Annotated in this window: 99 protein-coding genes and 2 pseudogenes; 40 read left to right on the forward strand and 61 right to left on the reverse strand. The window is 67.2% G+C overall.

Going from position 1 to position 95374, the window contains the following annotated elements:
* The first annotated feature begins 165 nt into the window (after window positions 1–165).
* Complete coding sequence (locus EKG36_RS20525; protein WP_185827586.1) at window positions 166–333, forward strand: hypothetical protein; 168 nt, start codon at window positions 166–168, stop codon at window positions 331–333.
* A 329-nt stretch (window positions 334–662) separates the two neighbouring features.
* Here EKG36_RS20525 and EKG36_RS16550 read toward each other — a convergent pair whose 3' ends face one another.
* The 5 genes from EKG36_RS16550 to EKG36_RS16570 form a co-directional block, all read right to left on the reverse strand.
* Window positions 663–1136, reverse strand: a complete 474-nt coding sequence (locus EKG36_RS16550; protein WP_126486112.1) for a DUF6998 domain-containing protein — start codon at window positions 1134–1136, stop codon at window positions 663–665.
* A gap of 94 nt (window positions 1137–1230) precedes the next feature.
* Window positions 1231–1545, reverse strand: a complete 315-nt coding sequence (locus EKG36_RS16555; RefSeq protein WP_126486114.1) for a cupin domain-containing protein — start codon at window positions 1543–1545, stop codon at window positions 1231–1233.
* A 116-nt stretch (window positions 1546–1661) separates the two neighbouring features.
* A complete protein-coding gene (locus tag EKG36_RS16560; RefSeq protein ID WP_126486116.1) occupies window positions 1662–2144 on the reverse strand; it encodes a hypothetical protein in 483 nt (160 codons plus the stop codon).
* A gap of 439 nt (window positions 2145–2583) precedes the next feature.
* Window positions 2584–4020: an IS1182 family transposase gene (locus EKG36_RS16565; protein WP_126486118.1), complete on the reverse strand. Its 1437-nt coding sequence runs from the start codon at window positions 4018–4020 to the stop codon at window positions 2584–2586.
* 75 nt (window positions 4021–4095) lie between these two features.
* On the reverse strand, window positions 4096–4440 hold the full coding sequence (locus tag EKG36_RS16570) for a DUF427 domain-containing protein (protein WP_126486119.1): 345 nt from the start codon (window positions 4438–4440) through the stop codon (window positions 4096–4098).
* A gap of 212 nt (window positions 4441–4652) precedes the next feature.
* Between EKG36_RS16570 and EKG36_RS16575 the strand changes: the two genes are divergently transcribed.
* Both EKG36_RS16575 and EKG36_RS16580 read left to right on the forward strand, forming a co-directional pair.
* The gene (locus EKG36_RS16575) at window positions 4653–5309 is read left to right on the forward strand and encodes a 5'-methylthioadenosine/S-adenosylhomocysteine nucleosidase (protein ID WP_126486121.1); all 657 of its coding nucleotides are present in this window, start codon (window positions 4653–4655) and stop codon (window positions 5307–5309) included.
* 115 nt (window positions 5310–5424) lie between these two features.
* Window positions 5425–6420, forward strand: a complete 996-nt coding sequence (locus EKG36_RS16580; RefSeq protein ID WP_126486123.1) for an ion transporter — start codon at window positions 5425–5427, stop codon at window positions 6418–6420.
* A gap of 76 nt (window positions 6421–6496) precedes the next feature.
* Here the strand turns inward: EKG36_RS16580 and EKG36_RS16585 are convergent, their stop codons facing one another.
* The 6 genes from EKG36_RS16585 to EKG36_RS16605 form a co-directional block, all read right to left on the reverse strand.
* Window positions 6497–7111 carry a LysE family translocator gene (locus tag EKG36_RS16585; RefSeq protein WP_126486125.1) on the reverse strand — a complete coding sequence of 205 codons (615 nt, stop codon included), beginning with the start codon at window positions 7109–7111 and terminating at the stop codon, window positions 6497–6499.
* 15 nt (window positions 7112–7126) lie between these two features.
* Window positions 7127–7960 (reverse strand): AraC family transcriptional regulator, encoded by an 834-nt coding sequence (locus EKG36_RS16590; protein ID WP_126486127.1) that lies wholly within the window; start codon window positions 7958–7960, stop codon window positions 7127–7129.
* 363 nt (window positions 7961–8323) lie between these two features.
* The gene (locus EKG36_RS20620; RefSeq protein WP_246007548.1) at window positions 8324–8713 is read right to left on the reverse strand and encodes a dienelactone hydrolase family protein; all 390 of its coding nucleotides are present in this window, start codon (window positions 8711–8713) and stop codon (window positions 8324–8326) included.
* Complete coding sequence (locus tag EKG36_RS20625) at window positions 8640–8903, reverse strand: dienelactone hydrolase family protein (protein WP_221766108.1); 264 nt, start codon at window positions 8901–8903, stop codon at window positions 8640–8642. Before EKG36_RS20625 ends, EKG36_RS20620 begins: the two co-directional genes overlap by 74 nt.
* Before the next feature lie 222 nt (window positions 8904–9125).
* A complete protein-coding gene (locus EKG36_RS16600) occupies window positions 9126–9476 on the reverse strand; it encodes a VOC family protein (RefSeq protein WP_126486129.1) in 351 nt (116 codons plus the stop codon).
* Between the two features lie 183 nt (window positions 9477–9659).
* Entirely contained in the window at window positions 9660–10364 is a 705-nt protein-coding gene (locus EKG36_RS16605; protein WP_126486131.1) for an FMN-dependent NADH-azoreductase, read from the reverse strand.
* 122 nt (window positions 10365–10486) lie between these two features.
* Here EKG36_RS16605 and EKG36_RS16610 point away from each other — a divergent pair, with 122 nt between their 5' ends.
* The gene (locus EKG36_RS16610; protein ID WP_126486133.1) at window positions 10487–11398 is read left to right on the forward strand and encodes a LysR substrate-binding domain-containing protein; all 912 of its coding nucleotides are present in this window, start codon (window positions 10487–10489) and stop codon (window positions 11396–11398) included.
* Between the two features lie 91 nt (window positions 11399–11489).
* Here EKG36_RS16610 and EKG36_RS16615 read toward each other — a convergent pair whose 3' ends face one another.
* Window positions 11490–12773, reverse strand: coding sequence for an MFS transporter (locus EKG36_RS16615; protein WP_126486135.1), 1284 nt, complete (start codon window positions 12771–12773; stop codon window positions 11490–11492).
* 488 nt (window positions 12774–13261) lie between these two features.
* Here EKG36_RS16615 and EKG36_RS16620 point away from each other — a divergent pair, with 488 nt between their 5' ends.
* Window positions 13262–13555 (forward strand): sll1863 family stress response protein, encoded by a 294-nt coding sequence (locus tag EKG36_RS16620; protein WP_126486137.1) that lies wholly within the window; start codon window positions 13262–13264, stop codon window positions 13553–13555.
* Between the two features lie 162 nt (window positions 13556–13717).
* Window positions 13718–14245, forward strand: coding sequence for a YgjV family protein (locus EKG36_RS16625; RefSeq protein ID WP_126486139.1), 528 nt, complete (start codon window positions 13718–13720; stop codon window positions 14243–14245).
* A 6-nt stretch (window positions 14246–14251) separates the two neighbouring features.
* On the opposite strand, the gene EKG36_RS16630 is transcribed toward EKG36_RS16625, so the two are convergent.
* From EKG36_RS16630 to EKG36_RS16650, 5 genes and pseudogenes are all read right to left on the reverse strand, one after another.
* The gene (locus EKG36_RS16630; protein ID WP_246007543.1) at window positions 14252–14857 is read right to left on the reverse strand and encodes a DUF2238 domain-containing protein; all 606 of its coding nucleotides are present in this window, start codon (window positions 14855–14857) and stop codon (window positions 14252–14254) included.
* 136 nt (window positions 14858–14993) lie between these two features.
* On the reverse strand, window positions 14994–15248 hold the full coding sequence (locus EKG36_RS21030) for a hypothetical protein (protein ID WP_126486141.1): 255 nt from the start codon (window positions 15246–15248) through the stop codon (window positions 14994–14996).
* A 249-nt stretch (window positions 15249–15497) separates the two neighbouring features.
* A pseudogene (gene nfsA, locus EKG36_RS16640) lies at window positions 15498–16229 on the reverse strand (oxygen-insensitive NADPH nitroreductase).
* Between the two features lie 402 nt (window positions 16230–16631).
* Window positions 16632–17093 carry a COG4315 family predicted lipoprotein gene (locus EKG36_RS16645; RefSeq protein WP_126486143.1) on the reverse strand — a complete coding sequence of 154 codons (462 nt, stop codon included), beginning with the start codon at window positions 17091–17093 and terminating at the stop codon, window positions 16632–16634.
* Window positions 17094–17204: 111 nt separating this feature from the next.
* Entirely contained in the window at window positions 17205–17792 is a 588-nt protein-coding gene (locus tag EKG36_RS16650; RefSeq protein WP_126486145.1) for a YqaA family protein, read from the reverse strand.
* Window positions 17793–17900: 108 nt separating this feature from the next.
* On the opposite strand from EKG36_RS16650, the gene EKG36_RS20985 reads away from it, so the two are divergent.
* Together EKG36_RS20985 and EKG36_RS20990 are read left to right on the forward strand one after the other, a co-directional pair.
* Entirely contained in the window at window positions 17901–18512 is a 612-nt protein-coding gene (locus EKG36_RS20985; protein WP_281274435.1) for a TerC family protein, read from the forward strand.
* Window positions 18513–18514: 2 nt separating this feature from the next.
* Window positions 18515–18844, forward strand: a complete 330-nt coding sequence (locus EKG36_RS20990) for a TerC family protein (protein ID WP_281274436.1) — start codon at window positions 18515–18517, stop codon at window positions 18842–18844.
* Between the two features lie 141 nt (window positions 18845–18985).
* On the opposite strand, the gene EKG36_RS16660 is transcribed toward EKG36_RS20990, so the two are convergent.
* Together EKG36_RS16660 and EKG36_RS16665 are read right to left on the reverse strand one after the other, a co-directional pair.
* Window positions 18986–19354 carry a nuclear transport factor 2 family protein gene (locus EKG36_RS16660; protein WP_126486147.1) on the reverse strand — a complete coding sequence of 123 codons (369 nt, stop codon included), beginning with the start codon at window positions 19352–19354 and terminating at the stop codon, window positions 18986–18988.
* Window positions 19355–19561: 207 nt separating this feature from the next.
* On the reverse strand, window positions 19562–20092 hold the full coding sequence (locus tag EKG36_RS16665; RefSeq protein ID WP_126486149.1) for a GNAT family N-acetyltransferase: 531 nt from the start codon (window positions 20090–20092) through the stop codon (window positions 19562–19564).
* A gap of 165 nt (window positions 20093–20257) precedes the next feature.
* Between EKG36_RS16665 and EKG36_RS16670 the strand changes: the two genes are divergently transcribed.
* Entirely contained in the window at window positions 20258–21028 is a 771-nt protein-coding gene (locus EKG36_RS16670) for a DUF1499 domain-containing protein (RefSeq protein WP_126486151.1), read from the forward strand.
* Window positions 21029–21080: 52 nt separating this feature from the next.
* On the opposite strand, the gene blaOXA is transcribed toward EKG36_RS16670, so the two are convergent.
* Window positions 21081–21887, reverse strand: coding sequence for a class D beta-lactamase (gene blaOXA / locus EKG36_RS16675; RefSeq protein ID WP_126486154.1), 807 nt, complete (start codon window positions 21885–21887; stop codon window positions 21081–21083).
* 134 nt (window positions 21888–22021) lie between these two features.
* Between blaOXA and EKG36_RS16680 the strand changes: the two genes are divergently transcribed.
* Together EKG36_RS16680 and bfr are read left to right on the forward strand one after the other, a co-directional pair.
* Complete coding sequence (locus EKG36_RS16680) at window positions 22022–22900, forward strand: LysR family transcriptional regulator (RefSeq protein WP_126486156.1); 879 nt, start codon at window positions 22022–22024, stop codon at window positions 22898–22900.
* A 144-nt stretch (window positions 22901–23044) separates the two neighbouring features.
* Window positions 23045–23512, forward strand: a complete 468-nt coding sequence (bfr, locus tag EKG36_RS16685) for a bacterioferritin (protein WP_126486158.1) — start codon at window positions 23045–23047, stop codon at window positions 23510–23512.
* A gap of 123 nt (window positions 23513–23635) precedes the next feature.
* Here bfr and EKG36_RS16690 read toward each other — a convergent pair whose 3' ends face one another.
* Window positions 23636–24091 carry a hypothetical protein gene (locus EKG36_RS16690; protein WP_126486159.1) on the reverse strand — a complete coding sequence of 152 codons (456 nt, stop codon included), beginning with the start codon at window positions 24089–24091 and terminating at the stop codon, window positions 23636–23638.
* Between the two features lie 297 nt (window positions 24092–24388).
* The gene (locus EKG36_RS16695; RefSeq protein ID WP_126486162.1) at window positions 24389–24763 is read right to left on the reverse strand and encodes a hypothetical protein; all 375 of its coding nucleotides are present in this window, start codon (window positions 24761–24763) and stop codon (window positions 24389–24391) included.
* Between the two features lie 270 nt (window positions 24764–25033).
* Here EKG36_RS16695 and EKG36_RS16700 point away from each other — a divergent pair, with 270 nt between their 5' ends.
* Window positions 25034–25837, forward strand: coding sequence for an EAL domain-containing protein (locus EKG36_RS16700; RefSeq protein ID WP_126486164.1), 804 nt, complete (start codon window positions 25034–25036; stop codon window positions 25835–25837).
* Window positions 25828–26709, forward strand: a complete 882-nt coding sequence (locus EKG36_RS16705; protein WP_126486166.1) for a GGDEF domain-containing protein — start codon at window positions 25828–25830, stop codon at window positions 26707–26709. Before EKG36_RS16700 ends, EKG36_RS16705 begins: the two co-directional genes overlap by 10 nt.
* 34 nt (window positions 26710–26743) lie before the next feature.
* Here EKG36_RS16705 and EKG36_RS16710 read toward each other — a convergent pair whose 3' ends face one another.
* A complete protein-coding gene (locus EKG36_RS16710; RefSeq protein ID WP_126486168.1) occupies window positions 26744–27376 on the reverse strand; it encodes an SDR family oxidoreductase in 633 nt (210 codons plus the stop codon).
* Window positions 27377–27552: 176 nt separating this feature from the next.
* Here EKG36_RS16710 and EKG36_RS16715 point away from each other — a divergent pair, with 176 nt between their 5' ends.
* The 4 genes from EKG36_RS16715 (at window position 27553) to EKG36_RS16730 (ending at window position 30432) form a co-directional block, all read left to right on the forward strand.
* A complete protein-coding gene (locus EKG36_RS16715; RefSeq protein ID WP_126486170.1) occupies window positions 27553–27768 on the forward strand; it encodes a DUF3820 family protein in 216 nt (71 codons plus the stop codon).
* 20 nt (window positions 27769–27788) lie between these two features.
* A complete protein-coding gene (arfB, locus tag EKG36_RS16720; protein ID WP_126486172.1) occupies window positions 27789–28202 on the forward strand; it encodes an alternative ribosome rescue aminoacyl-tRNA hydrolase ArfB in 414 nt (137 codons plus the stop codon).
* Between the two features lie 84 nt (window positions 28203–28286).
* Window positions 28287–28841: an NADPH-dependent FMN reductase gene (locus EKG36_RS16725; protein ID WP_126486174.1), complete on the forward strand. Its 555-nt coding sequence runs from the start codon at window positions 28287–28289 to the stop codon at window positions 28839–28841.
* 61 nt (window positions 28842–28902) lie between these two features.
* Window positions 28903–30432, forward strand: a complete 1530-nt coding sequence (locus EKG36_RS16730; protein ID WP_126486176.1) for an FAD-dependent oxidoreductase — start codon at window positions 28903–28905, stop codon at window positions 30430–30432.
* Window positions 30433–30497: 65 nt separating this feature from the next.
* Here EKG36_RS16730 and EKG36_RS16735 read toward each other — a convergent pair whose 3' ends face one another.
* Both EKG36_RS16735 and EKG36_RS16740 read right to left on the reverse strand, forming a co-directional pair.
* Window positions 30498–31133 carry an NAD(P)H-dependent oxidoreductase gene (locus tag EKG36_RS16735; protein ID WP_126486178.1) on the reverse strand — a complete coding sequence of 212 codons (636 nt, stop codon included), beginning with the start codon at window positions 31131–31133 and terminating at the stop codon, window positions 30498–30500.
* A 38-nt stretch (window positions 31134–31171) separates the two neighbouring features.
* Window positions 31172–32128: a DMT family transporter gene (locus tag EKG36_RS16740; protein WP_126486180.1), complete on the reverse strand. Its 957-nt coding sequence runs from the start codon at window positions 32126–32128 to the stop codon at window positions 31172–31174.
* A 78-nt stretch (window positions 32129–32206) separates the two neighbouring features.
* Between EKG36_RS16740 and EKG36_RS16745 the strand changes: the two genes are divergently transcribed.
* On the forward strand, window positions 32207–32707 hold the full coding sequence (locus EKG36_RS16745; RefSeq protein WP_126486182.1) for a MarR family winged helix-turn-helix transcriptional regulator: 501 nt from the start codon (window positions 32207–32209) through the stop codon (window positions 32705–32707).
* Here the strand turns inward: EKG36_RS16745 and EKG36_RS16750 are convergent.
* Window positions 32704–33288: a GNAT family N-acetyltransferase gene (locus tag EKG36_RS16750; RefSeq protein WP_126486184.1), complete on the reverse strand. Its 585-nt coding sequence runs from the start codon at window positions 33286–33288 to the stop codon at window positions 32704–32706. The genes EKG36_RS16745 and EKG36_RS16750 overlap by 4 nt on opposite strands.
* 204 nt (window positions 33289–33492) lie before the next feature.
* On the opposite strand from EKG36_RS16750, the gene EKG36_RS16755 reads away from it, so the two are divergent.
* Window positions 33493–34599 (forward strand): Glu/Leu/Phe/Val family dehydrogenase, encoded by a 1107-nt coding sequence (locus EKG36_RS16755; protein ID WP_126486186.1) that lies wholly within the window; start codon window positions 33493–33495, stop codon window positions 34597–34599.
* A gap of 199 nt (window positions 34600–34798) precedes the next feature.
* On the opposite strand, the gene EKG36_RS16760 is transcribed toward EKG36_RS16755, so the two are convergent.
* Both EKG36_RS16760 and EKG36_RS16765 read right to left on the reverse strand, forming a co-directional pair.
* Window positions 34799–35251 (reverse strand): hypothetical protein, encoded by a 453-nt coding sequence (locus EKG36_RS16760; RefSeq protein WP_246007544.1) that lies wholly within the window; start codon window positions 35249–35251, stop codon window positions 34799–34801.
* A gap of 99 nt (window positions 35252–35350) precedes the next feature.
* Window positions 35351–35968 (reverse strand): DUF6647 family protein, encoded by a 618-nt coding sequence (locus EKG36_RS16765; RefSeq protein WP_126486187.1) that lies wholly within the window; start codon window positions 35966–35968, stop codon window positions 35351–35353.
* 430 nt (window positions 35969–36398) lie between these two features.
* On the opposite strand from EKG36_RS16765, the gene EKG36_RS16770 reads away from it, so the two are divergent.
* From EKG36_RS16770 to EKG36_RS20530, 5 genes are all read left to right on the forward strand, one after another.
* A complete protein-coding gene (locus tag EKG36_RS16770; protein WP_126486189.1) occupies window positions 36399–36968 on the forward strand; it encodes a diguanylate cyclase in 570 nt (189 codons plus the stop codon).
* A complete protein-coding gene (locus tag EKG36_RS16775) occupies window positions 36965–38077 on the forward strand; it encodes a beta-ketoacyl-ACP synthase III (protein WP_126486191.1) in 1113 nt (370 codons plus the stop codon). The genes EKG36_RS16770 and EKG36_RS16775 overlap by 4 nt, the downstream gene beginning before the upstream one ends.
* Window positions 38074–38754, forward strand: coding sequence for an iron-containing redox enzyme family protein (locus tag EKG36_RS16780; RefSeq protein ID WP_126486193.1), 681 nt, complete (start codon window positions 38074–38076; stop codon window positions 38752–38754). Before EKG36_RS16775 ends, EKG36_RS16780 begins: the two co-directional genes overlap by 4 nt.
* Window positions 38747–39637 (forward strand): DUF6999 family protein, encoded by an 891-nt coding sequence (locus EKG36_RS16785; RefSeq protein WP_126486196.1) that lies wholly within the window; start codon window positions 38747–38749, stop codon window positions 39635–39637. Before EKG36_RS16780 ends, EKG36_RS16785 begins: the two co-directional genes overlap by 8 nt.
* Before the next feature lie 74 nt (window positions 39638–39711).
* A complete protein-coding gene (locus EKG36_RS20530; protein WP_185827587.1) occupies window positions 39712–40392 on the forward strand; it encodes a hypothetical protein in 681 nt (226 codons plus the stop codon).
* 118 nt (window positions 40393–40510) lie between these two features.
* Here EKG36_RS20530 and EKG36_RS16795 read toward each other — a convergent pair whose 3' ends face one another.
* Window positions 40511–41746: a DUF3422 domain-containing protein gene (locus tag EKG36_RS16795; RefSeq protein ID WP_126486198.1), complete on the reverse strand. Its 1236-nt coding sequence runs from the start codon at window positions 41744–41746 to the stop codon at window positions 40511–40513.
* Window positions 41747–41959: 213 nt separating this feature from the next.
* Entirely contained in the window at window positions 41960–42928 is a 969-nt protein-coding gene (locus EKG36_RS16800) for a magnesium transporter CorA family protein (RefSeq protein ID WP_126486200.1), read from the reverse strand.
* A gap of 97 nt (window positions 42929–43025) precedes the next feature.
* On the opposite strand from EKG36_RS16800, the pseudogene chrA reads away from it, so the two are divergent.
* Window positions 43026–44226 (forward strand): annotated as a pseudogene (chrA, locus tag EKG36_RS16805) (chromate efflux transporter).
* Window positions 44227–44282: 56 nt separating this feature from the next.
* On the opposite strand, the gene EKG36_RS16810 reads toward chrA, so the two are convergent.
* On the reverse strand, window positions 44283–44996 hold the full coding sequence (locus tag EKG36_RS16810; RefSeq protein WP_126486202.1) for a DUF3581 domain-containing protein: 714 nt from the start codon (window positions 44994–44996) through the stop codon (window positions 44283–44285).
* A gap of 259 nt (window positions 44997–45255) precedes the next feature.
* Between EKG36_RS16810 and nhaD the strand changes: the two genes are divergently transcribed.
* The 5 genes from nhaD (at window position 45256) to EKG36_RS16835 (ending at window position 52506) form a co-directional block, all read left to right on the forward strand.
* The gene (nhaD, locus tag EKG36_RS16815) at window positions 45256–46740 is read left to right on the forward strand and encodes a sodium:proton antiporter NhaD (protein ID WP_126486204.1); all 1485 of its coding nucleotides are present in this window, start codon (window positions 45256–45258) and stop codon (window positions 46738–46740) included.
* Window positions 46741–47104: 364 nt separating this feature from the next.
* The gene (locus tag EKG36_RS16820; RefSeq protein WP_185827588.1) at window positions 47105–47536 is read left to right on the forward strand and encodes a hypothetical protein; all 432 of its coding nucleotides are present in this window, start codon (window positions 47105–47107) and stop codon (window positions 47534–47536) included.
* Window positions 47505–48722: a hypothetical protein gene (locus tag EKG36_RS16825; RefSeq protein WP_246007545.1), complete on the forward strand. Its 1218-nt coding sequence runs from the start codon at window positions 47505–47507 to the stop codon at window positions 48720–48722. Before EKG36_RS16820 ends, EKG36_RS16825 begins: the two co-directional genes overlap by 32 nt.
* 44 nt (window positions 48723–48766) lie before the next feature.
* On the forward strand, window positions 48767–51610 hold the full coding sequence (locus tag EKG36_RS16830; protein ID WP_126486206.1) for a bifunctional diguanylate cyclase/phosphodiesterase: 2844 nt from the start codon (window positions 48767–48769) through the stop codon (window positions 51608–51610).
* Between the two features lie 83 nt (window positions 51611–51693).
* Window positions 51694–52506: a PEP-CTERM/exosortase system-associated acyltransferase gene (locus EKG36_RS16835; RefSeq protein WP_185827589.1), complete on the forward strand. Its 813-nt coding sequence runs from the start codon at window positions 51694–51696 to the stop codon at window positions 52504–52506.
* Here the strand turns inward: EKG36_RS16835 and EKG36_RS16840 are convergent.
* The 3 genes from EKG36_RS16840 to EKG36_RS16850 form a co-directional block, all read right to left on the reverse strand.
* On the reverse strand, window positions 52428–53561 hold the full coding sequence (locus EKG36_RS16840; protein ID WP_126486210.1) for a DUF3541 domain-containing protein: 1134 nt from the start codon (window positions 53559–53561) through the stop codon (window positions 52428–52430). The genes EKG36_RS16835 and EKG36_RS16840 overlap by 79 nt on opposite strands.
* Window positions 53558–54307 (reverse strand): trimeric intracellular cation channel family protein, encoded by a 750-nt coding sequence (locus EKG36_RS16845; protein ID WP_126486212.1) that lies wholly within the window; start codon window positions 54305–54307, stop codon window positions 53558–53560. Before EKG36_RS16845 ends, EKG36_RS16840 begins: the two co-directional genes overlap by 4 nt.
* A 187-nt stretch (window positions 54308–54494) precedes the next feature.
* A complete protein-coding gene (locus tag EKG36_RS16850) occupies window positions 54495–56465 on the reverse strand; it encodes a PhoX family protein (RefSeq protein WP_126486214.1) in 1971 nt (656 codons plus the stop codon).
* A 205-nt stretch (window positions 56466–56670) separates the two neighbouring features.
* Here EKG36_RS16850 and EKG36_RS16855 point away from each other — a divergent pair, with 205 nt between their 5' ends.
* The 5 genes from EKG36_RS16855 to ugpC all read left to right on the forward strand — a co-directional run bounded on the left by EKG36_RS16855 (window position 56671) and on the right by ugpC (window position 64087).
* On the forward strand, window positions 56671–57129 hold the full coding sequence (locus tag EKG36_RS16855) for a nodulation efficiency, NfeD-like protein (protein ID WP_126486216.1): 459 nt from the start codon (window positions 56671–56673) through the stop codon (window positions 57127–57129).
* 2 nt (window positions 57130–57131) lie between these two features.
* Window positions 57132–58193 carry an SPFH domain-containing protein gene (locus tag EKG36_RS16860; RefSeq protein WP_126486218.1) on the forward strand — a complete coding sequence of 354 codons (1062 nt, stop codon included), beginning with the start codon at window positions 57132–57134 and terminating at the stop codon, window positions 58191–58193.
* Between the two features lie 236 nt (window positions 58194–58429).
* Window positions 58430–61141 (forward strand): HTH-type transcriptional regulator MalT, encoded by a 2712-nt coding sequence (gene malT, locus EKG36_RS16865; protein ID WP_126486220.1) that lies wholly within the window; start codon window positions 58430–58432, stop codon window positions 61139–61141.
* A gap of 169 nt (window positions 61142–61310) precedes the next feature.
* Window positions 61311–62984, forward strand: a complete 1674-nt coding sequence (locus EKG36_RS16870; RefSeq protein WP_126486222.1) for an alpha-amylase family glycosyl hydrolase — start codon at window positions 61311–61313, stop codon at window positions 62982–62984.
* The gene (gene ugpC, locus EKG36_RS16875) at window positions 62972–64087 is read left to right on the forward strand and encodes a sn-glycerol-3-phosphate ABC transporter ATP-binding protein UgpC (protein ID WP_126486224.1); all 1116 of its coding nucleotides are present in this window, start codon (window positions 62972–62974) and stop codon (window positions 64085–64087) included. The genes EKG36_RS16870 and ugpC overlap by 13 nt, the downstream gene beginning before the upstream one ends.
* A gap of 419 nt (window positions 64088–64506) precedes the next feature.
* Here ugpC and malG read toward each other — a convergent pair whose 3' ends face one another.
* The 11 genes from malG to EKG36_RS16930 all read right to left on the reverse strand — a co-directional run bounded on the left by malG (window position 64507) and on the right by EKG36_RS16930 (window position 77077).
* The gene (gene malG, locus EKG36_RS16885) at window positions 64507–65397 is read right to left on the reverse strand and encodes a maltose ABC transporter permease MalG (RefSeq protein WP_126486226.1); all 891 of its coding nucleotides are present in this window, start codon (window positions 65395–65397) and stop codon (window positions 64507–64509) included.
* Window positions 65398–65407: 10 nt separating this feature from the next.
* The gene (malF, locus tag EKG36_RS16890; RefSeq protein WP_126486228.1) at window positions 65408–66970 is read right to left on the reverse strand and encodes a maltose ABC transporter permease MalF; all 1563 of its coding nucleotides are present in this window, start codon (window positions 66968–66970) and stop codon (window positions 65408–65410) included.
* Window positions 66971–67059: 89 nt separating this feature from the next.
* Entirely contained in the window at window positions 67060–68256 is a 1197-nt protein-coding gene (gene malE, locus EKG36_RS16895; protein ID WP_126486230.1) for a maltose/maltodextrin ABC transporter substrate-binding protein MalE, read from the reverse strand.
* A 204-nt stretch (window positions 68257–68460) separates the two neighbouring features.
* Window positions 68461–69654 carry a cell division protein ZapE gene (gene zapE, locus EKG36_RS16900; protein WP_126486232.1) on the reverse strand — a complete coding sequence of 398 codons (1194 nt, stop codon included), beginning with the start codon at window positions 69652–69654 and terminating at the stop codon, window positions 68461–68463.
* A 1-nt stretch (window position 69655) separates the two neighbouring features.
* Window positions 69656–70576, reverse strand: a complete 921-nt coding sequence (locus tag EKG36_RS16905) for a DUF808 domain-containing protein (RefSeq protein ID WP_221766110.1) — start codon at window positions 70574–70576, stop codon at window positions 69656–69658.
* 149 nt (window positions 70577–70725) lie between these two features.
* A complete protein-coding gene (astB, locus tag EKG36_RS16910) occupies window positions 70726–72084 on the reverse strand; it encodes an N-succinylarginine dihydrolase (protein WP_126486236.1) in 1359 nt (452 codons plus the stop codon).
* Entirely contained in the window at window positions 72081–72218 is a 138-nt protein-coding gene (locus tag EKG36_RS20535) for a hypothetical protein (RefSeq protein WP_185827590.1), read from the reverse strand. Before EKG36_RS20535 ends, astB begins: the two co-directional genes overlap by 4 nt.
* Window positions 72219–72226: 8 nt before the next feature.
* The gene (gene astD, locus EKG36_RS16915; RefSeq protein WP_126486238.1) at window positions 72227–73696 is read right to left on the reverse strand and encodes a succinylglutamate-semialdehyde dehydrogenase; all 1470 of its coding nucleotides are present in this window, start codon (window positions 73694–73696) and stop codon (window positions 72227–72229) included.
* Window positions 73696–74742 carry an arginine N-succinyltransferase gene (gene astA, locus EKG36_RS16920; protein WP_126486240.1) on the reverse strand — a complete coding sequence of 349 codons (1047 nt, stop codon included), beginning with the start codon at window positions 74740–74742 and terminating at the stop codon, window positions 73696–73698. Before astA ends, astD begins: the two co-directional genes overlap by 1 nt.
* Window positions 74742–75812: an arginine N-succinyltransferase gene (locus tag EKG36_RS16925; RefSeq protein ID WP_126486242.1), complete on the reverse strand. Its 1071-nt coding sequence runs from the start codon at window positions 75810–75812 to the stop codon at window positions 74742–74744. Before EKG36_RS16925 ends, astA begins: the two co-directional genes overlap by 1 nt.
* Window positions 75813–75862: 50 nt before the next feature.
* Window positions 75863–77077: an aspartate aminotransferase family protein gene (locus EKG36_RS16930; RefSeq protein ID WP_126486244.1), complete on the reverse strand. Its 1215-nt coding sequence runs from the start codon at window positions 77075–77077 to the stop codon at window positions 75863–75865.
* 188 nt (window positions 77078–77265) lie between these two features.
* Between EKG36_RS16930 and EKG36_RS16935 the strand changes: the two genes are divergently transcribed.
* The gene (locus EKG36_RS16935) at window positions 77266–77895 is read left to right on the forward strand and encodes a class I SAM-dependent methyltransferase (RefSeq protein WP_126486246.1); all 630 of its coding nucleotides are present in this window, start codon (window positions 77266–77268) and stop codon (window positions 77893–77895) included.
* Between the two features lie 7 nt (window positions 77896–77902).
* Here EKG36_RS16935 and EKG36_RS16940 read toward each other — a convergent pair whose 3' ends face one another.
* The 4 genes from EKG36_RS16940 to fabV all read right to left on the reverse strand — a co-directional run bounded on the left by EKG36_RS16940 (window position 77903) and on the right by fabV (window position 81394).
* Entirely contained in the window at window positions 77903–78790 is an 888-nt protein-coding gene (locus EKG36_RS16940) for a DMT family transporter (protein WP_126486248.1), read from the reverse strand.
* A 48-nt stretch (window positions 78791–78838) separates the two neighbouring features.
* The gene (locus EKG36_RS16945) at window positions 78839–79816 is read right to left on the reverse strand and encodes a GlxA family transcriptional regulator (RefSeq protein ID WP_185827592.1); all 978 of its coding nucleotides are present in this window, start codon (window positions 79814–79816) and stop codon (window positions 78839–78841) included.
* Between the two features lie 118 nt (window positions 79817–79934).
* Window positions 79935–80144 (reverse strand): hypothetical protein, encoded by a 210-nt coding sequence (locus EKG36_RS16950; RefSeq protein WP_126486250.1) that lies wholly within the window; start codon window positions 80142–80144, stop codon window positions 79935–79937.
* 53 nt (window positions 80145–80197) lie between these two features.
* Window positions 80198–81394 (reverse strand): enoyl-ACP reductase FabV, encoded by a 1197-nt coding sequence (gene fabV, locus EKG36_RS16955; protein WP_126486252.1) that lies wholly within the window; start codon window positions 81392–81394, stop codon window positions 80198–80200.
* 161 nt (window positions 81395–81555) lie between these two features.
* Here fabV and EKG36_RS16960 point away from each other — a divergent pair, with 161 nt between their 5' ends.
* On the forward strand, window positions 81556–81945 hold the full coding sequence (locus tag EKG36_RS16960) for a DUF7079 family protein (protein ID WP_126486254.1): 390 nt from the start codon (window positions 81556–81558) through the stop codon (window positions 81943–81945).
* 15 nt (window positions 81946–81960) lie between these two features.
* Here EKG36_RS16960 and EKG36_RS16965 read toward each other — a convergent pair whose 3' ends face one another.
* From EKG36_RS16965 to EKG36_RS16990, 6 genes are all read right to left on the reverse strand, one after another.
* A complete protein-coding gene (locus EKG36_RS16965; protein WP_126486256.1) occupies window positions 81961–82446 on the reverse strand; it encodes a glutathione peroxidase in 486 nt (161 codons plus the stop codon).
* A gap of 24 nt (window positions 82447–82470) precedes the next feature.
* Entirely contained in the window at window positions 82471–84609 is a 2139-nt protein-coding gene (locus tag EKG36_RS16970; RefSeq protein ID WP_126486258.1) for a transglutaminase TgpA family protein, read from the reverse strand.
* Complete coding sequence (locus tag EKG36_RS16975) at window positions 84606–85559, reverse strand: DUF58 domain-containing protein (RefSeq protein ID WP_185827593.1); 954 nt, start codon at window positions 85557–85559, stop codon at window positions 84606–84608. Before EKG36_RS16975 ends, EKG36_RS16970 begins: the two co-directional genes overlap by 4 nt.
* The gene (locus EKG36_RS16980; RefSeq protein ID WP_126486262.1) at window positions 85556–86482 is read right to left on the reverse strand and encodes an AAA family ATPase; all 927 of its coding nucleotides are present in this window, start codon (window positions 86480–86482) and stop codon (window positions 85556–85558) included. Before EKG36_RS16980 ends, EKG36_RS16975 begins: the two co-directional genes overlap by 4 nt.
* A complete protein-coding gene (locus EKG36_RS16985) occupies window positions 86479–87027 on the reverse strand; it encodes an NUDIX hydrolase (protein WP_126486264.1) in 549 nt (182 codons plus the stop codon). Before EKG36_RS16985 ends, EKG36_RS16980 begins: the two co-directional genes overlap by 4 nt.
* A 68-nt stretch (window positions 87028–87095) precedes the next feature.
* Window positions 87096–88001, reverse strand: a complete 906-nt coding sequence (locus EKG36_RS16990) for a LysR family transcriptional regulator (RefSeq protein WP_246007546.1) — start codon at window positions 87999–88001, stop codon at window positions 87096–87098.
* Between the two features lie 121 nt (window positions 88002–88122).
* Between EKG36_RS16990 and kynA the strand changes: the two genes are divergently transcribed.
* From kynA to EKG36_RS17005, 3 genes are all read left to right on the forward strand, one after another.
* On the forward strand, window positions 88123–88983 hold the full coding sequence (gene kynA, locus EKG36_RS16995) for a tryptophan 2,3-dioxygenase (RefSeq protein ID WP_126486266.1): 861 nt from the start codon (window positions 88123–88125) through the stop codon (window positions 88981–88983).
* A 117-nt stretch (window positions 88984–89100) separates the two neighbouring features.
* Window positions 89101–90753 carry an acyl-CoA dehydrogenase family protein gene (locus tag EKG36_RS17000; protein WP_126486268.1) on the forward strand — a complete coding sequence of 551 codons (1653 nt, stop codon included), beginning with the start codon at window positions 89101–89103 and terminating at the stop codon, window positions 90751–90753.
* A gap of 91 nt (window positions 90754–90844) precedes the next feature.
* The gene (locus EKG36_RS17005) at window positions 90845–91339 is read left to right on the forward strand and encodes a copper chaperone PCu(A)C (protein WP_126486270.1); all 495 of its coding nucleotides are present in this window, start codon (window positions 90845–90847) and stop codon (window positions 91337–91339) included.
* A 17-nt stretch (window positions 91340–91356) separates the two neighbouring features.
* On the opposite strand, the gene EKG36_RS17010 is transcribed toward EKG36_RS17005, so the two are convergent.
* The 6 genes from EKG36_RS17010 to EKG36_RS17035 all read right to left on the reverse strand — a co-directional run bounded on the left by EKG36_RS17010 (window position 91357) and on the right by EKG36_RS17035 (window position 94590).
* The gene (locus tag EKG36_RS17010) at window positions 91357–91671 is read right to left on the reverse strand and encodes a cupin domain-containing protein (protein WP_126486272.1); all 315 of its coding nucleotides are present in this window, start codon (window positions 91669–91671) and stop codon (window positions 91357–91359) included.
* The gene (locus EKG36_RS17015; protein ID WP_126486274.1) at window positions 91668–92039 is read right to left on the reverse strand and encodes a SpoIIAA family protein; all 372 of its coding nucleotides are present in this window, start codon (window positions 92037–92039) and stop codon (window positions 91668–91670) included. The genes EKG36_RS17010 and EKG36_RS17015 overlap by 4 nt, the downstream gene beginning before the upstream one ends.
* 86 nt (window positions 92040–92125) lie before the next feature.
* Window positions 92126–93025: a hypothetical protein gene (locus tag EKG36_RS17020; RefSeq protein ID WP_126486276.1), complete on the reverse strand. Its 900-nt coding sequence runs from the start codon at window positions 93023–93025 to the stop codon at window positions 92126–92128.
* 123 nt (window positions 93026–93148) lie between these two features.
* Window positions 93149–93904 (reverse strand): hypothetical protein, encoded by a 756-nt coding sequence (locus EKG36_RS20855; RefSeq protein WP_246007547.1) that lies wholly within the window; start codon window positions 93902–93904, stop codon window positions 93149–93151.
* Entirely contained in the window at window positions 93892–94281 is a 390-nt protein-coding gene (locus tag EKG36_RS17030) for a hypothetical protein (protein ID WP_126486278.1), read from the reverse strand. Before EKG36_RS17030 ends, EKG36_RS20855 begins: the two co-directional genes overlap by 13 nt.
* 15 nt (window positions 94282–94296) lie before the next feature.
* On the reverse strand, window positions 94297–94590 hold the full coding sequence (locus EKG36_RS17035; protein ID WP_126486280.1) for a hypothetical protein: 294 nt from the start codon (window positions 94588–94590) through the stop codon (window positions 94297–94299).
* Window positions 94591–95374: the final 784 nt, after the last annotated feature.

The raw sequence follows: 95374 nt of genomic DNA on the forward strand, positions 1-95374 counted from the left end.
GGATGGTCAGGCTCATCGGAGGTGCCATCTTCTGAAGGATGGCTTCCTTCCGCTCTGCGGGGTAACGCATGTTGATCACCTCTCAATCCGTTTAGGTGACAACTACGCTGACAGATAGGGCATCGGGCCGCCCCCGAGGCCCATCTACCCGCCGAGGAGCAGGGCTTGCGCATCATGCACCGCAGCACCGTTCGCGGCGTTCAGGACCTTGCGCCAGACTTCGGGCTGCCGCTCCATGTCGATATTTATGGACCCAACCCCCTCGGCAAAGGGGTCTGGCAAGGCGGGGGCATCGGCTTTCGATGGGATGATGGTGTTCCCATGCAGAACTGATCAAGGCTCGAATGGCCCGAAATCAGCTGACAGCGGGGGGCATTACAGCTACTGACACGGGAAGTGGTCTACACCAGCATCACTCGTGCCCGCCGCTGGCTGATAATGGCGGAAACCGGCCGCAGCCAGGTGATGGATGCGGCGCCGATGTGTGATGGAGGTTAGTGGGTTGGGAAGATAAGCCTCAGCTCCTATCCTCAACCCATATTGGTGGCCCGCTTTCGGCCAGAAGCGGACATTCAGCAAGGCCTGATTAACGCTGCCAACACGCGCGGCTTTGTAGTGGAGGCGTAGCCTCAACGAAAAATCCTTCGGCGTGCTAAGCCTTGTTAGCTGCATACCACCTCTTTAATGGACTGAACTCTTGGATCACTTAAAATGGATCCTTTCAATACCAAGACATGGGCATTCACATGCTTCCGATAAGAAGCATACTCTCCAATCACCTCATGCGGTATTAACAGTGCATCAATGACATTGAAATCCTCGTCGTAGATCACTGCAGCCAGCACATCAAAATCTTTCTCAACATACTTACGTATTGCGCTTAGCTGGCGAGAACTATTCTTGGATGTAACACGCCGCCCCTTGATCTGGAAACGCACTCCATCCTTGCTGATTGCGTCATAGCCCGCTTTTGAGTTGCTTTGAAGATCAAGACCAAGAGCCCTCGCTACAAGCCACTCCGTATAGTCTCCAAGAGGGTTGTTCTGAGTTCTTACGATACCCCTGGCTTTAAGCTCACTAGTCGCGGACGCCTGCAACTGTAGCAGATCTTTGACTGTTAATTTATTGAACTTCACTCGCCCCCCATGAAACTAACGCCAGCCATAAGCGGCGCCCTGACAAGGGCGTCCGGTGGAGGGCCGTAGGCCCGGAACAAACTTGATGGATTTGTTAATTGGCGGGGTTAAACCAGAACTCGATTTCATCTGTGTCTACCTCAAAATCAGCCGCATGCTCCACACCAACTGGAACATGATACCAGTCGCCCACACCGTAGCGTTCTATTCGCCCTCCAATCGTGAGGATCAGTTCTCCACGGATAATAACCCCATGATTCTCCGTCTCATGGGCATGCGGAGGAATACTGGTTCCCGACGGATAGGAAGCAAACAAGACATCAGCGCCCTCAGCAGCGAGCCTGTAAGCATCAAACCGCCCATCGAAAAGCGGAAGCGTACGGATTTTGTCTGGATACTTCCCTGGCATTGAAACCTCCTTTGTTTCGACCCATGGGGGACAAATAACGCTGAGGCAACCGGCGCCGGAGCGCCAGCGGAGGGAACCAAAAGCGCCACGCTTTTGGCGTCCGGTTGACCGCCTTGTTAAGCATTTACAGCACCTCGGTTTGGTATAAGCTCGATTCCCATTTCTCGGTACCGAGCTAGCGGATCGTTGCCATCCCAATCCTTTGGCATACTCTTATTCAAACCCGCCGATTTGAGTATCTCATCCTCATCCTTCGTGATCAGCGCAATCAGGTTTAGCCGCTCTAGCAAAGCGCGATTTGAAGGCTCATCGACAGTATCTAAGACCAGTAAACGCCGCTGAAGACAAATGAATGGCACCGCATGATCATAAACCAGCTTTCCTTTCCCAAATGATAGGCCCACTGCAGATATTGAACGATATTGTGCAGCCGCAGTTTTTGATCCGGCTCTGCGTTCCCACAAAAAGTGGATGGGCTCTCGAAGTGCTTTAGAAAATACTGAAGCAGGCATACCCATTGCACTGACGCGCTGACAATAACGAACGGCCTCAGCTATCAATTCCAGTCGCTTAGACTCGCTCATGTCCTTAGCTTTCAACTGATACGCTCCCAACGAACAGATTTAAAGGACTCTCAGTGCTTAACAGGTATTAGACCGCGTGCTCAATATTTCACTTGAACGCGCATGCGCGTTCAACAATATTATACTGCGCACTCGAACACATCGCATCCCATTGAAACCCTTGGATATTAAGTATAACTCGGCAGTATAACACCGATCATCGTGCATGCTGCATATCCCCAATGAACGTGCTCGCTGCCTTTTCCGGCATGTCGGCTTTGGGTCCTGGCCGTGTGAAAACAGAAAAATCTAGTCTGACTCAAGAACTTCCCCCCTCAGCTTCCTGATGAGCCCACACAAGCCATTGTTTGGATGATTGCCGACTGATGCTGGAGTGAGATCTGGAAATCAGGAAACCATCAGAAAGCAAATATCTCACCCTTATGGCCCTTGAAAACATGAGGAAAAAGGGCTGTTACGCCCTCGCAGCCCTCATCAATCCATTGACTCCCAAGATCTTTATGACACGCTTCAGGTTGTACGCCAACACATGAAGACTCATTTCCGTGCTCACATTTCTGAGCCGCTTTGTCGCGAAGTGTGTCGCCCCCATCCAAGCCTTCAGCGTGCCAAAGGGATGCTCCACCGTTTGTCGCCTTAGGCGCATCATCTCTGGATTCCAATCGAGGCGTGACTGTGCGGCTTCAAGCACATCTTCATGCTCCCAACGCTTGATCCGTCGTTGCTTGCCAGTCGTACATTTTTCTTTCATAGCGCAGGTTGCACATCCCGAACTCCAATAAGCATGCAGCTTCATCCCTTTATCTATCGTTTCATACCGCCATGTCAGCCGCTGTCCAGCGGGACAGGAATATTCATTGCTTTCAGGGAGATACCGAAATGCGTCTCTTGGGAAAAAGCCCTTTGCCTGGCTTGGCGATGTCATCGGCTTGGGGAGATAGGTAGTGATCCCTTCCTTGTGACAGGCCAGTATCTTCTCGCCCTTGAAGTAGCCTCTGTCAGCCACGACCTTCAGCTCCTTGATGCCAGTGGCCTCCCGCGCTTGCTTGGCCATATTAGAGGGCTGCCCCCGGTCATGCCCGACGTTGGTTACCTCATGGGCCACAATCAAATGGTGCTGGCTATCCACCGCAGTCTGTACGTTGTAACCCACATTTCCTGTACCTCTGCCACTGGTGGCCATCGCTCTGGCATCCGGATCCGTCAAGGATACTTGCTGATCGGGAGACTTCAGCCTCTCCTCCTCAACTGCTTGTAGCCGTGCAGTTTCTTCCCGGAGCTTCGTGATTTTTTCCTTCAGGTGCGCTGTTTTGGCCTCGGCCAGAGCAGGCTCATCTCGGTCGGCTGCATCAAGCTGACCAAGGTACCGGTTGAAAGTTTCTTCGATCTGCTCAAGGCGCCGTTTCATCTTGGTCGCCGTGAAATTTCGGTTGCGGTTGTTGACGGCTTTGAACTTGCTACCATCGATGGCCACGATGGCTTGTGAGAACAGATCCAGCCGCCGGCAAAGCACGATGAACTCTCGACAGACACGGCGGATGGCCTCGCCGTTATCCTTTCGGAAGTCTGCGATCGTCTTGAAATCCGGTGTCAGGCGCTCCGTCAGCCACATCAGCTCGACATTACGCTGCGTCTCGCGCTCCAGGCGGCGACTCGACTGGATACGATTGAGGTAGCCGTAGATATAGAGCTTCAGGAGTACAGCGGGATGATAGGCGGGCCTTCCTGTCGCATGCGGATCGACGCCCTTGAAACCAAGCCCTCTGAGATCGAGGCCCTCTACGAACGCCTCAATAGCACGGACCGGGTTATCGTCTGCGATGAAGTCGTCCAAAAGCGCGGGGAACAACGTGCTTTGATCTCGGGCTTCACCTACCACGAATCGCTTCATCGCCATTTCCTCAGCGGACCTGGGCAAAGTATAGCGGCCGGTGCGTTTTCACACAGTCTCGGTCGATAGCGGACGTCACTCAACAAGCTCCGTCACCTTACTGACATCAAACGCCAGCCGCCCAGCAATCGCCTGCATCTCGTCGATCGGCTGTTCATAGCTCCAGGCTACATCGGCAATATCGGGCAGCGAATAATAGGTGGTATCGCCCTTGAACGGGCAGTGGGTGACGGTGGACGAAACCGATAGCTTCGACATATCCACACCCGCTCGCGGAACATACTGACGGTGTGGATAGCCGCGCTCGCGCAGTTCGATGGCATTGCGGGTATCGGCGATCAGGGTGTCGCCAGCAAAGATTCGCACTCGCCGAGTATACGGATGCAGGGTAATGCGGGGGTCAGCGGTATGATCGGCCATCGGCAGTCCCTTGCTGGCTGGCTGAGCCATCAGCCTAGAGCGGGGGAAACAGAATGTCAGCGCTTGAAGACAATTTTTCTTAGGTCAATTCGTCTAGGCCCGACCTTAGCTGATAAAGGCCCGCTCGGTGCCCACCGAACCATCGCACGCTTGGCGCCAACGCCCCTCCCCGCCATGATGGTGGCGATCATGGACTGCGGGAGACTCTCAGGATGAACCAGACACAACGCGAACCGGTGCCGCTGACGGCGCTGGGCGGCCGGAAGGTCCTCTTCGTGATGGCGGCCGATGCCGAATACGGTCCGCATCTCAGGGAACGCTTCACCCCCTTTATGACCGGCGTGGGGCCCGTCGAGGCGGCAGTGGAGCTCACCGCCGCCCTGGCCGAGCTCGAGGCGCGCGGGCGGCTGCCGGACCTGGTGGTCTCGCTGGGCTCGGCGGGTAGCCGGGCGCTGGAGCAGACCGAGGTCTATCAGGCCACCTCGGTCGCCTACCGCGACATGGACGCCTCGCCGCTGGGCTTCGATAAAGGCATCACGCCCTTTCTCGACCTGCCGGCGATCCTCCCGCTGCCGCTGCGCATTCCCGGTATTCGCGAGGCCTCGCTTTCGACCGGCGCAAATATCGTCTCTGGCGCGGCCTATGCCGCCATCGCCGCCGACATGGTGGACATGGAAAGCTATGCCTGCCTGCGCGCCTGCACGCGCTTCGACGTGCCGCTCGTGGTGCTCCGCGGCATCTCGGACGGCAAGGCGGAGCTGCACCACGTCGACGACTGGACGGAGTATCTCCACGTCATCGACGAGAAGCTGGCCGCCGCCGTGGACCGCCTGGGCGAGGCCATCGGCCAGGGGCTGTTGACGCGCTGAGGCACCGGGCCGGGGGCAGGTACGGGGCATACGGCGCTCTTGAGGTGTCGCCGACGCGCCGACCTTCTAGGCTTGGGCTGGTAAGGGACGTTTCGGAACCGCTCAAGGAGGCGCCATGCCCACCACCCGCACGACCTCGCCCGCCCTGGAGCGGGCCCACCTGGTGTGGGATCTGCTCATCATCGTGCTGGTGATCGCCAACCTGGCCCTGCTGCTGTTCGACAGCCTGTTCCTGCTGCCGCCGCTCAACGCCGCCTTCGAGGCCGTCGCCCCCGGCCTGCACGCCGCCTACGACCGGCACATCCATGCCAACTTCCTCACCATCGACCTGATGTTCGTGGCCGTCTTCCTGCTCGACGTACTGCTGGGCTGGGCGGTGGCCATCGCCGAGCGGCACTACCACCGCTGGTTCTTCTACCCCTTCGTGCACTGGTACGACGTGCTCGGCTGCATCCCGCTGGGCGGCTTCCGGCTGCTGCGCATCCTGCGCGTCATCTCGCTGCTGCACCGCCTGCAGCGCATGGGCCTGATCGACGTGCGCCGCTGGTACCTCTACAGCGTGGTCGCCAAGTACTACGACATCCTGCTGGAGGAGCTCACCGACCGCATCGCCATCCGCATGCTCGACAACGTCCAGCACGAGCTCCGCGCCGGCGACGGACTTTCCACCCCGGTGATGGAACGGGTGGTACGGCCCCGCAAGCAGGCGCTGATCCGCGAGATCAGCCAGCGGCTGGAGGCCATGGCGGGCGACGCCTATACCCACAACCGCGACGACACCCTGCGCTACGTGCGCGGGCTGGTCGGCCGCACCCTGGCGGAGAGCCCGGAGCTCAAGCGGCTCGGGCGCCTGCCGCTGGGCAGCCAGCTGGCCCGGGGGCTCGAGGCCTCGCTCTCCGACCTGGCCTGCCACCTGGTCGACGAGGCCCTGGAAGGCCTGAGGTCGGCGGAGTTCTCCGCCCTGGTGGAACACTTGGCCGAGAGCGGCTTCGATGCCTGGCTGCGCACCGATTCCCATACCGAACAGATCACCGAGCAGGTGCTGGTGGACATGCTGGAACTGCTCAAGGAGCAGATCGCGGTCAAGGGCTGGCAGCACAAGTACGAATGAGCCCGCCGCCGTCGCGAAGCAGCCTGGCCGGGGCAGGTCGCGGCGGCGCGAGGCTACTTGCTTCGCAAGCTCCCCCTCACAGCTCGCCCGTTGCCAGCGGCAACCACACGTGCTCGTAGCTGATGGATAACGCGACCCACACCAGCAACGCCGCCATCGCGAGGCTGAAGCCCTTGAGAATCGTCGGGTTCTCGATGCGCCGCCCGACCACGGCACCGATCAGTGCATAGCTGCCGGGGGCACCGAAGGCCAGCGCCGCCAGCCCCAGCGACCAGAGCATCAGGCTGGCGCCGTGGATGCCGGCGGCGGGGAACTGGATGGTGGCGATCGGCAAGGTCGCGATCATGCCCTTGGGGTTGCAGAGCTGCATGATCAAACCATCGCGAAAGCTCAGCACGCGTGACGCCTGGCGAATGGCCCCCGGATCGATGCTGGAGCGGGCGACCTTGATGGCGAGGTAGAGGATATAGGCGCATCCCAGCGCCCCCACCACGGCGAGCATGTCGCCCCGCACCCAGGCCGTGCCGACCCAGCCGAACCCCAGGAAGAGTACCAGCATGGCCAGCCCCACCCCGACGAAGAAGCCGAGGGAGGTTCTGGCCTGGCCGTTGAGGCCTGCATTCAGGCCGAGCAGGTTCACGGGCCCAGGCGTGTACATGACGCCCAGGGCATAGGCGACGATCTCTAACATGGGGGAAGCCTCGGGTTAGGGGGTTACGCTGCGCTGGTACTGGAGGGGCGTCATGCCATAGATGCGCTTGAAGCGGCGATTGAAATGGCTGAGGTCGGTAAAGCCATAGCGGAAGGCCACCTGATTGGGGGCCGCCCCCGCCGCCAGGAGGCGGCGCGCGGCATTGATCCGGCGGTTGAGCACATACTGGTGCGGCGTGATGCCGAACTGCTGCCGGAACAGGCGCAGGAAGTGGTACTTCGAGAGGTGAGCGGCCTGGCTGATATCGTCCAGCGACACATCGTCTTCGAGGTGCGCGAGGATGTAGTCCCTGGCCCGCAGCAGCAGCGCATCGGGCCGGCTCAGCCTGCCAACCGGCTCGTAATTGCCGGCACGCTGCACGAGGCGCGTCGCCATTCGGCAGAGGACGTGCTCCTGATCGATGCGCGTGCCCCACCGATGGGTCACCAGATTCGTGAGGTCCAGGATGGCACGGCGCAACTCGGGATCCTCGATCAGGGTCTCGCCGCACCGGAAGCTGCCGGCCCGCTCGCATCCCGCCGCATCGGCAAACAGCGCCTCGAGGTGGGCGGAAGGCACGTAGATCATGACATACCCCAGCGCGCTGTCGCCCCCCGGGTGCCCATCGTGCACTTGCTCGGGATTGAACAGGATGATGTTGCCCGGCGGGCTGCGGTGGAACTGGCCGCCGCTGAAGAAATCCTGCCGCCCGGCGAGGGTGACGCCGAAGGCGTACTCCTCATGGGCATGACGGTCGTAGCTGAAATCGCTCAGCGCCGCCTGCAACACCGTAAGCTCGGGAATATGCCGGCTCTTGAAGTAGTCGAACCGACTGAATTGCTTCGCCATGCCTACCTCCCGGAATGCCTCTCAGGCATAGCTTAGGCCTGGCCCAGGCCATGGGCTTGGACATTATTGCTGAAGTGGCCAGGGTTCGCCGATTCAGTGGCAGGGGGCGCATTCGGGGGCAGCGCCGCATGGCTGACGGGTGTTCAGGAAGGGGCCCTCATTGCTCATTGGCGCCCTCCCCCTGTCTCGGACTTCTCGGCATCCGAAGCCAACCTGCCCTCCATTGTCCTTGCCCTCCCACCACCATTCATCACTCAGACCCCATCGGTCAGAAACCGAGAAGTCCGCGGCATCACCCGTCCCCCTCTTGGCTCACCGTGGTGGAAACCAGTGGTCATCTGCTGCCATGCCGTAGGGCATGGGCTACTCGCAATTGTCGAGGAAGTCATGCACCCGCTGTGTCAGGACCAGCGCAGCATCCTTGTCGTACGACGGGAGGCTGCTGTCAACGAACAGGTGCCTGTCCCCCGGATAGAGGAAGAGTTCAGCCTGCGTGGTTGTCTCGACAAGGGAGCGAGCCGCATCGAGATCTCCCTCGCCCTCGAAGAACTCGTCCCGGTCCATGCCGTGGATCTGGACCCGAACTCCCCGAGGCCAAGCAGCGCCGAACTCCGAGAACGGGACACACGCATGGAAAAGCAGAGCCCCGATCGCGCCAGCGCGGGTTTGTGCCAACTTTTTACGCGGGCATAACGTCGAGCGAGAACCCAGCGTAGATGAGTCCGTTGGGCAACCCTTCAGCGGCCGCAACACCGCGAGCAATGATCGTGCCGACCCCCAACTGCTCGGCGTATCCGACGCCCTCTTCCAGATCATCGAACACCTGGCCATCGTACAGGTCCGGAACGTGCACGGTGTGCCTCGCACATCGCAGCCCCTCAGCGAAATCCCGGACCCCCGATGTCAATCCATGTGCGTGATGGAACAACAATACCTGTGCCATGTTGATAAGATTCCTCTCTCCATCGCGGGACTACCTGTCGGGCTTCGTCGGCCCTTCCTTGGCGCCTATCCAATACTGTTTCGCTTGAGCCGCTGGGTGGAGCCGCTGCCATCGACAGCGACAACATCGACCGGCGCCACCCAGTAGCGGCAGCCGTCGCGGTAAATCGGGGACAGACCCCAATTATCCCGGCCGTGTCATGGCGCGGCAGAGACGGCGCACTCACTCGTGCTGCAGGATATTGATCAGCTTGCCGAACGGGTCGCGGACGTAGAACCGTCGCACGCCCCAGGGCTCGCTGACGGGGCCGTACTCGATGGGCACGTTCGCCTCCTCGAAGCGCGCCAGCGCCGCCTCGAGATCGTCGACCTCGATGGAGAGGTCGGGCACCTCGGCTCCCGAGCCGCCCTCGGCGCCGAAGCTCACCTGGACCCGCATGCGCTCGTCCGAGCCATAGGTGCGAAACCAGCCGTGATCCATGAGCCGCTCCAGGCCCAGCAGGCCCCCATAGAAGGCCTCCGCCTTGTCGAGGTCCTCCGTGGCCGTATTGGCCATGATGCGCTTGACCTTCATCCGTCACCTCGGCTGCTGTGTCCCTGGCGTTCTCGAGCAACGCACCGCCCATGCCGCATGCCTCGGCCGGATGCGCCCCACTCCCTCAGCCAGCCTAGAAGCTGGCAACGGGGCTGTCATGCCGCGGGATGGCGGCACGTCTGCCTGTTCCGCCATCCCACTGTCAGCAGTCGGGCCATGCCGTCAGGCCATCACCGCCGCCTCGCGGTGGGCCTGAAACGGCTCCTGCAACTGGCCGATCAGCGCCTCCACCCGGCGCTCCGCTGCCGCGAGGGAAGCGGCCAGCCGCTCCCCGCCCTCCTCCTGGTGCTCGACGGCCACCCGATGGATGCGGGTGATGCCAATGAACGCCAGCGCCGTGGCCAGGCCGGGTTCCAGGTGATTCATGTGGGCCAGCTCGCCGCCGGGCTCGAAGCCGGCGCCGCCGCGTGACGACAGGATGACCGCGTGCCGCGGCCGGTCGGCCAGCAGGGGCGTGAAGGGATCGTCCGGGCGGCTCGGGTCATAGTCCACCGTGCGCCCCATGCGCACCACCTGGTCCAGCCAGGCCTTGAGCGCCGCCGGCATGCCGAAGTTGTACAGCGGCGCGCCGATCACCATGACGTCGGCGGCCGCCAGTTCGTCGATCAGCCGGTCGCTCTCGGCGAGCACCTCCGCCATCCACGGCTCCTGGCGTTCCGGGGGCGTGAAGGCGGCCTGGATCCACCGCTGGTCGATGAAGGACGGCGGGCTGCCGCCCACATCGCGATGGGTCACGGTGGTGGCCGGCTGGCGAGCCTGCCAGCCGGTGACGAAGCGCTGGGTGAGGCGACGGCTGAGGGAACCGTGCGCGTCGGTGCCAGCGAGACCAGGGCGGGCGCTAGCGTCCAGTTGCAGGATATGGGTCATGTCAGGCTCCTTGTCTTGTGAGTTGAACTCACTCATCGTTGATGAGTGACTCGAGCCTATGCCCGGTCATGAAGAGCCACAAACGATGAATACTTGCCGACATAGATGAGATAAACTCACCCATGAGCCCTCGCCGACTCCCCTCGCTTGCGGCCCTGCGGGCCTTCGAGGCCGCCGCCCGCCACGAGAGCGCCAAGCAGGCGGCCGATGAGCTGTCCGTCACGGCCACGGCCATCAGTCATCACATCCGCGGGCTGGAGGATGCCCTGCAGCTGGCGCTCTTCGTGCGCAGGCCCCGGCAGCTGCTGCTCACTCCGCAGGGACGAGAGCTCTTCCAGACCCTGGAGGCGGCGTTCGACAGCATCGGGGAGACCGTGGAGCGGCTGCAGGCCCCGCCCGTCCGTCAGGCGGCCACGCTCTCCACCACCCCGGCGGTGGCCGTGCGCTGGCTGCTGCCCTGGGTATGCCTGCTGAGGGAGTCGCACCCGGCCATCGACCTGCGCATCCATGCCTCCCACGAACCGGTGGCGCTGGACGGCGTGACCGCGGACCTGGCGATCCGCTATGGCGATGGCCAGTGGCCCGGGCTGGTGGCGGAAAAGCTCTTCGACAACACCTTCATTCCGGCCTGCAGCCCACGGCTGAACCTGAACGATCCAGCCGAGCTGCCCGGCCATCCGTTGATTCACTTTCGGCCCCAGGGCGCCTCGGTGACGCCCCTGGACTGGGCCGGCTGGCAGAAGCGGGCCAGGGTACCGGGGCTGGATGTCGGCGCCGGGCTGGTGTTTTCCGACGAGACCCACGCCGTCTCCGCCGCCATCGGCAGCCAGGGCGTGGCCCTGATGAGCCGCCCGCTGATCGCCGACGAGCTGGCCGAGGGGCGCCTGGTGCAGCCCTTCGGGCCGGTGCTGGAGGGCAAGCCGTTCTACCTGGTCTATCCGCAAAGCCGTCGCGATGATCCGACGATACGGGCGATCCGCGACTGGGTACTGCGGGTACCGGGCGGGTTGTGCCCGCCATCGGACGACGCCTGAGGGAGTACAGCCTGGTATCGGGGACAGGCCGGCTTCGCCCGCTGCTGTCCCCGAGGATCTTCCGGGTGCCCGGCGACCGCCGCGGCCGCCCTTAAGGGCTGACCGCGGGCTTTTCCGCGTCGTCCTCGGCGGGCTCCTCCAGAGGCTCACCCTCCTCGTTCTGGAGCTGGTGATCGTAGGCCGCCTGGAGACCGGAGTCCTCCTCCTCTTCCTCCGCGGCCTGGGCAATGTGGCCCGGATAGAAGGGCGAAAGGATGGCCGCCAGGATACCGAGCGCGGCGAACATGGAAAACGCATCGGCATAGCCGAATCCATTGACCAGCCCCCCGACGACCGGCGAGCCAGTCGCCTGCCCGAGCGACACCGCCATGAAGGGCAGTACCGGCCCCATCGACAGTCGGCCCGGCAACAGACGGATACCGGTCATCAGGTAGAGCCCCGTCAGGCTCATGTAGGCCAGGCCGAAGACCAGCGCGGAAAAGGCCGCCAAGACCGGCTGGCCGGGGCTGGCGGCGAGCAATGCCAGGCTCGCGGCCAGCATCATCAGCATCAGCGATTGCGTGATCGGGGGGTTGTTGCGATCGGCCAGGTCGGCCACCACGGCGCCGCCGAGGCCGGCGATGCCCACCGCCAGCCATAGCCACCCGGTGGCGCCGGACGGCAGGCCGCCAAGAGTGACCACCAGGTCGGGCGCGAAGATCCAGTACGCGGAGGAGACGAAGCCCATCACGTAGGCAAACAGCGAGAGCCTGACGAGACGCGACCACGGCAGCTCGCTGATCGGCGGTGGCGGGGCGGCGTTCCCCGGCACGATCCGCGACACCGAGGGCAGGAAGAGCCAGGCGGCAATCACGCCGATGCCCGCCAGGACGGCGAAGGAGAGATACGCGAAACGCCAGGCGCCGGCCAGGAACAGGACCGTCGGCACGGCCACAATCACGCCGATGCTGGTTCCCGCGTTCATGACCGAGCTGACGCGTCCGTGCAGCGAGCGTTTCACCAGCGCCTGCATGGCCGCCGAGAGCGCCGGCATCATCAGGCCGGTGCAGATGCCGCAGGCGAACACCCCGGCGCCCAGCGTTAGCGCGTCGGAGGACTGGCTGATCAGCGCCAGGCCGCCGACGCCGAACGCACCGGAGAGCACCGCCGTGTTGCGGGCACCGAGATGATCGGTGATGAACGGCGCGACCACCGTGGCCAGCAGGAAACTGATCAGCGGCAGCGCGCCGATGATGCCGATCACGTACGGCGTGAGCTCCAGCTCGTCGCGGATAGGCGGCACGAACAGGCCGAAAGCGAAACGCGCGAGCCCGTAGCTGATCGCGACCAGCGCCGCACCCAGGATCGCGAACCCTGTGCTTGTAGGAGACTTCATGAGACCTCCGCCAGGCAGGCATGGGTGATTCCGGCCGATTCCGGTTCCAGTCGCCGCCCCTGCCGGGCGATGAACGCGTGTTGGTACTCGATGTCGCTAGTGTCCTTGATCACCGTGCATCCCTCACAATCTGGGGTCGTGGCATGGCTGCAGCACCTTGGAGCGGCAGGCAAAGACGGGAGGGCCTGCGTCGGTGCCCTCCTCGGCACACCGACCAGAATGAAGCAGCCACGGGGATGCCGACAACAGCTCCCCCGCCACGGTACCAGATTCATGCCCGATCCGAGCTCGCCATGCGCACCCGCTCCTGTCCCGACACCGACATCCTCGCGCTTACCGAGGGCATTCCCGCTGCGGCGGGGGACGTGTCGGGCAGTCTCGTCTTGCCACCGCCCCCCGTCACTATGCCACCCTGCGGGAAGCCCTCGAGCGCCCCACGAGAGGCTATCTTCAAGGTTCCATGAACCGGAAAACGGAAGGAGAGCCCCATGAGCGACAGGAATGCCTACGAGCAGAAGCTGCGCGCCAAGCTGGATGAGCTGCAGGCCGAGGTGGACAAGCTGAAGGCACGCGCCCGGGGGGCCGAGGCCGATGCGCGCATCCAGCAGGAGCAAGAGCAGGAGATCAACCAGCTCGAGGCGAAACGGGACGACATGCGCCAGAAGCTCGACGAGATGCGCAACGCCAGCGACGATGCCTGGGACGACGTCAAGGCCGGCGCGGAGCGCGCCTGGAGCTCCCTGAGCGAGTCCCTCCAGCGGGCGCGCACCCGCTTCAAGTAACCCCTTTCCAGCGCGCCCGGCGGCGGCGCCCTCACGTCCCTCCCACGCATTGGCCTCGGCCATGAGGTCCAGGGGCGCCGCCTGCCGGGATAACGCCCGGTGCAAGGGTGGCGTGCTAGCCTGGCGCCCTCCCCTCACGTTCCCCTCATCAGCGGATGGTTCATGGAAGACATCGGCTTGAGATGGCTGCTGGGCCAGGGCGTCAGCCTGGTGGCCCTCGCCCTGTGCCTGGTGGCCTTCGCCAGCAAGCGCGACGAGCGGCTGTTCGTGCTGCTGCTGTTCGCCAACGTCGCCTTCGCTGCGCAGTTCGCGCTGTTCCAGAGCTGGGTGGCGGCCGGGATCTCGGCGCTGATCGTGCTGCGTATCGCCCTGGTACGCCGCTTTCCGCGGCACCGCGGGCTGATGACCGGCATGCTCCTGGCCACCGTGGCGATGGCCGTGATGACCTGGAGCGGCCCGCGTGACATCCCGGCCCTGGCCGCGGGCCTGCTGGGCACCTGGGGCATGTTCATGCTGCGCGGGATCGCCATGCGCGCCGCCCTGGCCGGCGCCGCGCTGTGCTGGGTCATCAGCAACCTGCTGGCCGGCTCGCTCGGCGGCACCCTCGCCGAGAGCCTGATCTTCCTGACCAACGTGATCACCATGCTGCGCCTGCGGCGCGATGCCCGGCTGCGCCATATCCACGGCTGAGGCGCCTCACCGCCCTCCCGTGGTCAGCCGGCGGAGCTGGCGATCATGCACCCTGGAAAGCAACGCCAGGGCGCCGATCGCCCCGACCAGCGCCAGGGCCATGTCCGATTGGGTGTCCCAGACATAGCCCTGCGTCCCCAGGAAGGCGTCGGCGGCTTCCTCGGAGACCAGCGCCACCCACCACTCGATCAGCTCGTAGAAGGCACTGAAGGCCAGCGCCAGCGATACCACGAAGAGCCTGAGCCACCACCGGCCGTTGACCGCCTGCATCCGGATCAGCACTTCCCGGGCGATCAGGGCCGGCACGAAGCCCTGGAACAGGTGGCCCAGCTTGTCGTAGTTGTTGCGCTCCGATCCCAGCCAGCCGTCGAAGAAGGGCACTTCTGCATAGGTGTAATGCCCCCCGACCATCAGCACCAGGCAGTGCAGCAGGATCAGCTGGTACACCAGCGGGGTCAGCCGGAAGCGCCGGTAGGTGAAGAGCAGGACCATGGCCCCGGCGATGGCCGGAAACACCTCCAGCCACCAGGTGGCCCGGTCCCTGGGCTCTAAGCCCGACCACACCAGTACGATGACGAAGACGACCGCCCAGAGGTATTTGATGCGATGCACCTCGAAACAAAGGATGGCGGGTGTGCCCTGCTGCCTTCCTCGGCCACTGGGCCACTCCCGCCGGCAGCCCATTGATTTACTCATAGACAGAGGTGTCGCCCGTGGCAAGGGGCGTGCCTCACACTCGCGGGGGCACTTACCAATAGTGTGATTTATTGAGTGCCTCGACACAGCGCGTCGCCCCGGGAACCGGCTCGATGGTGTCACCGGTCAGGGACTGCCCCAGCCAGCCCTCGGGATGACTGAGCGTCAATGGCGCCTTCACGCACGCCTCGCCTATGGGGCAGAAGCCGACCTTCGCGTAGACGCCCGGATCGCCGTAGGTGAACACCAGATCGACCCCCTGGGTCTTCAGGCACTCGATGCCGAAGGCGATCAATTGCTGCCCCACGCCCTTGCCCTGGTGAGGTGTCGCCACGGCGACGGGCGACAGCAGGAAGGCCCCGGCAGCGTCTGGCAGGGTGAGTCGGCAAACACGCCGGCAAACAGCGCGATCACTTCCTGCGACCGGCCTGGATCCAGTGCGGAAAACTTTATCTGCGCTTCCCTCCCCACCCTGGGTCATGGCCTTGAATCATCTTCCCGCATGGGAGGACTCCGGCAGTCCACGATATGGGCGACAAGTCGATTGCCACTCTCCCTACTTCATCTCGAAGCCGCGCTCGACCAGGAAGTCGCGCATGTGCGGGCGCAGCTTGGTGTCGAACAGCGGAGTGAGGTTGCGCGACCAGTCGGTGTCCTTGTTGCCACTACGGCGCTCGCGGTAATAGCACTGCATGGTGTCGTCGAAGGCGACCACCTGCTCGTGATCCTCGTCGTAGTGATCCTCCTTGAGGATCGCCTCCACCGGCAGGCGGGGCTTCACGTCCGGGTCATGGGCGGGGTAGCCGAGGCACATGCCGAATACCGGGTAGACATGCGCGGGCAGCCGCAGCAGGTCGCTGATGGCCTGGGGGTTGTTGCGGATGCCGCCGATGTAGCAGATGCCCAGGCCCTCGGATTCCGCGGCGATCGCCACGTTCTATGCCATCAGCGCGGTATCGACGCTGGCCACCAGCAGCTGCTCGGTCATGCCGCGCACCACATTGGCGCCGGTACGCTCGGAGGCCTCGGTGGGGCGCTTCATGTCGGCGCAGAACACCAGGAAGTCGGAAGCATTCGCCACATAGGCCTGGCCGCCGGCCAGTTCGGCGATCGTCTCGCGGTTGGCCGGGTGGGTCACGTGGATGACGCTGTACGCCTGGACGTGGCTGGAGGTGGCGGCACTCTGGCCGGCCCGAATCAGCTCCCGCAGCAGCTCATGGGGGATCTTCCGGTCGGTGAACTTGCGGATCGAACGATGGGATTTCAGCAGCTCGATGGTGGGATTCATGGGACCTCGCGGCATGCAGTCAGGAAAACTCGGCCAGGGTATCGGCGCCCCTGGCCCGGGAACGTGATCCGGCCAAGATACCTAGCGGGCTTATCATCTTCCACCACGATCTCGCCGCCCTGAGTCGCAGAAGGGGCCGGCGATGGACCACCCGAAGTGTCTAGTGCCATGAAGAAGTGTCGACGGGGCGTGAGCGGGGACTGCTATCAGGCAAGGGCGCGAGCCACGTCGCGCCCCAGGGAGGCAATGCAGCTGACGACACGCGAAGGCCTTGCCGCCGCTCGAAGTCGAGGGCGTCCGGCATTCCCGTCACCCCCGGATGGATGTGGCAGCCCCCGCCTCATGACGATACCTGCCTCGGCTAGCCGGTAGTCGGGACGATATCCTGATGGCATGGCCCTTCTACTCGGCCTCGTTCTTGCTCCCGTCCGGCGAGAGCAGGTACCACTCGCCATCAAAGCCGTGAACGTCCTGTCCATTGACGTCGCCGGCAGCCTGATCCTTGACGAAGCGATAGAGTGGCCAGCCCCCATAGGTGAGCTGAGTGGCGCCATCGTCACGCTCGATGGACCCCACCAGGGCCTGGTCGAGCCCCTCACCAGCTTGCGGCTCACCCTCGACGGTATGCGGTGGCCAGGCACTGGTACAGTCATCGTGGCAATTGCTTTTCGCCTGGTTGTCGCCTTTCCCCCGTTGATCCCTGGTGAACAGGTACAGCGTCCGGCCCTGGCCATCAGTGAGGTAGCTGCCATACTGATCGCTCTGTGCGACGCTGAGCGCCGTGTCGCCGTCGGCCTCTGCCCAGGCGGGCGCGGAGATAGCGGTGGCGATAGCAGTGAAGAGGACTAGCTTCCATACGTGCATGATCGTTCTCCTCGGTGGTTAAACGTCACTGGCCGTTTGTCAGGCTAGCAGAGATCGCTCGGCACGACGGTCCTTCAGAAGGGCCTGCCGGAATCGCGTATCTGAGGACACTCAAGGCACACCCTGAAACCAGATCCATACCCCGAACAGCACCACACCGACCAGACCGATGGGGGTGGAGTAGCGCCTCCATAGACGCCAGGCGGCATCCCCCAGCAGGGCCACCAGGATGGCCAGACAAAAATAGCGCGCGCCCCGGGCCAGCATGGCCGCCGACATGAACAGTACAAACGAATAGCCGCTCGCACCGGCGACCAACATGGCAGTCTGGAAGGGGATCGGCACGAGGCCAATCGCCAGTAGCGCCATGAAGCCATCCTGCTGCAGACGGACCTGAAAATCCTCATAGGCCGCCTGGCCGCCGAACAGGCCGATCACCGCGTTCCCCCAGTGTTCCATGGCGAGGACACCGAGATGGTAGCCGAGGGCGGCCGCCGCGAGATTGCCCGCCAGGGCCACGCTGGCTATGGTCCATTTACGATAAGGGTGGCACATCATCCAGGGTATCAAGATGGCCTCGATGGGGATGGGCACGATCAGGGTTTCCATCATCGAAGCGACGAACAGCAGCCACAGCGCGTGTGGCGACTTGTCCAGGCGATCAAGCCAGGCACCGGCAGAAGAGAGCTTCAGAGACATGACGTAGAGGGCACGGCCGGGAAAGCGTTTGTCTCGGCATCGTGGCCAAAGCGCGAATGACCTGCACCGGCGCCGGATGGGCCCGTGTATTCAGGGAGGAGGATAGCGATGAACATGAGCGAAGCCTGGTGGCTCTGGGGAATTTTTGCCGTCATCGTGGTGGTCATGCTGGCAGTGGACTTGTTGGTACGTGGCGACACCCACAGGGTGTCGATGAGGGAGGCTGGCCTGTGGTCGCTGCTGTGGGTACTGGTGTCCTTGCTGTTCGGCGCCGGACTATGGGCCTACCTGTACACGACTCAAGACCTCTCGATAGCCAACAACAAGGCAACCGAGTTTCTGACCGGTTATCTGATCGAGAAATCCCTGTCGGTGGATAACGTTTTCGTCTGGCTGACGCTATTCAGCTTCTTCGGGATTTCACCGGAGCTCCAACGTCGGGTGCTGATCTATGGTGTACTGGGTGCCGTGGTGCTGCGCGTGATCATCATCCTGATCGGTGTCAGGAACTTCGAATGGATCCTCTACGTCTTCGGCGTCTTCCTGGTGTTCACCGGTGGCAAGATGGCCTGGAGCGCGAACAAGCAGTCCAACGTGGAGGACAATCGCTTGCTGCGCTGGCTGCGTGGCCACTTGCGTATCACCGAGTCGTTGCATGGCAATCGCTTCACCCTACGCGACCAGGGAAAACTCTGGGCCACCCCCTGCTGGTGGTGCTGATCATGGTTGAAGTGTCCGATATCATCTTCGCCGTGGACAGCATTCCGGCAATATTCGCTATCACCCGCGACACCTTCATCGTGCTGACGTCCAACATCTTCGCCATCCTCGGGCTACGCGCCATGTACTTCTTGTTCGCCGGCCTGGCCGAGCGCTTCTCTCTGCTCGATTACGGGCTGGCGCTGGTGCTGGCATTCATCGGTATCAAGCTGCTGATCGAACCCTGGGTCCATATTCCCATCGGCTGGTCACTGGCGGTGGTCGCGGTGGTGATCGCCGCCACCATGGCGATCAGTTGGTACTGGACCGACCGACATGCTCCCGTTTCCTAGGCCAGCGAGAGCGGAGGCCTGGCTGCCCCTGCGACCCGGGACCAGATGTGAGATCGGCTGCTCGGTAGGCGGGCGGACCGAGCGCTGGGCGAGCAACGACTCGATGGAGGGGGTCCTGCGACCTGGCGATCGTTATGCCGCTCACCCGCCAGGCTTCGCATAATACGTGATCACCTCGGAGCGCACGCCGTTGGCGTCGACCTTGATCAGGCCACTGCCCTTGAGCGTCGTGCCCGGGACGGCCCACCAGCATGACGCCGTGAGGACCCCCGCCTCTTCCTGGGTGAGGACCTCGGACAGTTCCATGAACGGTTCCGGGATCCGGCCATGGCATTGGGCCGCGATGGCCTCCTTCAATGTCACCAGGTACTCCGAGAACGCCTCCCGGGTCACGTGGCCGGCATTGGGATCATCGAAGGTGTAGCCCTCCGCCGTTGCCTGCAGGATCATGTCGGCGTCGCCCCGGGACCAGCCTTGGGCATAAGCGCTCAGGTATTCCGCTGGGTTCATCGTCTTCCTCCTTTCGTCATCCTGGGGCAGAACTCACGGGAGGTATCGAAGCACAATGCCAGCATCTGCCGGTGGATCGACCGGCTCGCTAACGACCCGCCCCCTTGATCAGTGTTGGCAGCATGCTGCCGCTCCATACGCTGATCTTTTTAAACGGCGGTCATGACCCACGATGAGGAGGAGGGGCTCACAACTCTCGGCCCCCGCTCAACGCAACGGCTTGCGGTAGCGCAGCTCATGCAGTGCCTTGCCGCCGATTCGAATGGTTTCCCGGCGGCCGTCCGGCGAGTAGCCGACCCGGGCATAGAAGCGCCGCGCCCGCTGGTTCGCCTCGAGCACCCAGAGGCTGGCCAGCCGGTGGCCATCCCCTGCCAGCCGCCGCTCGGCGGCGGCCAGCAACGCCCGGCCTACGCCCCGCCCCCACTGCTCGGCCCGCAGGTAAAGGGCGTAGACCTCGCCGGCCTCGGCGGCGTCCTTGTCGCGGCTGGGCCCCATGGCGACCCAGCCCACCACGCGCCCGCCCGGCGCCGTGGCCACCAGGGTGCCGCCCGGCGTGGCCGCCAGCGAGGCGAGCCAGCGCCGGGTGAAGCGCGCCACCGAGAGGCGCCGCAGGAAGCCATCGGGCACGATGCCAGCATAGGCATCGTGCCAGGCGCCCACATGGATGCGGGCGATATCGCGGGCGTCCCGCGGGCCGGCGTCACGGATCACGGCGGCGGGTCCACGGACGAAGGGCATCGGCAGGCGTCTCCCCAGGGGCGGGCAGCGTAACGGGGCCGGCATGGCGGCTTAGCCAGCCTAGCATCCCGGGGCCATGGCTCGCTCGCCCGGAAACGGTCGGCAGGATGGCGGTCCAGCACGTATGCTGAGGGCCTGTGGGGAGCAACGGGGGAAGGAACCAGCATGTCATCCTTGACGTTCAAGCCGCGCCAGCGCGGCGGCAAGTGGCCCACGCGCCTCGCCTGGCTGGCGGTGATCCTGCTGATCGTGGCGGCCCTGCTGATGGGTGGCGCCGGGCCGGCCTACCGGCTGGACCTGGTGTCGCTGTCCACTTCCTTTTCGTGGCTGCGCCAGGGAGCGCACCTGGTGATCGGCGCCGGGGCCGTGGCCCTGGTGGCGCTGGTCGTCGCCATGCTCTGCCGGCGTTGGCGGGTGGCACTGGTGGGCACTCTGGTGATCATCGCCGGGGCGAGCATGGTGGCCCTGCCCGCCCAGCTGATGCAGCTCGCCCGCAGCGTGCCGCCGATCCACGACATCACCACCGATCTCGAGAACCCGCCTGCCTTCGAGGCCCTGGTGACCGCCCGGGAGGCCGCACCCAACGCCGTTGCCTATCCCGGCGAGGCCACCGCTCGCCAGCAGCGGGCCGGCTATCCGCGGCTTGGGCCGCTCACCCTGGACGCCACGCTCGGCGAGGTCCGGGCTGCCGCCGAGGCCACGGCCCGGGAGCAGGGCTGGGAGATCGCCGCCGTCGAGCCGACGCGTATCGAGGCCACCGCGACCACTCGCTGGTTCGGCTTCCGGGACGACGTGGTGATCCGCCTGACCGAGACGGACGACGGCGTGCGGGTCGACATGCGCTCCGCCTCCCGGGTCGGCAAGAGCGACCTCGGCACCAATGCGGCGCGCATCCAGGCCTACCTGGAGGCACTGGAACGCCGGGCCGGCCACTGAACCCTCAGGCGAGAGACGGCCTTGTAACCGCCTCTCGCGGTGATCGCGGCGCTCACTCCGCCGCGGGCAGCGCCTCCAGCCGACGCAGCACCGCGCGGGTGATGGCCTCGCGCTTGGGCAGGTCGGCCAGGCGCTCGGGGGTATCGAGGTTCAGGGCGAAGAACACCGGACCGCTCGGCCGCTCCACCCAACCCACCCACCAGCCGACCCGGCCATCCCAGCCGCTCTTGGCACGCAGGATCCAGTCGCGGCCGGCTTCATTGATCATGATGTCCTTGACCAGCCGCTGGTCGGACTCGGCGAAGGGCAGCGCCATCGCGTAGAGCCGTTCGAGGAAGTCGACCTGCTCGAGGGCCGTGACGCGCAGACTGCCGTCGAGCCAGAAGCGCTCGACGTCATCGCCGACCGTGGCGTTGCCATAGCCGATCTCGCTCAGGTAGGCCCGCTCGCGCTCGCGGCCGATCTGGTCGGCCAGGCGCTGGAAGACCCAGACGGTGGAGTAGCGAAGTGCCGAGCGCAGGGTCTGGTCCTGGTTCCAGGCCGGCACGTCACGCTCCACTCCGTCCCAGGGAAACACCTCGAACTCGTCCTCCACCACGCCGGCATCCAGCGCGAACAGCGCATGAGGCACCTTGAAGGTGGAGGCCGGCGAGAGCCGCTCGCCGGCGCGCTCGGGGTTCACCACCCAGAGCCCCTCGCGGCCCTCTCGCTGGTCGACGATCACCAGGGTGCCGTTCTCGACCCCGTGCTCGGCGAAGAGCTCGGCCCAGTCGGGGCGTGGCTGCCAGTCGCCGGCCAGCGCCGGTATCGGCAGGAGGGTCAATAGAGTCAGGCCTAGCAAGGTGGGTAAACGTCTCATGGTCCCTTTCTCTCTCGTCGGATGTTGCCACCATGCGCTGCCTGATGGGGGTGGGTTGCCAAGAGTAGCCGCCCGATCAACGAGCGAACAAACCATGTTATCTTGCATGGCCCATTAGCTGAGCTTGGCCTCAAATGACGCGCCCCTACCTGCCGCTCAATGCCCTGCGCGCTTTCGAAGCGGCGGCCCGGCATGCCAGCTTCACCCGTGCCGCCGAGGAGCTGCATGTCACCCAGGCGGCGGTCAGCCATCAGGTCAAGCAGCTGGAGCTGCACCTGAATCGTCGCCTGTTCCGCCGCTTGCCTCGGGGCCTCGCGATCACCCCGGAAGGCGAGGCTCTGCTGCCGGTCATGGGCGACGCCTTCGACCGTATGGGCGAGATGCTGCAACGCCTGCAGGACGGCGAGGTCCGCGAGATCCTCACGGTCGGGGCGGTCGGTACCTTCGCGGTGGGCTGGCTGCTGCCGCGACTGGATGACTTCCATGCCCGCCACCCGCTGATCGAGGTGCGTCTCTCCACCCACAACAACAAGGTCGACCTGGCCACCGAGGGCCTGGATTGTGCGATTCGTTTCGGCGATGGTACCTGGCACGGCAATGAGGCGATGCCGCTGTGCGAGGCCCCGCTGTCGCCGATCTGCACGCCTGCGCTGGCCGCGGGCCTGGCGCACCCGACGGACCTTCTTTCCCACACCCTGCTTCGCTCGTATCGCGAGCAGGAATGGCCCCAGTGGTTCGCGACGGCGCGGGTGGCTCCCCCACCGCCGTTGCGGACGATGCTGTTCGACTCCTCACTGGCGATGATGGAAGCGGCGCGGCAGGGCGCCGGCGTCGCGCTGTTGCCACCGTGCATGTTTACTCATGCCCTGGCCATGGGGGAGGTGGTGCAGCCCTTCCCCACCAGCATCTCTCTGGGCAGCTACTGGCTGACGTGGCTGAAGTCCCGTGAGCCGACCCCGTGCCTGGGCGCCTTCCGGGACTGGCTGGTCGAAGCCGCAGGCAGGCTGGGCTAGCCCGGGTCGCCACCGGGCCGTGAAACGAATTGCGAATCGCACGCAAAGGCAGTCTCAAACATATGAATTTAAAGGATAATTTGACCATCAACGCGGTTCTGCCTAGGATGCCGTGCTAACCCCCTGCGACAGGAAAGGATCCCCATGAAAGGCACTCCCGAGATCATCGATGCCCTGAACGGACTGCTCGCCGCCGAGCTCGCCGCCATGGACCAGTACTTCATCCATGCCGAGATGTACGCCGACATGGGCCTCCACAAGCTCCACGAGCGCATCGCCCACGAGTTCGACGACGAGAAGGGCCATGCCAAACAGCTCATCGAGCGGATCCTGTTCCTGGAGGGCAAGCCCGATATCCACACCCGTACCCCGGTGCGCATCGGCCAGGACGTGGAGGAGATGCTCGCCAACGACCTGCAGCTGGAATATGAGGTGGGTGACGCCCTGAAGGCCGCCATCGCCCTATGCGAGCGGGAACGCGACTTCCAGACCCGTACCGTGCTGATGCCACTGCTCACCGACACCGAGCAGGACCACGCCTACTGGCTGGAGCAGCAGCTCCGGCTGATCAAGCTGGTGGGCCGCGAGAATTACCTGGCCGAGCAGATGTAAGCCAACGGCCACCCGCCGGTGGCCGACGCCAGGCCTGCCGAATGGCGCGCCAATGCGCATCTCGCCGCTTCCTGGCTTGCCGGGAAGCGGCGAGATGCCGTCACGCCAGGCTAGCGGCGATGCTCACTGTGCAAAGGTGGCGCACACCGGTGCCTGATCCTCAGGCCGGTGCTCGACCTGCAGCGTGACGGCCTCGGTGATGTCATGCAGCGCCTCGCGCCACTGGTGATCGATATTGACCGGATCACAGCCCCCCTCGCTACCGCCCCCGAAGTTCGAGTCGATCCAGTAATGGATGTCATAGAGATGGCCCTCCTGGAGCACCCCGGGGAAGGAGAAGGAGAAGGCCTCGGGGGCTTGCCTTGCCACCTGGCCGGACTGGCTCGCGACCACTTCCCCTTCCATCACGTCGAACACCGCGACCCGGATCGTCTGACCTCCGTGGGGCGCGTTGAAGCTGCCGGTCCCGGTGAAGGTAAGATCATGGTCACCTTCCGCCAGCGCAGGGGGCGCGGCGCCCAGCATCGCCAGGGCGGCCAGCATGGCGCTTATCGACAAACAGCTCTTGAACATCGGCATGGCGTCTCTCCTTCCCAAGCATCGGGCGCAAGTCGGGGACGGCCCACACCTACCTTCAGGACTCGAGGTCGCCTGGCTCGCGAAATGGCGGCGCCTGCGAATGCGCCAGCGCCTCGTGCGGCGAGGATGCGACGTCGTCTCGCGGCAGGGCCATCTCGCCTGCATCGCATGTCTCCCCAGGCGAGCCGTGCCATCCCCTCCATTGGTGTTGTCCGGTATCTCGTCTGTTGCCTCAGCCAGCTTAGCAGACCCGAAACCCTGCGAAGCCGCTGGCGCGTCGCGGGCAGCCGGGGCGAGCTACCTGTCGGCAGCGCCTGCCGGGGGGCGACTCTCGAGTGCCCGGCGATACTCCTCCCGCCAGGCCTCGACATGGGTGGCCGGGTCGGGCGAGAAACGGCCCAGTTCCACGGCCAGCGCGAAGAAGCCCTCTCGGGGCAGGCCCTCGCCCCGTCGGCTGACCACCAGGGCAGCGATCAAGGGGCGTCCCGCATCGGCATCCTCTTTCATCAGGCTCTCCAGCGCCCGGGCCACTCGCCGAATGGTCTGCGGCGGGGTAAGGCCCAGCGCCTCGGCAAGGCGCTGGTAGGTCATCGGTAGGGTGGCCTCGGGGGCGCGCTCGAGGAGCGCTCGGGCCTGCGCCGGTAGCTCGGCGTCTTGCGGGGTCTTGGACATGCTGCGTCTCTGAATGCGTTCGAATCGTCGTGGCAGGGAGTGCATCCTGTCCCCGTGTCGCGGAAAAGGCCAGCCCGCCCGCCGTGGTATTGCCCCGAGGCTTGTCCTCTCCCCCGGCTCCTGAGGGGACGCACGAAAAAAGCGCCAAAAACTTGTACAAAAGCACTACATAAATAATGATATGTACAAACAAAAGCTGATACAGGCCGTCATTCTGCCCGGCACCATGCCTGAGCCGGGACAAGGGACGGCCAACGACGGGGAGCCCATATGGGACACTGTGCACGGGTCGCGGGCCACTGCAAGCGCTGCGAGGGGGAGCTGCCCTTCGCCATCCGGATGGCCTTCCAGCCCATCGTCGATGTGGCACGTCGGCGCATCCATGCCTACGAGGCCCTGGTGCGCGGCCCCGCAGGCGAGCCGGCCGGCCAGGTATTGGCCCAGGTCACCGACAAGCTGTTCTACCGTTTCGACCAGGCGTGCCGGGTCAAGGCCATCGAGCAGGCCAGCCGCCTCGGCATGCCCGTCCCGCTTTCCATCAACTTCCTGCCCAATGCGGTCTACGAGCCCGAAGCCTGCCTCCAGGCCACCCTGGAGGTCTCGCAGCGCGTAGGCTGGCCCCTGGAGCGTCTGATCTTCGAGATCGTCGAGTCGGAGCGCGTGCAGAACCGCCGGCACCTGATGGACATCATCACCGCCTATCGGCGCATGGGGTTCCGAGTGGCGCTGGACGACTTCGGCACCGGCCACGCCAATCTGGATATCCTGGCCGACCTCTACCCGGACAAGCTCAAGCTGGACCGCCAGCTGGTGAACGGCTGCCATGCCGACGCCCGCCGTCAGGCGTTGATCCGGGCCCTGGTCGGCATGGCCCGCCCGCTCGGCGTGACTCTGATCGCCGAGGGCGTGGAGCAGGCCGAAGAGGCCCGCTGGCTGTTCCAGGCGGGCATTCCGCTCCAGCAGGGCTACTACTTCGCCCGGCCGGCCCTGGACGCCCTGGCCGACGATCCGAGCGAGCGTATCGACGCCCTGCTCGATCCCCCCCGCTCGCCGAGGGTTGCCGCATGTCGCTGACACTGAGCCATCCCGACAACATCCCGCGGCTGATCAGCGCCGCTCCCATTGGCATCTGCATCACCAACGCCGACGGCATCTACGAGATGGTCAACCCCGCCTACTGCGACTTCTTCGGCTATCGGGAGGACGAACTGCTCGGGCAGCACTTCACCCTGGTGGTCCCGGAGGCTCACCGCAGCATGCTCAGCCAGCTGCACGACTGCTTTATCCAGGGCGAGGATGCCCGGGAGATCCGCCAGGAGTGGGAAGTGGTGCGCAAGGACGGCGCGCAACGCAGCATCATCGCCGAGGCGGTGCGCCTCGTGGATGGCCATGGCGCGGTGAAGAAGGCCACCTATGTGACGGACATCACCGAGCGCAAGCGCCTGGAGCGACGGCTCGATTTCCTGGCCCGGCACGACGAGCTCACTGGACTGCTCAACCGCCGGGCCGGCCTGGCCCGGTTGGACGAGGAGATCGCGCGCGCTCGCCGGCAGGGCACGCCCCTGTGCGTGGCGATCTGCGACCTGGATCACTTCAAGCAGATCAATGACCGCCACGGCCACGCCATGGGTGACGAGGCGCTCCAGGGCGTCGCCGAGGTGATGCACGCCGAGTTGCGCCGTTACGACGTGCTGGCCCGGCTGGGCGGCGAGGAATTCCTGGTGATGCTGCCCGGCGCGGCCCGGCCGGCGGCCGAGCAGGCCATCGAACGGCTGCGCGCCCGGCTGGAGGACGCCAGGTTGGGAAAGCCGGACCTGGCGCTGACGGTCTCCGCGGGGATCGCGGGCCTCGCGGAAGGGGACAGCGGCGAGGCCCTGCTGGAGCGCGCCGACCGGGCGCTCTACCAGGCTAAGCGACAGGGTCGCAACCGAACCCGGGTGGCGTGAGCCCCATCGACCCGCCACCCGGGCCGATGACCTGTCACACCAGGGCGTCGCTGACCGAGCGGGTTCCGTCCAGCAGGTGAAACTCCCGGTCAATCAGCCCACGGGAGTGCACCAGGTGCAGCAGGGCATGCGCCACGTTGGCCCGCGACACGGTGTTCTCGCCGCCGGTCTCCTCCAGCGAGGTGGCCACCTTGCCCGTGGCGGGCTCGTCGGTCAGCCGGCCGGGCTTGAGGATCAGGTACGGCACGCCGGCACAGCGCAGGTAGGCGTCGGCAGCAAACTTGGCGGCCATGTAGGGGCGCAGTTTCTCGGGGGCCGCCTGGGGATCCTCGGCACGCAGCGCACTGACCATCACGAAGCGCGCGAGTCCCCGCTCGCGGGCCAGGTCGACGGCGCGGGTCGCGGCGTAGAGGTCGATCAGCAGCGTCTTGTCGGGCCCGGTATGCGGGCCGGAGCCGGCGGTGAAGACCACCTGGTCGCAGCCCGCGAAGGCATGGCGGAAGTCGCCCTCCAGGTCGGCCACCAGCGTGGGGATGCCGCGCTCCTCGAACCAGGCGCACTGTGCCTCGCGGCGAATCATCGCCTTGATCGGGACGCCGGCCTCGCGGGCCAGCAAGCAGAACTGTCGGCCTATCTGGCCGTTGGCGCCGATGACCAGTGTCGTCATGCTCTCTTCCTCCCTGTGAGTTGCCTGTCGTCGCGGGCCTGCTCGGAGACGGCGCATCGCGCGAACGGCCAGCCTAGCATGAAGGATAGGCCGACTGGCCTGGCCGACGGCGGCCCGGTGCCGTAAGCTGCCACGCCATGCTTACCGCCCCCCCCGCGCGCCGAGGAGCGAGTTCCGTGAACCCCGAAGACCTGGAACGCCTGGTCACCCTGCGCATGCCCTTCGGCAAGTACGAGGGCACCCTGATCGCCGACCTGCCCGGCCCCTACCTCAACTGGTTCGCCCGCGAGGGCTTTCCCGAGGGGCAGATCGGCCGGCTGCTGCAGCTGATGCACGAGATCGATCACAACGGGTTGAGCGAGCTGCTCGACCCGCTGCGCCGCGGCGAGTGACCCCGACCCCACGAGGCCCCATGCTACGCATTTCCAACACCGTCGAACTGCCGGACCACGAGATCGAGATCACCCAGATCCGCGCCCAGGGCGCGGGCGGACAGAACGTCAACAAGGTGTCCTCGGCGGTCCACCTGCGTTTCGACATCCCCGCCTCCAGCCTGCCGGACTTCTACAAGGAACGGCTGATGGCGCTCTCCGACCAGCGCATCAGCAAGGAGGGGGTGGTGATCATCAAGGCCCAGAGCCACCGCACCCTGGAGCTGAACAAGGAAGACGCCCTCGCCCGCCTGCGCGAGCTGATCCGCCGCGCCATCAAGCAGCAGAAGGCCCGCAAGCCGACCAAGCCGACCAAGGGCTCCCAGCGCCGCCGGGTCGACAAGAAGGTCAAGAAGGGCAAGACCAAGGCGCTGCGCGGCAAGGTGAAGCTCTAGACTGCGCCCGATCAACCCCGACAGGCCCCGAACCAGCTTCTATAGTGACTCATGCCGTTTCCTTCGCCGCAGGAGTGACAGCCCATGAGTCAGCCAACCCCCATCGCGGTCATCGTCGGCAGCCTCAGGAAGGCCTCGTTCAACCGCAAGGCGGCCAACGCCCTGATCGACCTGGCGCCGGCAAGCCTGGACCTGGCGATCGTGGAGATCGGCGACCTGCCGCTCTACAACCAGGATTTCGACGACGACTCCCCCGAGCCCTACCGGGTCTTCCGCAAGCGGATCCAGGCGGCCGAGGGGGTACTGTTCGTCACCCCGGAGCACAACCGATCGATGCCGGCGGCGATGAAGAACGCCCTGGACATCGGCACCCGACCGCCGGGGCACAACGTCTGGGCCGGCAAGCCCGGCGCCGTCATCAGCGCCTCGCCCTCGATGCAGGGCGGCTTCGGTGCCAGCCATCACCTGCGGCAGTCGCTGGTCAACCTGAACGTGCGCTGCATGCCGCAGCCCGAGACCTATCTCAGCCAGGCCCATCAGCTCTTCGAGGAGGATGGCCGGCCCACGGAGCGCTGCCAGGGTTTCCTGCAGAAGTTCATCGACGGATACGCGGAGTGGATCGCCACACAGGTGGACTGATCCACGCCCAACGCCCCGGCGCCTCCGGCTCGCCGGAGGCGCCCGACAGGAGAGCACCGCCATGAGTGCTGCCTCTACGCCGAGCGGCCCGGACCTGGCCGCCGGCATCGAACTGAGCGAGCTGGCCGAGGGCGAGATGATCACCGGCCATGTCGGCAATCAGGCCGTGCTGCTGGCCCGCAGCGGCGGCGACTTCCATGCCGTCGGCGCCCACTGCACCCACTATGGCGCGCCGCTCGGCGATGGCCTGATCGTCGACGACACCCTGCGCTGCCCCTGGCACCACGCCTGCTTCAGCCTGCGCAACGGCGAGGTCCTGGCCGCCCCGGCACTGGACGGCCTGGCCTGCTGGAAGACCGAGGTGACCGGCGACCGGGTGATCGTGCGGGAGCGTGCCGAGCCCGGTCCCGAGCGCCGCCCGGCCCGCTCGCCGTCCTCGGTGGTGATCGTGGGCGGCGGGGCGGCCGGCGAGGCCGCCGCGGAGATGCTGCGCCGCGAGGGCTACACGGGACCGGTGACGATCGTCAGCGATGATCCGGCGCCACCCTGCGACCGCCCCAACCTCTCCAAGGACTACCTGGCCGGCACGGCGAAGGCCGCCTGGATTCCCCTGCGCGGCGATGACTTCTATACGCAGCACGACATCAGCCTGCGGCTCGCCACCGAAGTGGCGGCGATCGAGCCCGAGGCCGCGCGGCTGCGCCTCGCCGACGGCGAGACCCTGGACTATGGGGTCCTGCTGCTGGCCACCGGCGCCGAGCCGGTGCGCCTGTTGGTGCCCGGTGCCGAGCTGCCGCACGTGCATACCCTGCGCAGCCAGGACGACAGCGAGACGCTGATCAGTGCCGTCGAGGCCGGTGCTCGCCGGGCCGTGGTGGTCGGCGCCAGCTTCATCGGCCTCGAGGTGGCGGCGTCGCTGCGCGAGCGCGGGCTCGAGGTGCATGTCGTCGCCCCCGAGGCGCGCCCGCTGGAGCGGGTCCTCGGCGAGACGCTGGGGGACTTCGTCCGCGAGCTCCACGAGTCGAAGGGGGTGGTCTTCCACCTGGTGGAGCGCGTGACGGGGATTACCGCCGACGCGGTCGAGCTCGAGGGCGGCGACCGCCTCGACGCCGACCTGGTGGTGGTGGGCATCGGCGTGCGCCCTCGCACCGCGCTGGCCGAGGCGGCGGGCCTGGCGGTGGACGATGGCGTGTGGGTCAGCGACACCCTGGAAACCAGCAAGCCGGACATCTATGCCGCCGGCGATATCGCCCGCTGGCCGGACCCGATCAGCGGCGAGCGCGTGCGCATCGAGCACTGGGCGGTGGCCCAGCGCCAGGGGCAGCGCGCCGCCCGCAATATCCTCGGCGCCGGCGATGCCCGGGCCGCCGTGCCCTTCTTCTGGAGCCAGCATTACGACATCGGCATCAACTACGTGGGGCATGCCACGCACTGGGAGCGCATCGAGACCGACGGCGATCCTGCGGCCCACGACTTCACCGCGCGCTTCATCGCCGAGGATCGCCTCCTGGCGGTGGCGACTATCTTCCGCGACCGGGAGAGCCTGGAGGCCGAGGCGGAGATGGAAGCCCGCCTCCGCGCAGGCCGCTGACCCGCGAGCGCCGAATGCCCCGGGCCGGGCGTCCGCACAGGGCGCCCGGCCCGCGCCACTCGTGCTCAGGCTACCCGAGCGATGACGCGTTCCCTCGGCCAGCGCACCTTCTTGAGGCCGGCGAGCCGGTCGGCGTCCTCGTCACGGTAGCCCAGCGCCACCACCACCGCGCTGCGTAGCCGGCGTGCCTCCAGGCCCAGCACCGCGTCCAGGGCCGCCGGATCGAAGCCCTCCATGGGCGTGGCATCGACCCGTTCCAGGGCCGCCGCGGCCAGCACCATGCCCATCGCCAGGTAGGCCTGCTTGGCCGCCCAGTGCCGACGAGCCTCGGCACTCGCGAAGCCGTTGACCACCCCCTTGAGGGTCTCGCGATACCCCGCGAGGCTCGCCTCCTCGAGGCCGCGCTCCCGGGCCATCAGGCGGATCAACGCATCGACCTCGGCCGCCCCGCTCGTCTCCCAGGTGGCGAACACCAGCAGGTGCGAGCATTCGCCGATCTGGGGCTGGTCGAAGGCGGCGGGCCGGCAGCGTTCGCGCAGCGCCGGGTCGTCGACCACCACTACCGAATAGGGCTGCAGGCCGTAGGAGGAGGGGGCGAGATGGGCCGCATCGAGGATGCGCTCCAGGGTAGCCTCGGGGATGCGCTGGCCGTTCATGCGCTTGGCGGCATAGCGCCAGTTCAGGGCGGTATCGAGGGACATGCAGTGACCTCCGGATGTGTCAGGGGAACGTGGTGGCGTCAGGGACGCGGGGAGGAAGACGCCGCCGGCGCGGGCGTCGCCCGACTGGCCGTGGCGCGCTGGAAGATCAGGGTGCCGGCGATTACCAGGCCGGCCGCCAGCGCCAGGTTGGGCGGGGCGGGCTCGCCCAGCACCAGCACGGCGACGGCGGTGCCGACGGTGGCCGCCACCGTGCCGATCTGGCTGAGGTACACCGGGCCGGCCAATCGCTGGAGGATGAAGAAGAACAGGTAGAGCACGGTGAACACTGCCACCTCGAACCCCAGCAATCCGAGGCCCACCGGCGAGGCGAACAGCTCGCCGATTCGTCCGGGCTCCATGGCCAGGCTGAACGGCAGCAGGGTCAGGGCGGCCCCGGCCAGCACCAGCGCGGTCAGGTACACCAGGGGCACCTCCGCCGGCCAGCGCAGGGTGCGATAGATGTTGCCCAACGCCAGGGCCACCGGCATCAGCAGGACCAGCAACGACCAGCCCAGCGGTCCACCGCCGGCGCCGGCCTTGGACAGCGCCAGCACGATGCCGCCGGAGAGCCCCAGCAGCACGCCACTCAGGCGATCCCCGCGCAGCGGTTCGAGGCGCAGCAGCACGGCCAGCAGCCAGGTCACCAGGAGGGGGAAGGCGAAGCTCAGCGAGATGAACCCCGCCCCCACGTGGCGTACCGCCAGGAACCCGAGCGCGTTGGGCAGGGCCAGCAGGCTGCCGGCGATGGCAGCGTACTCGAGCACGCGTCGGTCGAGGCGCCACGCACCGCGACGCGGCAGGGCGATCAGCAGCAGGCAACCACTGGCGATGGCCATGGCGACCATCAGGAAGGTCAGGCGAGGCAGGGCCGCCGCATCCGCGAACTTGGCCACGGTCAGCGACATGGCCAGCAGGGTCCCCACCAGCAGCAGGCAACCCAGGGCCTTGAGCCCGCTGCGATCGTAGCGCTTGTGTCCGAGGTGGGCGTTGGTCATCCTTGGGCTCCTATAGCTTGGCATCGTGTATCACGATGACAAGAATCTTAATATCAAGATAAATAGGAAGCAAGCCCCATGAACCGAGTGAGTGTTGCGATCGACCAGTGGCGCCGGGAACGGCCCGACCTGGACCTGCTGCCCATGGAGCTGGCGGGCCGACTGACCACCGTCGGCCGGCACCTCAGCCAGCAATACCTCGAGCCCTTCTTCAAGGCACGCGGCCTGCAACTTCGGGAGTTCGACGTGCTGGCGGCCCTGCGTCGGGCCGGCGCCCCCTACGCGCTGACCCCGACCCAGCTGTTCGAGGCGCTGATGGTCTCGTCAGGGGGCATGACCCACCAGCTGGACCGCCTGGAGAAGGCCGGGCTGATCGCCCGCCAGCCCAATCCTGCCGACCGGCGCAGCATGCTGGTGACCCTCACCGAGGCCGGCCTAGGCCTGGTGAACGAGACCCTGCCGCAGCATCTGGAGAACGAGACCCGGGCACTGGAGACACTGAGCCGCGAGGAGCAGCAGACCCTCAATGCCCTGCTGGCCAAGCTGCAGGATGGGCTGGAGGCCAAGGCGTCCGACTAGGCGGCATCGATGCGCTTGGTCATCAGCAGCCAGTCACCGCCATGCTTGCCGCCGGGATAGGGCTCGACCGGCAGCGCGGCCACCTCGCGAAAGCCCTGGTGCTCGTAGAAGGTCCTGGCCACGCTGTTCTCGGAGGCGACGATCAAGCTCATCTCGGTACAGCCGGCGGCGATGGCCGAGGCCTCGGCCTGGGCCATCAGCAGGCTGGCCACGCCCCGGCGACGCGCCGCCTTGTAGGTGGCGATGGCGTTGATGTACCAGCTGCCCGGTGCCTGGGCCTCGAGGCGCAGCAGCGGCTGGACGACGCGCGGGCAATCCTCGAGGTCATCGAGGTCGTAGGGGTCCGGTAACCGGTAGTCCAGGATCATCCCCAGCAGCTTCTTCTTCTGGAAGCACACCTTGGCGTGCCGGTAGCTGAAACCGCCCTCCTCCCGGGCGGCGCGCTGCTCGCCCACGTCCATCGGCGTCTCGCTGCCCGTGGCCATCTGCCCCCACAGGTACTCGGGCAGGCCCTCGCCCGCCAGGTTGATCAGATAGGCCAGGTCCCTGGCATGGGCCTTGGTGGCATCACGAATGTTCATCTCACCTCCCCGGCGACTGCCCGACGCCGGTGGCGCCGGCTGGCGACCCTGCCGATCCCCGTGCGGGCCAACTCTTCACACATAGGGTAGGGACCACGATGGCCCATGGGAATTCCACGGGAAGTCTCCCCCCACATGACGTCCGTCACGGCCCCCGCCCGGGGCTGCTAGCTTGTAGGCAGGCCCCCCTGACAGGACAGGCACATGAGCGACGCCTTCGACCTGACCGACGACCTGGGACCGGAGAAGGTCCTCTACCTGCATGACCCCGCCACCCAGCTGCGCGCCATCCTGGTGATCGACAACGTCGCGGCCGGCCCGGCGATCGGCGGGACCCGCATGGCCCCGGACGTGAGCCTCGAGGAGTGCGCCCGCCTGGCCCGGGCCATGACGCTGAAGAACGCTTCGGCCGGCCTGCCCCACGGCGGAGCCAAGGCGGTGATCTTCGCCGATTCCCACATGCCCACTGCCGACAAGGAGCGGTTGGTGCGCGCCTACGGCTACGCGATCCGCGAGGTGACGGACTACATTCCCGGCCCCGACATGGGCACCGACGAGATCGCCATGGCCTGGGTGCATGACATGACCGGCCGCGCGGTGGGCCTGCCCCGTGAGCTCGGCGGCATTCCCCTGGACGAGATCGGCGCCACGGGATTCGGCCTGGCCGCAGCCATCGAGGAGGCCCAGGCCCACGGCGCCTTCCGCCTCGCGGGGGCGCGCATCGCCATCCAGGGCTTCGGCGCCGTGGGCCGGCATGCGGCGCGCTACCTGGCCGAACGTGGCGCCGTGCTGGTGGCGGTCAGCGATTCCGGCGGCACCCTGGTCCACCCCGAGGGGCTCGACGTGCAGGCCCTGATCGACTGGAAGCAAGAGGGCCATGCGGTGGCCAGGTTCCGGGACGGCGAGGCCCGCGACCGGGACGCCATCATCGATGTCGAGTGCGAGGTGTGGATTCCCGCGGCGCGACCGGATGTACTGCATGAGGGCAACGTGGACCGGCTCAGGGCCAAAGTGGTGGCCGAGGGGGCCAATATCCCCGCGACCGAGGAGGCCGAGCGCCGACTCGCCGAGCGGGGCGTGCTGGTGCTGCCGGACTTCATCGTCAACGCCGGCGGGGTCATCTGCGCCGCGGTCGAACACGCCAACGGCAGCCAGGGGGAGGCCCTGGCGCGCATCGAGGAGAAGATCCGCCACAACCTGGACGAGGCGCTCGGCCGGGCCAAGGAAGCGGGCCAGCTGCCCCGTACGGCGGCGGAGCAGATGTCGCGGGAACGGGTCTGTACCGCCATGCGCTTCCGGCGCCCCTGGTGATTCCGGGTGGCAAGCGGTCAGCACAGGTTCGCGCCTGGCGCGCCAGTGACGCCCCGGCGGTGCGTTTCTTCCTGGCGCACAACCCCGACTAGGTGACGGGCGAGGGCCCGTTACCATCATCGGTCGACGGCGCCCGCGCCGACACGGCATGGGCCCGGTCATCACCGGGCCCGTGATGGTTGGTGCCAGTGTGGCGGGGCTACTGGAAGGTATCGCAGACGGCCGTCAGGGCGGAGGGATCGTGGCTCTCCACATGGGTGGTGGCCTCGCCGGCGGGCTCGATGGTCACGCTCCACTGGTGGTCGTTGTTCATGGGGTCGCAGTTGCCGGCACTGCCGCCCCCGAAGTTGGAATCGATCCAGTAGTGGACGGCATAGCTGCCGCCTTCCTGCAACACGCCGGGGAACTCGAAGGAGAACGCCGGATCGCCGTCGGCGGACACCTCACCGGTCTTCACGGCGATGGTGTCGCCATTGGCGGTGTCCACCAGCGCCGCCTGGATCGCCTGGCCGCCATGCGGCCCGTTGAAGCTGGCATCGCCCTGAAAGGTCAGGTCATGGCCCTCACTGGCCAGGGCCGCGCCAGCCACCAGGGGCAGCGCCAACAGCAGGCCCCGTCCGAGGCGGGCCGCGGAAAGCATCGTGGTCGTCATGGTGCACCTCCCGAAGGGTGGCAAAAGAACGTGAAGCCCCGAGGGCTGACTCCAGCATAGTGCCCCATGCCGCCCGGTGCCGAAGACGCCAGGCCGGCATCAGCACGAGGCGTCGGCCGGGCTGCCTGCCGGTGACTCGGAGAGCGCCTGGTGGTGGTTCGGGCAACGTTCGATGATCCGCAGGGTCTTGGTGTCGATACCCAGCACCTCGAAGGGGTCGGCATTGCCCTGCTCCCTCAGCCAGTCCAGCTGCAGGCGAATCGCCTCCCCTTCGAGCGCACCGCGGCAAGGGGCCACCTCGTCCGCGCGATTGCGGACCTGGAAATGGTGGACGATCTCGTGGAGAAGGAAGCTGTAATCGAGCGCCGAGAAGATATCGAAATCCTCGCGGAGGTAGATGGTCCCTTCCTGGGGGTCATAGGCGCTTTTGACCTCGGGAATCAGCTCGACCGGAAACGCCGGAAAACAGCGCTGCTTGAGCCGTGCCTCGCTCTCCATGGCGACCCCGGGCTGAGCGGGCTCACGGTAGGCCCGGTGCTCCGCGACCCACGCGGAGAGGGTGCTCACGGCATGGTCCAGCAGGATCGTCTCGACCGGCCCGAGCGGAAGCTCTCCGGTGCCCGGGACCCAGCCATTGCCGGCGGTCCCCTGGGCGAGACCGGGTTGCGCGAACAGCAACCATCCGAGCATGACGCCGAGAGAAGTCGAGCTTGTCATGTGAACGTCCCAGGAAACCGAGTGGAAAATGCCTGTTGCCGCTTTACTAGGCTAGTCCCTCGCGTGGGTGACGTCCCCTCGCCCCTGCCCCTACCCGCGATCCACGACCACTGGTGTCACTCCCACTCCCCCGCCCGTCTGCCGCTCAGGCACGCGCGCGCCCGGACGAGGACGGATGCAGGGCAGGCTTATCCGAAATGACTTATATTACTCCCCTCCCCCATGCCATGGGGGACTCGACGGTCGCGCCGCGGTGCGCTGATCGGCCAGGACAGGGAGGCCTGCCGACTGCCCGAGCGAATTCAAACAGTCGTTTGCATTTCCGCACAGGTCGACTAGGCTAGTTCACGAACACTGTTTCAAAACTTCCAGGGACGGGAGATTCGATCATGCCAACCCCTTACCATCGACGCCGCCGCGAGGTTCGCTGATGGATACGCATTCGCTGCTGATTCAGGTGCTGCTGTTTGTCTTTCTGCCGCTGTGGGGCATTGCCGGTTTTGTCGACTGGTGCTGCCACCGGGCCACCCGCATCGAGGCCACCTCGGGGCTGAGGGAATCGCTGGTCCACTCGCTGATGGGGGTGCAGGTCGGCATTCCCATCCTTCTTTGCCTGCTCTACCGGGTCAACGTGCTGGTGCTGCTGATCTGCCTGCTGGCCTGGCTGCTGCACGAGCTGGTGGCCCACTGGGACGTGCACTATGCCGCACCGAGACGGCATATCAGCATCTGGGAGATGCATGCCCATAGCTACCTGGCCAGCCTGCCGTTCTACATGCTGGCCATGATCGTGGTGATCAACTGGCCGGTGATGCGGGACCTGCTGGCCCTGGACTGGGCCGGCCAGCTCCACCTGGTGGCCCTCGACGCGCCCCATGGCGGCGAAGGCTACCTGCCCCTCTACCTCGGCTTCATGGCGCTGCTGGCGGTCTTCCCCTACGCGGAGGAGAACCTGCGCTGCCTGCGCTACGCCCTCAAGCAACGGAGGACGGCGGCATGAGCGTCTACATCACCAGCACCGGCCACCACCTGCCTGGCGAGCCGGTCGACAACGCGCGCATCGAGGAGGTGCTCGGCCGGGTCCATGGCAAGCCCAGCCGGCTGAAGCGACGCATCCTCAAGTCCAACGGCATCCGGCAACGCCACTACGCCATCGATGCCGAGCACCGTACCACCATCGGCAACGATGCCATGGCCGCCCGAGCCGGCGAGGACTGCCTGGCGCAGGGCTACCTGGCCAAGCTGCGCATCGAGATGCTCAGCGTGGCCACCAGCCAGGGTGACCTGGTGCTGCCGGGCTTCGGCAGCATGGTGCAGGCCGAGCTCGGCCTGTCGGACGTGGAGCTCAACACCAGCCACGGCATCTGCTCGAGCAGCATGATGGCGCTGAAGGCGGCCTACACCGGCGTGAAGGCGGGCGAGCACGGCAACGCCCTGGTCATTGCCAGCGAGCTGGCCTCGCGGCTGTTCAAGGCCAGCCGCTACGAGGCCGCCGGGGCGGAGGTCGACTTCGACGCCGAGTTCCTGCGCTGGATGCTCTCCGACGGCGCCGGGGCCCTGCTGCTGGAGAAGCGTCCCCGGGAGTTGTGTTTCCGCATCGACTGGATCCGCGGCATCTCCCACGCCGATGCCTTCCCGGTGTGCATGAGCGTGGGTCGGCCGGCCGCCGGCGAGGGCCACGCCAGCTGGCAGGACTACCCCACCTACGCCGAGGCGGAGGCCGCCGGCGCGTTGCTGATCCGCCAGGACGTGCGGCTGCTCGACCACCTGGTCAAGCTCGGCGTGGACGGCCTGCTGCGGCTGATCGACGAGGGCCGGGTCGCGGTGGACAAGGTCGACCACCTGCTCTGCCACTACTCGTCGCATTACTTCCGCGGCAAGATCTTCGACATGCTCACCCAGGCCGGGGCAGCCATTCCCGAGCAGAAGTGGTACACCAACCTCTACAGCCGGGGGAATACCGGCTGCGCCTCGCTGTTCATCATGCTCGACGAGTTCCGCCGCACCCAACGCTACGCCGAGGGCGACACCCTGCTGTGCTTCGTGCCCGAGAGCGGTCGCTTCAACAACGTCTACATGCACCTGACGGTCGTCAAGGAGTCGTCATGAACAGCAAGGTCACCACCCCGGCCGGGCAGGAGTGCCTGCAGGGACTGATGCGCACCTGGTTCGAGTTCGAGCGCCAGCTGGGGCGCGTCCCCGTGATCCAGCGTCTCGAGCGTGGCCGCTTCACCCTGGAGGACCACCGCCGCCTGCTGCTGCATCTGCGCCAGCAGGTGGTCGAGGGCGCGCGCTGGATCACCCGCGGCGCCTCCAGCTTCGATCGCCGCTATACCGACGTCCGCTCGATGGTGATCGACCATGCCCGGGAGGAACACCGCGACTACGAGATGCTCGAGGCGGACTACGTGGCCGCCGGCGGTGAACGCCAGGCCCTCATCGAGGGCGAGCGCAATGCCGGCAGCGAGGCCCTGCACGCCTTCATGATGTACCGGGCGAGCCAGCCCAACCCCGTGGACCTGATCGGCGCCATGTGGATCATCGAGGGGCTGGGCCAGAAAATGGCCGGCGACTGGGCGCGCCGGGTCGAGGCGGCCACCGGCGACGACGGCTGCACGCGCTTCATGCGCTACCACGGCGAGAATGACGACGCCCACCTGGACAAGCTCTATGCCCTGCTCGACCGGGTCTGTCGCGACGCGGCCGACTGCCGGGCCATCCTGCGGACCGCCCGGGTCGTGGCCCGGCTCTATGTGCTGCAGCTCGAGGAGGTGGATCATGACTAGTCGACGCAGTCCCTTCCTGCGGGCCCTGGAAGTCGACGACTCGCTGCCCATCGAGCCCGAGGCCATGCGCCTGTGGCTCGCCGACCTCGAGCGCCCGACCCGCTGGTGGCTGCGCCCGCTGCTGCAGGGGGGGCTGGGGGCGCTGCTGCATGTGATCTGGTTCCTCAAGCGCCTGCCGCTGCCTCAGTTCCGGGCCCACGGGCTGCTGCAGCGGCTGATCTGCTGGTTCTGCACCCATGCGGTCAGCCCCGAGGCCAACCTGCTGATCCTGCGTCACTTCGCCACCGAATCGAACGTGATCAACTTCCTGGTGGATAACGGCGAGGCGGCGGACGTCGCCCCGCTGACGCTCTACCCCCGGTGCATCCGGGACATGCGGGAGGCGAGCTTCGTCGACCATGACCAGGAGCTGTTCCGCGCCTTCGCGGCCATGGGACACTGGCGGCCACGCCCGGCCCCGCTGGCCCCGGAAACCCTGCGCTGGACGCACTGGCGGCCGATCGCCATGGCGGACCTCCGGGTTCGCCGACGGCGCACCCAGGTGCTGGACTTCGAGAGTGCCCATGGGCTGTTCATGTGCCTGTTCTGCCTGCTGCTGACCCGCGAGGAGTACCGCGACGCCATCAACGGCTTCAACCTGGACCAGTCACTGGCCATCCGTATCGGCCAGCTGATCGGCGACCCGGGGCTGGCCGAGATGGCCTACAACAAGTACCCGCACTACCTGGTGGGGCCCTGGAATCTCAGTCAGCGCTTCCTGATGCATGGCTTCTTCACCGAGCATCTCTATGCGCGACTGGAGCGACTGCGACAGGCGGCGACGGAGACGGAGACGCCTCTTGCAGCGCGACACCCGGCCGGCAGCGAGAGTTACACGACGTGACATTCCCCGGGGCCTTGGCCATATTACCCGGGTGCGCCAGGCGCACGAACTCTCATCGCAAGGGAAAAGGGATTATGTCGATCTATCGCAAGGCTGCGCTCGTGGCCCTTCCACTACTGTCTTACACGGCGGGCGTCCAGGCCCTGGAGTGGGAAGCCGCCCCGTCCTACGGCACCGTGAACCTCGTCTCCGGGTTCCAGCCCGACCCGCATCGCACCAGCCTCAGTGCCGGCGGCAGCCGCTCCGCCGGCGAGGCGGGCCCCAACTGCAGCGGCTACGTCAGCGACAAGCCCGACCTGGACCTCAACTACGAGGCCGGCCAGCATGTGCTGAGCATCTTCGTGGAGTCCCCGGCCGACACCACCCTGGTGGTCTACGACGCCGCCGGCAACTGGCACTGCAACGACGACTACTCCACCATGGCCGGCACCAATCCCGGGATCAAGTGGAACAACCCGCCGGCCGGCAACTACAACATCTGGGTCGGCACCTATGCCGCCGGTGAGCTGCAGGACGCCGTCCTCAACATTTCCGAGGCCAGTCCGTCCTGGGGCGCCAGCGGCGTCAGCTCGGGCAGCAGTGCCGGCGGCATCGAGTGGGGTGACAACACCAGCCGCTGGGCCAACGACGGCGAGTGCGACGATCCGCGCTTCGGCGGCCCGGGGGTGCATTCGCTGAACATCGACGAGGATCGCTACCACGACGCCAACGACTGCCGCAGTCTCTACGAGCAGGGCCAGGTCTACCTGAAGTGAGCCCGCCGTGACCCCGATGCCGGCCAGCCCGGCCGGCATCGGTCCCGCCTGGTACCCCCGTTTCAGAGGTTCGTTGAAGAGGTGGCGAGCGGCCATCGCCAACCTCTGATGCAAGGCACTAGTGTTGCTTGACCCGCCAGATGCGCCAGGCCAGCAGCCCGATGACCAGCACCGCCAGCGGGCCGAACACCCCGGCGGCGACGCGCGGCTCGATGGGCATGCCCAGCGCCCCGAGACTCTCCAGGGCGAGCTTGATCAGGCTGAAGATGTAGTAGCTGATGACGATGATCGACAGGCCCTCGACGGCCTTCTGGATCTTCAGCTGGCTGCTGGTGCGCTCGTTGAGGCTCTTGAGCATCTCGGCGTTCTGCTCCTCGATCTCCACCTGGGCGCGGGTTCGCAGCAGGTCGTTGAGCCGTGCCACATTCGCGGCCAGCTGCTCCTGGCGGCGGTCCACGGCGGCGCAGTAGCGTACCGTGGGCAGGAAGCGGCGCATCAGGAAGGTGCCCAGCCGCTGGCAGTCCCCGACCCGGGTCTCGCGCAACTCCTCCACCCGGGTGAAGACGATCTTGGCGTAGGCCTCGGTGGCGCTGAAGCGGTGACGGCTACGGGCGCCGCTGCGCTCCAGGCGAGCGGAGAGGGAAGCGATGGCACTCAGCAGCGGACGCGGTCCCTCGGGGTGGTCCTCGGCATTGCGATCGGAGAGCTCGCCCAGCTCGGCCTCGAACCCCGCCAGCTCGGCCCCGAGCTGCTTGGCCTGGGGCAGCGCCAGGGAGGCCATCATGCGGTAGGTCTCGATCTCCAGCAGGCGGCGCGCCATGCGCCCCAGGCGGAAGTCGTTGAGGGCGCGATTGACGATCAGCAGACGGTTGACGCCATGCGCGTCGAGGCGAAAGTCGCTCCACACCGTGGCATCGCCTCCGCCGATGCGCGACCCGGCCGGATCGCGAAATCCGCAGGCCTCGGTGTCGCCGCTCCAGGAGGCCTGCGACTCGACCAGGATCACGGTGGCGTTGATCAGCGCCTCCCGGTGGGCCTCGGCGATCTCGGCCAGGCGCGGCGGCGGCGGTGGCCAGATCTCGCCGTCGCCCGCCCGGGGCACCATCAGGGTCAGGGTGAAGAACTCGGTATGGCGCTCCCACTTCAGTACCTGCCCCTCCTCGAGGGTCAGGATGCCCTGCACCGCCCCGGGGGCGAAGCGGGTCCCGGCCAGCTCGCAGAGGCGCGAGATGATGCCGTCGCAGACGCCGTCGGTGTCCAGGAAGGCATAGTGGTGGAGATGGGCCGGCTCCGAGAAGTAGATCGACGGGCGGGCATGGAGCTCGTTGTGCAGTTGCTCTCGCTGGGGATGCATGGTCGGGTCCGAAAGGGGATGGATAGACCGAGACTAAGGTCCCATGCCCGTCGGGCCAACCGCCACCCTCACCGCGGCACGCCCCGCCGGACCGACCTTGCTCTCCGCCCAGGCTATGAAATCAAGGGGTTGCAACGCCGCGCCCAGGATTCCGACGCAGTGGCGACCACCTGGCTGCGTCCTTTTGCCTCACCCCGTCGCGTCGGGTGCGACTCATAGCCACTTGATTCGCCGGAACACCCACACCAGGCCGAGGCCGATGGCGAGCATCGCCAGCAGCACCAGGACGTAGCCGTAGCGATAGGTCAGCTCCGGCATGTGGGCAAAGTTCATGCCGTAGATGCCGGCGATGAAGGTCAGGGGCACGAAGATCGCGGTGATCACCGTCAGCACCCGCATGGTGCGATTGAGTTGATGCGACGACAGGGAGAGATAGCCGTCGATCAGGTCGCCGCAGATGTCGTAGTACATCTGGGTCAGGCTATGCAGCCGCTCGAAACGCTCGTGCACATCATTGATGGCGTGCAGGGTCTCCTCGTTATCCCGGGGCAGATGGGCGTAGTCGAAGGCAGTGAGCTCCTGAGTGATGCCGAGGTGGTAGTTGAATACCCGACGCATCTTGACCAGCCGCGAGCGTAAGGTGATGACCCGACGCATCAGGGCATCGCTGCCATCGTCGATCAGCGCATCCTCCAGATCGCTGAGCTGGTTCTCGAACTCCAGCAGGCTGTCCAGGTAGTAGCCGGCAGAGGCGTACATGACTCGCAGCGCCACGTGTTCGGGCGAGCGTTGGAGCAGGGTGCCGCCCTCCTGCTCCCGGAGGCGATCGATGCTCAGCGCCAATCCCGGGTGCAGGCTGATCAGGAAGCGCTCGCCGAGCAGGAAGGAAACCTGCTGGGGCACGTAGTTGAGCTCGGCGTCGAAGGAGGAGATGCCTCGGTAGAGAATCAGGGTATGCTCCTCGAATTCCTCGATCTTTGGCGGATGGCGTTCACGCTGGGCATCGTCGATGGCCAGGGGGTGGCAGCCGAAGGCCTCCAGCATGATTCGCTCGCGCTCCGGGGCCTCTCCCTGCAGGTCGATCCAGATACGGCTCTCTGCCGCGTCGCGCCAGTGCGCGATCAGCTCCTCGCCCCCCTGCACGACCCGGCCGTCGCCGCTCACCAGTAGCGTTCGTATCATCGCTTGGTCATCCTCTGACGAAACAATGCAGTCATGCTTCGACACCGGCCTTCGCCCCGGACGGCGCCGATGCCCCTTTCACCGACCTGGAGTCTGCATGACCAATACACACCGCGCCGGCGAGGTCTTTCGTGCCTTCCTGCTGCTGGGGCTGAGTGCCTTCGGTGGTCCCATCGCCCACCTGGGGTACTTTCGCAGCGAATTCGTCGCTCGTCGAGGCTGGCTCGACGAGCATGCCTATGCCGATCTCGTGGCGCTATGCCAGTTCCTGCCCGGTCCGGCCAGCAGCCAGGTGGGCTTCGCCCTGGGCCTGCTGCGCGGCGGCCCTCTCGGGGGCCTGGCCGCCTGGATGGCCTTCACGCTGCCGTCGGCGTTGCTGCTGATGCTGTTCGCCCTGGGCGCGGCCAGCCTGGCGGGACCGCTGGGCACCGGGTTGCTGCATGGCCTGAAGGTGGTGGCGGTGGCGATCGTCGCCCATGCGGTATGGGGCATGGCCCGCACCCTCTGCCCCGACCGGGCCCGTGCCACCATCGCCGTAGCAGCCGCCCTGCTGGTGATCGCGGCGGCCGGCCCCGGCGGCCAGGTGATGGCCATCGGGCTCGGCGGCCTGGCGGGACTCGCCTGCTGCCGCGGTGACGGCCAGGCGAGGCCGCCGGTGCTCAGCTTCGCCATCTCGCCTCGGACGGGACTCGCCTGCCTGACCGGCTTCGTGGGACTGCTGCTGGGGTTGCCGCTGGTGGTCCAGGCGGGTGCCGGCCAGGGCGTGGCCCTGGTGGATGCCTTCTATCGGGCGGGCGCCCTGGTGTTCGGCGGCGGGCATGTGGTACTGCCGCTGCTGGAGGCCGAGGTGGTGCAGCCCGGCTGGGTGGCGGCCGACGACTTCCTGGCAGGCTATGGCGCGGCCCAGGCGATTCCCGGCCCTCTCTTCACCTTCTCCGCCTACCTGGGCATGGTCATGGCGCCCGCCCCGGGCGGAGTGCTCAGCGCCCTGCTCGCGCTGGTGGCGATCTTCGTGCCAGGGCTGCTCCTGCTGATGGGGGTGATCCCGTTCTGGAATGCCCTGCGCTCCCGGCCGGCAATCCAGTCGCTGATGCGGGGGGGCCAATGCCGCGGTGGTAGGCCTGCTGGCGGCGACGCTCTACCAGCCGGTGTGGACCAGCGCCATCCTTGGCCCGGCGGAGTTCGCCCTGGCCCTGGTGGGCTTCACCTTGCTGTCGGTGTGGCGACGGCCGGCCTGGCTGGTGGTGCTGGTCTGCGGCCTGGGCGGGATGACACTGGGGCTGCCCTCACCGTCCTGAGGCCGGGGGACCGCTCGCGTCCGCCGCCGAGAGCCCGTCTCGGATGACGTCGCGGGTCAGGCCTCGGCCTCGTGGGCCGACTTGAGCCGGTAGAACTCCTCGACCACCTCGTCCATGGCCGCGGCGTCGTAGGGGCACAGGCCACTCACCACCAGCTTCTTGGAGCCAGTACCGACTTCCTCACCGCCGGCGAGGATGCGGAACTCCAGCAGGGCATCGCCGCGCTTGCCGGTCACCGCCAGGGAGGAATCGACCAGTTCCAGGCCCGGCTCGATGCCGTTCAGGCGGTCCAGGGAAAAACCCATGCTGTCGTAGATCACCAGCGGGCGCTTGGGATTGAACATCACGCCCCGCTCTTCCATCAGCGGCTTGAGATAGTGCGGGAAGTTCTTCCCCGAGAAGGCCACGTAGCACCGGGTAAAGGCCTCGACGACAGCTTCGTCGTGGGTCACCTCACCGCTGCGCTCCGCCTCGAGAAAGCACTTGCCGCTGTCGTCACGCACGCGAATCAGGCCATCGTCCTCTTCGGCGAAGGTCAGCGGGACGCCGTCACCGACCATGCTCAGGAAACGGAAGGTCATATTCTGGGAGAGACCGAAACGCGCCAGCACCAGGGCGAAGAGCAGATCTCCCGGTACGCAGAAGCGGCGCGCGTCCGGGTTATGGATGGGATTGAAGTCACCGGCGACACGCTTGGCGAAACGGCTGGCCTGCTCTGCGGAGATGCAGAGGCGCGAGCCCGTGCGCGAGTGGTAGTCATCGAGAAACATGCGTCTTGTGCCTGCCCTGAGTCATTGGCGTTGCGATGGTCCGCCCGGTCGCGACCGGAAGGGGCAGATGATGCCATAAATTCCCCGCCGACGGGGGATCGAATCGCGCCGAACTGCCCGGCGTCAGGGAACCGCCGAAATCTTTCCGCCCCCTACCAAAGAGGCAGGCCAGAAAGCGTTTCGATTCAGCACGATATGGTAAAATTCGTGCGTTTTCGAACCCTTTCATCCACTTTCTGCCCTTAGGATAACCGCCGCCATGCTGACCACCTGTTCCTCCCCCAGCAGGCCCAGGCACCCCGCTCGATGGCCTGGCATCCTGTTTCTTCTCCTCTCGCTCGTCGCTTTCGCCTCTCCCGCCGTCGCCGCCCAGGGCGAACTCGACCTCACTACCTCCTTCGTCGGCCTGCTGGCCGTGGTGATCTTCGTCCTCGCCTATGCCCTGGTCATGGCCGAGGAAAAGATCCATATGCGCAAGTCCAAGCCGGTGCTGGTGGCGGCCGGCATCATCTGGGGCCTGATCGGCTGGGTCTATGTCAAGGCGGGGATCCCGGCGGACTCCGAGCACGCCTTCCGTACCACCCTGCTGGAGTTCACCGAGCTGATGCTCTTCCTGCTGGTGGCAATGACCTACATCAATGCCATGGATGAGCGTCGGGTCTTCGATGCCCTGCGCGGCTGGATGGTGCGCAAGGGCTTCAGCTACCGCACGCTGTTCTGGATCACCGGCCTGCTGGCCTTCGTCATCTCACCGGTGGCCGACAACCTGACCACCGCCCTGCTGATGTGCGCGGTGGTCACCAAGGTGGCCGAAGGTGACAAGCGCTTCATCAACCTGGCCTGCATCAACATCGTGGTCGCGGCCAATGCCGGCGGCGCCTTCAGCCCCTTCGGCGACATCACCACCCTGATGGTCTGGCAGGCAGGCATCGTCCAGTTCCAGGAGTTCTTCGCCCTGCTGGTGCCGTCGTTCGTGAACTTCATCATCCCGGCCGTGGTGATGAGCGCTTTCATCAAGAATCGCGTCCCGGCGAGCCTGGAGGAAGACGTCTGGCTCAAGCGCGGCGCGCGGCGGATCATTCTGCTGTTCCTGTTCACCGTGGCCACCGCCGTGGGCTACCACACCCTGCTGCACCTGCCGCCGGTGCTGGGCATGATGACGGGGCTTGGCTACCTGCAGTTCTTCGGCTACTACCTGCGTCAGAGCCTGCCGCGCTCCCTGGAACGCAAGCGCAGCCGCTATACCCAGCGTGGTGACTGGAAGAAGCTCGAGCAGCTGGGCAGCGTCGTGCCCTTCGACGTCTTCAACCGGGTGGCCCGTGCCGAGTGGGACACCCTGCTGTTCTTCTATGGCGTGGTGATGTGCGTGGGGGGGCTTGGCTTCATGGGTTACCTGGGGCTGCTCTCCGATGCGCTCTACACCGGCTGGGACGCCACCTGGGCCAACGTCGCCCTGGGCGTGATCTCGGCGGTGGTCGACAACATCCCGGTGATGTTCGCGGTGCTGACCATGGAGCCCGACATGTCCCACGGGCATTGGCTGCTGATCACCCTGACCGCCGGTGTGGGGGGCAGCCTGCTGTCGATCGGCTCTGCGGCCGGGGTCGCGCTGATGGGGCAGGCCCGTGGCAACTATACCTTCATGGGCCACCTGCGCTGGGCACCGGTGATCGCGCTGGGCTACGCGGCAAGCATCGTCACCCATTTGTGGATCAATGCTGCCAGCTTTAGCGTCTTCGGCTGAGACATGCGCCCGGCGGCCCCAGCCGCCGGGCTGATTGGCCGGGTGTGAGAAACCTCGTTGAACTCCCTCCTGTACATTGCCTTCCAGTGATGTAGTTTATGAAGGTAAGCTATGCATAAACGTAAGGCTGGGCAGATCAAATCTGCCCCACCTTTGCCTGACGTGGATAATAACTAAGCCCGGTTCGGGCTGCAGGGAGAATGCGTCATCGACTCACCTATGCCCCTTATTCCGACTCGGTCCTGCTGGTACCGCGGGTCCTGCAGGCTGAGCGAGTGCTGCGCGCCATGCGAGCTCTATCACTGAGCCCTCCCCGCCGGCCGGCGCCCCTCCGCTATGTCGACGAGCGCAGGAGGCGTAGCGCATGGCGTGGCTGAGATTCATGGCCCTGCTGTTGCTGGGCCTGGGCGCCATGCCCTTGGCAATGGCCCAGGACCGTGACGTGCTGCTGGTGGCGAATGCCGATGTCGAGACACACCATCTGACACGGGACACCACCCGGGCCATCTTTGCCATGCGGCAACGCACCTGGCCCGACGGCCAGGCCGCCAGGGTCTTCGTATTACCCAACAGCCACCCGGTGCATGCCCGCTTCGTCAAGGAGCGCCTCTCGGTCTATCCCCACCAGCTTCAGCTGGCCTGGGACCGGGTGGTGTTCTCGGGAACGGGGCAGGCACCCAACCGAGTTCGCACTCAGGAGGGAATGCTCGAGCAGATTGCCAGCACTTCCGGTGCCCTGGGATATCTAGAGAGGGAGTATCTGGATGACCGTGTCCAAGTCATTTCGATGGAGTGAACCGCGACACGCCCTGCTCCTAGGTGCCGCGCTGCTCGCGACCGTCACCCAGGCACACGGCGAGGAAGAGAACGTACTGGATACGCTCCAGCTGCATGGTTTCCTGAGCCAGGCACTGGTGATCACCGACGACAACGATTTCTTCGGCCCCAGCAGCAGTGACGAGGGCAGCCTCAAGTTCACCGAGATCGGGGCCAATGTGTCATTGCGCCCCCACGAGGACGTGCTGATCGCTGCCCAGGTGCTCAGCCGGCGGGCCGGCGGGGATGGCAGTGACGCCAACCCCGAGCTCGACTATGGCCTGATCGACTACCAGATCCAGTCGAACCAGCAGCGCAACTTCGGGGTCCAGGTCGGCCGCTTCAAGAACCCGTTCGGCTTCTATAACCAGACCCGGGATGTGGCCTTCACGCGTCCAAGTATCCTGCTGCCGCAATCGATCTATTTCGATCGTACCCGCTCGCTGGGCCTGGCGGGTGACGGTATAAGCCTATATCACGAAGAGCGATTGCAGAGTGGCACGGTGCGGTCTCAGGTTGGCTTTGGCCGCACTCGGATCGAGGAAGATGTGGACAGGACACTGGGCCTCGATCGATTCCCGGGCTCGCTCGATGCCGATACGTCGGCCATCGGCCAAGTGCGTTACGAGCATGACGGAGGGCGTATCATTACAGCCCTCAGCGCCGCAAGCGCGAACGCCGATTACGACTCGCCGGGATCGATTCCTGGCGATGGGGAGTTTCATTTCCAACCATGGATTCTCTCGTTTCAGTACAACCAGGCCAAATGGAGCCTGACGGCGGAATACGCCTTGCGCACACTTGAGCTCGAGGGCTTCAACAGCTTTCCCGATACGGAAACGACCGGGGAAAGCTGGTACGTCCAGTACACCCGGCGGTTCCTGGATAACTGGCAATGGCTGGTCCGCTACGACAGTCTGGTCAATGATCGAGATGACCGCGATGGTGAGGCATTCGAGGCGAGCGGTGCCGGTCCGGCCTATTCGCAGTTTGCCAAGGACGTGACCTTTGGTCTCCAGTGGACGCCGCATCCCCGATTGATGCTGTCAGGGGAGTACCACCATGTCGATGGCACCGGCTGGTTGCCGGTCCAGGACAACCCGGCCCCCGACGAGACGAGCCGATACTGGAACATGCTGCTGTTCCAGCTATCGCTCCGTTTCTAACGTTCTCTCCGCCACCACACCCGACGAGACAGGGAACCGGAGAGATGAACTCCAGACCATTCTCCAAGAACCGCCACCGCCTGAGCCTGACCTGGCGCGTCATCGCGCTCAGCAGCCTCCTGCTGCTCGTGCTGGTCACGCTGTTCACCTGGCTGGGCCACCAGAACCTCACCCGCCAGTTCCAGGAAGGCCGGATGCAGCACCATGCACGCCAGCAGCGTGAAATCCAGCTGGCGCTGCGGCGCTCCGAGGAGAACCTGCGTCAGCTGGCCAGCCTGGCGGCGGCCTCCCCACAACTCGGCCCTTCGCTGCAATCAGGCGATGATGACGACATCCTCGCCGCCCTGAAGCCCCAATGGCCGACCTTGCAGCTCGATGCCGGGGTCGAGGAGATCATGGTCTTCAACCGCCAGGGAAGGGCGATGGGAAACTGGGGCGAGGACCTGGACAGCAATCAGCGTCCCATAATGGCCTGGGTGGATCGGGTGATGAGCACCGAGATGCCTCTGACGACCCTGCGCTGCTCCATCGACTGCCGGCAGTATGCGGCCGTTCCGGTGCTGGTGGATGGGCAGAGCGTGGGCCTTGTCATCCTCTCGCGCTCGCTTGCCGACGTCACCCGCCAGGCCAAGTCGGTCTCAAGCAGTGAAGTGGCCCTGCTGGTCACGGGGCCCATGGAAGCCAGAGGCTTACCTCAGGAGCGTCGCCTGGACGACTGGAACGGCCAGCTGATGGCGTTGACCGAACAGGAGGAAAGCCTGCCTTTGCTGCGCCAGGCCTCAGCCGCGGCCAGCCTGTCCGATCTGACCGCCTCCCCGTTCTACCTCCAGCACCAGGGGCGCCACCTGGAGCTGTCGGCATCGCGGATGGAAGAGGACAAGGACAGGCGCAGTACCGGCTACTTCCTGCTGGTCTCCGATATCACTGCCCAGATCCAGGCCATCAACCACGACACGCGCACCCTGATGTACGCCGGCGTGGCCGGCTGGCTGGCGGCCGAGCTGCTGCTGCTGATCATCCTGCTGGGCCCGATGTCGCGGCTGCGTCGCATCGCCAGTGTGCTCCCCGCCCTCGCACGCGGGGGCTTCGCCGAGGCACGAGAGGTCATACCCAGCAAGTCTCGCCGGCTGCCGGACGAGATCGACGTCCTCGAAGGCACCACCCTGGAATTGTCGCGTCAGCTTGAACTGCTCGAGGAAGAGGTCGAGGCCAGGGGCGAGCAACTTGCCGAGCGGGTCGATGAGCTGGCCCAGGAACGGGATTTCGTCGGCAGCCTGCTCGATACCGCTCGCGTCTTCATCATCGCCCAGGATGGCGTGGGTCGCATCAGCCTGGTCAACGCCTACACCCTCTCCATGCTGGATATCGCCGAAGACGTGCTAATCGGTCGCCATTTCGATGATATCTTCGATGCGCCCGGCCATTCTCCCGTGGCGACGACCGAGGCACCGCAGCAAGAGGAACGCACCTTGCTGACGCCCGATAGCCAAGTCCATACCATCGTCTGGTACCACGCGCCCCTGCCCAACGGCAACGATGCCAGCATGGCACGCATTTCCGTGGGCCTGGATATCACCGAGCGCAAGGCCGCCGAAGGCCGCCTGACCTGGCTGGCCGAACGCGATCCCCTGACCTCGCTCTACAACCGTCGCTTCTTCCAGGAGGCCATTCAGCTGTCACTGCAGCAAGGCCATACGGGCGCCGTGCTGCTGCTGGACCTGGACCAGTTCAAGGAGGTCAACGAGCTTAGCGGTCATCATGCCGGCGACCGCCTGCTGCGCGACGTGGCGGATACGCTACAGCTCAACCTCGGTCACCGTGGCATCATCGCCAGGCTCGGCGGTGACGAGTTCGCCCTGTTGCTGGAAAACGCCGATGCCGACCAGGCCATCGCCATCGCCCAGCATTGCAACCAGTTACTCGAGGGGCTCCGCTTCTCTGCTAGTGGTCGTCGCCACCGGGCCGTGGCCAGTATCGGCATTGCCCAGTTCCCGATCCACGGCGAGACCCCCGCCGACCTGATGGCCAGTGCCGACGTCGCCATGTACAAGGCCAAGGAAAACGGCCTGCAACGCTGGCACCTGCTCTCCACCCTGGAGAGCGCCAAGGACGAACTTCAGGAGCGGGTCTACTGGGTCGAGCGCCTGCGCAAGGCCCTGCAAGATGACGATTTCACGCTGATGGTCCAGCCCATCGTGCGGCTTGAGGACCGTGACGTGAAGCACTACGAGGTGCTGATCCGGATGCGCGAGACCGATGGTCGGCTGGTATCCCCCGCCCACTTCATCCCCGTCGCCGAGCGCAATGGGATGATCGTCCAGCTCGATCGCTGGGTCCTGCATCACAGCCTGCAGGCCCTGCGACAGCTGCAGGAGCATGGGATCAGCCTGGCGGTGAACCTCTCGGGTCAGTCCCTCCACGACAAGGGGCTCGAGTCCTTCCTCGCCGAAGAGCTGGCCAGCAGCGGCGCCGATCCCCATCATCTCATCCTGGAGATCACCGAGACGGCCGCCGTCACCGACTTTTCCACCGCTCGCGGGGTGCTCCAGGCCATCCGGGACCTGGGGTGCCGCACCGCCCTGGACGACTTCGGCGTCGGATTCAGCAGCTTCCACTATCTGGGCCAGTTGCCCGTGGATTACATCAAGATCGACGGCTCCTTCATCCGCAGCCTGACCCTTAGTCCCGATAGCCGTGTGATCGTACGCGCCATCGCGGATATTGCCGCCGGGTTCGGCAAGCAGGCCATTGCCGAATTCGTCGATCAGGAATCCTTGATCCCCATCCTGCAAGAGTATGGCATCACCTATGGGCAAGGCTTCCACCTTGGTCGACCCAAAAGCCTTATGGAAACCTTTGGAGAAGAATTACGCCGTGGCATCGGATAACAATGACGCCAAAGGCGTGCTCCACCGATGATGCTGCCGACGCCCAGGCCTTGGCAAACCAACTAAGCCTCAAGGAAAAGTGCATGAGAGCCGAGCCGAAAAAGCAATCCAAGAGGGCCGCTACCCAAGCCCTTTTCGAAAGTTTCGAGCGTGACTATGAGTTCATTCTCGCCACCAAGGACCAGGACAGGAAAAAGGTCTTTGCACTTCGCCACGAGGTTTTTCTCCGCGAGTTGCATTACAACATGCGGGAAGACAGCTCCCACCACCTCGAGCAGGATGAGTACGACAGCACGTCGATACACTGCCTGATCAAGCACAGGGCTAGTGGCCTGTCAGCGGGTTGCTTACGTCTGGTCATGCCTTCCCAGGAGGAAGATTCGCCGCTAAGGCGGTTGCCGGTGGAGATCCACGGCCGGGATCATTTCAATCATCCCGACATCACTCCCTACGACCTTCCAAAAGAAGAGCTGTGCGAAGTCTCACGTCTTGCCATTGCTCGGCCGTTTCGCGCCCACCATAGCAAAGAGGAACCACTGCCTTATGGCTGGGATGGCTATCGGTTTTCCGAGGCTGAGGCGAAGACGTTTCCACTCCTGGCCATTGGACTGTTCCTCTGTACCTATTCCTTGGTCGGCCTCACGGGACGTCGCCATGTCTTCGCCATGATGGAACCAAGGCTGCCCAGGCTGCTGGCTCTCTCGGGGTTCCATTTCACCAAGGTCAGCGAAACTATCGTCTACCATGGGATTCGCAATGCCTATTACATCGACCATAGAAAAGCAGAAAAGGAAATGCACGAGGACCTGATGCCCCTCTATCTGCATATCCAGAGAGCCCTGGCACCGCAGCTCGATGCGGCCATGCCGGCGATGGCGGCCGACTCCCTCTCCTGAGCCGGCAACTCCAGCATCGGTCCGGGATGCAGGCGACCCGGCCAGCCGAGCAGCATGATCGCCAGCACGTTGCGGTGCTCGCCAAAACTCAGGTCGGTACCACCGCTCTCCGATGGCACCATCCTCGCCCTGGGATCATAGGCCCTCACCAGCGCCTCGCGCAGCCGCTGGACCGCCGGATGATCCTCGCGGCCCGCCAGCAGGAAACTGATCCCCACCTCGGTATAGATATCGGCCTTGGTCTCGACAATGATGCGGTCCAGGTGGGACGCGAAGTAATCCAGAATCCACTCGACCTCGCCCTCCGGCACCCGTCGCTGATAATAGTCGCTCGCCGCGATCACGAAGTGGGTCATGCCATAGATCTTGTTACGGTATGAGGCACGGGACAGCTCGCCATCCCGCGCCACAGGGTAGTGGCGACGAAAGGCCGCGATGACGGGGTCACGCAGGTCCGCCACCCCGAGATGGTGGAGGTAATACACCAGGTTGGCCACCTGGGCAGCATAGATCTCCATCACCTCGGGATCGATCAGGAAGGGGCGGAAGTCGAGGCCCTCCAGATAGGCAAGCGCCCGACGGTATCCCGGCAGGTGCTCCTCGTCGAGCAGGCCATGGTAGCTGGCCTGAGTCAGCTGAAAGGCCAGGCTCTTGGCATAGACGATCTCCCCCCACTCTCCGAGCATGTGCTTGCGCCGCTGCTGCTTGAGCGAGCGCGCGGGATAGTCCGCCACCTTCTCCCGGGCCCGTCGTGGCGCATAGCCGGGCTCGGCCAGCCCGTCGATCTCCTGGCGCAAGGAGGTCAACAGGCGCAGGCCATAGGCCCGGTTCAAGGGCAGAAAGCGCTCATCCCCGGTCACTCGATAGAGCCGCTGGGCATAGTGGCGCTGCTTGCTGGCCGGCAGCCTCGGCAGGGCCTGTTCGTAGTTCGCGCGGATTTCTGCTGCCACCTCGCCGGGGAGCAAGGCGGCCGTCTGGCCCTCGAGGGCACAGCCGACCAGCAGGGCCATGACCCACAGCCACAGGATCGCCGAGCGGTACAGCGAGACACTCATGGGGTTTTCCCTTTCCGACGCCGGGAGCGCTCCGGCGGGATGAGTTTCACGCGGGCCTTGGGACGAAGCGGCTTGGGGGGTGGTTCCCCCGGCGTGGGTGACTGCGCGGGTGGGGGTGGCGGACGCGATACCACCACCCAGGCGAATACCGGCAGGGCAAGCCGCCAGTAGATGGCGGCCAGGCGCAGGCCCAGGGTGATGGCGAGCGATGCCGCGATGGAGACCCCGAAGGGGCTGTCCAGCGTTTCGAGAACCACGAAGGTCACGCCACCGGCGATGGAGGCCGTGGCGTAGACTTCCTGGCGCAGCACCATGGGCACCCGGCGGGCCAGGACGTCGCGCACCATGCCACCGGCCACCCCGGTCAACAGGCCCATCAACACCGCGACCACGCCGGGAGCCTCCAGCGTCAGTGCCTTGTGGGTACCGATCACGGTAAACAGCGCCAGGCCAAAGGCATCCGCCACCGGCAGGAAGACCCGCGACAGGCGATGGATGTAGTGGAAACCGAGGATGGAGAGCGCCACGGTGGCAAGGATTACCCACAGGTAGGCCGGATCCGTGACCCAGAAGACCGGTCGTACGCCGAGCACTAGGTCACGCAGGGTACCGCCGCCGATACCGGTCACCGCCGCCAGCACCAGCATGCCGAAGGGGTCCATCCGCGAGCGACAGGCAAGAATCACCCCCGAGAGCGCAAAGACGATCACGCCCGCCATGTCCAGCCAGTAGACCAACCCTGTCACTGTCATCCTCCCCATGTCATTGCCGCCAGCATAGCAGTCCGACCGGGGAAGACCCGCCAACGCAAGCGGGCGGCCCGCAGGCCGCCCGGAAGCACTTGATCCCAATGAAAGAAGAAAAGGGCTGATTGACGTTGCGAGCAACGATAGGCTGGCCGCCGCCGGAGCGGAGCAGACAAGCAGCCTTTTCTCAGCCGATGGTGCCGCCGCCGTGTCGCGTGATTGCCACCACGGAAGGTCGCGGCGGCACCCCTTCCTCGAAATCCGGCCAGCGAGTGGCGGGTGTCTCGAAGCTGGAGCGGCCCGAGTGTCCCGGGAAGGCTTCGGCACCATCGGCAGCGGGGTGCTGCACCGCCACGAACAGCGCGGTATCGTCGGGCGTGAAGCAGGGGCCGCACATCTCGGCACCCACCGGCACGCGGAAGAACATCTTGCCGGTCCCGCGTCGCTCGCCCTCGGTCTCCAGGGCCCAGACCCCATCGGCGGTACCCGAGTTGGGCCACTTGTCGCCCTGGTCGGTGGTCACCCAGAGGCGGCCCCGGGCATCCACCACGCAGTTGTCCGGCGAGGCGAACCAGCCGTTCTCGCTGGTCGCCGGGTTCCACATCGCCCCGACCTCGCCCTTCGTCGGATCCCCGCAGCGCACCAGGATATCCCAGCGGTTCTCGGTGGCGGTATGGCGTCCCTCGGTGATGATTTCCAGCACATGGCCGAAGAGGTTCTCGGCCCGCGGGTTGGCCGCATCGACCTGCTCTTCATCACGCTTGTGGTTGTTGGTGAGCATCACGTAGACGTCGCCGGTGACGGCGTTGGCCTCGATGTCCTCCGGCCGATCCATGGGGGTGGCGCCCAGGGCATCGGCGGCCAGGCGGGTATCGATCAGCACGTCGGCCTGGCTGGCGAAGCCGTCCTCGGCGGTCAGCGGCCCCTCGCCGTGAACCAGCGGCAGCCAGGTCAAGCGACCCTCGGCGTCGAAGCGGGCCACATACAGGGTGCCGTGATCGAGCAGGTCGCGATTGGCAGCCGGCTCGGCGGTGTTGACCACGTCGCGGCTGACGAACTTGTAGACATAGTCGAAGCGCTGGTCGTCGCCCATGTAGACCACCAGGCGGCCGTCCTCGGCGATCAGCGTTGCCGCCCCCTCGTGCTTGATACGGCCCAGCGCGGTGCGCTTGACCGGCGTGGAGGCGGGGTCGAGCGGGTCAATCTCCACCACCCAGCCGAAGCGGTTGGGCTCATTGGGCTCGCGGGTGATGTCGAAGCGGGCGTCGTGGCGGCCCCAGCTGTAAGACGCCCCCGGCACCCCGTAGCGGGCCAGCTTGTCCTTCTCCGGGTGGTGGGTCGCGTCCCCCAGGAAGTAGCCGTGGAAGTTCTCCTCGCAGGTGAGGATGGTGCCCCAGGGCGTCATGCCGCCGGCACAGTTGTTCAGGGTGCCGATCACGCGGCGTCCTTCCGGGTCGGCGTCGGTGCGCACCCGGGCATGGCCGGCCACCGGGCCGCCGATGGCGATCTCGGTGCTGCGCGGGGTGATGCGGCGATTGTAGCGACTGCCCTGCACATAGCCCCAGCGACCGTTCTCGCGGCGGATCTCGACCACCGAGAGGCCATGTGCGGCCTTCTCGATCTCGGTCATCTCGGCGGTGATGCCGCTGAAGTCGTGCGCGTCCTGGGGGCCGGGCAGGCCGGGGAACATCAGTTCCTCGTTGGTGTACTCGTGGTTGACCACCAGCAGGCCGCGGTCCAGGCGGCCTTCCAGGGGCACGAAGCCGACATAGTCGTTGTTGTAGCCGAACTGGCGTTCCTGGGCATCGGCCCTCTGGTTGTGCGGGTCGAAGGCCGGCGCATCGGCGAACAGCGGGTCGCCCCAGCGGATCAGTACCTCGGCGTCATGGCCAGGAGCCACATGGTGGGTGGTATCGACACCATGGCGGATCTCGTCGAAGGCGAAGCGGTCGAGACTGCCCCCCTCGGCGGCGATGGCGGCGGCCAGGGGGTTCATGGCACCGATGGCCGCCGCGCCCAGGCCGGCCGACCCAGCCCCCTTGAGAAAACCGCGACGCGAGAAGCGACGCTCGATGATCTCGCCGATGGGCGAGCGAATCTCGGGATTGCTGGGCGTGTTCTCGGCGTTCTCGTAATGGGCTCGACGATTGAAGGCCATGACAGCTTCCTCTGATGATCGGTGGTGACGGGCCACAAGTGATACGCCCCAAAGGTGTCAATCTGGTTAAGCGGACGTGGCGGGGACAATCCCGCAGGCCTAATGCACCGCTTTATGCTAATAATGGCCTGTAGGCCACCCGACGAACGGCCTTTTCCTTGCAGCCGGTGCCACCATACCGCCTGCACGACACCACGGAGCCCACATGGACTGGAATCCCGCCTATACGTGGCTGGCCATTGCCCTGCTGCTGGGGCTCGCCGAGCTGACATCCGGCGCCCTGCTGCTGCTGGCCCTGGGGGTGGCTGCCGCCCTGACCGCCGCCCTCGCCGCCCTGGGCCTGTCCCTGTCATGGCAGCTACTGGGAATGGGGGTGTTCTCGGGCCTGCTCGCGCCGCTGGCGATCATGGTGATTCGCCCCAGGTTCTCGCCCAAGGGCGTGGCCTACGGCACCACCGGCACCGGTGTGGAGCAGGGCCGCGACTTCACGGTCCTGGCGCGGGACTTCGACGACGCCCGCGGGATCAAGATCAATGGCGACTTCTACCGGATCCGCCTCGCCGGCAACGGCGATACCGACCTGCCGGTGGGGACCCGCGTGACCTTCAAGACATTCGATGGCACCACCGCCGTCGTCACCCTCGCCACTGCCAAGGAGCAATAAGCATGGACCTGCCCATCAATCCGGGACTGATTCTCAGCCTGATCATCGTCGTCATCGGCATCCTGATCATCGCCAAGGGCCTGGTGGTCGTCCGCCAGTCCGAGGTCATGGTCATCGAGCGCCTGGGGTCCTTCAACCGGCTTCTGGAGAGCGGCATCAACATCATCATCCCCTTCATCGAGCAGCCCCGCGCCATCACCATGATTCGCTACCGCAAGCTCGGCGAGGACTACCAGGCCATCACCAGCGACGAGGTGCGTATCGACCGCCGCGAGACGGTGATGGACTTCCCTGGCCAGCCAGTGGTGACCACCGACAACGTCACGGTCACCATCAATGGTGCCCTCTACTACCAGATCATCGACCCCAAGCGCGCCGTCTACGAGGTGGAGAACATGAGCCAGGCGGTGGAGGTGCTGGCCAAGACCACCCTGCGCTCGGTGGTCGGCAAGATGGAGCTCGACAAGCTGTTCGAGTCACGCGCCGAGGTCAACAACGAGATCCAGTCCTCCATGGAGGAGGCGGCTTCCAAGTGGGGGGTGAAGATCTCCCGGGTCGAGGTCCAGGACATCGCCATGCCCGAGGAGGTGGAATCTGCCATGCGCCTGCAGATGGCCGCCGAGCGCCGGCGCCGGGCCACCGTGACCGAGGCCGAAGGCGAGAAGGCGGCGGCCATCGCCATGGCCCAGGGACAGCGGGAATCGGCGATCCTCAACGCCGAGGGCGACAAGGAGTCGGCCATCCTGCGCGCCCAGGGGGAGCAGGAATCGATCAAGCTGGTGCTGGGCGCCATCGGCGAGAGCGAGGAAAACAAGCGCACCGTGGTGGGCTATCTGCTGGGCCAGAGCTATATCAAGGCCCTGCCCACCATGGCCCAGCAGGGCGAGCGGGTCTTCGTGCCCTACGAGTCCTCTGCCCTGCTCGGCTCCATGGGCATGTTCCGCGAGATGGCCGGCTCGCCCGAGGACGCCGTGGCCAGTCACCTCCGCTCGCAGGCGCCCCGGGAGGGCCTGCGCAGCGGCATGGTCGGCGGGGCGGCCTCGGGCTCAGGCTCGAGCAGTTGAGGCAACCGCCAGGCCGGCTCAGCGCGAGGGCGCGGGCCGGGGACTGACGGTGATGGCCTCGCCGTGATCGGCGAGGGACTCGTGATCCTACCGCGCCGGCTGGACCGGGATGACCGGGTACAGCCGGTCAATCCCGTGACGCCAGGCCTCCCCCGGACCTTCGTCGTAGCCATCACCGGCTCCCGCGGCCTGTCGGGCATAATACCAGGCCAGCCATGCTCGTCTCGGGAGCCCCGATGCCACTGATCCAGGAAAAGCTCGCGCCGCCCCCCCTGCCCGTGTCGCTGGTGGCCCGCCCGCGCCTCAACGACCAGTTCGTCCTCGATGAATGCGTCCGGGTGCTGCTGGTCAAGGCACCGCCGGGCTACGGCAAGAGCACCCTGGTCGCCGAGCGGCTTCCCGCGCTCGAGCAGCGAGCCGCCTGGCTATGCCTGGATCGCCGCGATGACCAGCCGGCGCGCTTCGCCGCCTATTTCGCCGCCGCTCTCGCGCAGCTGTGCGGGGAGCACCTGGCGGTCTCGCTGCCGGCAGTGGATGACGCCCTCTCCCTCGAGGCGCAGCTGGAGGCCTGGCTGGCCAGCCTGCCTGCCGAAGCTCCGCCCTGCCGGCTGGTCCTCGACGAGTTCGAGCACATCCGTCACCCGGCGATCCTCGAGGGGCTCGCCTACTGGCTGCGCCACCAGCCGCGCTGGCTGACCCTGACGCTGGTGTCGCGCACCCGCCCGGCCCTGGGCCTGCCGGCCATGCGTCTGCGTGGCGAGCTGGAGGAGATCGGCGTGGACCAGCTGGCACTCGAGCTGGAGGAGGCTCAGACCCTGTGCGCCGAGCAACTCAGCTTTCCGCCGACCCGGGTCAGCCTGGAGCGTGCCCTGCGCCTGACCGAGGGCTGGCCCATGGCGCTGACCTGGCTGATTGAGCGCACTACCACCCGGGCCGGCTTCGATGCCCTGCTCGAGCGCCTGTCCGGGGCGCATCCGGATTTCGTGGCCTGGTTCGACGACCTGCTGGGGGAGACCCTCGGGGAGCGCGACCGTCATCTGCTGCTGCAGCTCGGCGTGCTGGAACGCTTCTCCCCGCCGCTGGTGGCGCGACTGCTGGAGGGCGAGCGGATCACCCAGCGGCTGGAGGCCCTGGACCAGGCCGGCCTGTTCCTGCATCGTCCCGACCCCCATGACCAGTGGTATCGCTTCCACGCCCTGTTCGCGCAGTACCTGCGACACCGCCGCCACGAGCTGAGCCTGGACTCCCAGCGACGGCTGCATCGCCGCGCCAGCGAGGCCTGGCTGGCGCTGGGCGACCCCGCCCTGGCGCTGGCCCAGGCCATCGAGGCCGACGCCCCCGAGGCCCTGGCAACCCTGATCGAGGGCCAGGGCCCCCACCTGCTGGCCCACGGCCACTTCGCGCTGCTCGCCCGTGGCCTGGACACCCTCGGCGAGCCCCGCCTCGGTGCCTCGCCCCGGCTGACCCTGCTGAACGGCTGGGTCAGCCATGCGCAATATCAGTTCGAGCACACCGAGCGCGCCATCGGCTGGATCGAGGCCCAGCTCGACGAGCCGGCCTGGCAGGAGCTCGCCGCCGAATTCGCCACCCTGCGCGCGCAGCGGGCGATCAACCGTGGGGATGCCGAGCGGGCCGCCCCGCTGGCCGAGCGGGCCCTCACCCTGCCGGCCCGCTACCTGGCCGCCACCCCCGTCTCGGCCGGCGCCATCTTCTGTGAGGCACGTTTCGTACAGGGCCATCTCGAGGAGTCGCTGGCCCGCATCCAGACGGTGGAACAGGAGGCCAAGCGCATCGGCGACGACCAGCTGATGCTGTGGGCGCTGTGTCACCATTCGGAAACCCTGGTGGCACAGGGGCGGCTGCAGGCGGCCTTCGACATCCAGGAACGCGCCTTCGCGCATATCGAGCACAGCGGCCTGGATCGCCTGCCGGTGGCCGAGTTCCTGTATCGCATCCGCAGTCAGTTACTCTGGGAATGGCACCGACTGGAAGAGGCCGAGCAGGCGGCCCTGGCGGGCATCGCGCTGCTCGACCGCCAGGGCGAGTCCTGGACCCTGCAGTGTCACGTCAGCCTGGCCAAGGTCGCCCTGGCCCGCGGCGACCAGGCCCAGTGCGCCGACCATATCCGCCGCCTGCGCAAGATACTGGCCGAGGGCGACTACCATATCGACTGGCGCGCCAATGCCCACGCCACCCTGCTGGCCTGGTGGCAGGCCAACGACGACCGCGATGCCATAGCCCGCTGGCTGCAGGAGGCGCCGCCGGCCGAACCCGACACCGCCAGCAACCATTTCGCCCAGGCCAACGCGCGCAATCAAGCCCGTGCGCTGATGCTGCTCGGTCACACCGAGCAGGCCCGGGCCTTGCTGGAGGCCCTGGAACAACAGACCCAGCGCTTCGGGCTGGTCACCGATGCCAACCGCAACCGGCTGTGCCTGGCGGCCCTCGAGTGGCAGTGCGGCCATGAAGCCACGGCGCTGGCGCACATGACGGGTGCCCTGGAGCTGGCCTCACGCACCGCCCTCACCGGCAGCTTCCTGCGCCTGGGCAGGCCGCTGGTCGACCTGCTCGGCGCCCTGCTCGAGGACAGTGGGCTCGATGACCTGTCCCGCGCACGGGCCGAGCGCCTGATCGAGCTGGCCGGCCGCCAGCGCGATTTCGGCCGGGCCGTGCGCCTGATGCTCGACGACACCGTGATCGCCGACATCGTCGCCCGCCCTGATGTGCCGGAGCTGATCCGCACCTCGCCGTTGACGCGTCGCGAGTGGCAGATCCTGGGCCTGATCCATGCCGGACTGTCCAACGAGCAGATCGCCGAGCAGCTCTCGGTGGCCCCCACCACCGTCAAGACGCACATCCGCAGTCTCTACCAGAAGCAGAACATTCGCCGCCGCGAGGAGGCCATCGCCCTGGCCGGCGACCTGCTGGCCCGCATCCAGGGGGAGTAGTCACCGGCTCACTCGTCTCCTCCTCCCCCCGCCTACGCCTGCCTCGTCTCCGACGGGAGGATTTCTCCCGTCGGCGCTCCCGCCACCATGGCTCGACAGCTCTTCCCGTGCGGTTGACGCCCCGCGGACCGGCGCGTGACCTCGAGACCGACGACTAAGGACAAGGCCCATGACCACAGACACTTCGCGATATCTCGGCAAGCAGGGCGCCGACTGGTGGCGCGGCGCGGTGATCTACCAGATCTATCCGCGCAGCTTCATGGATGCCGGCGGCGACGGCATCGGCGACCTGCGGGGGGTGATGGACAGGCTCGATTACATCGCCTCGCTCAACGTCGACGCCATCTGGCTGTCCCCCTTCTTCACCTCACCGATGAAAGACTTCGGCTACGACGTCAGCGACTACCGGGGCGTCGACCCGATGTTCGGCACCCTCGAGGACTTCGACCGCCTGGTCGAAGCCGCCCATGCCCGAGGCCTGAAGGTCACCATCGACCAGGTGCTGTCGCACACCTCGGACCAGCACCCCTGGTTCGTGGAAAGTCGGTCGAATCGCGACAACCCCAAGGCCGACTGGTATGTGTGGGCCGACCCCCGACCCGACGGCGCCCCGCCCACCAACTGGCAGGCGATCTTCGGCGGCTCCGCCTGGCAGTGGGACACCCGGCGCTGCCAGTACTACCTGCATAACTTCCTGGTCGAACAGCCGGACCTGAACTTCCGCAATCCCGCCGTGGTGGAAGCCATCCTCGGCGAGGTGCGCTTCTGGCTGGAGCGCGGCGTCGATGGCTTCCGCCTGGATGCAGTCAACTTCTGCACCCACGGCGAGCTCAAGGACAATCCGCCGCGGGAGGAGATCACCGAGGGCTTTATCGGCGTGCGCCCCGACAACCCCTACGGCTACCAGCAACATCTCTACGACAAGACCCAGCCGGAGAACCTGGCCTTCCTGGAGCGGCTGCGTGCGCTGCTCGACGAGTATCCCGGCACCACCAGTGTCGGCGAGGTGGGCGACGATGACTCGCTGGGGGTGATGGCCGAATACACCCAGGGCGGCAGGCGGCTGCACATGGCCTACTCCTTCGACCTGCTCGGCGAACGTCATGACCCGACCTTCCTGCGCGAGACGCTGGCCACCATGGAGGCGCGCATCGGCGACGGCTGGCCGTGCTGGGCGCTGGGAAACCACGACGTGACCCGGCTGGCCACCCGCTGGGATGCCGAGGGCAATGCCGCGGCGCTGCGTCTCTACCTGGTCTTCCTGCTCACCCAGCGCGGCAGCGTCTGCCTCTACCAGGGCGAGGAGCTCGGTCAGACCGAGGCCGAGCTCACCTTCGAGCAGCTGGTCGACCCCGCCGGCATCACATTCTGGCCGGCCTACAAGGGCCGCGACGGTTGCCGCACCCCCATGCCCTGGCAGGCCGACGCCCCACACGGCGGCTTCTCGACAGCCACCCCCTGGTTGCCGGTGCCCGACGCCCACCTGGGCCTGGCCGTGGACCAGCAGGACGGCGACCCGGACTCGCTGCTCAACGCCTATCGCGCCTTCCTGGCCTTCCGCCGCACCCAGCCAGCGCTGGTCAAGGGCGAGATCCGCTACCACCCGGTGCGCGACGAGGTGCTGTGCCTCGAGCGCGCCCACCAGGGCAGCCGCCTGCTGGTGGCACTGAACTTCGCCGGGGAACCCCGCGAGCTGACGGCGCCGCGCGCCGCTCGGGCCCTCGAGAACGCCCCGGCGATGGTCAACGGCCACTGGCAGGACGGCACGCTGCGGCTGCCAGCCAGCGGCATCGCCATCGCCCGCTGCACCAGCGATTCGGAGGAAGCCTCATGGGACGTCTGACACTCGACGGCATCGGCAAGGACTATGACGGCGTCGAGATCTCGCGGGATATCGACCTGACCATCAACGACGGCGAGTTCGTGGTGTTCGTCGGCCCCTCGGGCTGCGGCAAGTCGACCCTGCTGCGCATGGTCGCCGGGCTCGAGGACATCAGCCGCGGCGAGATGTGCCTGGACGGCGAGCGGATCAACGAGACCCCGCCCCAGGAGCGCGACATCGGCATGGTCTTCCAGTCCTACGCGCTCTACCCGCACATGACGGTGGCCGAGAACATGGCCTTCGGGCTCAGGCTCGCACGCACCGACAAGGCCGAGATCCGCCGCCGCGTCGAACACGCCGCCGACATCCTCCAGCTCACCACGCTGCTCGAGCGCAAGCCCAAGGACCTCTCCGGCGGCCAGCGCCAGCGGGTGGCGATCGGCCGTACTCTGGTCAAGGAACCGGCGGTGTTCCTGTTCGACGAGCCGCTGTCCAACCTCGATGCCTCGCTGCGGGTCGAGATGCGGGTGCAGATCGCCGAGCTGCACAAGCGCCTCGGCGCCACCATGATCTACGTGACCCACGACCAGGTCGAGGCCATGACGCTGGCCGACCGTATCGTGCTGCTCTCGGGCGGTCGCATCGCCCAGGTTGGTGCCCCGCTGTCGCTCTACCACTTTCCGCACAGCCTGGAGGTGGCGGAGTTCATCGGCTCGCCGCGCATCAACACCCTGCCGGTGACGGTGGTCGACCCGGGCCCGCGGCGCACCGGCGTGCGTCTGCCCTCCGGCGAGACGCTGGCCGTGGCGGTGGACGGCCGGGACCTGACGGCCGGCGAGACCGCCACTTTGGGCGTGCGGGCCGAAGACTTCGTGTCCCCCGACCAGGGCGAGGCACGGCTGGCGGCCCGGCTGATGGTGGCCGAGAAGCTCGGCTACGAGACGCTCGCCCACCTTCAGGTCGAGGGCGTCGAGGGCACGATCACCCAGCGCCTCGATGGCCTGGCCCACCTCGAGGAGCACCAGGCCGTCGTGTTGGGGCTGGCCGGTGACCACTGCCACCTCTTCGCATCGGACGGGACGGCCTGCCCACGCCAGGTGGAGATCCCCGGCATCGCCCACTGAACGACACTCCCCCCTGACCACACCGCCCCGGTGCGCCTTGCGCCCGGGGCGGTGTCGTTGCCAAGCCTCCTCATCGGGATGCATGAACAGCCTGTTCCCGTGCAGGCTAGCTGGCGATGCCGGCATTGCCCTCGGCCCACGACCACACCCTGAGACGGGACGACGTCATAAGCTTTTCCACCCTGCGCAACCTGCCCCTGGTCAAGGGCCTGAGGAGGCCGGCAGGACTGCGCGACTACCTGGGTAGGGTCTGGCGCCTCACCGGTGTGGCACTCTACGACGATCGGACGATCCGATCCCCCACTGCTCCGATCCCGACTGGCCGGAACCAGCCATGGCCTCGGCCACGGCATGAAAAAACCCCGGCGACGGCCGGGGAAGCGGGAGTCCCTGTCGGGACGAGGAAGTCCGGCTGGGGGTCAGCCCTTCACGCCCCCCGAGGTCAGCCCGCCGACGATCCAGCGCTGGCAGAGCAGGAAGACCAGGGTGATGGGCAGGCCGGAGAGCACCGCCGCCGCGGCGAAGTCACCCCAGCGCTGGTTGTGCTCGGCGAGGTACTGCTGGGCGCCGACGGCCAGGGTCAGCTTGTCCTCGTCGAGCAGCAGTACCGAGGCCATCGGGTACTCCATGATCGACATGATGAAGGCGAGGATGAACACCACCATCAGGATCGGCACCGACAGCGGCAGCAGGATGTGGCGGAACGCCTGCCAGGTGCTGGCACCGTCGACCATGGCGGCCTCCTCGAGAGAACCGTCGATGGACTCGAAGTAGCCCTTGATGGTCCAGATGTGCAGCGCCACCGCGCCCAGCGAGGCCAGGATCAGCGCCCCGTGGGTATTGATGCCCAGCCAGGGCACCAGTTGCCCCAGGCGGTCGAACAGGGCATAGAGGGCCACCAGCGAGAGCACCGCCGGGAACATCTGGAAGATCAGCATGCCCTTGAGGATCGGCGCCTTGCCGGCAAAGCGCATGCGCGCAAAGGCATAGGCGCTGGTGGTGGAGAGCGCCAGGATCATCAGCGAGGACACCACCGCCACCTTGATCGAATTCCACAGCCACAGCAGCACCGGGAACGGCGGCTGGACGACGGTGCCGTCGGGGCGCTCCCAGGGGATGCCGAAGGCCAGCGCCCAGTGTTCGAGCGAGAAGCGCTCGGGGATCAGGCTGCCGGTGGCGAAGTTGCCCTCGCGGAAGGAGATCGAGATCACCAGCAGCAGTGGGAAGACCACCATGGCGACGAAGCCCAGCAGGGCGAGGTGGGCACCCAGCTTGCGGGTGCGGATGGAACGGGGTTGAACCATGGCCATGTGAAATCTCCTAGACCGAAACCTTGGACAGGCGCAGATTGAGCACCGACAGGCCGACCACCAGCAGGAAGATCAGGGTGGCGATGGCTGCCGCCAGGCCGAAGTTCTGGCCGGCATCCTGGAAGGCAATACGGTAGGTGTAGCTGACCAGCAGGTCGGTGGTGCCCGCTGGCGTGCTCGCGCCGAGGATGTCCGGGCTACCGCCGGTGAGCAGGGTGATCAGCACGAAGTTGTTGAAGTTGAAGGCGAAGGCGGCAATCAGCAGCGGCGTCAGCGGCTTGAGGATCAGCGGCAGGGTGATCCGGACCATGTTGGTCAGCGGTCCGCCGCCGTCCACCGCGGAAGCTTCGAAGAGGTCGCGGGGGATCGACTGGATCAGCCCCATGCACAGCAGCAGCATGTAGGGGTAGCCCAGCCAGGTGTTGACGATCAGCAGCATGGTGCGGGCCATCGCCGGGTCGGTGAACCAGTCGGGGCTGATGCCGAACAGGTTCTCGAGGATCAGGTTTATCTCCCCGTAGTTCTGGTTGAACATGCCCTTGAAGATCAGGATCGAGATGAAGGCCGGCACCGCATAGGGCAGGATCAACAGGGTGCGGTAGATGGCCTTGCCCCTTAGCTGGTCCCATTGCAGGAGGGTGGCCAGGAAGAAGCCCACCGCCAGGGTGAACACCACCGTCAGCCCGGCGAAGACGAAGGTCCAGACGAAGATCTGCAGGAAGGGCCCGCGGATGTCGGGGTCGGTGAAGATCTTGGTGTAGTTGTCCAGGCCTACCGCCACCGGCCAACCGGGGGTGAGCCGCTCGCCGTCCTCGGTGACGAAGAAGCCGGTCTCGTGGTTCGGTGTCAGGGTAGTGCCGTCGCGCAGGTCGGTCAGGCTGCCGTCGGGGTTCTCCGCGAAGCGAGGCAGGATGGGCGCGAAGCTGCGCAGACCCGCCAACTGCAGCTCGGTGCCGGCCGGGGTCACCAGGGCCAGGGCCTCGAGGGTATCACGCCGGGCGATCACCTCGCGGATACCCAGCACCTCCCCCGGCGGGATCGCCCGGGCCGGCTCGACCGTCAGGGGTTGTCCGTCCACGGCCAGCGCCAGCGGGCGAGATACCAGCCGCCTGACCTCCCCCGCGACCTCGGCCTCCAGGTAGAGGCGCGTGCGCTTGCCCTCGCGGATCAGCTGGAAATCGAAGGCCTGGCCCTCGGCCTGATAGGTCTGGTCGAGGAACTGGACACGCACCCGCTCCTCGCTGAGCAGATTGCTCGAGCTGTAGTTGCTGAAGCTGATACCGATGGTATAGACCAGCGGGAAGATCACGAACACGCCCATTCCGGCGAGTGCCGGATAGATGTAGCGATGACTCATCAGCTCACGCTTGCCGAACACGATCGCCAGGCTTGCCCCCAGCACCAGGAACAGCAGCGCGAACATCCATTGGCCACGGAGATGAAAAGCCATCACCAGCCACAGAGTCGCCAGCACCAGCAGAGCCGTCAGGGCCCGCAGCATCCAACGGGTGTAGCGTTCAGCGGGGTAGCGGGAGCGATGCCGCGGGAGGCCGCGGGAGGCCTCGCGAGGCATTGGTCACAAACATGGGGGTCACCTGCGATCTGCCCCGGCCTGGCCCTGGCTCAGGGCCGGCCGGGTGCCTGCACACTGGAAGGGAAGCGTTACTCGATGGCGTTGCGAATGCGCTCGGCAGCGGCATCCAGCGCCGCCTGGGGCGACTGTCGGCCACTGCCGATGTTCTGCAGCGCCGGTTCCATGGCCGACCAGAAGGCCCCCATTTCGGGGATGTTCGGCATCGGCTCGCCGAGTTCGGCATTCGCCAGGGTCGCGGCGATCCGCGGATCGCTCGCCAGGTCCTGCTGATAGGCCTTGTGGGCCACGGCCCCCAGCGAGCCGTTGCCGTTGAAGGTACGCAATCCCTGCTCCTCGAGCAGGTAGCCCTCGAGGAACTCGGTGGCCAGGAAGTCATTGGGCGAGGCCGAGTTGATCATCGCGGCCATCACCCCGAACATCGGCTTGGCCCGCTCGTCGCCGACTTTGGGCAGCAGGGCCACGCCGAAGTCGATCCCGCTCTTCTCCAGGTTGCTCCAGGCCCAGGGGCCGCTGATCATGGCAGCCACCTCGCCCTGGTTGAAGCGGGTGTCGGTGACGCTGTAATCGGTGCCCTCGGGCAACACGCCGGACTCGATCAGCTCGCTCAATACCCGAGCGCCCTCCACGGCACCGTCGGTGTTGACGCCGATGTCGCTGACGTCATAGCCGGACTCGGTGCTGCGGTAGGGATAGCCGCCTTTGGCGGCCAGCAACGGCCAGCTGAAGTAGGGTTCACCGTAATTGAACAGGATCGCTTTCTTGCCGTCCTTCGCGAGCTCGGCATCGAGCTTGGCGAGTTCGGTGAAGCTCTGCGGCGCTTCCTCCACCAGGTCCTTGTTGTAGATCAGGCCCAGCGATTCCACGGAGATGGGGTAGCCATAGGTCCCACCGTTCCACTCGACGGCGTCCCAGGTGAAGTCGAAGTAGCGCTCTCGGTAGGCATCGGAGGGCGCGACGGCCTTGAGTAGCCCGCTCTGGGCCCATTCCCCCATGCGGTCGTGGGCGAAGATGACGATGTCCGGCCCCTGGCCGCTGCCCGCCGCCTGCTGGAAGCGGTTAGTCACATCGTCGGGATGGACGATGTCGACGGCAATCCCGGTGTCGGAGGTGAAGCGGCTGGCCACCTCGCGGATGCCCTGGGGTCCCTTGTTGTCGCCGATCCAGACGGTCAGGGTATCGTCCTCGAAGGCCATGGCCGGAAGGACGGCGCCGGCGCCCAGGGTGGCGGCGAGCAGAGAGGTGAGGAAGGCGTGGCGTCGTGTCATGTCGATCCCCTTTGTTGTTGTGCAGAGTCGTGGCGCGATGGCCCGGCCCCGTCATGCCGGGCCGGGCGTTTACTCCGGTCAGGGTCGCCATTCGGCCGCCCGGGCGCCTCCTCCTCGAGGCGAGAGGAGGAGGCGTAAGGCCAGGGCGTAGGCGGAAGGGAGAAAACTCGCGAGGCGCCCCTCGATCGGGGCGTCGGGAAACTGTCAGTCGCGGCCGAAGCGCGCCAGCTGCATCTCGCGCAGCCGACTCAGGGTGCGCTGGAAGGGAAAGGCCAGGTGGCCGTCGCGGTAAAGGGACTCGAGTGGCACATGAGCCTCGAGGTACAACGGCACGCCCCGGTCGTAGCATTCGTCGACCAGGGCGATGAAGCGCCGCACGCCGTCGTCCTGGCGGGTCAGCGCCGGCAGCTCGCGATCGCCGGTGGCGACCCGGGCACTGGCATCCTCGGTGCCCCGGGCGATGCCGCCCGCCAGCGCTCCGCCGTCGAGGCGCGGGACCTCGCCGATCAGCAAATGACGATAGCGGTCGCAGAGGCCGATGAAGTCCAGCGCCGAGAGGGGCTGCTCGCACAGCGCCGCGAAGTGGCACCACAGCACGTCGTCGCCGTGCGCCTGTACCGGGATGTCACGGTGGCCCAGCTCGATGGGCGAGGTGCCTGTCGCCTGGCCGTCGCTGAGTCGCGCGAAGACCTCGGCCAGCGGGGAAGGCTGGCCCGGCGCGTGAATCCAGTAGCGGCGCTGCTCCTGCCCCGGATGCCGGCGGTGGTCCTGGTCGCCGTCCAGGTGCACCACCCCCATGTGATGGATGATCGCGTCGATCGCCGGCAGGAAGCGTTCGCGGTTGAAACCGTCGGCATAGAGCTGCGCCGGCGCCTGATTGGAGGTGGCGACCAGCACCACTCCCTCCTCGAACAGCGCCCCCAGCAGGCGCCCCAGAAGCATGGCATCGGCGATGTCGCTGACGAAGAGTTCATCCAGGCACAGCACCCGAACGTCCGCGGCGAGTTCCGCCGCCAGACGACGCAGCGGGTCGGGGGTGCCCGAGAGCTGAAACTGCCGCCGATGCACCCAGCGCATGAAGTGATGGAAATGCTGGCGCCTGGCCGGGACCGTCAAGGTGCGGGCAAAGCGGTCCATCAGCCAGGTCTTGCCGCGACCGACCGAGCCCCACAAGTAGACGCCGGCCACCGCCTCCTCCCCCCTCTGCAGGGCCTGGAAGGTTGCCTCCAGCGCCTCGACCGCGCGCCACTGGGCGGCATCGGCGACAAAGCTGCCGCACTCGATGGCCTCGCGATAGTCGTCGAGCGGCGATCCGGGAGCCACGGCCACGTCCACCGGATCGCGCGAGGCCGCCGCGCCCGACGACGCCGAGGTGTCGCGTTCATGATTCCCCACCATGTCAGCCCCGGCGCAGCTTCTGGACCAGCGTCACCCCGCCCAGCACCACGGCGCCAACGGCGAGGCCGAACACCAGGTTGAGCAGCATCGGGCCCAGGCCATGGACAATGGCATCGAGTCCGGGCACCGCCAGCTCGACCTCCGCGACGCCCTCGACGACGTGGTGCACGGCGGGAATGCCGTGACTGAGGATGCCGCCGCCGACCAGGAACATGGCCACGGTGCCAACCACCGAGAGCAGCTTCATCAGGTAGGGGGCACCGGCCACCAGGGCGCGCCCCAGCCCGGCCACAGCACCCTCGCGATGGCTGAGGTAGAGGCCCAGGTCGTCGAGCTTGACGATGCCGGCGACCAGCCCGTAGACCCCGACGGTCATCAGCAAGCCGATGCCGACCAGCACCGCCACCTGCTGGCCGAGCGCCACCCCGGCGACCGTGCCCAGGGTGATGACAATGATCTCGGCGGAGAGGATGAAATCGGTGCGGATGGCACCCTTGATGCGCTCCCGCTCGAACTCGCGCATGTCGACATCCTCGGTGGCCAGCGCCTTGACCCTTTCGGCATGCTCAGCCTCGTCCTCCTCGCCGTGCAGGAACTTGTGGGCCAGCTTCTCGGCCCCCTCGAAGCACAGGTAGGCCCCGCCCAGCATCAGCAGCACCGTCACCAGGGGCGGCAGGAGGGCGCTGATCAGCAGCGCAGCGGGAATCAGAATCACCTTGTTGCGCAGCGACCCCTTGGCCACTGCCCAGACCACCGGCAGCTCGCGGTCGGCGTTCACGCCGGTGACCTGCTGGGCATTGAGGGCCAGGTCGTCACCCAGCACCCCGGCGGTCTTCTTGGCCGCCACCTTGGTCATCAGGGACACGTCGTCGAGGATGGTGGCGATATCATCGATCAGGGTCAGCAGGCTGCTACCGGCCACGGAGGCCTCCTTGGGTAGTGAATCGGCGGCCACCAGCATAACCGCCGCCCTGCCCCGCGCCGAGCCCCCGGCGCGTGAACCTGTTCCCGGTAACGAAAAAAGCCCCGCCGACAGGCGGGGCCAGGAGGGCTACCTCCACGCCATCGGGCTCAGCAGCGCTGGAAGGGATAGACGTCGCCCAGCCGCAGGATGCGGGTCAGCTCGTCCAGCGCGGCCAGGGTCTCCTCGGCCAGCTGGGGGTCGGCCAGGTCGGCCGGCGCCAGGCGGTCGCGATAGTGGCGCTCGACCCAGGCAGTGAGCTCGCCGTACAGGGCATGATCCAGCAGCACCCGCCCGGAGACTGCGGCCCGCTCCGCTTCGGAGAGTGCCACACGCAGCCGCAGGCAGGCCGGGCCGCCACCGTTGCGCATGCTCTGCTTGACGTCCTTGACCACCACCTCGGCGATCGGGTTATGGCCCGCCAGCAGGTGGTCCTGCAGGCAGCGCCATACCGCCTCCCGCTCCTGGCACTCCCCCGGTACCACCAGGGTCATGGTGCCATCGGGGTTACTGAGCAGCTGGGAGTTGAACAGGTACGAGGCCACGGCATCGTCCAGGCTCACCGCCTCGGTGGGCACGCGCACCGGGATCAGAGGCGTGGCCATCTTGGCCCGCAGTGCGTCCAGGGTGCCCTGCTCGTCACGGAAGGCCATTTCGTGGTAGAGCAGCACCGGGCCGTTGCCCACGGCGATGACGTCGTTGTGGAAGACGCCCGCGTCGATGGCCTCCGGGTGTTGCTGCGCGAACACCGTCTGGGCCGCCTTGAGGCCATGCTGGCGGGCCACCGCCTGGCTGGCCTCCAGGGTCTGTCGGGCCGGGAAGCGGCGTGGCTCGACGTCGTCGCCACCGAAGGCCTGGCGGCCGTAGACGTAGAGGTGCACGCCCGCCTCGCCGTGGTCGGCACACAGTCGGGTATGGTTGGCCGCCCCCTCGTCGGAGAACGCCGGGGTCGCCGGCAGCACCGGGTGATGGGCGAAGTGCGCCTCGTCACGGAAGATCGATCCCAGCACTCGGGCGGTGGTCTCCGGCTCCAGGTAGCGGTGAAAGCTCGACTGCAGGTTGGCCGGGGTGAAATGCACCCGACCGTCCACAGCGTCGACGCTCGGCGTCACCGTGCCGGCATTGGCGGTCCACATGCTGGACGCCGAGCACACCGCCCGCAGCAGCTGCGGTGCCTCGCCGGCGGCCCGGGCCAGCACCTCGGCATTGCTGCCGGAGAAGCCCAGGGCGCGCAGGGCGCCCAGGTCGGGACGCTGCTGGGGCGGTAGCACGCCCTGGGCGTAGCCGGCATCCATCAGCGACTTCATCTTCTCGAGGCCCTGCAGCGCGGCCTCCCGGGGGTTGGCCACCAGGCCCTCGTGGCTCATCGACGCCACGTTGCCGTGGGCCAGCCCCGAGTAGTTGTGGGTCGGTCCCACCAGGCCATCGAAGTTGACCTCGCGCACCGTCGGATTGGTTTCCTGGCTCACAGCGACACCCCCGGCGGCAGCTTGTCGGGCAGGTGCAGGTCTTCGCTCTCCATGGAGGCCACCGGATAGGCACAGTAGTCCGCGGCGGTCTTGTAAGAGCGCGCTCGGAGCGCCTCGGTCGGGCTCGGCATCATGTTCAGGCTCACAGCGACACCCCCGGCGGCAGCTTGTCGGGCAGGTGCAGGTCTTCGCTCTCCATGGAGGCCACCGGATAGGCACAGTAATCGGCAGCGTAGTAGGCGCTCGGGCGGTGGTTGCCGCTGTCGCCCACGCCGCCGAAGGGCGCGTCGCCGGAGGCGCCGGTGGTCTGGCGGTTCCAGTTGACGATGCCGGCACGGATGCGCAGCAGGAAGTCGTCCCAGTCGTCACGCTCCCCGCCGATCAGGCCGGCAGACAAGCCATAGCGGGTATCGTTGGCCAGGGCCAGGGCCTCGTCCCAGTCACGGTAGCGGTAGACCTTGAGCAGCGGGCCGAAGTGCTCCTCGTCGGGAACCGCCAGGCCGGTGACGTCGATCAGCGCGGGCCTGAGCAGGCTGGTGCCCTCCTCCAGGCGCTCCATGCGCGCGAGCACGGTGCCGCCCATGGCCTCGAGGGCGTCCTGGGCCTCGAGCAGGCCGTCGGCCGCCGCCGGGCTCACCAGGCCGCCGTAGAAGGGCGCCGGTTCGCTGAACTGGTCGGCCACGTGGAGACGCGAGATGGCGTCCGACAACGCGTCCAGTAAGTGATCGCCCACCTGCCCTTCCGGCACGATCAGCCGGCGCGCGCAGGTGCAGCGCTGGCCACCGGACAGGAAGGCGGACTGCAGGATGGTCAGCACCGCGGCGTCCTGGTCGGGTACGTCCTTGATCACCAGCGGGTTGTTGCCGCCAAGCTCGAGAGCCAGGATCTTGTCGAGCTGATCGGCGAACTGACGCTGCAGCAGGCCGCCGACCTTGGCGCTGCCGGTGAACAGCAGGCCGTCGATGCCGGGATGGGCCGACAGCACCTGGCCCACCGGGGCCGCGCCCTGCACCAGGTTGATCACCCCCTCGGGGAGGCCGGCCTCGCGCCAGCACTGCAGGGTCAGGTCGGCGGTCAGCGGGGTCTGCTCGCTGGGCTTGAAGACCACGGTGTTGCCGGCCAGCAGCGCGGGCACGATGTGGCCGTTGGGCAGGTGGCCCGGGAAGTTGTAGGGACCGAAGACCGCCATCACGCCATGGGGACGATGGCGCAGCACCGCCCGGGCGTCGCCCAGGTCGCGCTCACGCTCACCGGTACGCTCCTGGTAGCTGCGGATCGAGATCGCCACCTTGCCGATCATCGCGCCGACCTCGGTGCGGGCCTCCCAGAGCGGCTTGCCGGTCTCGCCGGCGATGGCCGTGGCCAGGTCCTCGCGGTGGCTCTCCAGCACCTCGCGGAAACGCTCCACCAATGCCTGTCGCTCGGTGAAGGGCTGGCGCGCCCAGGCCGGGAAGGCGGCGCGAGCCGCGTCCACGGCGGCGCTCACCTGGGTTTCGGAAGCGGCGGCGCCCTGCCACAGCGTCTCGCCCGAGACCGGGTCCTGCTTGGCGAAGCCCTCGGCCTCGCCGTCCTGCCACTGACCGCCGATCAGCAGCCGTTGTGTCGCCTTCATCACGCCTCCTCGTCGCTATCCAGAATGCGCAGGGTGTCCCCGGCGCCGACCTCGAGGCGTGCCGCCTCGGCCTCGCTCAGGGTCATTACGCCGTCGTCGCCGGGGCCGCGGCCCAGCCAGGCCGCGCGGAAACCGGCCATGGAAGTGGTGGCGGCCAGCCAGCGTGGCCGCTCGGCCTGCGCCAGCTCACCGGCCTTGACCTCCACCCGGCAGGTTCGCGACAGACGCACGCCGCGCACGTCGTCGATGTAGGCTTCCACGGTGGGGCCACCGTCGAAGATGTCGATGAACCCTTCCCAGCGCAGGCCTTCCTTCTTGAGCATCGCCAGCGCCGGCCGGGTGTGCTCGTGAACCTGGCCGATGCAGGCCCGGGCCTCCTCGGAGAGGAAGGGGGTATAGATCGGGAACTTGGGCATCAGCTCGCCGATAAAGCTCTTTTGTCCCAACCCCGTAAGTCTGTCCGCTTCATTGAAATCCAGCGGAAAGAAGTTGCTGCCCAGGCATTCCCAGAAGGGGCTCTTGCCCTCGGCGTCGAACACGCCGCGCATCTCCGCCAGCACCTTGTCGGGGAAGCGGTCGCGGAACTGGGCCATGAACAGCCAACGCATCATCGACAGCAGGGCGCCGTTGCGCTCGTGGCGACGGTCGCGCCCACGGTACTCGGGGCGCAGGAACAGCGAGGCCACCTCGGCGTCGCCGGTGTGGTCGGAACTCAGGAACAGGGTATCGATGGTGCGGTGCAGGTCGAGCTGCACCGAGGAGTGCGCCAGGGTGCCCACCCGGTAGTGGTAGAAGGGCACCTCGCGGCCCACCTGCCCCTCGATGGCGCAGCAGCCGGCCAGCCGGCCGGTGTCGTCGTCCTCGAGGACGAAGAAGTAGAGCCGCTGGTCCACCGGCGTGCGCTCCTGGAAGGCGCTCACCGCGGTATCGATCTTCTGGGCCAGGAACTCGCGGTTGTCGGGCAGCGAGGTGAAGCCCACCCCGGTCTCCCGGGCCAGGGCCTGCAGCTCGTCCAGGTCGGACGGGGCAATGGGTCGAATGCGCATCACAGCTCTCCCTCGTCGTAGCCCGGGTCATGCGCGTCGCCCGGCAGGGCGAGCGGCGCGGCCAGCACGGCGCGGCCTTCCTCGACGCCGAGCAGCTCGGCGTGCTCCGGCGACAGCATCAGCTGGCCGGTGGGCGACAGGGCATAGCGCGCCACCACGCAGCGAAAATCGTGGAGCCGCTGGTTGGCGATCATCGCCGGCTCGGCATCCGGCAGCGAATGGGCCGGCCGGATGCGCACCGGGTGCCAGGCGGCATGCCGGAAGCTCTCGAGCCGGTCGCGCTCGCCCTTGATCACCGGTCCGGCATCGAAGATATCGACGTGACGGGAGCGCAAGAACCCCTCGGCGAGCATCTCGTCCATGGCCGTCTCGTGGTCCGGGTGCTCGCGGCCGATGGCCGCCCGGGCCTGGGGCGTGAGCAGCGCCAGGTAGAGCGGGAACTGGGGCATCACCTCGGCAATGAAGCTCTTCGAGCGCACCCCGGCCACGTAGTTGATCTCCTGGTAGTCGCGCACGAAGAAGTGGCGGCCCACGCTGTTCCAGAACGGCGACTGGTTGTCGTCGTCCAGGTAGCCCGGGAAGGCCATCGCCAGGATCTCGGCGAAGCGCTCGGGGTACTGGGCGATGAACATCAGCCGCGCGCGGCGCAGCAGGCTCTCGGCGCTGGTGCCCCGGTAGCGGGGGTCCAGCGAGTAGGCGCACAGCAGGCTCGCCTCGGAGACCTCGTGGGACAGCGAGAGGGACTGTACCTCGCGGCGCACGTCGAGCTGCTGCGAGGCATGGATGAGGGTCTCCTGCCGGTAGGTGTAATAGGCCTCCCGGGCGCCGGCCTGGGCGCGGATGGTGGCGGTCCCCACCACCTCGCCGCGCTCCAGGTCCTCGAGCACGAAGGTGTAGTGCTCGTCGCCGGGAAACTCCACCTCGGCTTCGAAGGCCCGCTGGGAGCGGGTGATGCGCTCCTCGAGGCGGTCCCGGTGGGCCGGCAGGTTGGTCAGGCGCGGCGTGGCACTGCCGGCCAGCCGCTCCAGGGCCGGCAAATCCGCCGGCCGGGTGGGACGTACGACCAGCATGGCATGGCCTCCACTGGATGATTCAGGGTCTCGCTGAGCGCGGCCGAGGCTCACTGGGCAGCCACCATCCGGGCGATCGCCCGCTCCAGGCGCGCCATGCCCTCGGCGATATCGGCCTCGGGGATCACCAGCGACGGCGCCATGCGCAGCACGCTGGGACCGGCGACCAGGGCCATTACGCCCTCATCGATGGCCAGCGGCAGGATATCCTTGGCGCGGCCCTGGTAGGCGGGGCTCATCTCGGCGCCGACCAGCAGGCCCATGCCGCGGATCTCCTGGAACACGCCATGCTTGCGGTTGATCGCCTCGAGGTGCTCGCGGAACAGGTCGTGACGACGCTTGACGCCCTCCAGCACCTCGGGGGTGTCGATGTGCTCGATGGCGGCCAGGGCCACGGCGGAGGCCAGGGCATTGCCGCCATAGGTGGAGCCATGGGTGCCGATGCCCATGGCCGGGGCGATGCGGTCGGTGGTCAGCATCGCGCCCACCGGGAACCCGCCGCCCAGGGACTTGGCGCTGGTCAGGATGTCCGGGGTGATGCCGTAGTCCATGTAGGCGTACAGCGAGCCGGAGCGGCCCACGCCGGTCTGCACCTCATCGAAGACCAGCAGGGCGTCGTGCTGGTCGCACAGCTCGCGGAGGCCCTGGAGGAAGGCGGGATCGGCGGGAATGATGCCGCCCTCGCCCTGCATCGGCTCGACCATCACTGCACAGGTGTCGCCGTCGATCAGGTCGCGCACGCTGTCGAGGTTGTTGAACTCGCCGTGGACGATGCCGCCCGGCACCGGACCGAAGCCCTGGGAGTACTTGGGCTGGCCACCGACGCTGACGGTGAAGAAGGTCCGGCCATGGAAGGACTGGGTGAAGGAGACGATGCGGTGCTTGTGCTCGCCATGGGTGTCGTGGGCCCAGCGGCGCGCCAGCTTCAGTGCGGCTTCGTTGGCCTCGCCACCGGAGCTGCACAGGTAGACCTTGTCGGCGAAGGTCCGCTCGACCAGGGAGCGGGCCAGCTTGAGGGCCGGCTCGTTGGTGTAGACATTGGAGAGGTGCCACAGCTTGTCGGCCTGCTCCTTGAGGGCATTGACCAGCACCGGATGGCAATGGCCCAGGGAGTTCACCGCGATGCCGCCGGCGAAGTCGATGTACTCCTTGCCCTCCTGGTCCCACAGGCGGCTGCCCTCGCCGCGCACCGGAATGGCTTTCTGCGGCGCATAATTGGGCACCATGTACTGGTCGAAATCGGTGCGGGTCGGGGTCTGGGTCATGTCACTCTCCGTTGTCGCGAGCCAAGGCTCGTCAGGATGAATCCAAGTTCACTCGAGTATAGGGACCCCCCACCAGGGGGGCTTTCAGCAATGGGACGGCGAATTGTGAAAAAGGCAGGGCGAGGGCCGTCGATACGCGCCACCGCGGGATCGGCTATGGTAGGGGTCTGCTCGAGGAGGATGCCCGGATGCTCAACACCACGGCCTGGAACCGCCTGCGCTACGGCCTCTACGCCCCGCTCTACGACCACGTCGCCGAGCGCGCCTTCCGCCAGGCGCGCCGCCAGGCGCTAGCCCAGGTGCACTGGCGACCGGGCATGCGGGTGCTGCTGGTCGGGGCCGGCACCGGCCTCGATCTGCCCTGGCTGCCCCGGGACATCGAGCTCCATGCCACCGACCTGTCCCCGGCCATGGTGCAGCGCCTCGCCGCCCGCGCCGAGGCCATGGAGCGGGACCTGGAAGCCGAGGTGATGGACGCCGAGGACCTGCACTACCCCGATGGCCACTTCGACGTGGTGGTGATGCACCTGATCCTGGCGGTGATGCCGGACCCGGCGCGCGGCCTGGTCGAGGCCCACCGGGTACTGGCCGCCGATGGCCAGCTGTGCGTGATGGACAAGTTCCAGGCCGACGAGCGGCCGGCCGGCCCCGGCCGGCGGGCGCTGAACCTCGTCACCTCGGCCATCGCCACCGATATCACCCGCCAGGCCCGGCCCCTGCTGGAAGGCGCCGGCTTCGTGATCGAGGCCGACCGGCCGGTGCTGATGGGCTCGCTGTTCCGCGCCCTGCTGGCGCGCAAGGCGTCCACGCCGGGCTGAGCCGGCCTCAGCCGGGGCGTGGTGGCGCCAGGGTGCACCAGACGCCGACGATCACCACCAGGCTGCCCGCCACCTCACGGCCGAGGATGGGATCGCCCAGCCACAGGAAGGCCCCGAGCATGGTGAAGACCGGCAGCAGGTTGAGGTAGACGGCAGTGCGCGTCGGCCCCAGCGCGGCCAGCGCCTGGTTGTAGAGCAGCAGGGCGATCACCGAGGGGAACACCCCCAGGTAGGCCAGCCCGGCCAGTTCCTCGCCGGACAGCCGCGGCAGCACCCGCCAGGCCCCCTCCAGCAGGGCGATCGGCGCCAGGGCGAGGTTGGCGATGACCAGCATCACGAGCAGCCCGCCATAGCGGGGGAAGCGCGCCATGTGCCGCTTGACCAGCAGCGAGTAGCCCACCCAGACCAGCACCGCCAGCAGCATGATCAGGTCCCCCGGGTTGACCCCGCCGGGCATGGCCAGCTCGCCCTGGCCGGCGGTGATCACCGCCAGGGCGCCGGCAAAGGACAGTGCCACGCCCAGCCACTGCCGCCCGCGATAGTGCTCGCCGAACAGCATGGCGCTCAACAGCAAGGTGACCACGGGGATGAGGCTCTCGAGGATGGCCACGTTGGCCGGCGAGGTGAACTTCAGCGAGGCATAGATCAGGGCGTTGAAGAAGGCCACACCGGACAGGGCCAGGCCCAGCAGCGGCCGCCAGTGACGCCGGAAGACCGGCCAGGCCCGCCGCGCCTGGCGAAGCCCCAGCGGCAGCACCACCAGCAGCGCGATGGCCACGCGCCCCAGGGAGATGGTGAAGGGCGGCAGCCCCGCCAGGGCCTTCCCGACCAGGATATTGCCGGCAAAGATGGCCACCACCATCAGCAGGAAGAGGTGGGGTCGCAGCGCGCGCATCGTGTCTCCCGTCCATGGGCCGCCGGCACGCTGGCCGACGGGCCGGTGTCACCCCAGGCGCTCCTCCCGCGGGGTGATGCCGAAGTGGTTGCGGTAGGCGGTGGAGAAGTGAGCCGCCGAGGAGAAGCCGGTCTGCAGGGCGATCTCGCCGGCGGGCCGGTCGCTCTCGCGCAGCAGCCGCCGCGCCTGCTGCAGGCGCAGGTTGAGGTAGTAGCGGCTGGGCACCGCCTGCAGGTGCTTCTTGAACAACCGCTCGAGCTGGCGACGCGAGATGCCGAGATGCTCGGCGAGCTCGTGGGTCGTCAGCGGCTCCTCGATGTTGGATTCCATCAGCGCCACGGCGTCCACCAGGCTCTGGGGGGCATGGCCGAGCCGGGTGCGTAGCGGCACCTGCTGGGGCTCGTCGCCCATGCGGATACGCTCCAGCACGAAGTGCTCCGAGATCCGCTCGGCCAGTTCCCCGCCGTGCTGGCTGCCGACCAGGGTCATCATCATGTCCATGGCCGCGGTGCCGCCGCCACAGGTCAGGCGGTCACGGTCGATCTCGAACAGCTGCTGCGACAGGCGGACCCGCGGATAATCCCGGGCAAAGGCCGCGAAGCGCGGCCAGGGCAGGGTCGCCCGGTAGCCATCGAGCACCCCGGCCCGGGCCAGCACCTCGGTGCCCCCGCCGATCCCGCCCAGCACCACCCGGGCGGCGGCCAGGCGCCGCAGCCAGTCGAGCAGGCCCGGCGGGACGCTGCCCGCGAGCGGTCCCGGGGCGCAGACCAGCAGGATGTCCAGGGCCTGGTCGGGCTCACCGGCGACGGCCTGGGGCATCAGGGCCTGGCCCGAGGCGCTGGCCACGGGGCGCTCGTCGACGGCGAAGGTCGACAGGCGGTAGAGGCTCCGTCCCTCCAGGCGATTGGCCACGAACAGCGGCTCGGTGGCACAGGCCTGGGCCAGCAGCGAGAAGCCGGGCAACACCACGACCCCCACATGCCGAGACAACGGCACGGGCGATGACGCGATCGGGGAGTCGGGCATGGAGCGCTCTCGTTGCGGGAGGAAAGCTTCATTCTATCCAAAGGCGGCCGTGACGACAGCCGCCCGGACACGACGACGCCGGGCCCAAGGCCCGGCGTCACGAGGCCGGCACGGCGGATCAGTCGCTAAGGCCGATCACCAGCAACCCGATCACCACCACGGCCACCACCACGATGAGCACCGGCAGCAGCCAGCGCAGCCCTTCGGGCGACTGGCGCGCCTCGGGCTGGTCCTCGTCGGGCTCGGGGTGCTCGTAGTCCTCCGGCTGGCTGACCTCCTTGAAGTGCTTCAGTTCCTCTTCCGGCGTCTTGCTTTCCCTGGTATCCATACCGACCTCCTGGGTTAGTGGATCTCGGGGCAGGCCGCCGGCGAACCGGGGCCCTACGGGTTTACGACATCGAATTCCGCAACGGGATTCACGTCGGCGTCGTAATCGACGTCGTCCCGCTCGAAGCCGAACAGCTTCAGGAACTCGTGCTTGTACCCAGCGTAGTCGGTGATCTCGAACAGGTTCTCGGAGGTCACCCGGGGCCAGAGGTCCTTGCAGGCCTGCTGGACATCGTCACGCAGCTCCCAGTCGTCGAGGCGCAGGCGGCCCATCTCGTCGGTCTCCCGGCTGCCGCCGTAGAGGCGCTCGGCGAACAGGCGGTTGAGCTGGTCGATGGTGCCCTCGTGCAGCCCCTGCTCCTTCATCACCTTATAGACCATGGCAATGTACAGCGGCATGACGGGGATGGCCGCGCTGGCCTGGGTGACCACGGACTTGAGCACCGCCACGTTGGCGCCCCCGCCCTGCCCGGACAGGCGCTTGTCGATCTCGCCGGCGGCACGGTCCAGGTCCTCCTTGGCCTTGCCCAGGGCACCATGCCAGTAGATCGGCCAGGTGATCTCGGTGCCGATGTAGCTGAAGGCCACCGATTTCGCCCCCGGGGCCAGCACGCCGGCCCGATCCAGGGCGTCGATCCACAGCTCCCAGTCCTCACCGCCCATCACGGCGATGGTGTCCTCGATCTCCTGCTCGGTGGCCGGCTCGATCTCGGCCTCGATGATGGCATCCTTGTTGGTGTCGATGGCGGTGGCCCGGTAGGTCTCGCCGATGGGCTTGAGGACCGAGCGCTTGAGCTCGCCGCTGTCCGGCAGCTTGCGCACCGGCGAGGCCAGCGAGTAGACCACCAGGTCGACCTGGCCGAGGTCCTGCTTGATCAGCTCGATTGCCTTCTCGCGCGCCTCGTGGGAAAAGGCGTCGCCGTTGATCGACTTGCTGTACAGGCCCTCGGCCTTGGCGAACTTGTCGAAGGCGGCGGCGTTGTACCAGCCGGCGGTGCCCGGCTTCTTCTCGGTGCCCGGCTTCTCGAAGAACACACCCAGGGTGTCGGCGCCATAGCCAAAGGCGGCGGTAATGCGCGCCGACAGGCCATAGCCGCTGGAGGCCCCGATCACCAGGACCTTCTTGGGCCCGGCGCTCTTGTCCAGGTTCCGCGCCCGGGTCGCCTCGATCTGCTCGAGCACGTTCTTCTCGCAGCCGACGGGGTGAGTGGTGGTGCAGATGAAACCGCGTACCTTGGGCTTGATGATCACGACAGACCTCTTCTTGGCTTCGGGGCGCGCCGCGGCGCGCCCCTGTTACATGGCTTTCGTCAGTGGCGACATTCTAGCGGCCCCGGCCCGGGCTGTCCGCCCTTGAGCGATGCGGGCGGCTGGGGCAGGATGCTCGGCACGCCCCCTAGCAGGAGAACCCCATGGACGCGCAGACCCTTGTCGACGAGCGCGGCGAGCTTTGGCTGGCCCTGGCGCCGCTGTGGCTGGAGCGGGAACCGCGGGAGACCGACTACGCGCGCATGGTCGAGGTAATCCAGCGCCACGACCTGACCCTGCACGAGCTGGAATGGGTGTTCCGTCTGGAGCTGGCACCGGTACTGGCACGCCACCAGATGTCGGTGGCCGGGGAGTGGCGACGCTTCGACGACCACAAGCTGATGCGCCAGCTGGTGGCCCACAACCTGCGTCTCACCGGCTGGCGGCGCAAGAGCTGGGCCCTGTTCTCCGGGCTGACTACCATGATGGCCCGGCATCGCTGGAGCGAACTCATGGAACGGGTGGCGGTGGCCCGGGGCGAGAGCGGTTACTGACGGGACGTTACCCCCTCAGGACTCGTCGAGGGCCTGCTCCAGGGTCTCGATCAGCGCCTCCGCCCCGTCGCGGGGCGAGAAGCGCCGGATGACCCGGCCATCCCGGCCCACCAGGAACTTGGTGAAGTTCCACTTGATCATGCCGGTGCCAAACACGCCCGGCGCCGCCCGCTTGAGCTCCACGAACAGCGGGTGGGCGTCCGCTCCGTTGACCTTGACCTTTTCCATCAGCGGGAAGGTCACGCCGTACTCGCGCTCGCCGAAGGCGCAGAAGGCCTGGGCCGTCTCCGGCGACTGGCCGGCGAACTGGTTGCAGGGAAAGGCCAGCACCATGAATCCCCGGTCGCGATAGCGCCGGTAGAGTTGCTCGAGATCCCGCAGCTGGGGAGTGAAGCCGCACTTGCTGGCCACGTTGACGATCAGGAGCACCTGGCCGCGCAGGGCGCGGAGGTTGAAGGGCTCGCCGCGGTGGGTGCGGCAATCGTGATCATGGATGCTCATGGCGCGTGCTCGCTATCTGTCCCCTCACGATGCCACTTCCGGCCCCGTCGCGCCAGCCCCGGGCCTGCTGCCGGTGCCTCGCGGCAAGCCGCGGCGCACCTCACGGAGGTGGTGTCGCAACCTTCGGCGCAGGCGGCGGCGCTCGCCGGGCCCGAGAGGGGCGTAGACCAGCTGCTCGAACGCCTCGGCAGCGGCCAGCAGTGCCGGCCCGGCGGCGCCGGCCTGGGGAGCGAGGCGCCGCAGGTGAGCAGCCGGCGACTCCCCCGGCTGGGCCGGCCGCCCCCGTCGGGCCAGCCAGGCCTGAAGGCGCTGAAGGCGCCAGGCATCGCCCCGCCGCCCGACGGCCCAGCGATACAGCTCGCGCAGGCCCAGCGTGGCGAGCAGCGCCCCGCCCAGGCCCGAGACGAGCCCCAGCGCGAGCGCCCAGGCCCCCAGCGCGGCCAGGGCCGCCAGCCCCCTCTCCATCGTGGCCAGCAGTCCCGCCAGGAGGCGGTCGCGTGCCTCGCGGTGATAGCCGATCACTCCGCGTTGCCAGCGGTACTCCAGCCGCTCCCACTCCAGGCGCAGCTGGTTGGCCCAGCCGATCTCGCGCAGGCGCAGCGGCGAGAAGGGCGCGTCCGCCAGGAAGGCCTCGCGCCCTTCGCGCACGGCCCCGGCGCCTTGCTCGATGCGTTCCGGGGCGATCGCCGCGGTGGGGTCGAGACGCCGCCAGGCCCCGTCCCGCCAGACCTCGACCCAGGCGTGGGCATCGTACTCGCGTACGGTGAGGTGGCCGTCGGGGTGTCGCTCGCCGCCCTGGAAGCCGGCCACGACCCGCGCCGGGATACCCACCGTGCGGGCCATCACGGCCGTGGCCGAGGCATAGTGGGAGCAGTACCCCGCCCGGGTCGTGAACAGGAAGTCATCGACGCGGTCACGGCCGGTCAGTCGCGGCGGCGACAGAGTGTAGCGGAAGGGCGCCTCGCCGAAGCGCGCCAGCACGGCACGCAGGTAGCGTTCCGGGTCAGCCCCGCTCTCGCGCCACAGCCGCTTGGCCAGCGCCCGCGTGCGGGGGTTGGTGTCGGCCGGCAGCAGGGTGTGCCAGGCCGCGCCGGCGGGGTCCGGGTAGGCCGGCGGCGCCCCGCTGCTGGCAAGTCGCAGCAGGCTGCGGGCCCGCAGCGGCTCCCGGCCCTCCAGGGTGCCATCGACGAGGAAGCGCTGGGTCGAGTCCACCGAGCGAGGGGCCCCCAGGGAGGGTCGCCAGGGACGGCTATCGGGCTCGAGCAGCAGCTCTAGGTTGTAGGGGGCCTCGCCGCCGCTCGCCCCCCAGGCGGTGCGGCGCCCCTCGCGCACGAAGCGCGACAGGGGCAGCCCCAGGGCCGCCGAGAGTTGCGACGGCGTGGCGCGGGTCCAGCGCACGCCATCGAAGTGCGACAGGGTGTAGACCCGCCAGTAGCGCTGGCTGGGGGGCGGCGGCGGCCCCGCGAAGTCGACCCGGAAGGCCCGGGCATCGCTGCGCGAGAGCTCGGCGATGTCGCCCGGGGCAATCTGGTCACTGAGCCCGGTGGAGGCCCGGCCCATCTGCGGCATGCTCCACAGCGGCTCCATGCGCGGGAAGACCAGGAACAGCACGGCCATCAGCGGCGCCGAGAGCCCCAGTAGCCAGGCGGTCTCGCGCCAGGCGTGACGGGCGTCCCGGGCGCCCGACAACCAGACCAGCGATTGCAGCAGCCAGGCCACCGTGCCCAGGGCGGCCAGGGCCATCAGCATGCCCTGGTCATGGAGGAAGGCCACGGTCACCGTGATCAGGCCGATCATCACCACGACCCGGGCATCGCGACGATCCTGGGTCTCCAGCAGCTTGAGCAGGTAGATGCCCAGCAGCAGGCCGATCAGCGACTCCATGCCGCCGAAGCCGTCGTAGTGCGCCCACAGTGCCAGGACCAGGCCGGCCACCGCCACCAGGCGCAGCACCAGGCTGGCCCGGGGCAGATCGCGTCGCAGCTGGAGGTAGCGATAGCCGGCCACGGCGACCGCCATCGCTGCCAGCCAGCCCGGCACCCAGGCCAGGTGCAGGCCCAGCACCAGGCACTGGCCGAGGAACAGCTGGCGCAGCATGACGCCACCGAGGCGACGCCCGTCCGCCAGCAGGACCGGCGAGGCCGGCCGGTGGGCCCGGCTCAAGGCGCCAGCTCCGCCAGTCCCGGCGGCTGACAGCGCGCCAGGGCATCGAGGGCGGCACGCCGATGGGCCTCGCCCTCTCCCGGCGCCAGCACCTGGCCGGGCAGGCGCAGCCCGTAGCGGTCCCCGGCCCGGTGGTGGGCCAGCACCCGCCCGCAAAGGACCGAGAGGCGACGCTCGGCATCGCCGCGGCAGGCCTGGTAGTCGAGCCACAGGCTCTCGCGGGGCGGGGCCTCGAAGGCCTTTGTGGCCAGGGTGCCGGTGCGGCTCCACTGCTTCCAGGCCATCCGGGTCGGGCTGTCGCCCGGCACGAAGCGGCGCAGGCCGGCGAAATCCCCGCTATCCAGCCCCTGCCCTTCGGGCCGGTGGGCGGACGCCTCCTCCATCAGGGGACGGGGCCAGACCAGCAGCTCGGTGTCGTGATCCTGCCAGGCCATGGCCCGCACCAGGCCCAGGGGCCAACGGCTCTCCAGACGCAGCACCGGCAGCCGGACCACCCCGCGCCGCGGCACCGGCATGGCCAGCTCGGTCTCGCCATGGCCGGCGCGGATGTCCAGCCGTGCCACCCCGCCCGTGGCGCTCACCCGCAGGGCCGTGCGCGCTCGCCGGGCGCTGGCGACGATGCCCAGGCGGGCCTCACCGCCGGCGAACACCTCGGCGGGCAGGCGCAGGGCAAGGCGCACCCCCAGCAGGTTGCGCCAGGCGCGAACGATGACCACCACGCCCAGGGCGAAGAGCCAGAAGGCCAGCGCATGGGCCAGGCTGTTCTGATAATTGATGCCGAACAGCACCAGCACGGGAATCAGCGCCGCCCAGCCCAGGCCGAAGCGGGTGGGCAGCAGGAAGAGGCGCTTCTGTGGCAGGGGCTTACCCAGCGGCGAGGACAGGCGGCCTTGCCAGTGCTGGCGCAGGCGCTCGCGCCAGGAGACGGAGCCGGACCGCGACAGGGTCATCGCACCACCGGCACTCGTTCGAGCAGCTGCCGCGCCGCGGCCTCGCCCGTCTCGCGGCGCCCGCTGCTCAAGCGGTGCCCGGCTACCGGCACCCATACGGCCTGGACGTCGTCGGGCAGCACGTGATCACGGCCCGCCAGCAGCGCCCAGGCCCGTGCGGCCCGCAACAGCGACAGCACGCCCCGGGGCGAGAGCCCCCAGGACAGTTCCGGATGCTCACGGCTGGCCGCGGCCAGGGCCTGGAGATAGTCGAGCAGCGGGTCGGCTACGTGGATGGTCTCGCAGCGATCCTGCCAGCGCCGCAGGGTGCCGGCATCGAGCAGCGGCGGCAGCATCTCGAGGGTGACCCTTCCGGCCCGCCCACGCAGGATCTCGCGCTCGGCCCGGGGGTCGGGGTAGCCCAGCGAGAGCCGCATCAGGAAACGGTCCAGCTGCGACTCCGGCAGGGGGAAGGTGCCGGCCTGCTCCTGGGGGTTCTGGGTGGCGATCACGAAGAAGGGATCGGGCAGGTCACGGGTCTCCCCTTCCACCGTGACCCGGCTCTCCTCCATGGCCTCGAGCAGCGCGCTCTGGGTCTTGGGGGTGGCCCGGTTGATCTCGTCGGCCAGCACCAGACCGTGGAAGATCGGGCCCGGGTGGAAGCGAAAGCGGGCCTCGCGGGGGTCGAACACCGAGACGCCCAGGACGTCGGCAGGCAGCAGGTCGCTGGTGAACTGCAGCCGCTGCATGTCGAGGCCGGTGACCCGAGCCAGGGACTGGGCCAGAGTGGTCTTGCCCAGCCCCGGCAGGTCCTCGATCAGCAGGTGGCCGCGGGCCAGTAGGCAGCACAGTGCCAGGCGCACCTCCCGGGACTTGCCCAGCACCACGCCCTCGAGGCCGGCGATCACCGCCGCCAGGCCCTCCCGTGCCACCGGCCGGTTCACGCGCTCCCCTCCAGCCAGCCCGCCGCGACCATCGCCTCCACCGCCTGGCGGGTGTCCGGCGTGGCCCCTTCCAGGGCCAGGGCCTCGGCCGGCGGCAGCCAGAAGGCCGCGGCGACCTCCTCCGCCTGCAGGCGCAGGGGTCCGTCGTAGTCGACCAGGTAGGCGCTGCCGAAGATATGGTTGCCCTCCCCGACATAGGTGAAGTCCAGGACATGGCGCAGCGGCACGCCCTCGATGCCCAGTTCCTCGGCCAGCTCGCGGCGGGCGGCCAGGTGCACCGCCTCCCCGGCCCCGACCACCCCGCCCGCGGCCAAGTCGAGCCCGCCGGGAAAGACCTCCTTGGTCAGGGTGCGCCGCTGCACGCAGAGCTCGCCCCGGGGGTTGCGCACGACGATGTAGGTGGCGCGATGCCAGTAGCGAAAGCGCCGCATGGAGGCCCGGGAGGCGCTGCCGCAGGGACGGTTGCGGGCATCCACCAGCTGGATGGTCTCGTCGGCGATCTGCGGGGCCGGCAGCGGCGGGGACGCCAGGGCGTCGTCGGTCATGACGGGTCTCCGGGGAAATGTCTTCAGCCTACTCAGTCAGGCCCGAAGCGTCACGTTCGCCGTGAGACTCACCGCCGGGACAGCTCCGCTCGCGACAGCGCCGCGGCCAGCACGGCCGCCGGCGAGTCCTCCGGCTCGTCCTTGCGCAGCACCACCTGCCAGTCGATGTCGAGCCCTTCGTCGGTAACCCCGGCGGTAACCAGCCCGCCCTGGCGCAGGTAGGGGCCGAGGGTCCAGCGCGGCATGATGGTGATGCCCTGCCCGGCCCGCACGAAGGCCACCACCGCCTCGGTGACGCCGGCGCGCAACACCCGGGTCGGCAGCACCTGGTGCCGGGTGAACAGCTGCTCGTACTCGCGTCCCCCCGCGGGGGTGGTGTGGTAGGTGATGTAGGCCTCGCCGGCGATCGCCTCCGCGCTCAGCCAGGGCTGCCCGGCCAGCGGATGCCCCTCGGCCATCACCGCCACCAGCTCGTCGGTGAACAGCGGCACGACCCGAACGCCGGGCCGGTTGACCGGTCCGGAGACGATCGACAGGTCGATGGTGCCGTCGCGCAGGGCGACGAAGGGCGTCATCGAGACATCGGGAATGATCTCGATGCCGATGGCCGGATGCTCGGCGCGGAACGCCGCCAGGAAGCCGGGCATCCAATGGTAGCCGCCATAGGCCTCGTTACCGATCCTGACCACGTGCTCGATGCCCACCGACAGCTTGTCGATGTCGTGCTCGGCGCGCTGCATCTCGCCCAGTACCACCCGGGCGGTGTGCAGCAGGCGCTTGCCGGCGCTGGTCGTCACCAGCCGCTTGTGCTTGCGGTAGAACAGCGTGGTGTTGAGCAGCCGCTCGGCCTCGCGGATGCGATGGCTCAGCGCCGACTGGGTCACGCCGAGCTGGCCGGCCGCCGCCGAGACGTTCCCGGTATCGGCGATGGCGCGGATCATCAGGAGGTGGCGAATACTGACCTTGGGACTCATCAGGGTATGCAGAAAATTAATCACATCAGAGAATTTTATGAAATATAAATCCGCCCAAGGCTTGCGTACAGTCTGAGTGCTATCCCCATGACGGCCCCACCCACATCATCCGGAGGCGACGATGCACGACGAACCGACCCGGGAGACCGAACGCAAGCGTCAGGTGGACCTGGAGGGCGAGCGCGTCCACTGGGACCAGGACATGAGCTACGGCCAGTACCTGGCCCTGGAGACATTGCTGGATTGCCAGCATCCGGTGTCCGACCAGCATGACGAGATGCTGTTCATCGTCATCCACCAGGCCTCGGAGCTGTGGATGAAGCTGTGCCTGCACGAGGCCCACGGTGCCGCCGAGCACATCCGCCAGGACAACCTGCGTCCGGCCTTCAAGATGCTGACCCGGGTCGCCCGCATCCAGGAACAGATGATCCAGGCCTGGGAAGTGCTGGTGACCATGACCCCGGCGGACTACATGAGCTTCCGCGACGACCTCGGCCAGAGTTCCGGCTTCCAGTCCTACCAGTACCGGGAGCTCGAGTTCCTGCTGGGCAACAAGAACGCGCGGATGATCGAGGCCCATCGCGCCCACCCGGGGCACTACGCTCATCTGAAGGCGGTGCTCCAGGCGCCGAGCCTCTACGACATCGTGCTGCAGCGGCTCGCCGCCCGCGGCTTCGCGATTCCCGCGAGCCACCTCGAGCGCGACTGGGCCGAGCCCTACACCGCCTCCCCCGAGGTCGAGGCGGCCTGGGCCGAGATCTACGGCGACACGGCGCAGCACTGGGACCTCTACGAACTGGCCGAGAAGCTGGTGGACCTGGAATACAACTTCCAGAAATGGCGCTACAGCCACATGAAGACGGTGGAGCGCATCATCGGCTACCGGCGCGGCACCGGTGGCACGGCCGGGGTGAACTACCTGGTCAAGGCGCTGGACCTGCAGTTCTTCCCGGAACTGTGGTCGGTGCGCACCTCGCTCTAGGGCCGGGCCCCTTCGACGTCGCCCAACGACGGCCCCTACCGGCCTCGGGTCGGGGGATTTTGACCGGGCCGCCGGCAGCCACCATGCTCAAGGCAACCCGTGCATCGGAGGCGCGCCATGCAGGACCATGCTCCCCGCGACCGGCTGGCCACCCATCAGGTGATCAACCAGCCCGGCCCGGCCGAGGACCGCGACACCCTGGCGGACGACCTGGCGCTGCAGGAGGCCCTGCGCCGGGAGGCGCCGGACTGGGTGGCCCGGCGCCTGGCGCCCCTGGGCCGGGAGGTCGGCAGTCGCCGCGTGCAGGCGCTCGGCGAGGCGGCCAACCAACACCCCCCCGAGCTGCGCCTCTTCGACCGCCATGGCCGTCGCCTCGATGAGGTGATCTACCACCCCGCCTATCATGAGCTGATGCACCTGGCCATGGACCATGGCTGGCAGGCGGTGGCCTGGCAGGAGGAAGGCCGCGGCGGCCACCAGGCCCATGTGGCCGCCCTCTACCTGCTGACCCAGGCCGAGCCCGGCTTCTGCTGCCCGGTGACCATGACCCATGCCGCCATGCCGGTGCTGCGCGCCTCGCCGGACGTGCTGGCCGAGTGGTCGCCGGGCCTGCTGGCCTGGGACTACGACCCGCGGCCCCTTCCCGCTCCGCGCAAGAGCGCCCTGACCTTCGGCATGGCGATGACCGAGAAGCAGGGCGGCAGCGACGTGCGCGCCAACACCACCCGGGCCGAGCGGGACGAGGACGGCTGGCGGCTGACCGGGCACAAGTGGTTCTGCAGCGCGCCCATGTCGGACGCCTTCCTGACCCTGGCCCAGACCGACGACGGCCTGGGCTGCTTCCTGGTGCCCCGCTTCGCGCCGGACGGCAGCCGCAACCCCATCGAGCTGCAGCGCCTCAAGGACAAGTGCGGCAATCGCGCCAATGCCTCGGCGGAGATCGAGTATCGCGGCGCCTGGGCGGAAGCGGTGGGCGATCCCGGTCGGGGCGTGGCCACCATCCTGGCGATGGTCCAGCAGACTCGCCTGGATGCCGCCACCGCGCCGGTGGGCATGATGCGCCAGGCCCTGGTCGAGGCCTGGCGCCACGTGCAGGACCGCCAGGCCTTCGGCAGGCGGCTGGCCGAGCAGCCGCTGATGCGCACCCTGGTGGCCGACCTCGCCCTGGAGGTGGAGGCCGGCGTGGCCCTCAGCCTGCGCACCGCCCGGGCCTTCGACGGCGCGGCCCGGGACGACGCCCACGAGAAGGCCCTGGCTCGCCTGCTGCCGGCCCTGGCCAAGTACTGGCACAACAAGCGCGCGCCCGGCTTCCTGGCCGAGGCCATGGAGTGCCTGGGTGGCATCGGCTATGTGGAGGAATCGCCGCTGGCACGGCTCTACCGGGAGGCCCCGGTGAACTCCATCTGGGAGGGCTCGGGCAACGTGATCTGCCTGGACGTGCTGCGGGTGCTGGGGCGGCATCCCGAGGCCCGGGAGGCGATGACCCAGGAGTTCGCCACGATGAAGGGCGAATCCCCCGAGCTGGACCGCGCCCTGGCCGAGCTGGAAGGCCAGCTCGGCGAGGCCCCGGAGGCGCTGGAGCCCCGCGCCCGCTGGCTCACCCAGCGCCTGGCCCAGTGCCTGCAGGCCGCCCTGCTGCTGCGTCATGCCCCCGCGCCGATCGGCCAGGCCTTCTGCCGCTCGCGGCTCGGCGAGGCGGTGAGCCCCGCCTATGGGGTGCTGCCCCGGGAGGCGCCCCTCGAGGCGATCCTCGCCCGCCTGCCGAGCTGATTCCCGCCTCCTTGCGACAATGCGCCCCTTGCCGGCTCCGGCCAACTCGCTACCCTGAGGCCCGTTCACGGCCTCATACAAGGATGCCCGCATGACGCGTCACCCGCTTCGCCTCGCCGCCGCCTGCCTGCTGACCATCGGCCTTCTGCCGCCCCTCGCCGCCGCCCACGAGCAGCAGGCCGAGGACCTGCGCATCGCCCATCCCTTCGCCACGCCCACACCGCCGGGCGCGATGAGTGGCGGCGCCTATCTCGACATCGAGGTGACCGGCGACCGCCCGGCAGTGCTGGTGGGCGCGCACTCTCCGGCGAGCGACGTCGTCGAGATTCACAACATGACCATGACGGACGGCACCATGCGCATGCGCCCGGTACCGGAGCTGCGCATCACGCCCGACGCACCGGTACGGATGCGCCCCGGCGGCGGACACCACCTGATGCTGATCGACCTTCGCGGCCCGCTGGCCGAGGGCGACCACTTCCCGCTGACCCTGGAGTTCGCCGAGCGCGGCGAGGTCGAGGTGGAGGTCTGGGTACAGAACGCCGCCGAGGGCAGCGCCGCCGCCGACGGCCATCACGCTCATTGAGCCGGGCCGTCCCGGCCTCAGTAGTGCACCGCCAGCCAGACGGTCTCGGTGTCCGGCGTCGTCCAGGCCACCCGATGCCGGCGGTGGGCGGGAATCACCAGGTGGTCGCCCGGGCCGAGCGGCACCTCGTCGCCCCGCTCGAAGGCGAGCCGGGCCTCCCCCTTCAGCACCAGGATCCACTCGTCGTGGGCCTGGTCGTACCAGCCACCGCCGGCCGGCGAGGCCTGGCCACGGGACACGATACGCTCGATGGTGACATGGTCGTCGCGGGCGAGGACCTCGAAGACCTCATCGTCGAGGGCCGCGGGCAGGTCGTCGAACAGGTTGTTCATGGCGCCTCCTGCAGCCAGGCCTCGGCCTTTTCACCCTCGTCCGGCCCGAAGGCCTTGATGGTGAGCCCGGGAATCAGCCAGCCCTCGAGCTCGCTGGCCCGCCGGATCCAGTCCTGGCCGGCGATGACCGCCGCCCGGTCGAAACGGCCGATGAAGCGGAACAGCCCCGGCAACCGCGACATCTCGATGCCGATGGCGCCGAGGGTCGGCAGGTGGAAGTCCTCGACGCGATACAGCATGCGCCCGTGCTCGATGCCCTCCGACTGCGCGATGAGCTCATCCAGCGCGGCGCGCATGGCCTCGCTGTCGAGCTTGCCGCCGAAGGTGATATCCAGGCGATCGTCGCCCTTGCGCTCGACGTGAAACATCTCTGCCTCCTTGTCTCCGAGGTGAACGCTCTCCTGGGCCAGCCTAGTCCAGGCAACAAGCACCATCCTCCTGACCGAGCCCTGCCTCAACGGGCCAACTCGCGACGCTTCTGGGCCAGGTAGGTCGCCTCATCCAGCTCGTGGAGCTGTCGCGGGTAGCGCTCCGTCGCCGCGAACCAGCGCCGCAGCCGGGTCTCGAGACGGCCGGGCTCGGGCAGGGAGAGCGTCGCGAGGTGGACCTCCAAGGCCAGGTAGAAGCGCATCACGTTGCGCTCGATCATGCCGCGCACGCCCCCCACATAGCGCGGGGCGCCATCCGCCTCGCGCCCCACCACCGTGAAGCCGACCCGGTCCCGGCCAATGGTGTTGAAGTAGGCCCACAAGGCGAGGCGCGCGGGCGTGCCATAGGCCAGGGAATAGCGCAGGTGGACCAGGCTCGCCGCCTCGCCGTCCGTCATCGCCTGCAGCCTCAGCCGGAAGTTGCGGGTGCCGTAGGGCCCCCGGTCGCCCTCCAGGCCGAGGGAGAGGTAGCGGGGAAGCACCGCCCGCACCTCCAGGGTCAGGTCGATCCGCTGTGCCTTCTCGAGAGGCTGGAAGCCTCGCCGGCCCACGTGGACGCTCAGGGCCTCGGCCCCCTTGGCATGCGGCTCGTGCCGGCAGGCCTCGACGTTGAGGTGCAGGAACAGGATCTCGCACCAGGCCGCCGCCGAGGTGAGCTCCTCCGTCAACACCGGCAAGGGCCGGGAGATGCGGGCATGGATGCTGCCGCTGACGCCGTAGTCGCGCGCCTCCGAGACGACGCTCAGCGGCGCCTCGAAGGACGAGGCGGCGATGGCCTCGCGCCAGCGCTCGCGCGTCGCCGCATCCTGGGCCGCGGCCGGCCCCCCCACCAGGCACGACAGCGCCAGGCAAAGGACGATCCGGGTGAGGTGGCGCCAGCCCGGCGCGGAAAACATGGGCGGCGGGGCAAGGTGGAAGTGGGGCATCGCGGGGGCCCACGACGGGGAGATACCCTTATCCTAGCCAAGCCCTTGCCCCGGCGGCGTGTCGGATCCGCATGCCCTCATATTTCGGCGAGAGATGGCGAGCCGCGTTCCTCCTCTCACCCATCAGGCGGTCAGCCGTTCCTTCCCTGCACAGACCTCGGCGAAGATGGCGGTGATGGGCCGGTTCGGTTGCTGGGCCTGGCGCCGGCGAACCTCCGCCGAGAGGCGCTCGAGCTCTTCGCTAGGCTGGGCCCACTGCTCCCTGGGCAGCGGCTGCGACCATGCCTCTAGGCTCGCCGGCAGGGTCTTGCGCCCAGCCTTCCGGATGGCGCGGATCTCCCACTCGGCGAGGTGGTAGGGAATCGTCCACAGGACGAGGATGTGCCACAGGTACCACATGGAGACCTTGAACAGGCCGATCTCGCCATCGCGATGGCGGCGATGCAGCCGGCGGCGGGCGTTATGGAAGGTATGCACGCCCTCGTAGGGCGGGTCGCCGGGGCGATGCAGGCCGTTCGGGTCCTGAATTTCCTCGCGGGTATGCACCTCGTATTCCATATAGGCCCGCACCGACTCCCACAGCCCCATCGCCAACGGCAGGCCGGGCTGCGGCAATTCGAGGAAGTGTTGCTGCCCCGTCTCGGGGTCGATAAAGCCGAGCCCCAGGCCATACTGGCGCTGCACGCCGTACTGGGTCGCCCCCTGCGCCTGGGTCACCCAGGCCGCCACGCTCTCCCAGGGCACGATGATCGGCGGCTTGCCGCCGCCCGGCGCGAAAGCCACTTCACGGCGCTGGCGGTGGAAACGGGTGGGGACGTCATTGCGGAACTTGAAGTGGTATTGGAGTTTTATCGCCAGGGCAAGAATTAGCGTAAACACTCCCCCCCCACCCCTAAACCGAACATCCTTTGAAACAGGCCATTCCATCCCACAAAGAAAAAACCAACATCGTTGCTGACAACAAAGAAAACAGCTGCCCCAAAAAAAGGAAACAAGAATGCGACAATCAAAAAACTAGTAAATGGCCCTCCCAAGGCAAGCTGCCAAGTGAAAGGCGTTGGCAGGCTGCCCCCGAGGTCCAGATAGACATCATTGACCTCACCGATGGCCTGATTGAAATCCACGGGCGCCGCCCCCGTGGGCAAGGGACCAGGCGACAGGTAGCTGACCTTGCCGCCTGCAAATGACTCGCTATCTCCGGCCCGGTGGGGCGTGGCCATATCGGGCCTGGGTGGCTGGTTTTCTTTAACCATCATGGCACTACTTCTCTCTCACCCGACATTGGTGGCGAAGGGCACGCTGCGATAAGCCGGCTTCGGCGCCTCACCGACGTTTGACTGCCCAAAGCGCGCTTCCACCGGCCCCAAGTCGAGGAAGGTCTCGCCGCGCTCGTAGGCGGCCGTCACCTGGCGGCTCAGCTCGGTGAGTTCGGCCGAGGGCTGGGTCCATTCGGATTCGGGAAGCGGCCGGGACCACTCCTGCACCCAACCCTTGGGAATGGCCTTGGGCAGTACATGGTTGACCCGATACTCGGTGTACCAGCTGGCGAAGTAGGCGAGCTCCATCCAGCGGCCCAGGCGATAGTGTCAGAACGGCTTGCCTTCTCGCTCGTAGCGTTTTTTCTGGCGCGCCATCTCCTCCTTGTACCAGGCCACGCTGTAATCGTCGGCGCGTTCGGGCACAGCGCTCGGGGCCCTCCTCCATGTAGCGGCGGATCAGCTCCCACTGCATCATCGCCATCTGCAGGCTCGTCACGCTGACCTCGATGCCTGCCCCGGCCAGGCTATAGCCCGGCCGCTCCGGGTCCGGCGGCAGGATATGCAGCTGCCAGCCGATCCCCGCCGGGCCGCCGACGGTGACGGCCATGTTGCGCGTGGCCACCGCCACCACGTCCTCCCAGGGCACGAAGACGGTCTCCTTACGCCAGCCGGCCAGGCGACGAACCCCGCGATACAGCACCACATAGCCAATAGCCAAGGCGGGAGTGATAACCAGATGGGTGATCGCCATCCAGACAATACCCGTTGCCCCCAGCAATTCTTCTTCCCCTCCCACGAAGCCAAGGCTGAACACAACGAAGCCTCCACTTATAGAAAAAAGCGCAAACCAGAAGCCATACATCAGGTGCGCGCTGGGGGAGGGCAAGAAGACCCTTCGTCCTGGATGTTCCACCACGAAGGCCACCTCGCGACGCTGGCGATGAAAACGCACCGGGGTTGTGCTACTAACCGGAGCCTGTCAACATAGTTGGCACATGAAATGACTTCGGCTCTTTAAAATCCTGATGCCTGTGACATCGGGACCCGCTCGGGATTCAGGTGCACGATTTCTGGCAAGCTGAGGTTTCGG

It is taken from the genome of Halomonas nitroreducens, assembly GCF_003966155.1.
Classification (GTDB): domain Bacteria; phylum Pseudomonadota; class Gammaproteobacteria; order Pseudomonadales; family Halomonadaceae; genus Halomonas; species Halomonas nitroreducens.

Coding starts and splice junctions, on each gene's coding strand:
- astA (WP_126486240.1), bottom strand. CDS start 74,742: ATGCGCATTCGACCCATTGCCCCGTCCGACCTGGACGAGCTGCAGGCC.
- EKG36_RS16975 (WP_185827593.1), bottom strand. CDS start 85,559: ATGACCCTGTCGCGGTCCGGCTCCGTCTCCTGGCGCGAGCGCCTGCGC.
- malG (WP_126486226.1), bottom strand. CDS start 65,397: ATGGCCATGGTTCAACCCCGTTCCATCCGCACCCGCAAGCTGGGTGCC.
- EKG36_RS16670 (WP_126486151.1), top strand. CDS start 20,258: ATGTCATCCTTGACGTTCAAGCCGCGCCAGCGCGGCGGCAAGTGGCCC.
- EKG36_RS16650 (WP_126486145.1), bottom strand. CDS start 17,792: ATGTCTCTGAAGCTCTCTTCTGCCGGTGCCTGGCTTGATCGCCTGGAC.
- EKG36_RS16770 (WP_126486189.1), top strand. CDS start 36,399: ATGGATACGCATTCGCTGCTGATTCAGGTGCTGCTGTTTGTCTTTCTG.
- EKG36_RS16985 (WP_126486264.1), bottom strand. CDS start 87,027: ATGACCGACGACGCCCTGGCGTCCCCGCCGCTGCCGGCCCCGCAGATC.
- ugpC (WP_126486224.1), top strand. CDS start 62,972: ATGGGACGTCTGACACTCGACGGCATCGGCAAGGACTATGACGGCGTC.
- EKG36_RS16855 (WP_126486216.1), top strand. CDS start 56,671: ATGGACTGGAATCCCGCCTATACGTGGCTGGCCATTGCCCTGCTGCTG.
- EKG36_RS17035 (WP_126486280.1), bottom strand. CDS start 94,590: ATGGAGCTCGCCTACTTCGCCAGCTGGTACACCGAGTATCGGGTCAAC.
- EKG36_RS16585 (WP_126486125.1), bottom strand. CDS start 7,111: ATGTTAGAGATCGTCGCCTATGCCCTGGGCGTCATGTACACGCCTGGG.
- EKG36_RS16965 (WP_126486256.1), bottom strand. CDS start 82,446: ATGAGCATCCATGATCACGATTGCCGCACCCACCGCGGCGAGCCCTTC.
- EKG36_RS16580 (WP_126486123.1), top strand. CDS start 5,425: ATGCCCACCACCCGCACGACCTCGCCCGCCCTGGAGCGGGCCCACCTG.
- EKG36_RS17015 (WP_126486274.1), bottom strand. CDS start 92,039: ATGTTTCACGTCGAGCGCAAGGGCGACGATCGCCTGGATATCACCTTC.
- arfB (WP_126486172.1), top strand. CDS start 27,789: ATGCTACGCATTTCCAACACCGTCGAACTGCCGGACCACGAGATCGAG.
- EKG36_RS16660 (WP_126486147.1), bottom strand. CDS start 19,354: ATGAACCCAGCGGAATACCTGAGCGCTTATGCCCAAGGCTGGTCCCGG.
- EKG36_RS16990 (WP_246007546.1), bottom strand. CDS start 88,001: ATGAGTCCCAAGGTCAGTATTCGCCACCTCCTGATGATCCGCGCCATC.
- kynA (WP_126486266.1), top strand. CDS start 88,123: ATGCACGACGAACCGACCCGGGAGACCGAACGCAAGCGTCAGGTGGAC.
- EKG36_RS16930 (WP_126486244.1), bottom strand. CDS start 77,077: ATGACCCAGACCCCGACCCGCACCGATTTCGACCAGTACATGGTGCCC.
- EKG36_RS16665 (WP_126486149.1), bottom strand. CDS start 20,092: ATGCCCTTCGTCCGTGGACCCGCCGCCGTGATCCGTGACGCCGGCCCG.
- malE (WP_126486230.1), bottom strand. CDS start 68,256: ATGACACGACGCCACGCCTTCCTCACCTCTCTGCTCGCCGCCACCCTG.
- EKG36_RS16860 (WP_126486218.1), top strand. CDS start 57,132: ATGGACCTGCCCATCAATCCGGGACTGATTCTCAGCCTGATCATCGTC.
- EKG36_RS16610 (WP_126486133.1), top strand. CDS start 10,487: ATGAGCCCTCGCCGACTCCCCTCGCTTGCGGCCCTGCGGGCCTTCGAG.
- EKG36_RS20535 (WP_185827590.1), bottom strand. CDS start 72,218: ATGATGCCGAGCCCGACCGAGGCGCTCCGAGCGCGCTCTTACAAGACC.
- bfr (WP_126486158.1), top strand. CDS start 23,045: ATGAAAGGCACTCCCGAGATCATCGATGCCCTGAACGGACTGCTCGCC.
- EKG36_RS16870 (WP_126486222.1), top strand. CDS start 61,311: ATGACCACAGACACTTCGCGATATCTCGGCAAGCAGGGCGCCGACTGG.
- EKG36_RS16835 (WP_185827589.1), top strand. CDS start 51,694: ATGAGAGCCGAGCCGAAAAAGCAATCCAAGAGGGCCGCTACCCAAGCC.
- EKG36_RS16750 (WP_126486184.1), bottom strand. CDS start 33,288: ATGAACATTCGTGATGCCACCAAGGCCCATGCCAGGGACCTGGCCTAT.
- EKG36_RS16755 (WP_126486186.1), top strand. CDS start 33,493: ATGAGCGACGCCTTCGACCTGACCGACGACCTGGGACCGGAGAAGGTC.
- EKG36_RS16725 (WP_126486174.1), top strand. CDS start 28,287: ATGAGTCAGCCAACCCCCATCGCGGTCATCGTCGGCAGCCTCAGGAAG.
- EKG36_RS16775 (WP_126486191.1), top strand. CDS start 36,965: ATGAGCGTCTACATCACCAGCACCGGCCACCACCTGCCTGGCGAGCCG.
- EKG36_RS16690 (WP_126486159.1), bottom strand. CDS start 24,091: ATGCCGATGTTCAAGAGCTGTTTGTCGATAAGCGCCATGCTGGCCGCC.
- malF (WP_126486228.1), bottom strand. CDS start 66,970: ATGCCTCGCGAGGCCTCCCGCGGCCTCCCGCGGCATCGCTCCCGCTAC.
- EKG36_RS16740 (WP_126486180.1), bottom strand. CDS start 32,128: ATGACCAACGCCCACCTCGGACACAAGCGCTACGATCGCAGCGGGCTC.
- EKG36_RS16940 (WP_126486248.1), bottom strand. CDS start 78,790: ATGCGCGCGCTGCGACCCCACCTCTTCCTGCTGATGGTGGTGGCCATC.
- malT (WP_126486220.1), top strand. CDS start 58,430: ATGCCACTGATCCAGGAAAAGCTCGCGCCGCCCCCCCTGCCCGTGTCG.
- EKG36_RS16925 (WP_126486242.1), bottom strand. CDS start 75,812: ATGCTGGTCGTACGTCCCACCCGGCCGGCGGATTTGCCGGCCCTGGAG.
- astD (WP_126486238.1), bottom strand. CDS start 73,696: ATGAAGGCGACACAACGGCTGCTGATCGGCGGTCAGTGGCAGGACGGC.
- EKG36_RS16615 (WP_126486135.1), bottom strand. CDS start 12,773: ATGAAGTCTCCTACAAGCACAGGGTTCGCGATCCTGGGTGCGGCGCTG.
- EKG36_RS16950 (WP_126486250.1), bottom strand. CDS start 80,144: ATGGATACCAGGGAAAGCAAGACGCCGGAAGAGGAACTGAAGCACTTC.
- EKG36_RS16795 (WP_126486198.1), bottom strand. CDS start 41,746: ATGCATCCCCAGCGAGAGCAACTGCACAACGAGCTCCATGCCCGCCCG.
- EKG36_RS16680 (WP_126486156.1), top strand. CDS start 22,022: ATGACGCGCCCCTACCTGCCGCTCAATGCCCTGCGCGCTTTCGAAGCG.
- EKG36_RS16575 (WP_126486121.1), top strand. CDS start 4,653: ATGAACCAGACACAACGCGAACCGGTGCCGCTGACGGCGCTGGGCGGC.
- EKG36_RS16645 (WP_126486143.1), bottom strand. CDS start 17,093: ATGCACGTATGGAAGCTAGTCCTCTTCACTGCTATCGCCACCGCTATC.
- EKG36_RS16800 (WP_126486200.1), bottom strand. CDS start 42,928: ATGATACGAACGCTACTGGTGAGCGGCGACGGCCGGGTCGTGCAGGGG.
- EKG36_RS16700 (WP_126486164.1), top strand. CDS start 25,034: ATGGGACACTGTGCACGGGTCGCGGGCCACTGCAAGCGCTGCGAGGGG.
- EKG36_RS20625 (WP_221766108.1), bottom strand. CDS start 8,903: ATGGCACAGGTATTGTTGTTCCATCACGCACATGGATTGACATCGGGG.
- EKG36_RS16830 (WP_126486206.1), top strand. CDS start 48,767: ATGAACTCCAGACCATTCTCCAAGAACCGCCACCGCCTGAGCCTGACC.
- EKG36_RS16600 (WP_126486129.1), bottom strand. CDS start 9,476: ATGAAGGTCAAGCGCATCATGGCCAATACGGCCACGGAGGACCTCGAC.
- EKG36_RS16570 (WP_126486119.1), bottom strand. CDS start 4,440: ATGGCCGATCATACCGCTGACCCCCGCATTACCCTGCATCCGTATACT.
- EKG36_RS16730 (WP_126486176.1), top strand. CDS start 28,903: ATGAGTGCTGCCTCTACGCCGAGCGGCCCGGACCTGGCCGCCGGCATC.
- EKG36_RS17000 (WP_126486268.1), top strand. CDS start 89,101: ATGCAGGACCATGCTCCCCGCGACCGGCTGGCCACCCATCAGGTGATC.
- EKG36_RS16785 (WP_126486196.1), top strand. CDS start 38,747: ATGACTAGTCGACGCAGTCCCTTCCTGCGGGCCCTGGAAGTCGACGAC.
- EKG36_RS16810 (WP_126486202.1), bottom strand. CDS start 44,996: ATGTTTCTCGATGACTACCACTCGCGCACGGGCTCGCGCCTCTGCATC.
- zapE (WP_126486232.1), bottom strand. CDS start 69,654: ATGGTGGGGAATCATGAACGCGACACCTCGGCGTCGTCGGGCGCGGCG.
- EKG36_RS20530 (WP_185827587.1), top strand. CDS start 39,712: ATGTCGATCTATCGCAAGGCTGCGCTCGTGGCCCTTCCACTACTGTCT.
- EKG36_RS16765 (WP_126486187.1), bottom strand. CDS start 35,968: ATGACAAGCTCGACTTCTCTCGGCGTCATGCTCGGATGGTTGCTGTTC.
- EKG36_RS16840 (WP_126486210.1), bottom strand. CDS start 53,561: ATGAGTGTCTCGCTGTACCGCTCGGCGATCCTGTGGCTGTGGGTCATG.
- EKG36_RS16625 (WP_126486139.1), top strand. CDS start 13,718: ATGGAAGACATCGGCTTGAGATGGCTGCTGGGCCAGGGCGTCAGCCTG.
- EKG36_RS16850 (WP_126486214.1), bottom strand. CDS start 56,465: ATGGCCTTCAATCGTCGAGCCCATTACGAGAACGCCGAGAACACGCCC.
- EKG36_RS16695 (WP_126486162.1), bottom strand. CDS start 24,763: ATGTCCAAGACCCCGCAAGACGCCGAGCTACCGGCGCAGGCCCGAGCG.
- EKG36_RS17005 (WP_126486270.1), top strand. CDS start 90,845: ATGACGCGTCACCCGCTTCGCCTCGCCGCCGCCTGCCTGCTGACCATC.
- EKG36_RS16710 (WP_126486168.1), bottom strand. CDS start 27,376: ATGACGACACTGGTCATCGGCGCCAACGGCCAGATAGGCCGACAGTTC.
- EKG36_RS16760 (WP_246007544.1), bottom strand. CDS start 35,251: ATGACGACCACGATGCTTTCCGCGGCCCGCCTCGGACGGGGCCTGCTG.
- EKG36_RS17030 (WP_126486278.1), bottom strand. CDS start 94,281: ATGATGGTTAAAGAAAACCAGCCACCCAGGCCCGATATGGCCACGCCC.
- EKG36_RS16705 (WP_126486166.1), top strand. CDS start 25,828: ATGTCGCTGACACTGAGCCATCCCGACAACATCCCGCGGCTGATCAGC.
- EKG36_RS20990 (WP_281274436.1), top strand. CDS start 18,515: ATGGTTGAAGTGTCCGATATCATCTTCGCCGTGGACAGCATTCCGGCA.
- EKG36_RS16555 (WP_126486114.1), bottom strand. CDS start 1,545: ATGCCAGGGAAGTATCCAGACAAAATCCGTACGCTTCCGCTTTTCGAT.
- EKG36_RS16825 (WP_246007545.1), top strand. CDS start 47,505: ATGACCGTGTCCAAGTCATTTCGATGGAGTGAACCGCGACACGCCCTG.
- EKG36_RS17010 (WP_126486272.1), bottom strand. CDS start 91,671: ATGAACAACCTGTTCGACGACCTGCCCGCGGCCCTCGACGATGAGGTC.
- EKG36_RS16820 (WP_185827588.1), top strand. CDS start 47,105: ATGGCGTGGCTGAGATTCATGGCCCTGCTGTTGCTGGGCCTGGGCGCC.
- EKG36_RS16745 (WP_126486182.1), top strand. CDS start 32,207: ATGAACCGAGTGAGTGTTGCGATCGACCAGTGGCGCCGGGAACGGCCC.
- EKG36_RS16735 (WP_126486178.1), bottom strand. CDS start 31,133: ATGTCCCTCGATACCGCCCTGAACTGGCGCTATGCCGCCAAGCGCATG.
- blaOXA (WP_126486154.1), bottom strand. CDS start 21,887: ATGAGACGTTTACCCACCTTGCTAGGCCTGACTCTATTGACCCTCCTG.
- EKG36_RS16605 (WP_126486131.1), bottom strand. CDS start 10,364: ATGACCCATATCCTGCAACTGGACGCTAGCGCCCGCCCTGGTCTCGCT.
- EKG36_RS16620 (WP_126486137.1), top strand. CDS start 13,262: ATGAGCGACAGGAATGCCTACGAGCAGAAGCTGCGCGCCAAGCTGGAT.
- nhaD (WP_126486204.1), top strand. CDS start 45,256: ATGCTGACCACCTGTTCCTCCCCCAGCAGGCCCAGGCACCCCGCTCGA.
- EKG36_RS16945 (WP_185827592.1), bottom strand. CDS start 79,816: ATGCCCGACTCCCCGATCGCGTCATCGCCCGTGCCGTTGTCTCGGCAT.
- EKG36_RS16565 (WP_126486118.1), bottom strand. CDS start 4,020: ATGAAGCGATTCGTGGTAGGTGAAGCCCGAGATCAAAGCACGTTGTTC.
- EKG36_RS16780 (WP_126486193.1), top strand. CDS start 38,074: ATGAACAGCAAGGTCACCACCCCGGCCGGGCAGGAGTGCCTGCAGGGA.
- EKG36_RS16590 (WP_126486127.1), bottom strand. CDS start 7,960: ATGGCGAAGCAATTCAGTCGGTTCGACTACTTCAAGAGCCGGCATATT.
- EKG36_RS16960 (WP_126486254.1), top strand. CDS start 81,556: ATGGACGCGCAGACCCTTGTCGACGAGCGCGGCGAGCTTTGGCTGGCC.
- EKG36_RS17020 (WP_126486276.1), bottom strand. CDS start 93,025: ATGCCCCACTTCCACCTTGCCCCGCCGCCCATGTTTTCCGCGCCGGGC.
- EKG36_RS20985 (WP_281274435.1), top strand. CDS start 17,901: ATGAACATGAGCGAAGCCTGGTGGCTCTGGGGAATTTTTGCCGTCATC.
- EKG36_RS16935 (WP_126486246.1), top strand. CDS start 77,266: ATGCTCAACACCACGGCCTGGAACCGCCTGCGCTACGGCCTCTACGCC.